The organism is Okeania sp. SIO2C2 (genome assembly GCF_010692625.1).
Lineage (GTDB): Bacteria > Cyanobacteriota > Cyanobacteriia > Cyanobacteriales > Microcoleaceae > Okeania > Okeania hirsuta.
On record NZ_JAAHGM010000001.1, the window covers coordinates 115,343 to 216,904 of the forward strand.

Genomic DNA, 101,562 nt, shown 5'->3' on the forward strand with positions numbered 1-101,562 from the left:
TATTACCGTTTACCACTATCCGTCCATTGAGATTCAACTCAAAACCTGGTGCAGCTTCCATGTCATTTTCATAGAAAACCGCATTGTTTGCGAGGGAATTCTGGCTATAATCTCGTTGATATTCTAATGCAGACAGGGCAGGTGTACCTTTATATCTTTCAAAATTTTCTTGGTCTTCTGGTTCGCTAGTAATAGGTACATTAACGGTATAAACAAAAATACTTTTCTTAAGTTGGGCTCCTGACTTATACCAACCTACACTAGTTACCAAATTAGAGCTGGTGTTTATCGCTTCACACAACGGTTCTGTACTGGTCAGACTTTCAACTACAGGTTGGGGCGCTGTTCTTGCCTCTAGAGGTTGGTATTCTCTATCAGCTGGGGGAGTACGGAGAAAAATCCCATAGATAGTGTAGCTATCAAATAGACCATTATTGTCCGTATCTACCGGATATCTCCAGGCGGTAGTTATTTGTTCGTTGTCTTGTATCTCACCATCAGCACTAATATTGTCCACACCTGAAGCGCCAAATTCTTCAATACTCCCATTACCATCCAAGTCATACCTGACCTTAAGTGGTTCCTCACGTCCAAAAGTATACTCATTCAGTCGTTCTTCCAGAGTTCTGTAAATGAAATCTTCTGCTGGAGTCCCAGGGGGCAGAGTTTGGTCTTCTCTTAACAAATAATCAATTTTTGCACTTGCCCTTTCCAAAGCAGGAGCAGCAGCACTCAACACTTGCTGATTTACCTTAACATTCCTTGCCATTTCAGCCCTGTCAAAAGACCTGAGCAAAATAGCAATACTCAGCAAAACTACTACCAACAAAACCATAGTCACAGTGGGCAAAACAAAACCTGCCCCTGAGTACCTGCTTCGATTATTTATTACATTCCAGAGCGATCGCCTCAACTTTCTCTCCATGACTCGATACCAACTCCGGATATTACGGAAAATATAAAATATATTTTTGAGAAACTTATTCTTTTTCTTTGACATAATAGCCTTCCTGCCCCTAATTGCAAATGGTTTGGTTGGCAAACCGTAAATTTATATAGATAATTTATAGTGACTTAAATTTAGTCCCTACCTCTACTTTTAGCACAGCACAACTCGAACAGCACCCCATAACCGAATTTTGGATAGCACAAATATTGGTCAAGCATACTAAAGTGCCTAACCTAACCTAAATATTATTCCCTAAATGAAAGGTTAATCTATCAACTTATCAACGAAACTATATTTTTTTTAACCTTCTGCCTCACACCCGGCGCTCCTAGGTTCGGCGGACTGTGTTCCCAAACCCAATTACTGTCTACTTGACATCCTCCCCGGCCTAAAGGCGCGGGGATTCCTACCAAGCCGTAGCTCCTCGGTGGGTTGACGTTTTGCTGGCGCAAAGCTCCGCTAACACAGGCTGCTGCTACTTTGGCAGTAGTCTTACGCTTGCCTCCACGTCCGTTTTTTGTCTCGGACTGCCCGCCCGCGACTAATATATTTATTGCTGCATTCTTGTCTCTATCGTGTTTTGCACCACAGTTAAGGCATTCCCACTCTCGCACTTGAAGGTCTAATTTGCCTCCACGAAAACCACAACAACTGCATTTTTGGCTGGTTGGCTCCCAACGATTAATTACTCTCAAATCCCGACCGTATTTTTCTGCTTTACCTTCTAGAAGTGTTCGGAATGTCCGCCAACCTAAATCTGATATTGCTCTGGATAATTTACGGTTTTTCACCATACCAGATACATTCAAATCCTCTAAAACAATTGTTTGGTTTTCACGAATTATTTCAGTGGATAATTTATGCAGAAAATCTGTCCTAGTGTCTTTGAGTTTGGCATGTTTGCGTAGCATTCCGTAGGAAAATTTAGCTACTCTCAATCTAGCTTTTCCATATCGTTTAGACTTTAAAGTTTTCTTGGATAATGATTTACTTAACTTTCGATACTTTTTAATCCGCTTTTTCAATGGTTTAGGAGCATCAACCTTTGTACCATCGCTAAATGTAGCAAAGGTTTTGATGCCTAAGTCTATCCCCACTGAATTATCAATCTGAGGCAATATTTTGGCACAAGTTTCTACTACAAAACTTAAGAAATATCTATTAGCTGAGTCTTTAATAATAGTTACTGATGATGGAGGAGCAGGTAACTCTCTAGACCAAACTATCTTGAGTTTTCCAATCTTAGCTAAATATACTTTATGCTGACCAACTTTAAAACCTCCTCTTGTAAATCTAGCAGTTTGCTTTGACTTTCTACTTTTAAATTTAGGAGGTTTTACAGGTTTACCTTTTCTCTGGCCTTTAGTCGATTTAAAAAAGTTTTGGTAAGCTTGGTTTAAATCATTCAAAGATTGCTGCAATGGTATATTAGAAACTTCTTTAAGCCACTCTCTATCTTCAGTGTTTTTTGCTTGAGTAATAAACTGTTTTTGCAGTTGTGAGTTAGTGGGTTTCTTACCTCCTGATTCGTATTTTTCTTGACAACAAGCTAGGCTATCATTCCAAACAACACGTTCACGGAGTGTTGCGCCAGCAAACGCAACCAAATAGCTTTGCTAATTGATGCTTTTGTCCCGGTGTTGGATATATGCGATACTTAAATCTAGCTTTCATAATTCGATATTTAAACTAACAGTATTGTAACATATTCATTGAAACACTTAACAACTAAAAAGTCGCCCTAGAAGGGCGAGGCTTGAGATCCAATTTTTCGGTCAAATCAGTATTCTTATTTTTCTGATTTATCCCCAAGTTTTGGCGGTTGATATGTACTGTATTTCTTGCACAGTGGCGAGTATGTTTCCACTTAGGTTTTGGTCCTCTTTTTCCTTTAGATATTCGTGGCATTCCTTGATATAGAGGTATTACCCAAGTTTTGCCGTTAATTTTTTTTGCTCCTTGAATTCTGCCTTGCTTAAGCAATACCCGAATTCTCTGAGTAGTAATGCTTAAAAGTGTTGCTGCTTCAGTGGTACCAATAAACATAGCTAAAACTATTGCGTGTAAACAAATGGTTATTTTTACTCATTATAACTGTGCGATCGCGAATTAATCTAACACAGGACTTTTTGATTTCTGTTTTCAAAAAAACTTTAGGCTAGTTGGCGTTGCTGATTTGAGGTATGATATCTTGTCCGGATAAGAGGGCGAGCAAAAAACTTTCTCCTTTTACTCGGGGTTTCTTATTCTTTCTTCCTTCCTGACTCCTGAGTTCCCCTCCTGGGAGGGGGAGGGGCGAGGGGTGGGTTGACTCCTGACTCCTAAAGAATTAAAATTAATACCATACACGTGCTTCAGCAACGCCGGCTAGTTCTGCTCCTGGCCTACTTCTGTAAATCTACTTAATATATATTCCTGCTGAGACTGATCAAATACCTGATAAAACTTTTGTAATCTAGTATTTACTGCACCCTGACTAACAACTCTCCCTGACTGTTTTCTCACCAAAGATTTAGCAGTCTCTTGATAATCTTCGAGCATTTTATTATCAAATTCTATACCTATAAATTTGCATAATTCCTTTAAAATAGTAGGTGTATCATCTACCAATTTTTCATACTTCACCAGAATATGATTATTTTTATGTAAATGCTGAGAAGTAATATTTACAGCCTCAATCCATCGATCGATACAATGGTCTATATCAAACCCACCATACCAAAATTTCGGATATTTATTCGACACTTCATAAAGTGAAGCAACTACATCTATTCCATTTCTTTGAATATGAATAAATTTAGCTATAGGAACATTCTTTTCTATGTAGTCAATATATCGTATATGTTCGGGAGTTTTTTCTAACCAAATACTTTTACCTTGTTCCTCAGCTAGCAGATTCATAATTTTCAGAAATCTGCGAGTATATTGCCTAATAAATAAAGTATTTTTAGGTAAATATTTCAGTAAATCTGGGCGGTTCATTTCATTTTTAAACAAAGTCTCTAACTTAGGTCGTAATCGTCGCGAAGCCATACCAAGTATTCGTCTTTTAGGTTCATTATTTGGTAGTAAATAATGAAAAAATTTTGTTTCTGGTAAAGAGATAATCTCTGGATGTGCTGTCAATAAACTTTGTAAATATGTCGTACCAGAACGGGGACAACCAAAAAGAAATAAAGGTAATTTTAATTTATTGTGCATTTCAATATTATAGCAATTCTCATATTAGTGAGGTACAAAATTCGTTTTTGTTAGAGAGTAGAAAGTAGGGGGAAAGAATTGATAATTTATGTGCAATAATTGACTTTATTTTTTATTATCATTTTCTTTGTGGGTTTAATACCCCACCGTCAACGGGGGTGTTCAAAATTACTTGGGGGAGCGTAGACGCGGAGCGGCCCTTCGTTGACTATCCCCATGTAATTTCCCTCCTGTCTCCTGTCTCCTGTCTCCTGTCTCCTTCTTCAATGGAGATGTCTATTCACGCAACTAGAAGCTGATAGCTGACCGCTGACCGCTGACTGCTATTTCAAAGTAAATCCATAAATAACTGTTTAGCAGTTTTTCCTACCACATCCCAATTTAATCGTTGTTGATATTCATTAAATGATGACATTGCTAATTTTTGATATCTAGGATAATCACTCATTCGGGAAATTATATAATCACAATATTCTTTAATTTCTGCATCAAAAGCAAAAGTTTTACCATTAATATCTTCTTTAATTACAGTTGGAATACCTGCAAGATTTGTAGTCAAACAAGGCACTCCAAAAGCATTAGCTTCTATCAAAACATTAGGAGCACAATCTTCTCTAGTTGGCAAAATCATCAAATGAGAATCAGCTACTAATTGCCTCATTTTTGACTCTCCTTCTGGTTTTGATTTATCAATATATCCCACTATCTTAATAAAATCTGGCAAAGGCTTAATCTGAGGTTGACAGCCAATAATTGTCAATTCAGCATTAAAACCCATTTCATTTAACTGTTTAACAACTCCAACAGCAATATCTCCACCTTTTCTATCCCAATCTATGCCAGAAAAGATTAATTTACAAGGTTTTTCTTTTCTTGATTTAACAATATTTTCTACCTCTTCAAAAGTTCTTCCTGGCTTAAGTTCAATATTAGCGCCCCTGGGAATTACATAAATTTTCGATTCATTAACTTGGTAATGTTTAATAGCATTTTCAGCAGCCCAATCTGAAGTAAATATCAAAAGTTTACATTGATCAATTGCTGCTTTTTCATAATTATAAATATTTCTTCTAGTTTCTTGAGGAATATTTTTTAAATAAGGATAAAAATCAATTAATTCTGCAACTACAGTATCTACCCAAAGAACTATTGGTTGCTTACATTCTAAATAAGCAATAGGATTTGCTCCTTCCACTGCTAAGACGATATCTGAATTTAACTTAGACAATTTTTGAGATATTTGACGGGCATATTCTTTACATACCATCAAGCTAGCCCAACTATAATAATCTTTCTTAAAAAAGTGACGATAGAACAGCCATTTACTTTTAGTTAACCAACCATACTTTTTTTCAAGTGGACCTACATAATCTAAAGTTATTCCTTGATTTTCTAAGGTTTTTGCTATGTAGCTATTGGAGCCATAATTCCCACGTTTATGTTTAGACCAACTAGCAGGATTTTTTGCATCATAAGTAGTAACATAAGCAATTTTCATATATTAATCTTGCCGTATTTTTTTTCAGTACAAATATTTTTCAACCATTTAAAATAAAAATTTCTAATAATTTGATTTAATGATTTTCTGAATGACTTAAAATCAATTAATAACTGCACTTTTCTATAATTTTAATATCTTTAGATAAAACTCTGTATTGAATTGCACTTTTTTTCACTCCAAACTAGGGCAAAAAGTAGGATAGCTTTAGTTATCTAGTAGGATAGCAGAAGGCAGAAGGGAAGAGAGGTTATTGTACAAGCTTTTGAACCTTTTTTAACTGGTTAGTTATTTCCGGCATCCTGCACTAGGGGGATAACTCTTGGAAAATTTAGACCGGGGACGATCAACCAGATTACTCTCGTTTCCGATCATCCTTTGATAATTTTTGATAAAACTCTATAGTCTGCTGACTTAAATTTTGCCATCCTAACTGTTCTAAATTAGCTTGTGGCGATCGCCCTTCTTTGACTGCCCACTCTAACCCAGATTCTAAAATCTCTTTTGTTAGGTCTCCTGGATACAGCTTTACCCAATCTTGCCCCACCTGTTCCTGCAACTCTGCCATTGCTCCCTTATTAGGTACTAATATAGGACAATCAAAAGAAAGAGCTAACAATGCACTCCCTGAATTTAAAATCTCTTGAAACGGTAATATTACTAAATCTGCAGTCTGGAAATATTCTTGTAACTTCTCATCCGGTACAAACTCAAACTTTAATTTGACCCTAGAATCATTTTCTGCAACTTGAGATATCTGAGTACCAATTTCTGGAACTTCTAGTTTACCTGCCACTAATAATATCCAATTAGCAGGAGCTAATTCTCGAAAAACTCGGACTAGATGAGGTACATTTTTGTAGTAGTCGATATAACCGAGAAATAAAAGTACATGGGAGTCAAAAGGAACATCTAAATTTGTTTTAGCTACCTCACAATTTATATTATTGGGGTAGACCTCTCGATAATGGCCATGAGGAATAACTGCGTGGGGGCGATCGCTCAATCTAGGAAAAGTTGCATCTGCTAACTCTTTACTTACTTGGCAATGACTAATACATCCATCTACTCGCTTGATCAGCTCTGACTGAAACCAGTGTGCCAACTTAGGATGTAAGAGGTTGTGGGGATATTGGTCGTGAATTGTCCAAATCACTTTTGTTCCTCTAACCCTAACCCAGTCTATAGCAAGAAGCATAGTTACAGCCCGCAAACCTGCTATAATTAGGTTTGGATGACGGACAATAGTTTCTGTCGGCCAGTGAAGGTGAAAAATATCATAGTATTGGCGTAGCAGTTTGCCAAAAGAAAATTCCGTAACTGTTAGCCCTTGTTGCACTACCTGAGAATATAATAGCCAGTTATAGGGGTTTTTATACCTAGTTTTAAATGCTGGCCAAGCAATAATTTTCATTAAAATTCCCGACAATCAATGCCACTCAAACCTGGTTGAGATTTTACTACTGAAGTATCGTTTGGTTCAACTGTATTCAAATAGCCATTCTTCCACAAGTAAAAAGGACTTTTCAAACTATTAATATATAGTTCAAACTCACAAGCTGCCACTACATCTGTTCGTAACTTCAAACCATATTTTAGTAAATGACGGATAATTTTCCGACTATCATTTGCCGTATAAGCGAAAAAAGCCAATGGTTTTAACCATGGTTTAACTCCTAACATTCGAGTAACATAACGACTCAAACCAATACCACGGAAAAATTTAATTAGATAATCTTTTTGTGTTCGATGTTGAGGAATTTTGTGAATTACTTCCATTGCTGGGTTATACCAAATTTCCCAGCCTGCTTTTTGAATATAACTAATAGTTTCTGTATCTTCACCTGTTAACATTGAACCCGGTACTCTACCACCTAATATACATTGCTCTGGAACACTTTCTAACCATGCTTCCCGACGAACTACTAATCCAGCGGAAGGAGGTATTACCTTAATTGCAGGCTGATATAATAATGGTTGCTCTCCTCTTTCTGTGATGGCAAAAAATGATTTAATTCGGTCAAAATCAGGTGGTAGTTCTCCAGAAAAATCTCCATGAATTTGACTAGCATAAGCTCCTGCTTTTGGATATTTTTGAGCAAATTCATAAGCTGCTGCTACCCAATTTTCTGCTGGGATATTATCATCATCTAAGAAACCAATTAACGGAGAACTTGCTATTTCTACTGCTTTTTTTCTAGCAAATCCTGCACCTTGTTGTGCTTCATAACAGTATTTTAATGGAATTTTATCCGACCAGTTTTCTTGATATCTACTAATGATTTTTTTTGTATTATCTGTGCTGTTATTATCTACAACTATAATTTCCCAAGATAGTCCTTCTACTCCGATTTGAGCAAGTAATTTGTCTAGAACTAATGGTAATCGTTCAGCTCCATTATAAGTAGGAATTGCGATAGTAAAGTTAGTCATAATAATTAACTTTTTTTTATAACTTTTGCTATATCAATATGTACCTAATATTTTCGCAATTGGGCCACATTTTTTTTTCGTAATGTACTAATGCAGTATAAAATGTGATACGAAAAATCAGGATTTATATAGTATCCGGATAATTAGTCAGTAGTCAGTAGTTAGTATGTAGTCAGTAGTTGGTATTTAGTAGTTCAATAGAGCATTGGTAAATCAACAGATGAAACCTTAGAGACTGTTTGTAAAAGGAATATTAAATCCAGGCGTAGTGGCGTGACACGCCTAAAATGGTGCAATAGATTTTTATTCAAATACATTAACCGTAAAGATTAGAGCATTTTTCTAATACACTATTTTAGCTGTGTCAGTCTAGTAGGGTGGGTTAGGCGACAATAACTATGAATCGTAACAAAATTTAACTTTCCGCCGTAACCCACCGAATATTAAGCACTCTGGCCATCTTAATCTTTAGTTGACAAACACTCTCTTAAGAGCCATCTGTTTCTGATACCTCTAAATATTCTACCATATTAAGTGATGGGTGTCACCCATCGGATCAAATCATCTTACCAATTACCAACACCGCTCAATAGTCAATATTCAGTATTTACAGCAGATTCGGTGGTATGTGAGGTACAAACAAATATTAACGATCAACTAAAGAAAAACTTCCGAAAACTCTCCATAAATGATTTTAGGGCTACATTGCTGAAGTCAATTTTGATGGACTAATATGCACTTAGTCCTCTTGAGAGGATTTTTGTCTCATATCATGTCCGTTTAAAAACGTGAGAAAAAACTTTCTTCTCCTCTTCCTTCTTTTTCCCTCCTAACTCAGTCCTCCTCCGTAGTTCTTTATAAGTATTCAACCAAACATTATATCATGGCAAAAATTGGAAGTCCTGGGTGACGATAGCTCTTTAATATTTAGTTAACAAACAAAAAATCTCTGATACTAAATCTTGCGCATTCTTGCTACATCTTCTTGAGAGTAGGGAGTAGGGAGTAAGGTTCAAAAATATAATATATCTTGGCTTAATGCCGATAATCGTTACAAAAATTACTAAACCATTATTATTACTGAATAACTGAAGTCTTAATGAAGTATGGCATTATTTTTGGGAATTGGTATTAATCCCTATCATTTTTAGAAAAAAATAGCCCTGTCCTCATCAACTATAGGACAGGGTTAAATTAGATGAGATGAGTATAAAGAAAAATATATCAGCACTTATTCAAGTTAATGCCAGCGGCCTTAGCCATAGCTTGTATACCTTTGTTTTCTAAAGTTTTAATTGCTTTAGTCGATAATCGTAGTTTGACCCAACGATTACCTTGAGGCCACCAAACTCTCTTCCATTGGAGATTTGCTTGCTGTAACTTGTGGGTGCGGATATGGGAGTGGGAAACTGCATAGCCATTATTAGCTTTCTTTCCAGTCAATTGACATTTACGACCCATGATTTGTCTACCTAAATTTTTTCCACAGCCTATCCATTATCTCAAAAATAAAAAAGTTAATCAACCTTCTTCCTTCAACTTTTGACATCCTCTCCCGTTAAATAAGAGCGATTATAACGGGAGATTCCCAAACCTCACGATTCAGCTTTACTGCTTGAGTAGCACTTATCTATAGCAATGAGTGCTGGTATATTTACAAATTGCAGGAGGGGCTAAATAGCTAAAAGTCTTATATTATCAGCAATTTATTCCCCCTTCCGGAGCTGTTGCCTGTTGCCTGTTGCCTGCGCACAGCGCTATAGGTTGAAAACAGCCCCCCACAGTACCCCAACGAGCGTCAATTTATTCTACGATCTGCAAAGGCCGCAGTGACACCTCATTGTGAGGATATCCACATTATTATCAGATAATTCTATCTGAGTATGATTTTAAGTTATACTATTGCTAGTCTTGGTCAGTATCTGTTTTTATTTTGGTCGCGATTCATCTCCCGGTAAATTGGAGATTATACCGGGAGTCCTCAAAGCTCCATTTTAGCTAGAGCGTCGATTCATCTCACACCATAATTGAAAATTTGGTGTGAGATGAATCGACGGTAAATTAATGGGACTCGATGTCCCATTAATTTACAAATTTTATGTTATGATAGACTCAAGTTGGTTTGAGTTAACAACCGCCAGTGATGAACCATGAAAATAAAATAAGATTAGGGGTTATATCCCAGAAATCCTAGTAATCCGTTGGGAATGTAAAATCTGATTGCGGGGCTAGGTGAGCAGCTTTTTTATTTGCAAAAAGGGCGGCGGGGCATCCCGTCCTTAAAGCACGCGCTTGTCCCATGCAATGGCAGGACTATGAAGCGAGAAGCCCACGCTATACCTTTGGGGTTAGCGTGGGAGTATGTCACATAGCGGTTTTCAAATAGATAGACTACAGTGGCCAAAGTATTCTCCTACTGCCTACTCCCGCGCACCAAAATAATTTTGTAGTCTACTTATATAATTGGATCAAATTACTTTTTCAGTTAACTGAGTCAAGACCTGATTAGACCTTTCCACAAATTCTTTCATACCCTCAGCATCAAAACCTTTTTGTGCCATTAAAGCTAAATCATAAACATGATGACAGATTTGTTTAGCCAATTCTGCCGAAGGAGATTCTCCACTACCCTGAATAATACTACCTTGACTGAGATTAGCCAGATTCTGAATTAGTGGGTGAGCTGTATTTACCACTAAAACGTGGTCTTCTGGAAATTCTGCTTTTTCCTGCTGCAACATAGCAGTCATATCTCTCAATCTTCGCATAGCTTCTGGCAACAATACCATTGCTGGTGGGGTAGTTTTGCTATCTTCTGATTTTAATGCTTGAGCTTTAACATTTATCTTGGGTTTATTCAGCGCTTTTTCAAATAATTCTTTAATTTGTTCGCTGCGAGTTTTATTGGTAGCTGGATCGACTATTTCTGATTGATTTTCTTTGTCAATTAATGTCTCATCTAAATCAGAATCTACCCTAGAGAATTTAACATCTTGATATTCTCTTTCTAGAAAACTAATAAAGTGGGTATCGATGAAAGAGTCGAGAAATAAAACTTCTAAACCTTGATTTTTGTGCAGCTCTACATAAGTTGCTTGAGATGCAGGTTCAGTACAGTAATATACACGGTTTTCATGGCGTTCTTTATTACGTTCTAAATACTCTTTGAGAGTGGTGTAATAAAAACCTTGTTCATCAGTGTTTTTAGCATCAGAATTTTCTGGAGTTACTTCTTGCCAAACATCTTCTCCTTCTGCTTGTACTTCTACTGCTGGTTTTGCTTCAGTTTCAGTTGTTTCTGTAGGGTTAAGTTTGGCTGTAGTGCGGAAAATTATGATGTCTTCTACTTGCTTTTTAAACTTATCGTCATTCAAGGCACCAAACTTAACAAATGTACCTACATCTTGCCAACAACTAATATATTTATCTTTTTCATCGCGATAAATTTCTTTCAGGCGATCGCCTACTTTTTTCGCTATATAATCGGCTATTCTTCTGACAGTTCGATTACTTAACAGAGAACTACGAGAGACGTTGAGAGGAATATCTGTACTATCAATTACTCCTCGTAAAGGCATTAAAAATTTAGGAATAATTTCTTCACAATGGTCAGTAACAAATACTTGATTACAGAATAGTTTAATATTACCTTGGGTAACATCTACATCTGGCTTTAATTTAGGAAAATAAAGAATTCCATTAACAATAAAAGGATAGTCAGTATTGAGATGAACCCATAATAGAGGCTCTTCCTGGAAAGGGTAAAGATGACGATATAGTTCGAGGTAGTCTTCTTGAGTAACATTTTGAGTAGATTCTCGCCAGATTGCTTTGTGTTTATTAACTACTTCCTCTTCAAATTTGATGGGCACTGGCATAAAATCACAGTAGGTTTTAATCAACTGTTTAATGCGAGTAGTTTCAAGATATTCTTGTTCTTCATCTTGGAGGGTTAAGGTAATAGTTGTACCTCTTTCTGTGCGGGGAGAATCTGACAATTCAAATTCTGGAGAACCGTCACAACTCCAATGAACAGCTTCTGCACCTTCTTGATAGGAAAGGGTATCAATTTCTACTTTTTTAGCAACCATGAAGGAGGAGTAAAACCCTAAACCAAAATGACCAATAATTGCGTCTTCATCGCCACCTTTATATTTTTCTATGAACTCTTCAGCACTAGAGAAAGCAACTTGATTAATATATTTTTTAATTTCATCGGCGGTCATCCCTATTCCATTATCAGTAATGGAGAGAGTTTGATTTTCCTTGTCTATTTTAATTTCTATTTCTGGATTAGTAACATCACCACTATACTCTCCAGTTCGAGCCACCATGTTAAGTTTGGCAATAGCATCTACACCATTAGAAACTAATTCTCTTAAGAAAATTTCATGGTCAGTATAGAGAGATTTTTTGATAATTGGGAAGATATTTTCAGTATGGATACTGATCTTACCTTTTTCTAGGGTTGTACTCATAATCTTTATCTATTTTATCTATGGGAATTAATTTTACTTGAGCATTTAGGTAGTTATCCAGGTTCGTTATCTCTTGATAGATATAAAATCAGAGAAATATTCTGGCCATTTACCCCTAAACTTATTGCTCAATACTATTTAATGATTGTGATTTATTGAGTCTTTTTTTTAAACAGGGATTGCACCAAACATCTGATTCGGATTTCACTACCTAAGCGGTTTTAATATAATACCAAGGGTGATCGAGTTAGACCGTAATAGTAACGGTAAAGAAGGAGGAAAAATCAATAAATCAATAAATAATCAAGATAAACAATATATATTAATTACATATATTATAAAAAGTAGGGCTATTCAATTGTATTCTGATGAATCCAAAAATTTTCTTCTTTGATATCTAAATATAGAATATATCCATAAACTAGAAATTGATTTTGCTAACCCATATTTACAATTTGATAGTTATGGTTTTCTGTATCAAAAACAAATTGTGATTATATTTGATTGAGTGGTTTATAGCTAACAGATTCTTTCAATGGTTTTTGAATTAACTTACTATATCTATATATATTATCCATTGTTGAACTACCTCCGATACAGATTTATAAGCAATAAATTTAAGTTGTTGTTCTTAGGTGATTTTCTTAATTAATTGTCGTCTAAAAAATACCTGATAAGTTTCAGATGGAACTTTCATCAATGGATAATGGATAATGAATAATGGATAATTACCTCTGGTTAAAACCATTACGGAATTGAATATCAGGAAATATTATTTCTTCTCTTGGTCCATTGGATATGGCGAGGAGATCTCACCATCCCATCCTACGGAATGCTGCCTCTTTCAGAGGAGCTTCGTTAACGCAAACGACCGCTTTTTTCTCCTTAAAAGGAGAGGCTTTAAACCTAGATTCGATTAATTATCAATTATCAATTATCCATTGTAAAGATAGCTGACGTTTAGGTTCAACGTAAAAATTTTAGAGGCGAGTCGTATATGGATTGAAGCAATAATTGAAAATCAATACACCCCATTCTTCCATCTTAAGCATTCAGCCGTCAGCTATCAGCTATGAGTTATTAACTAATTATCTTGGAAAAAGGAATTATTAATCAAGAAGTGAAATTATGTTTGCGCAGCATTCCACAGGAAATAAAATATTTCTGTCAGCTAACCTTAGTCTTTGGCTTGATTCTTTAAAAAGCTGATAGCTGAATGCTTACCTTCCATCTCCCCGTCTCTTTATCTGCTCCTCTATTTTTTTTATAGATACCAAATGGGTTCTATAGGAGTGTATTTTTTTGTAGTTTAAAGTATTATTCTGATATACGCAATAGTAAGAAAATATGTTTGTTGGCACTACTGAAGCAGCAAGTTTATTAAGTATTTCTGCTCAACGAGTCCGAGTTTTGCTCAAAGAAGGTCGAATTCAAGGGGCTAGAAAAATTAATGGTCGGACTTGGGTGATTCCTCTATATAAAGGTATGCCTAGAATCTCTGGCAGAAAACGTGGTCCAAAACCCCGTTGGCATTCTCGTAAACATTGCGGAAAGAATACTATTCATTTTAATCGCCCTAATATTGGCATCAATCAAAGAGAGGAAAATACCAATCTTGATGTGGTTTCTGCAAAACGGGGCAGCAAGAATTTAGCTACAGGTCACGAAATTGAGATTCATGGTCCTTGTCGAATTGTTTATCGGCCGGAAAAACCTCACACTTGTGGTGCTACGGTTTGGATTGAGACTTTGGCAACGGCGACAGTGTTTGATTTTGACGGTAGTGTTTATCGAGTTGATAGTAGGTGGATGTGGGAAGAAGAGGAGATGTGGGAGATTAATAAGATTAATATTGATGAGTTATGTAGCAATTCTATTTAAATTACATCTTAAAACTTTACTCAAGATTTGAGTATTGTAAGTAGTCGTGCAAAATAAATTTCCTAATTGAGGAAAGTACTGATGCAATAGAGGATTACCAGAATGTGTAATTAATTTTGCATAGTTACTTATACCAAGCATGACAAACAGTTGATACCTACCGGCGATGATGTCTCACATTTTTCATAACTTTGCTGTTTCTGTTTTTTATTATTTTTGATAATAGTCCTCAGAATACTCACTTTTTAAAGGTTCAACATCTAGCTTATGAATTTGAATCCATTCTTGAATCTTAGAATCACTAATTTCATCAAGTTGATAATCTTTAAACTCTTTAAAAAAAGACTTTACGTTATCTCTCAAAAGTTTGAGTTTTCCTTTTCTCATAATCTCAACATGATGAGTAAAGTTTCCTTGATGGGAAACATCTTTTGTTGGAATAATTAATATTCTTTTTACTTGTTCTGCATTGTATTCTTTATCAAACCAACCACAGTGATTATTCATCTGACCTGTTTCGGTTTTGGTTATTTCTTTGCGTGATTCTTCAACTTTACTTTTACACTCAAAGATAAAATAATCATTCTGAGAAATACACCAAAGATTATCCGGACCTGTGTTAAATTCCTTCTCTGGTCTTTGACTCAAAAAACCTATAGAACTACCTAAGTCTTGTAGCGCTTTCTCAAACTTTGATGCTTCTTCACCAAAACTCAAATTTCCTAGGATATCTTCTACAGTCAGCATTAGTTCTTCATAGTTTTTGTGTTTAGATACCCAAGTATTAATTCTTTTCAGCCTATTTTCATTTATATAGTTTAACTTTTTATAACTAATGCGTTCTTTTGGTTTTAGAAGCTCCCAATTCTTATTAAAAGCACCCTTTTGAGTTAAATTAGATTCTGTTTTACTCATCTTGTATTTGTAGCGAGCAAGAATTTGTAGATACCAAGCTTTTTCTGCTTCATCATTTGCACAGTAAGAGTCAATTATTTTCTGTACATAATTTGCTGCCTTTTCAGGTTCATTTTGATAAAAACTCTCCTCTGCTTTTCTTTCTAACTCTAAAATTTCTAATATATTTTTATTAACTTTTTCTTCCTCATCACTTTCCTCCTCCATTCTCTCTTTATAAAACTCTTTCCAACCTTCATCTCTGCTTAAACATTGATCGATTAAATTATCAAGAACTTTTGTGTAATCTGTTCCTTCATTTGTATCTTCCTCTTTCGCCAAATTAGAAACTTCAATTCCTATATTTATTTGCTTCCTTGTTTGCTCTGAGAAAAATTTATTTGAATCGCCGCTTTTAAGAAATTTTACTAAATCATTTCCGTTGATAATAATCACACTATAATCTCTCTCTCCTCTAACGCTTCTTCCGAGTCCCTGTTCAATTTTTTGAGCAGTTTTAATATTGAGAAAATCACTATTTGACCTACATTTTTCTTCATATCTTTCAGTTAAGGAAGAAGAATATGGCATTGAGTCAATAATTAGAACACGACAGGAATTATCTGGAAGGTCTATTCCGTCATATCTGTTTGCAAAAACAATTGTATTGCGATATTCACCCGATTTTAGTTTCTCAATTTCTTTAAAAATATTATCACTTTTGATAACTGTAGAACCTAAATTTTCATAGGTTTCTGCTTTCTTGAAACTAGATGTAATCACAACATAACCGACTCTACGATTGACATCTTTTGCTGCAAATTTATTGATAATATATGTTTCTTTTAACTCCTCATGGATTAGCCAAGGAATTAAAATCATTTTTTCACCAGACCACTTTTCATTTTTGTCAATAAGTGGATTTTTAACAGCTTCAATATTCAATCCAAAACCTTTAACAAAGAAAGAATCATTCTGTGTAGTTGCTGACATTAAAATTCTATGTTCAGCCTTGCTAAAAGTGCCAAATTTACTAATGGGACTGAGAATAGTTGAAATTTCTAATTCTTTACCACTAAAGAAACATTGACAATTTTCCAAGTTATCTTTAATTAGAGGCCAAGCAAACTTTACTTCATTTTCATTATCAGATTCTAATAGAGCTTTGATAACCTCTGATTTTTTATCTTGCCAACTCCAATAAGGTACTGGCAGTAAAGTATCTTGGTATTCTTTGCTTTTACTTTTTATCTCTTCTAAGCTACCTTCACCTTGCTCTCTCAAATCATCTTCAAATAGTTGAAGTAGTTTTTTATAGAGCTGATGTTCATTATTTACTTTAATTTTAAATGAATCATTTATAGAGTCTATACAAGCGTGTGAGTCATCCAAGATAACTGTATTGACTTTCTGAAATTTACCACCTACACCAAACTTTGATTTTCCATTAAAAACTTTTTGAACATGAGTTATTAGGATTTTTTCTGAGTTTAAAAATTCATCAGGTAAAGAATCATCAATAGTTACATATCCAATACCAAATTTCTCTGCTTCCTGAGCTGTTTGTTCTACTAAATATTTATTAGGGCAGACATATAAACACGGACCTTTCTTTTGATTTAATCTTGATTGAAGTATCAATAAACCGATTAATGTTTTTCCCTGTCCGGTGTGTAACTTAAAAATCAAATCTTGGTCTTCTTTTCGATTTAACCACCACTCTTTTAATATTTCTATTTGTACTGGACGAAGCGGACCTGTTTCACTTTTTCTATCCAACTGATCGTAAATTTCAATTGGATTTACCTTTTTTTGTATAGATTTAACTCCAAGTTTCTTTTTAAAATCAACCATTCTTTTAATCCTTATAAAACTAATACTTAGAAAATAATCGCTTAAATTAGCAACTTTGTTTACCTTGTAACGAGAAATTATTATTAATTATTAATTGCTGAATGGAGAACTAGAAGCTCGCACTCTTATAAAATTACCTTTTCACCAATTCCAACTCATCCTTTTTCCCAAACACCAAACCACCATCTACACAATCAATTACCACAAATCTCCACCAATAAATTTATTGTATCCACTCAATAAATGGGGGCGGACTACCAGTTTAGGAACGATTTTACGCCATTTTAGGCTTGCCATTTACGGATTTACCCCGGATTATTGAGCTGTTGCAATTTATTCTCTAAAATCAAACTTGCCAGAGGATTTTCTCCAGTTGGTAAGTTAGTTTACCTCATTTGACATCCTCCCGACGCTGCTCTTACGAGACAGCGCGGGATTCCCTAACATCACTGTTAGGGGTTTTCTGTTTCTTAGCACCTGCCTTCCGGGATTTAGTCTCTTCGGGTCTTACGGTCGCTCCACAGACTGACACTGCGAGTCCCGCAGCCAAAATATTTATCGAAGCGTTGATGTCGCGGTCATGGCGACTATTACACTCTGGGCATTCCCACTCTCTTACACTTAGAGGTAATTTTTCCACTATATGACCACAATTAGAGCAACGTTTAGAACTGGGAAAGTATCTATCAATCTTGATTAATTCCCGTCCATACCAATCAGCTTTGTACTCTAATTGCCTGACTAATTCTCCCCAGTTGGCATCACTAATTGCTCTTGCTAATTTGTGATTCTTGACCATATTTTTTACCGCTAAATCTTCAACTACAATAGTTTGATTTTCTCTAATCAGTTGAGTCGTTAGCTTATTGGTATAGTCTAGTCTTGAATCTTTGATTTTTGCGTGTATCCTCGCGACTTTTACCCTGGCTTTGTGATAGTTATTAGATCCTTTGGTTTTACGAGAAAGTGATTTTTGGGCTAACCTCAGTTTTTTGTGTAACTTGTAATGATTCTTTGGATTAGCAAATTTTTCTCCATCACTGGTTGTTAATAGACTGGTAATTCCTAAGTCAATACCTAATTGTTTGGTGACTGACTTGAGACTCAAATTTCTGGTATCATTGACTCTCAAAGATACAGACCACCTACCCGCTTGGTCCAGCTTGACTGTAATTGTGCTAGGTACACAACCTGGTGGTAGTTGTCTACTCCATCTAATAGCTAACGGTTCAGAACATTTAGCTAAATAGACTTGACCGTCTTTCCACTTAAATGCGGACTTTGTGAACTCAGCACTACCACCATTACGCTTTTTCTTAAAGTTAGGATATTTTGCACGTCCACTGAAAAAGTTAGTGAAAGCTGTTTGTAGATGTCTCAAGCCTTGTTGTAATGGGACGCTACTGACTTGTGTGAGGAAATCTAAGTCATCTTGTTTTTTCCACGAAGTAAGCATAGCAGAAGTTTGCTTATATCCTACTCGCTCTTTGTTTTTACACCAAGCTTGAGTTCTAGCTGCCAAAGCTTTGTTGTAGATCAGTCGAACACACCCCAATGTTCTCCGCAACAGGTTTTCTTGTTCTGGAGTAGGATAGAATCTAAACTTGTAAGCTTTCTCAACCATTTACTACCTGCTTATTCTAACTTGATATTTTAACATATTATGTGTGAAACCGCAACATTGATTGGCATCCCCATACGACGCTCCCTTGCAGGAGAGCGCGGGTATAAATGCCAACATTTAGATAAAAAATTATCATATTGTTCTTCATTAACACTTTTGCCTAATAATTTTGACTGGCGAGCTAGAAGTTCGCACTCTTATCAAATTACCTTTTCACCAATTCCAACTCATCCTTTTTCCCAAACACTAAACCACCATCTACACAATCAATTACTACAATATCCCCACCAACAAACTTATTTTCTAAAATCAGATTTGCTAGAGGATTTTCTAATTCTTTTTGAATTGCTCGTTTCAAAGGTCGCGCTCCATAAACTGGGTCATATCCCACTTCAGCAATGTGGTCTAAAGTCGCAGGAGTTAATTTCAAACTAATCTTTTGTTCCCCTAATAATCGTTCAATTCTCTTCACTTGAATCTCCACAATTTGCCGTAATTCACTCTTCCTTAAAGTATGGAACAATATAATCTCATCCACCCTGTTTAAAAACTCCGGTCGGAAATGTTTTCGCAATCCTCCCATCACCCGTTTATACATCTCCTCATACTTAGAGTCATCCCCCGCTACATCCAAAATATACTCACCACCAATATTACTCGTCATTACAATTACAGTATTACTAAAATCAACTACCCGCCCCTGAGAATCAGTAATCCTACCATCATCCAATACCTGCAACAATATATTAAATACATCTGGGTGAGCTTTCTCCACTTCATCAAACAGCAGCACAGAATAAGGATGTCGCCTCACTGCCTCCGATAACTGACCCCCTTGGTCATAACCAACATATCCAGGCGGTGCCCCTACTAACCGAGAAACCGCGTGTTTCTCCATATATTCCGACATATCAATCCGCACCAAAGCATCATCCCGGTCAAACAAAAACTGTGCCAAAGCTCGCGCCAATTCTGTTTTACCAACTCCGGTAGGACCCAAAAACATAAACGAACCGATAGGTCGCCCTGGGTCTTTCATCCCTGCTCTAGCACGTCTAATAGCTGCCGCCACAGCTTCCACCGCTTCCGACTGTCCAATTACCCGTTGATGTAAATGTTTTTCCAATTGTAGTAACTTCTGGCGTTCCGACTCCAACAAACGATTTACCGGAATACCAGTCCACTTAGCAACGATAGTGGCAATATCAGCATCCGTAACTTGTTCCCGGAGAAGAGACGAACCTTGAGCTTGAACCTTTAATAATTCTGCTTCCTTAGCTTCGCGATCGCGATGTACTGTTTCTAGTTGGCCATATTTTAATTGAGCTGCGGTATTCAGATCGTAAGCTCGTTCTGCTTGTTCTATTTGTACTTTTAATTTGTCTTCTTCTGCTTTAAGGGAATTAATTGTATTTAACAATTCTTTTTCCCCAGACCATTTAGAAGAAAATTTTTCCTGCTTTTGCTTCAAGACATTAATTTCATTTGTAATGCGTTGCAATGCTGGAGAAACCTTCGCAGGTGGGGTAGGTTCAGAATTTTGATCTTTTTTGCTGCTTTGCAACTCTCCCTCAATAGAAAGTTTCTCCATTTCCAACTGCATAATACGTCTGTCAATAGCTTCTAATTCTTCAGGTTTAGAAGTAATTTCCATTTTTAGTTGAGCAGCAGCTTCATCTACCAAGTCGATCGCCTTATCTGGCAAAAAGCGGTCCGAAATATAACGGTTAGAAAGAGTTGCAGCAGCTACCAAAGCAGCATCAGTAATTTTTACACCATGGTGAGTTTCGTAGCGGTCTTTCAACCCCCGTAAAATAGAAATAGTATCCTCTACACTTGGTTGACCAACCTCTACTTTTTGAAACCGACGTTCCAGAGCAGCATCTTTTTCTATATGTTTGCGATATTCATCAATAGTTGTCGCACCAATACAACGCAACTCTCCACGAGCAAGCATTGGTTTGAGGAGGTTACCTGCATCTACACCCGAACCCGTACCGCCACTGGAACCTGCTCCAACAACAGTATGTAGTTCGTCGATAAATAAAACAATTTGACCGTCAGAGTTGGTTACTTCTCGCAAAACCGATCTGAGTCTTTCTTCAAATTCCCCTCTAAACTTTGCCCCTGCAATGAGACTTCCCATATCAAGACCAATGAGTTGTCGTTCTTTGAGAGATTCTGGAACATCGCCGTTAACAATGCGTTGAGCTAAACCTTCAGCGATCGCCGTTTTTCCAACTCCTGGTTCTCCAATAAGTACAGGATTATTTTTTGTCCGACGGGATAAACAACTAACCACGCGGCGAATTTCTTCATCTCTACCAATAACAGGGTCAAGTTTGCCTGCTTTAGCTAACTCTGTGAGGTCGCGCCCATATTTTGCCAAAGCATCATAACTAGCTTCTGGGTTTTGGTCTTCGACTTTAGTACTACCACGAACTGCTTTAATTGCTGCTTCTAGTTGTTCAAATTCAACTTTGGGTGAAGTTTGGGGGCGCTCAAAACCAGGGCGAGTTGGTAGTTGGGGAGTACCTCCACTGAGGAGTTTATTGCCAAGGCGTTTGTCTTGGTAAAAAGCTAGTAGGAGATGTTCGACAGCAATAAATTTGTCTTCCCATTTTTCTCTTGCTTCATCAGCTAGGTCTAGAAAGATTTCTAAACTACGTCCTAGATAGAGATGTTCGATACTACCTACTTTAGGTTGGCGTTTGGCGAAAGAGTCTATTTGTTGGAGGAGATTTTCTGGTTCTATACCAACGCGGTTTAAAATCTTGTTAGCTGTCCCCTGTTGTTCTAAGAGGGCAATGATTAGATGTTCTACTTCTAATTGTTGGTTTTGGTAACGTCGGGCAACGTCCTGGGATTTGACTATAGCATCCCAGGCTTGTTCTGTAAATTTGCTTGGGTCGGTTGGCTGCATTTGGACTATTTTAAATTTTTTCCTATAAAACTATTTATAGGGTAGTTGACATCTCCAGGGGTTGAAACACCCTGGATTCTGTTCCCGTTAAAAAACTGCGAACACCAGGGTCTAAAGCTATCATAGATTGACTCTGAGAGTTTTCTGGTTTAAACTCTATTGGAAATACACCTTTAACTTTCAGGTATTTACTAATTAGCTGATTATCTTTTTCTATCCCCCTTCTTCCTGAAATTATTTATCTTTTCTGTAGCGGGTTTAATACCCCACCGTCATTTCAGTTATAAGTTATCAGTACCTCTAGTTAAAGTCAGAGGCTTGAAATATTGAACTTGATTTTTTTTTCATCCCCTTGTAGAGCGGTAGCTCGCGGCGCAGCCAAGGGGAGGCTATTGACCTTATTTTTTTGTCACTTGCAGTGCTGAAAATTGTTTAGGGTCATAAGACACCGAGTGGCCGATAGTTAACTATCCCCATACAATTTTCCCTTCTGCCTTCTGCCTTCTTCAATTAGCGCTAGCTGCAACTTCTTTTTCTGAATTGCTACTACGAGAGCTTAATTGAATTAGTTCTACTTTATAGCCATTTGGGTCTTCAATGAAGGCAATAACTGTGGAACCATGTTTCATTGGCCCTGGTTCTCTGGTCACTTTTCCTCCCTGTGCTTTTATTTGTTCGCAAGTGCCATAAATATCATCAACACCCAAAGCAATATGGCCATAAGCATCGCCCAAGTCGTATTGGTCTTTGCCCCAGTTATATGTTAATTCAAGTACTGTGTGGTCTGACTCATCGCCATAACCAACAAAGACTAGAGTAAATTCACCACCTGGATAGTCTTTTTGGCGTAATAGTTTCATACCGAGGACATCGCAGTAGAATTTGAGAGATTCTTCTAGGTTCTTGACTCGCAGCATTGTGTGTAGTAGTCGCATGGTCTACTCTTTATTCCTTGACTATATGTACTTTTTATTGTGAAGCAATTTGGTCAATCTTGGGAGTCAATGTTGCCTGAATGGCAACTATTAGACATCTCCAGAAAAGAGGCAACAGGCAACAGGGAGAAATAATTGATTTGATTTTTGATTTTTACCGAATAATTAAGGTTTAAAGCCTCTCCTTTGAAGGAGAAACAAGCGGTCGTTAGCGCAGCTTCCCGAAGGGTGGGATGGCGTACTTCGGAGCGGGTCTGTAAGAACGGGTCTCCTCGCCATATCCAATCGACCAAGAGAGAAAATATTTTCCTTTTATTAAATCCTCTTCCTTTTCCTTTTAGGGCTATGCTTTATAAACATCTTTCTTAACATAAAAATTGATAAAATAGACAAGTTATGTATAAGTCTTTCAAAGGTTTTTGTCAGAGAAAAAGTGTATTAAAAAGTACATTTTTTTTGATAACTTAAGTAGTTTTTCCTATCTACTATGATTCTTTCTCCTTTCTCCCCTGCTTCCCACAAGGTTTTCAGGAGTTCCTTATCAGGGATAGCTTTTAGGGAGAGGTAATTATCAATTATCAATTATTGAACAAATGTCTATTAGCACTCACAGAACTTACGCAGAACTACCATATCTAGTAGGATCTAACTGCCGTTAGGCTTTTAAAACGAAATGTTTTTGGAGGCTTGCTCAAATCCCCGTTACAAAAACAATTTTTGATAGAATGTAATATTTGTGCGATCGCCATCTTACTTTTAAGTCATACTACTAAAATAAATACAATTTATCTCTTACTAAATTCTAACAATAGTGAGATATTAATCAATATTTTTACATAGTTATTTTGAAAAACTATAATAAATTACTTTTTCTAATTTAGACTTTTCTTTAATCAAAGCACTGTCTATTTTTTTTACTCCTTCTAATGATATTAATGACTTACATTGTTTAACTAAATTTTCCCAACTATGTAATCTTTGAATTGAATTAGATTTCTGAATTTTATCAACATAAAATTGTGCCCAAAATTTAGGGACATACTTTTGTTTTCTAGCCTTGATTCGCTTTCTCCATTTAGTAAAATCTGATTTTTTTGGTGGTTCTACCCCCAAAATTGGTGGCATATCGGCATAACTTACAAACCTACTTTTACCTTTTCCTACAACATGAATTACATATTTCCAACAGTTTATTTTGTAGATATTATCTGATTTTATTCCCAAATGAAATGCTAATGCGTCTCTAGTTACAAATCTACCCAATGGATGAGCAGCAGTAGATTGATTTTTGATGATTCTTTTCATAAAATCTACCTTAAATTTATATATATTTTTTTTGGCCGTATTTGTTTATTTATGTGTCTGTAATTCTATCTTAAATAATGCTTGGTTATTTTGTCAACATATAATAGTAAGCTAATTTTTTACACAAACAAATCAATTCTAATTGCCCATTATTGGAATATATTGTGGACAGTAATTTTTTCAATATTAGAGGATAGATAAACTCAATAATAGAGTTTAATGAGGTAAGTCTGGCAACTGTCAAATTGGCAACGTACAGTAGTCATAATTCAAGAGGAATTTTGTCAGAAGAATTGTTTTATTAACATCACTTGTTGCTATTTGTCAGTTATCTCTGTCACTATTTTTGAGAATAGTATTATATAGCAGTACGCAAATAGGGCGCGGACATTCCTCTATTTCCTTACTCCGGTGCTTCCCTATTCCCTATTCCCTATTCCCTTTCCACTCAAATTTATTGTCAAAGGCCAAAGAAGGTACTGCTATAGCAGGGAACAGTGGTGCGACCCCGCGGAGTGCGACAGAGGCAAGGGGTCGGAACCCGGCGTTTTGCTAGCTTCCCCTAGGGAATGGTTTATATCAAATCCCATAGCATTGGTGTAATTAGTGTGGGGATGAGGGAAGTAGGGAAGTAGGGGATTAGGGGAGTAGGGGAGTAGGGGAAAGATTTGGCAATGGCGCTTGTGATGGAACATTCTTTTATACCGAATTAAACGGATTTGATATTAGCCATGGGAATGCCGACCAAGAGAGGGAACGCACACTTGGTCAAGACTTACGCAGAAACTCTACTTATGGCTAGGGCAAATGCAATTCGCCCCTACAGATGGTGGTTTAAAGGTCAATTTGCGTAAGTCCTGTTGGTGTATAGAGCGATCGCTACTAGATACGATAAACGTTCAGTTAACTTTCTGGGAGGAATTTATTTGGTAGCCTCAGTCATTTTATTAGCATAGCGATGGCAATTTTATTATTGCATACAATACCCATTTTGTCAATCTTTTAATTGATGACACGCCCTAGCAACATTTAGTAAACTTTTGTCAAAAATTAGAATATTTTTGAGTAAAATGTAAAAATAGATACAGAAATAAAAAAAATTTTGGGTACATGGTCTGATGATATGAAACTAAATAATGACTATCAGCGTAATCGACAAGAACTTCCTACTATTAATATGATGATGGGGGAAGCAGTGGAGGAATATAGGGGACAACATAGAGGCCAAGGGTGGACTTATCCTTACGTTAAACATATTCCCATACCTCAACATCCTTCTCAAAAGCTGTGTTGCCCCAGAGATGATGAGTTAGCTCAGGAAAAACAAACTATTAATGTTGCTCAAATAGTAAAAGAGAAACAGGTTGAGCCAAAAAAGATAGCTCGGGTAAATAGAACAAATATATGCGATATATTACAATGGCGACGTTTAATAGCTAAGGCAAAAGGAGATGAAAAGTTATTAACTTTATTAGAGGTTGAGTGGCGAGATAAATCTTGTGGATAAAGTTATGATTTTTTATTTTTAGGATGTGCTTTTTGAAGAGAAATTAGTCGATTTTGAAAGTAGTCAGAGTTATTTTAGAAGCGGAACCAAGATAAAAATATTAGGAGGTAAATCTGAATTATTAAGTAGCGATAATATTTAATATAGTTCAGTTTAATACTGCTTTTGAGGTTGATTATTAGGAGAAAATTACAAAATTAACTTTTTATCTCAAAATCGTACATATATCTTTAATCAAAGTAATTGGGTCGCGCAACCCCGCATTTTAAGGAGAAATATTTTTGGAGAGTTGCTCACGCATCCCCGTTACAAAAATAACTTCTAACTTCTAATATCATGTCCGGATAAGAGCGTGATAAAAAAACTTTCTCCTTCAACTCCAATTCTTCTTCTTCCAACTTCAGTGTTCCCTCCTAACTCCTGTAGGGGCGATTCGCGAATCGCCCCTACGACTCCTGAGGACTCCGTCATTATTTATTTATAACTGTTCAACCGGACATGATATAACTTCTGACTTCTGACTTCTGACTTCTGACTTCATTAAAGTGCCACTCTTAAAGAATAGAGTATCCTAAGAGTGGCACAGATTTGCTAAGGAAAGGTCTGAAGACTACTGGATAGCGCCGAAATAGTAGCCCGCAACAACAAAGTTGATAGCCAATAATAATAAAGCCCAACCTGCACGAAAAGAATATTTCATCTAAATTTATTCTCCATTTTTATAGTGACGTTCTCCTACATCAAATCAAAGATGATGATGTGGGCTTCCCAACCTCATGGATAGGGCTTTCTGTTTTGCTGGCGCAACGCTGCGCGAACACAGGGAGTGCAACCACTTAACCCTCTGCAGACAGAGACGATGAGACCCACCGCATTTTTTTGGGATCAAGAAAATCCTATCATACAATTGATTCAATATCATACAAACATTTAAAGATTAGGAATTTATTTGTTTTCTTTTCCCTTCTTGACTTAAACACTTTCTCCAGCATGATAAGAACTACGCACTAGAGGGCCAGAACGCACATGAGAAAAGCCCATTTGTTGAGCGATCGCTCCAAGCTCGTCAAATTCTTCTGGTGTCCAATATTTTTGTACGGGCAAATGGGCTAGAGAAGGACGCATATATTGGCCTAAAGTAATGCGATCGCATCCTACTCTTCTCAAATCTGCCATGGCCTCAACTATTTCAGTTTTCGTTTCTCCATGTCCCAACATTAGACCTGACTTAGTAGGAATATTAGAGTTTAATTCCTTAACAATCCGTAATACATCAAGCGATCGCTCATATTTTGCCCCACGACGCACAGGGCCTTGTAATCGTGGTACTGTTTCAATATTATGGTTATAGCAAGCAGGTTCGGCATCTACAACTATCCTAATCCGTTCCTTTTGCCTTTCAGTTAGAGAAACAGACAACTTCTCAACGCCAAGTCCATCTTGACCACCCCAAAAATCAGCAGTCAAAACCTCAATCTTTGCCTCTCGGTTCCGTTCTCTAATAGCTGTCATTGTTGCTACAAACCAACTAGCACCGCCATCTGGCAAATCATCCCTAGCAACAGAAGTCAATACCACATACTCTAAACCTAACAATTCCACAGCCTCAGCTACTTTTTGTGGTTCCTCCGGGTCTAAGGGCATCGGAGCATGACCCTTATCAACTTGACAAAAAGCACAAGACCGCGTACAGGTAGGACCCATCAATAAAAAAGTAGCTGTCTTCTGGGCATAACATTCGCCTCGGTTAGGACAGCGACCTTCTTCACAGATGGTATGGAGCTGACGCTGCTTTATAATTTTTTGTACAGTAGAAATATCACTAGCTTTTCCCAAAGAAGGACGCAGCCACTTTGGCATACTCTGAATTTGGCCTTTCATCCCAGCAGTGTTGACCTGAGTTGATATTGACCGACCATTTTTTGTAGCCATAAAAAATTAAAAATTTTTGTGCGCTTTTATATTAGAACACCTTTGAAAAACCTAGCCAATCCTAGACATTTCTAAGGTTATCTATCAAAGGTTGCAGATTAAGTCAGTACTGACTACGTTGGCAGGTCACGACCACAATATGTGAATTCCACCATATATGTTGGTCGCTCTACAATTAAGGACAGCGTTTAATAGCGCCAATCGGGAGTCGGTTTTGTACCGAAGCGTGTTTAAAGCATGAACAAGCCTGGCCAACATGATTGAGGAACACTTTACTGAAAAGGAATAGATACCAGAATGTCTAATACTAAAGGGTGAATTAGCAGGATATGAATTGAGAGAATATTTGTTAGAAAAATGGGGTCGTCAATGTGCTGATTGTGGCAAAACTAATACATCCCTAGAGGTTGAACATATCTACCCCAAGTATAAAGGAGGTTCAGACCGAGTATCTAACTTAACTGTTGCCTGTACTAAATACAATCAGGTTAAAAGTAATCAAGATGTCAAAGAATTCTTATCTGGAAAACCAGAATTATTAAAGCGAATACGAACCCCAAGCTAGATCACCTTTAAAAGATGCAGCAGCAGTTAATTCTACTAGGTGGGAGTTGTTCAATGCCTTAAAGACGACAGGTAGTGAAGTAACTACAGGTAGTGGAGGACAGACAAAATTTAACCGTAGAAAACAGAAGTTACCAAAAGTACACTGCATAGATGCAGCTTGTGTAGGTGAAGTGAATCAGTTAAAATTCCATACTACCCAAGATTTAGCTGCTATCTGCAAAGGCCAAGGAGGTAGACAGAAAGCAGCGGTAAATAAATATGGATACCCCATAAGGTATAACCCACTAAAACCAATCAAAGGTGGGAATAGTGGAGACTAGCGCATTGAATATTGAAACAGGGGAAGTAGGTAGAGTTAATCCTCGCTCAAAATTAAATAGTTTTAACTTCACAGTGCCAGAACAGAAAGCAAAAAGTGTTCATGTAAGTAAATTAAAAGTTATACATAAATAAAGATGGTTATACCTATACATTTTGTCCACAGTTGTCCATAAATGTCTAGGAAAATGCCGTCTAAAACTTAACAGATCAATGTAGAAGCCATGATTTAGCAATCTTGATGGCTGATTACAGGAATATAGATAAGATTAATTTGAAACACTAACTGATAACTGGAGGAGCTAGTCGTGGCAGGACACAAAATTTTAGTTATTGATGATAGTAAAGTTATTAGGGTAAGAGTCAAAGAAATGCTTCCCCAAGGAAACTTTAATGTTATAGAGGCAAAGGATGGCCAAGAGGGACTGAAATTTATTATTAAGGAACGTCCGAATTTAATTATGTTGGACTTTCTACTACCAAAAGTTACTGGTTGGGAAGTGTTCCAAAAAATTCAATCCCAATCTCAGCTAAAGAAGATTCCATTGGTATTAATGTCAGGCCGTAAAGAAGAGGTGACAGATAAAATTCCTGAACCTTTTGAGAAACATTTTTTTGCTTTTTTAGAAAAACCTTTTGAGAAAAAAGAGCTAACTGCAGCTATTAAGTCTGCCTTTGATTTGGCCAAAAAACGCCCGAGTGAGCAAATGGAAGTTGCTGCTTTGGGGGGAAGTTCTGGCGATATTCAAGCGTTGCAAGCTCAAGTTAAGAAAATGCAAGCTGAAATTGCAGCGTTGAAAAAACAAATGGCTCAACTTGTGACTATTATCAAACAAAAGTTGAAGTAGTAAAATCAGTCATTAAAAATTGGTTATTGATTATTCTGATATTTTTTTCCCCTGGAATATTGATATATTCTGGGGATAATATAAAATCCGGTTAAACAACCTCACTTCAATTTAGTAGTCAGTAGTCAGCAGAGGCAAACGGCCGTTTACTGGGGCAGAGCTTCCGCTAAGGCCAGTACAAGGATGCTAAACCCTGAAACGTTTAGTATTGCTAGAAATTTTACTATTCCCTATTCCCTATTCCATATTCCCTATTCTCTATGGGTATAAATTTGATCTATGTGCAATTAAACGGACTTGATATAATTTATTAACATTAGAGTTATAGCAATGTGCGCTGGCATATTTACAAATTACAAGAACTGTCCAATAGCTAAAAGTCTTGTATTATCGGTCTTTTATTCCCCCTGTTGCCTGTTGCCTGTTGCCTGTTGCCTGCGCACAGCGCTATATCGCTAAATAGAGGGAAAAAATCGCTCCAACCTAGACAGAGCAATAATTCTCAGCATTTTTAATTTATAATATCTAGAATCCTTACATAACAAGCTTTTTGGGGATTTTTTAAGTTATAAAGTAACAAGTCTATTAGACATATCCGATAATCAAAAATAAAGTCAATTATCATTTTCTTTGTGGGTTTAATACCCCACCGTCTACAGGGTGTTCACGCATTACTTGGGGGAGCGTAGACGCGGAGCGGCAGGTCGTTGACTATCCCCATGTAATTTTCCTCCTGTCTCCTGTCTCCTGTCTCCTGTCTCCTTCTTCAATGCACAGAAATTATCAATTATTTCCCCCTACTCCCTACTCTCTCTTTTCTAGAGATATTTATTGGTCTGTACTTCAATAATTTGACTAATTTTTTCTCCCCAAATACCAGTTTGAAAAAAGAATGTTATAAATACAACACGCGCTATGCTGCTAAATTATTTTAATATATACATTGACTAAAAGAAAAGATTTGATTCCTCCTGACTACTGGCTACTGTACGTCGCCAATCCGACGGTTCCCCTAACTGACTACTAAAAACACCTTAAGTATTTGTAGCAAACATTTATAAAAATGGTATAACTCTTTGACTCAAAGAAAAACAAATTATGGTATTAGATTCAGAATTTCTTACTCAACTAAAAGCTGCTACACCTAGACTACTTGATTTACTCGCAGGTTTTTCTCAAGTTGAGGTTTTAGTGGTGGGAGATTTAACCCTGGATGAATTTATGACTGGTCAGGTAGAGCGGGTTTCTCGTGAAGCACCAGTATTAATTCTGCGTCACGAAACTACGGAGCAAGTACCTGGTGGGGGAGCTAATGCAGTTTATAATTTTGCTAAGTTGGGCGCTAAAGTTAAGGTTGTAGGTTTGTTAGGAAAAGATGAGCAAGGTAAAGCACTGCGTCATATTTTTGAAACAGCTAGAGTTGATACTACTGGAATTTTAGTCGATCCAAATCGCCCGACGGTAACTAAAACTAGAATTTCTGGTCATGCTCGTCAGTCTGTAACTCAACAAATTGTTAGGGTAGATCGAAAATCTGACGATCTGCCAGAAGTTGATTTGCAATTGCAATTGGCAGAGTATATTCAACGACAAGTTGCTACGGTAGATGCAGTAATTTGCTCAGACTATGGAGATGGTGTTTTGACGACACCAGTTATAGAGGCTGCTATATCTCATCCACAAAGAACTATAGTAGATACTCAGAAAGATTTACAGCGTTACAAGGGTGCTACTATATTTACTCCTAATCTTCCTGAAGCGGAGAAAGCAGTAGGATATGCTATTACTAATTCTGATACTCTATATCAGGCAGGATCTGACTTATTAAGGTTAACAGATGCAGAGCAAGTTTTGATTACTCGTGGCGAGGAGGGGATGAGTTTGTTTGATCGCGTAAATACTTCTAATTATCCCTCACCTTCTTTTATTCTTTCTGGTACTGGTGATACTCCGATTTATTGTTGGCATATTCCAGCTTTTAACCGGACAGATGTTTTTGATGTTACTGGTGCTGGTGATACGGTTGTTGCTGCTTTGACTTTGGCTTTGAGTATGGGTGCTTCTAGTTGGGAGGCTTCTGTTTTAGGAAATTTGGCTGCTAGTCTGGTGGTGCGTATATTTGGCACTGCAACTACAACGGTTAATGAACTCAGGGAGGCTTTACAAGCACTGGTTAGTTAGGCTCAAGTTACTCTATTGTGCGGCTTGGATGAAGGTGGCGATATAGCTGCCACACTTGCTACGCCAACGCCAAATCACCTCTATGGAGGAATGAACTAGAATTGTACTTTGTAAGTTTCCAGCTTACAATCAGTAATCATATCATGTCTGGTGGTATAGTTAGTGGGACTTACAGCGGTTTTCATTCCGCTAACGCCCCTACAGGGTTTTGGTTATGAGAAAGATTTAATGGTTGTGCCTGTGCGAAAGTGTGGGAATGGTCATATAACTATTGTCCCTTAATACTTTTAATTCTTATGGAATATCCTCTATGTGGCCATCACAAAACTCGGGTATCATGGAAAGACGAGCAAAGGAAGTCAACGATATTATTGTCCTGAATGCTTGCAAACTTTTCCTTCGGAATGTTGCGCAAACAGTTACACCTTCGACACTCTATACTATCGTAGACAGGTTCAGCCTGAACAAATGCGGATGGTTTTGCAAGCTTATGTCGAGGGTAGTAGTTTAAGAGGAATTAGTCGAGAGCGTGAATCTGGCCTATAATAAAGTAGTCAGTGTGGTGAGAGCAGCCTCTCAAAAAGGACAGATGATTCATAATGCCAATGTAGAAAATATTCAAACCTCACAGATTAGTAGTGATGAGTTTTGGTCATTTGTTCAAAAAAAGCGAGTGCGTAATTCTGGGGAGACCCCAGAATGTAAGACGCACTCAAGACACAAAAAAACTGTCAGACAAATGAATTGATAGAAGGTGACTGTGGGATTGGTATGACCCAAGCCTGATCAAGTGGACTGATTCTCATGGCAAGAGTTGGTAAACATACAGACCAGTTCATAGAAGAAGTTATCGTTAACACGGAAGGTAAAACAGACTGTAAACAATGGCATAGGGATGACTGGGGAGGATATGAGCGAGTTCTCCCTCCAGAGGTAAATCATATTATAGGCAAAGAGCAAACGCAGCAGTTAGAGAGAACCAATGGAATTTTCCGCCAGCAAACAGGTCGATGGCATCGCACCCCAGAATAAATTTGGGAAAGTCTGGGAACAAACTGAGATAACGGTAAGGTTAGTGGTTAGTTATTTCAATTGGATTTGGGTTCATAGTCGCAAGGAAAAGACTGCTGCACAAGGAGCAGGGGTGGCGATCGCACCCTGGAGTGGGAATGATCTATTTATATCAAATCCGTTTAATTGGACATAAAAAAAATCTTCAATCGTCATAACTACCCTCATCTTTGTAATTCTTTCTCCTCCTGACTCCTGTCTCCTGACTCCTGAGGACTCCTAACTTAACCATTCTATGGCTGTTTAACCGGATTTGATATTACCTATCCCACACTTTGCACTCTGCACTACCAATTAATCATCATAACCCCCAGAGTTCTAATTTACTCTAGGGGTTATGGTGATGTTAAAATTTTCCCGAGTCAAAATATTACTATTGCTTGATTTATATCATGTCCGCTTAATTAGTAGAGTTGTTGGGAATTAAGCTAAAAAATGGCTAAAACCCTTATTGGTCAAGGTTTATAGCGTTTTCAGTCCGAGAATCATGAAAAGCTTATTCTATAAGGTTTTGAGCATTGTTCAATTGTTATTTCCCAACAACTCTAGTGATAATACAGTTTTTAAGTGGTAGGTGGTAGGTGTAAATTTAAGAGGGAAGACTTGATAGGAGTGGAAATTTGGGATATTTCTTCAACATTGAGAGGAAAACATTTTTATTATACTTAATCATCTGGACATGATATTACTGCTGATCGGTCTTTATGCCATCTCTAGCTTGCATTTCCGTCATCTCATCCATAGAATAAAGTTTAACTGATAACCATGATCCCAAAAGAATATTAATCCAACTCTTCCTCCCCAATATCCCTAATTGGAGCAGGTGCAGCTAAAGGCGATCGCAACTCTCCCACCATCTCTTGTATTTCCAATGGTGGAGGAACTGTCATCCGAGACACTACAAAAGTCACAACAAAATTCAATAACATTCCCACTGTACCGATACCCTGATCGGACAACCCCAAAAACCATGTCGGCATTGCGTAGAATCTTACACCAACAATATAGATAGTTGTAAACACTAAACCAATTATCATACCACTTATCGCTCCTTCCCGGTTGGTACGTTTGTCAAATACTCCCAAAATAATTGCTGGAAAAAAAGTAGCAGCAGCGACACCAACTCCCAAAGTTGCTATCTCAATCACAAAACCAGGGGGGTTGATACCGAAATAACCAGAAAAGGCGATCGCTAATACTACCATTATTCTACCCAAAATTAATCTTTGTGACTCTGATGCTTCTGGGTTAATCAGGCGGTAATAAACATCGTGAGCAATGGCACTAGAAATCACTAATAACAAACCTGATGCAGTAGATAAAGCAGCAGCTAATCCTCCTGCTGCCACTAATGCTATTATCCAAGGCGGGAGTTTTGCAACTTCTGGAGTAGAGAGAGTGATAATATCCGGATCGAGAATTATTTCATTAGTCTCTGTATCTGGAGTTAACTGCAAACGACTGTCGTTATTTTTATCGGTAAATTCTAACAAACCTGTATTTTCCCACTTTGTCACCCAGTCTAACTGTTGTACTTCTTCCATAGTTTTGTTGTGTAAACTCTCAATTAAGTTGTATCGCGCAGAAGCAGCTAAAGCAGGAACAGTTGTAGAAAAAATGGCAATAAATAATAATGCCCAACCTACAGAATATCTGGCTGCTGTCACGTTAGGTACAGTATAGAAACGAACAATAACGTGGGGTAAACTAGCAAGACCCACCATGCCAGAAATAGTTATAAATAGAACATCTAGCATAGTTTTTTGTGTGAAAGCAGCAGTATATTCTGGAAAACCTAAGTCAACTTGAACTCGATCCAGTTTTTCCACAATGTCACCAAAAGTAAAAGCTAATTCTGGAATCGGAATATTTGTCAGAGCATTACAAATAGCAATAGCTGGTATCAAATAAGCAACAATAAGTATAAAATATTGAGCAACTTGAGTCCAAGTAATGCCTTTCATTCCTCCTAAGATGGCGAAGAAGGCAACTATAACCATACCGATGACAACACCAACTTCAATAGGTACTTGCAAAAACCGACTGAAGACAATACCAACACCTCGCATTTGCCCGACAACAAAAGTTATAGATATAATAAGGGCAGCAATAACCGCAACGATGCGAGCAATATTAGAGTAGTAGCGATCGCCTATAAAATCTGGTAAAGTATATTTACCAAACTTTCGTAGATATGGAGCAAGCAGTAATCCCAAGAGTATATAACCTCCTGTTCCTGCTTCTACATAATAAGAACCATCATAACCTAAAATTGACACTGCTCCTGCTATAGAAATAAATGAAACTGCCGACATAAAGTCCGCTGCTGTGGCAGCACCATTAGCAATTGCAGGTACACCTCTATCGGCGACAAAAAATCCTTTACTATCTTGGACTCGCGATCGCCACCCGATGTACAGGTAGAGCATTAAGGAAATTGTTACGAAAATAAATGTCCAAGTTTCTGTATTCATTGAGTTTTTCATATATTATAGTAATCTTTTCTTCACTAATATATCTTATGGAAGTAGACACAGCTAAAAGCGATCGCTGGAAAAGAGGATAAAGGATAAACGGTCTTGCTGAAGCGCGTGTATGATATTAATCTTAATTCTTTAGGAGTCAACCCACCCCTAACCCATCCCAGGAGGGAAACTCAGGAGGACCGAGTCAGGAGGGAAGAAATAAGAAGAAAGAGCAGTAGAAGAGAAAGTTTTTTTGGAGGAATATGCTATAAATTTTAAGCCTCACAAGCAACACTACAAACTTTTCTTCTACAAAACTTACTTTAATAATTCTGAAAATTTTCGGATGTAATATCGCCTAGATTTTAAACAGAAGAAGTTGCTGCCTTAGCACTACTACATTTTTATTTGAGATTATCTATAACTCTCAGTATTCTAGTAATATAATCAGTTCGCCATTGCTCCCGTTCCTCATTTACTTGTGCATCTGGTTGATAATTTTCAATGTCTTCAGAGGAAATAATACTTTTAGCTACTAATAACTTTTCAATGGTGTCTAAGCGTTCCCGCAATACTGATACCTCTCCTGCTAATGCCATTATTATTGCCAGTAATTTATCGTTATCTGTATTATCCAAATAAACTGGTCGCTTACCTTTTGCTTGTTTAGGAATCATCTTTTTTTTATCTTTTTATCATTTACTACCAACAATAATGAATGACTGCATTCCATTACTTTGTTCCAGCAGTGTGTTAATCAGACTATCTCTCGAAAAACCTGCTTCCCTTGCTACAGCTAATAAATCTAAATCCCGCATGGCACTCCAGAAAGGTTCATTATTATTAGTTGTTTCTTCATCATAGATAAACGCAGTATATAAATCTAGATGACGAAACAAACGCGCATCTTGATGTATCATTATTCCACCTGGAGCTAATAAACGATAACTTTCACGGAAAACATTCCGAATTGCTGGCACAGGCATTTCATGTAGCAAAATATGACTTACCACCAAATCAAATGATTCATCTGGAAAGTTAGTCTTCTCAGCATTCTGTTGGCTAAAATGCACCCGTTTTCCTAAAGACTCTGCTCGTGCATGACTATAGCGTAATATGGCAGGAGCTAGATCGATACCATAAACTTCAGCATTTGGATAAGCATCTACATAAGGCAAAGTATTAGCACCCACTGTACAACCCATATCTAGAATTTTCCCTGGTTGAAAATTTGGGTATTGCTGCTTCAAGAATTTATGAATAACCGTCTGACCTCTGACATCACGAAGAGACTTAGGGTTTCTCATGGCAACATAAACTCCCAAGTCATAAATAGCACCTGCCGCTACGTCATCTTGAGTGTATTCGCTATTGTATCCTCCAGGCATACAATGAACATCTACAGCAGTTTGGTAGGTGGGAATTTTTAATTCCGGGTTTAGGATAAGTGTTCCCAGGGGTTTTTCCCTATCTTTGGCACATTCCACCAAATTTGGTAGTTGACGTTCGACAGTAGTAATTACTGATTCCCACATCATTTCTTGGGTAATACGTTTGCAGCTACTGTACCACTTATAAGATGGTTGTTGCTGCATTTCCCGCCGAATTTCATAACGATCTTTAGGGGAACGTTGATTTTCTTTTTCAAATTGTGGTTTGACAGTCTCTTGGTAAACCAACTTTAAGTCATTTCGCATTTTTCCAAACAGATAGTTTCTGAAACTTTTAACAAAGTTTTGTCGTGCTAACTCATCGTGATTTGCTTGTGGTATCATAGTATGATTCATGTCCATTTGAATAATTAGACTTTGGTGGAAGGAAGGCAGCTATCCTGGAGGCAGGAGGCAGAAGGTTTTCTCCTATTGTCACCTTAATTTTATACACGCTCCGATGCTACCGGAAATGATATGAGCTAATTTTTTGTTCATAATATTTGTCAGAATATTACTAATGACAATAGCTGGTATCAAATAAGCAACAATAAGTATAAAGTATTGAGCAACTTGAGTCCAAGTAATGCCTTTCATCCCTCCTAAGATGGCGAAGAAGGCAACTATAACCATACCGATGACAACACCAACTTCAATAGGTACTTGCAAAAACCGACTAAAGACAATACCAACACCTCGCATTTGCCCAACAACAAAAGTTATGGATATAATCAGAGCAGCAATAACCGCAACGATACGAGCAATATTAGAATAGTAGCGATCGCCTATAAAATCTGGTAAGGTATATTTCCCAAACTTTCGTATATATGGAGCAAGCAGCAAACCCAAAAGTACATAACCTCCTGTTGCTGCCATTACATAATAAGAACCATCATAACCTAAAATTGATACTGCTCCTGCTATAGAAATAAATGAAACTGCAGACATAAAGTCCGCTGCTGTGGCAGCACCATTAGCAATAGCAGGTACACCTCTATCGGCGACGAAAAAACCTTCACTATCTTGGACTCGCGATCGCCATCCAATGTATAGGTAAAGCATCAAGGAAATTGTTACGAAAATAAATGTCCAAGTTTCTGTATTCATTGAGTTTTTCATATATTAGAGTAGGGAACAGGCAACAGAGGGTTACAGTTAGCATTAGAGAAAAACATCCGTACATAGTCTAATATCATCAATACCATCACGAGTCCACGCAAAAAGTCTATTGGTATTATTCAGCGAATGCAGTCTTGAGTTTGATTATTTTATTTCTCAATCTCCTAACTTCTGACTCCTTTGCCAAAAAAACTCACCTTTGCGGAGATACCAAATGGGTTCTATAGACAATTTTTAGATAATTATAGCGAATGTATCTGATAGGAAATTAGGTCTGATCCTGTTCAAGCTTTGCTGATTTTATAGTCGTACTGCTGTAACTTCAATTTCTACTAACCAACCAGGATTAGCTAACCCGGCAACCTGCATAACAGAGCGAGCTGGTAACTTTGGCTGTTCCTGAGTTCCAAAAAACTGTGTGTATCCCTCCATAAACCCTTTAAAATCAAGGCGGTCATCCATGGCCGGATCGCCAACCAAAAAGACCTGCATTTTCACCACATCTCCTAGAGTCAAGTCTAAATCCTCTAAGATACTCTGGATGCGTTTGAGAACTCCAACAGTTTGAGTTTTAGTATCTCCGAAGGCGGTTATCGTCGTTTTATCGACTGTATCGTCCACAACGGGAGGAACTTGACCACTTAGGTAAACCTGTTGAACGCTAGGAGGAACTTCTACAGCTCGGGCAATAGGAAAACTAGAACCAGGAATGGGGTGGCGAATAATCACATCGTCCGCAGCTTGAGTGCTAGGCAAAGTTAGTAGAGATAAAATCACACCTAAAAAAGTAATAATCATCATAGTTTTATATCTAATCAGGCTAATGGCAAAGCGATTTAGTGCTGATAAGATTCTATTTTTTTTCATTTTCACTCTTTCTCCTATAAATTAAGAATTTTGTACTCTAGTAGTAATCTCATTAACAATTTTATGAGCTGACAAAATAGCCCCTTCCTGCCATCCGGTTAAATAACTCATATGGTCTCCGGCAAAATATACATTTCCGTCAGGTTGATTTAGAACTAAATAGGCTTTTTTCCTGCTATCTTGCTCCCACCTGATCAAAGCTCCCTCGCTGTAGGGTACTTTTCCCCAAGCTACCGTGCAGCCATTTGCTACGGATACTTCCTGATTATACCCTGGGTGAATCTTTTCCCCTTCTAAAATAGCTAAGGATAGTCGCTGTTTAGATGTCATAGCTTCCCAGCGTTTTGAAATCTCATTACTCCAGATGTAAGCACCAACAATAATACCTTGAGAATTATGAAAACCTGTTGAGGGGTACCAAATTTGAGTAATGTCTCCCTCTGTCCATGAAATACCACCGTAGATATTGTAGTCTTCTTCCCAAAATCGACGCCTACTCTGAAATCCTACTTTAATAGCGTGGCTATAGGAGGATGCTCCTACTGTAATCGCAGCTTGATGTTCTACGGAAAAATCGGCCTTAATATTTTTCAGTACAGATAAGGGTATGGTACAAATTGCGAATTTACCATCAACAGACTGATATTGATTCCTTTTGCGATCGCGATATATCACCTGTACCCCATCAGAATGCTGCCGAATTTTAGTTACTTCAGCATTATAGCGAATAAGTCTACCCACCTGCTGCTCAAAACCTTTAGCTATGGCATCCATTCCACCCACTGGTTGCAGCATCGTAGCTGCTTGCCAATAACCTTCACCGAAATGCATTTTGTATTCCCAGAACCGAGAATTTAATAATTCAGATAATGGCAAAGGCTCATGTTTTCTACCAGTGTTTATTCCAGCACCAGGGGGAATTTCATATCCAGCTCTACTAGAACCCACATATTCCCCCTTTGAATTTAAATCACCAAATCCTTTGACAAACTCTAACAGACGCTCTTGTTCTTCTGGGGATACATCCCGATCTAATCCATTAATACCAATAGCTTTAGTTAGTAACTCAGCAATGTAGCCTCTGCTGTCACTTATGACACGTCGGCTGTTCACAGGAGAACCACCGAAAGCTTGATCATCCTGAAAGTAGGCTGCCCGATTTTCATTAACGATCACCTCTAGTGGCACTCCAAACTCTTGACAATAACTCAAAATATTTTTGTGGTGGTAAGGTATACGAGCTGGTCCTGGGTTGAAATAGAGAGAATTGTCATTATCAAATGGGCATTTCTCAGAGCGTTGCCCTTGCTGATGAATCTCATTGATTACATCCTTATGGCGCAAAGTCCAACAGCGACCACCTGCACGATTTCGAGCTTCTAACAAAATACATTCATATCCAGCTTTTGTCAATTCGTAGGCAGCGGTCATACCTGCAATTCCCGCTCCCAAAATGATGACTTTAATTCCAGCACCTGTTTCTCCTCCAAGTCTAGGTCGATTAGTTGTTTGAGCATAGGTTGATCTCCAACCCATGGCATGGAGAGCGATCAGAACGGCAGTCGTTCCACCAGCTCGACTTAATAAATTAAATAGTGTCCGTCGTTTCATTAATTGATTCCGCTAATCAAATTTTATGTTGTAAATTATATCAAATCCGGATAATTACTATACCCAAGTCATTGCGACTGGAACGGAGTGGAAGGAAGCAATCTCATGGGGTTAGGAGATTGCTTTCTCTTCGTCACCGGGTTGATTAATTTGTGTTGATTTCATTTCAGAGATTATTTGCGTTCCAATGATTTAATTAAGGGATGACGGTTATTAAGTAGTTCCTTCAGTTTATCAAATGCTGTTACCTGTTGACGAACATGAGCATCAATAAATAAACCTATTGTTTCTGCCATGAGAGAACGAATTTCATCTTCTGGTTGAGTCGCAGGAAAGTCAAGAAAAGGTCTACCTGTTGTCGGGTCAAATGGATCGGCAAAAGAAAAATGATTAGCTCCCTCGACTAACATTAGATAGCTGTCATTTCTTCCTCCAGAAATTGCTTCGTGAAAAGTCCGCGATACTGGTGTTGTGGCTTCTTCCCAAACAGTACCATAACGGTGACTACTATTAGCAATGACTCCATCGCAAGTACCACCTATTAACAATAGTGGTAGTAAGTCAGGGAGAGGTAAAATTGTTGCTGCTTCATATCCGAGCATTGTACCTGCTGCTGAATGTACTCCATAACCAAAAGCAGCGACCACTTGCGGAAAAAAGTGAGGACTAGCACTTTCTATTGCCACTCTGCCACCCGCAGAATGTCCTCCCAAAATAATTTTTTGTTTGAACAAAAAACATCTACGACAAACCGGGTTTCTGGGTTCTGCTGCGTAAGTCCTGATTTGATTAAGTTAATCCTCTCTTCTTCTGTCTTGAAATTAATCCAACTCTTCCTCCCCAATATCTGCAATTGGAGCAGGTACAGCTACAGGCGATCGCAAATCTTCTACCATCTCTTGTATTTCCAATGGTGGAGGAGGTGTCATCCGAGAAACTACCAAAGTCACAATAAAATTTAACACCATTCCCACAGTACCAATACCTTCAGCAGAAACGCCGAAAAACCATGTTGGCATTCCGGCAAATTTGACACCAATAATATAGATAGTAGTAAACAATAAACCTACTACCATTCCAGCGATCGCTCCTTCTCGGTTAGTGCGTTTGTCAAACACTCCTAAAATAATCACCGGGAAAAAACTTGCAGCAGCTAAACCGAAAGCAAAAGCTACCACCTGAGCAACAAACCCTGGTGGGTTAACCCCAAAGTAACCAGCAATAGCAATGGAAAATCCTACCATGATCCGCCCTACCATTAACCGTCGCGACTCCGATGCTCCTGGATCGATCATCCGATAATAAACGTCATGTGCAATAGAGCTAGAAATTACCAACAACAAACCTGATGCTGTAGACAAAGCAGCAGCTAATCCTCCTGCTGCCACTAACGCAATTACCCAAGGAGCGAGTTTTGCTACTTCTGGAGTAGACAAAACAATGATATCCCTGTCGATCCTAATTTCATTAGTCTCTATATCTGGGGTTAGTTGGAAGCTACCATCATTATTTTTATCGGTAAATTCTAATAAACCCGTATTTTTCCACTTTGTCGCCCAGTCTAACTGTTGCACTTCCTCCAAAGTTTTGTTGTGTAAACTCTCAATTAAGTTGTATCGGGCAAAAGTTGCTAAAGCAGGAGCAGTTGTATACAAGATAGCAATAAACAATAACGCCCAACCAGCAGAATATCGAGCAGCTCTTACATTAGGTACTGTGTAGAAACGGACAATAACGTGGGGTAAACCAGCAGTCCCCACCATCAAAGCAATAGTGATAAACAAAACATCCAGCATACTTTTGTTAGTAAAAGCAGCGCTGTATTCTTGGAAACCCAAGTCTACCTGCACTTGATTTAGTTTTTCCACAATATCGCTGAAGGTAAAAGCAAATTGAGGAATGGGAATACCTGTAATAACTGTGGCAATAGCAATAGCTGGAATTAGATAAGCAGTAATGAGTACAGTATATTGGGCGACTTGAGTCCAAGTAATGCCTTTCATTCCACCTAAGATGGCAAAAAAGGCGACAATAATCATCCCAATGACAACACCAGTACCAATATCAACTTGCAAAAAGCGACTGAAAACAATACCGACACCGCGCATTTGCCCCGCAACATAAGTCATGGAAACAAAAATAGCAGCGATAACTGCAACGATACGGGCAACATTTGAGTAGTAGCGATCGCCTACAAAATCAGGTACTGTATATTTCCCGAACTTCCGCAGATATGGAGCTAGTAGTAGTGCCAACAACACATAACCGCCAGTCCATCCCATCAGATAGATCGAACCGTCATAACCCAAAAAAGAAATTAACCCTGCCATTGAAATAAATGAGGCAGCAGACATCCAGTCAGCGCCAGTAGCAGCACCATTAGCAATAGCAGGTACACCTTGATCGGCAACGAAAAAACCTTTACTATCTTTGACTCGCGATCGCCATCCAATGTACAGATAACCCATGAAGGAAATAATAACGAGTATAAATGTCCAGACTTCTACAGTCATTTAGTCTCTCCTGTCAGTATTAGATTTTTGATCGAGTTTGTCCATGTTGTATTTTTGATCGAGTTTATCCATTTGAATGGCATAGGTAAAAATTAAGATTACAAACACATAAATTGAACCTTGTTGTGCCATCCAAAAACCCAAGGGGACACCAAAGAATTGAATTGCATTTAAGGGTTGGACTAATAAAATGCTAAAAACAATTGACACTAAAGCCCAAACTATTAGCAAGTTTCTGATTAATGCTTTGTTGGCACGCCAGTATGCTTGACGTTTTTCTTCATTCATTTTTTAAGTTGTTGATTGATTATGGATATTTTGATCGAATTTTCGGGACAAAATCTGATTAATTAGCTCTAAGAGACTGTTTGTAAAAGGAATATTAAATCTAGGTATAGTGGCGTGACACAGCTAAAATGATGCCACCGTAACCCACCTAATATTCCGAATATTAAGCCAATATGCTTTCTTAATCTTTGCTTGTACATTCACTCTCTAAACATGGCCTTTTTTCTATAAACTAGGCAAGTTAGATTAATCCCAAGTATGTTATTAAAGCATTATTTAGTACTCGTTGGAAGTGTCATATAAAAATTAACAATTAGCCCTTAGTTGGGTGCATCTCAATTTTGAATAAAGCCAAAAAATTATCGCTTTTAGGCAACAGCTTATCTGGCAACAGGAAATAGAGAATATATAGGAAAAAAGTATTTTTGCAAATAGTGAGATGCACCCCCTCAGTTTTTGTATTTTTCTCCACTTTTATAGTTACTTTATTATTCTCTAATTATTTAGACATTTCATAAACAATTGTGCTGAGGACTTATATTATGTCCGGATAATTAGCGATAGAACTCCGTTCCGCTTACGCGATCAAAAAAACTTTCTCCTTTTCCTCCTCTTATTTCTTGCTTATTTCTTCCCTCCTGACTCCTCCCTAATTTTTTTTATAAGTAATCAACCGGACATAATATTACAGCAGAAGTAATATGAAATACGAAAAATCATATTTATTTGTTAATAAATAATTAAATAATCTACGGATGTATAGCTTTTAGGATTTTTTTATAATTAATTAAGCAGACATAATATGAAAAGGTAGTAGTAGAAATTTTTTTGTCTTTGAATTTGGCAACTACACTCCATTTAGCTCTCAGCTAATATCAAGTCTCATTAGACATCTCCAGAGAATAGGGAATAGGGAATAGGGAATAGGTATGGAGGGGGAAATAATTAATGATTTCTGTACGATAATTGATTTTATGTTTGATTTTTACCAGATGTCTATTTCTGAAATAATGGTTGATTTTATATCATGTTCCCCCTCCGGGGGAGCTACGCTAACGGACGGGTCAGTTATAAATAAAATTTCAGAACTGACAGTACCAAATAAATACTTAAATTATCTTGAAATACTTAAATTATCTTGATTTTTCTCCTTTCTTCCCTCCTGACTCCTGACTCCTGACTCCTGACTCCTCGCTAAGTTACTTATAAGTATTCAACTGAACATGATATTACAGATGTATAGCTTTTAGGATTTTTTATAATTAATTAAGCAGACATAATATGAAAAGGTAGTAGTAGAAATTTTTTTGTCTTTGAATTTGGCAACTACACTCCATTTAGCTCTCAGCTAATATCAAGTCTCATTAGACATCTTCAGAGAATAGGGAATAGGGAATAGGGAATAGGGAATAGGTATGGAGGGGGAAATAATTGATAATTTCTGTACGATAATTGATTTTATGTTTGATTTTTACCAGATGTCTATTTCTGAAATAATGGTTGATTTTATATCATGTTCCCCCTCCGGGGGAGCTACGCTAACGGACGGGTCAGTTATAAATAAAATTTCAGAACTGACAGTACCAAATAAATACTTAAATTATCTTGAAATACTTAAATTATCTTGATTTTTCTCCTTTCTTCCCTCCTGACTCCTGACTCCTGACTCCTGACTCCTCGCTAAGTTACTTATAAGTATTCAACTGAACATGATATTACACCTGATTTTACAAATAGTTTCGCTCCTCTAAATATCAAATAATTGCCTAAAGCTATTGTCTTGTCAAAGTTTTTAGCTGATCGAATCTAACTTCTGACTTCTGACTTCTGACTTCCGTGAAACGGTGTCAGCCTTGAGGCCAATTAGCTCTTGCAAAAATCTCTCAATAAGTATATATTTTCTAATATGTAGTAATGCATTTATTCAGAAGCAAATCTGGGCAATCATAAAAATGGTATTCTATCAGCATGATTCACTTAAGTCTGAACTAAATCAAAGAGGTTGGCGTTTGACTCCCCAAAGGGAGACTATTTTACAAATGTTTCAACACTTACCTCAAGGTAAACACTTAAATGCAGAAGAAATATATAATCTGTTGTTACATCAACAGGAAAAAATTAGCCTTTCTACTGTCTACCGAACCCTACATCTCTTGACAAAAGTAGGTATTTTGCGGGAACTAGAATTAGCTGAAGGACACAAACATTATGAGATTAACTCCCCCAACCATCATAAACATCATCATCTAGTCTGTCTTCAATGTCACAAAACTTTTGAATTTAACGATGATTCTATAACGAAAATTAGCCAGAAACAAGCTGAAAAAGAAGGGGTCGAAATGTTAGACTGCCAATTAACAGTTCATGCTGTCTGTATAGAAGCTTTACGCAAAGGTTGGCCTGCCTTAGTACCTACAAGTTGGTCTTGCCCCAGAACTCACTTAGAAATCATGCCTAACTCAGATTCAAATCATCAAAAGGCAAAATTGGAGGAGGAGGAGGAACTACCAAATGTTCAATAACTACTCTATGACTTTCGCGGTTAGTTTGTACTTCGGCTGCGATCGCTTCAATTTTTATTTCTAAACAACCATAAGCAATATACAGTTCTGTAATTACCTCTACTTCCCCCATGCCATTAGGAATAAAGTCAGTTAACCAACGTGGTCCTGCAACTATTGTTTGAGCTTGGCGGTCGTAAACCCAAATCTTAACATAAATACCAGGCAAACCCTCCGGTAATTGTACTCTAACTTTTACATCTTTTCCAGCAATTACATCTTTAGCCAGTACTTCTAAATGAGGCACTGGCACTGGTTGATCGTCTGGTAAAATATAAGGTTGTCTAGAAATTGATTCATCTTCCGACTGAGAAACATTTGCTAAACCATCATTCCATTGCTTTTCTTGCTGCTCTATTTGTTCATCTTCAACAACAAACTCTTGTGCTTCCCAATTAATTTCATCAGAATTGTCACTGGCAAGTTCTTCATCATCAACTATCGTATTTATAGAGTCACTATCTTGCAACTTATCTGTTCCAGTTTTATGTTGATCTTCTGATATATTCTCTAATTCTTCAGTTGGAGATAAAGAAGAAGCTTTCATCCATTGGGACAACTCAGAATCATTAACCAAAGAATTCAGCCGAGAAAAAAATCTATCCTCTAAATTCAAAGCCTTAAATGCCTCTTTTCTAGGAGCAAATTTTGTCGGAAAGGGAACAAGGTTTTGCTGATTTATAGAAGAAACTTCCTCTTCCTCAGTAGTTTTCGACTCCGACTCCGACTCTGAATTTTCTATTTCTTCAGCTTGTAAATTAGTCTGTTCTGAAAGTTTATTTGAATCTTCCCAGACATCATCTAATTCATCTGAATCTTGAGGAGCATTTGACTTGGCCAGCAACTCATTAATCAGAGTCTGATCTTTGGCCATTGTTTCCGGTGGTGGGTTTCCAAAGGTTGGTAACTCTAGTGTTCCAGAATCTTCCTCTCCTTCAACAGGTTGATATATCTGTGGTGGTAAGGGTTGTTCTATATCAGATTCCTTCTGGGGTTTAACTTGATTAATTTTTTCTACTAACTCCTGAAAAGAAGGAGATTTTTGCTCTGATTTTCTTGCTGCCTGAGTTATTTTTGCAGCCATTTCCTGATAGTCATCTTCAGTAAAATTATCATCAATTGCTGTTAACCAATTCTGTAGTGGGGCTGTAATTGTAAAAGATGTATTAGCTAAAGTAGCTGTATTATTTGTGAGGATAATTTGCCCTAATATTAAACGAGTTTTAATATTTTCTGGAACATTGACTGTACAAGCAAATATAATAGGTGTAACTTGGTCTGGTAGAGCTTGTTGTATATCAATTAAAATTTCTGAAGTTTGAGGATTACGCAGACAAATTTTTAAATTACCATTAACTATTGGAGTATTATTTTCTGGAATGGAGGAATCATTTTTTGTTAAAGTATTCTGGGATATAAGGTGATTTAAACCTTCTGTAGATTGAATATTTTGAGCTTGATTATCTAAGATTATTTGACCAGATATAATTAAAGCTTCTCCTGGTTGAGCAGTATAAGATGCTTGGTTTAAGGTTAGTTGTAAAGGATAATTTATAGTAGAGTTAGTCTGATTAGTGATGTTGGTATCTGCCTGTTGATTTGCCTCTAATTCTATTGCTTGTTCTATTGCTTGTTGTTGCTCAACTTGCCCAAGTATTGATGAATTATGTCTGAGAGTTTCAGTTAGTTCTTTTAATTTTTCCTCTGTATCTTTAATGTCTGATGGATGACTTTGTTCTTCGAGTTGGTTTTGAGCTTGAATACTTGAATCTTCTTCCTCATCATCTAGTAAATTAGTGGAATTTTTCTCTTCAATCTGAGCATCCAATAATTCTATGTCATCTGATTTAGTTGTTAATTCAAAGTCTTTTTTTTCTGTATTTTCTTCTGGATGATCTATGGAGCTTATTTGACTAGAAAAAACAGATATATTTTCATTAGCAATCAACTCATTTTCCTGAGTTTCTGAATCTACTAATGGATATAGTTCCTGACTCTGAACATCTAGTGTTTGTGAGAAATCTGAATCATCATAATCAGTGGGCAATACTTCTAAATGGACAATATGTTGTTTTGCTTTGACAGATGATGTAGTTGGTTTACTTTGACAACGAAATTCCCATTTACCAGGTTTGAGGCGGGTAAAAGGGATAATAGAGATTAGACCTTGAGAGTGGGTACGGCTAGAACGTTTCTGAACTCGCCTTAAGGGTGGAACTTCTTCGAGAGAATCGTGAATAATCTGAATTTGGACTTCTGTATTGGCTATATGGGTATGAGCCACAATCCGATAACGACCTTCTAGAATCTCCACATCGGATGATTCTAGAGGTAGCCAGGTTCTATCGCCTTCTTTCTGTAGCAAAAATTCCCAGTTTGACATATATTAAGTCTACAGAGTGACTTTGCATAATATATTACTTTAGTTTATATCAAATTTTTTTTTTCTGCGTAATTTTAGACACTAATGTTTAGAGTTTTTTGAACTTGAAGAAGTAGTCAGTAGTCAGTAGTCAGTAGTCAGTAGTCAATTTAAAGTAATTAAACCAATTCCCACTCATTAATACTATTTTTAAGTAAAACTTCAGTTATTATGTAATTAATACAGGTATGATAATTTTTTTGCTAATTAGCAGCCCAGTTAATGTTAATGATTCTCATGTTTAATTCTCCACTACTCCCCTACTACCCTACTCCCCCACTCAAGAAAATGTAGAACAGTTTTTGAGAAATGGTTTACTACTATGGAACCCAACCCAAAATTGTCTCTACTTCAGTTGCCAGAGACATAGGATCAAAAGGCTTATTAATTACTCCATTTATTCCCAACTGCAAAAATTGATGGCGATCTTCCGAACAAACTTTCGCTGTCAGGAAAATTACTGGAATTTGGTGAGTGGCCTGATTAGCTCGTAGTTGTTTAAGAGTAGAAAATCCATCTATTTCAGGCATCATTACATCTAAGAGAATAGCATCTGGCTGTTCTACTTCTGCTTTAGCAACAGCTTCACTACCTGAGCTACCTGTAATTACTTGCCAACCACCTACTATTTCTAGACTAAGTTGAGCTACTTCTCTAATATCTTCTTCGTCATCTATTAGTAAAATTCGTTTTTTTGCCATCGGATAAAATATATTTAATTTAACATTATTGAACTTGTAATAGTGCTTTGAAACTACATATAATTTTGAGTAGATAAAAACAGTTTGGGAAGTTGGTTATAAGTTTCAATATTTGCTCAAGGAGTAAATAATTGTTACTGCCATAATTTGTAATTTTTTCAATTTGGAATTGATACTTAAATTTCACCTTGTTTATATCCACTTTTTTTATCTTTTTATTTTGAGTTTAATACCCTGCGTTCACTCGCGGTGTTGACAATTAGTTGGGGTTTGTAGACACGAAATGGTGTGTCGAAGACTATCCCCATTCCCTTCTTCCTTCTTTATTCTTTCTTCTTCCTTCTTCCTTCTTCCTTCTGAATATCACCTGGTTGCACCTGGAACCAAATCATCATTCCAGGGAAGAGATGCAGGGCGTTGTTGACGGTCTAAATAAGCATTCAAAACATAAACCATATCTCCACGAGTCATCGGTTCTAAAGGATTTATGTTGTTTGTACCTGGTTCAGTATTCACAAAACCTTCATACAATGCTGTTGCTATTGATTTTGTTGCCCAACTCGGGATTTTATCTGAATCTGGGTAATTATTTAATAGCTTTTTAGTATTTTCTTCAGGAAACTGAAAAACACCATAAGCTTGAGCAAAAATTGCAAATGCTTCTGCCCGATTAATTTTATAATTGGGAAAAAACATTCCCTCACGATAGCCACTCATTACACCATTTTTGAGGACAATTTGAATATCATTATAAGCCCAATAATCTGAAGAAACATCTTTTAATTTAACATTTTGTTTCTGGGAAGATTCACGTTTTTCTAAATCAAATGTTTTGACTAAAATTGACGCTAATTCGGCTCTACTAATAATTTCATTGCGATTAAATTTTCCGGCTGCATCTTTGGTCATTAATCCTGCAGAAACTACTCTTTCTATGGGGTCTACTATTTCTTCTTGAGCTTGAACAATTATTGGTAATTGTAATAATGCTATGAGGGAAAATAGACTAACAAATTTTTGCATAATATAATTTTAATCACATAGTTTCTGTTGATATATTCATTGTAATACTAAATCCAGCGATCGACAGAATTTTCTTAAGCGGGGAACCCACCCTTAACCCCTCCCAGGAGGGGGAGTGGTTACGGACGTTCCATGCAACGTCCGTACAGGGAGAAGCAAACATAATAATAATAATAAGAGTTACGCAATGACAATAGATATAGGGTTTTACTCAGTTACGCTACTGCTTTTTCTGATAGTCATGCTCCGCAAACATGTCGCGGAGCGTTAACGGAGTTATGCGACAGCAAAACACACCCTACTGGACTATAAATAGGATGGGATTTGAATCTCATTTCTCTGCTGAGTTCTGACTCCTAATAAATGCTTAAAACTCAGACAACGTAATATTTTTCCTTCTTCCTTCTTACTTCAAATTTAAGCAATAAACTGTTAGTATTATGATAGTTGAATAGGAGAAAATTAAATGCAAGCAACTCAAATTCGCTACTCTGTTGAAGAGTATCTAGAGCGGGAAAAAAACGCTGAATTTAGAAGTGAATATCGTGATGGAGAAATAATACCCATGACTGGAGGAACTGTAAATCACAATCGAATTGTTGGTAACTTTTACGCAACATTAAAGTATGGCATTAAAGGGCAACCTTATGAAACTTTTATGAGCGATCTACGCTTGTCAATACCAGAAAAAAACATCTACACCTATCCAGATATAATGGTCATTGCCACTCCAGTTATTTATGCTGAAGGTAGACAAGATACTATTACTAATTCTCAGATAATTATCGAAGAATTATCGCGATCGACAGAAAGCTACGACCGGGGACAAAAATTTGAGTATTATCGGAGAGTAAATAGTTTGCGGGAATATATTCTCATCGACCAATACAGATATTATGTCGAACAGTTTAGCAAAACTGAGGATGGCAAATGGTGGTTGTCAGAATACGAAGGTGATGGTGCTATTTTATCTTTAAGTTCGGTTGAGTTTCAAATCTCTTTGTCAGATATTTATGAAAATGTAGAATTTGAGTGAAGAAGGAAGAAGGAAGAAGAAAGAAGAAAGAAGGAAGAAGGAAGAAGGAAGAAGGTATTTAGTTATCTACAACAGAAGGAAGGAGGACATCTTTAACGAAGTCAGAACTCAGAACTCAGAACTCAGAAGTTAACCCACCCCTAACCCCTCCCAGGAGGGGAAGTAGGGGATTAGAGCAACGCTCCAAAAATATTGCGCCTTAAAAGGCGGGGTTTTAGACCCATATTTTTTTGATAAATCCTCAAAGTTAGGCAGGAATTACTTCTGACTTGCGCGTAGCGCTATAGTATTACTACCAAGGCAATACTTCACCCTTTGCGTGCCAAAAAGTACCTGTATTTTCTAAGTTTAATTCGTCAATTCTAGCTAACAAATTTTCTGCTGCTTCTGCGGGAGATATTCCTGTAAAATTTGTCATTCTAGTGCTAATTAAACCAGGATGTAAAATTGCTACAGCAATTCCCTGTGGTTTTAGATCGACAGATAAAGATTTACCTGCCATACTAACAGCAACTTTTGACATTCGATAACCATAAGTACCACCGGAAGTATTATCATCAATTGAACCCATTCTACTGGTAATAATAGCAATTTTTGAGCCTGATTCCATCAAGGGTAATAAAGCATGAGTTAGGCGTAAAGTTCCTATAGCATTCACTTCAAATTGTTTGCGAATACTATCAAAATCTAAATCATCTAGAGAATTTATTTCGACTATTCCAGCATTATTAATTAGTAGGTCTAATTTTATCCCTTTTAGACGATTAACTAAGTTAGCAACATCTTTTTCAGAAGTAATATCTACCCCAGTTTCTAAACGCACTCCTAGATTTTCTAATTCTTGATTAGATTGACGACAAACAGCAATTACTTTATTACCTTTGCTATGAACTTGTTTACATAATTCTTTGCCAATACCACGATTAGTTCCTGTGATTAAATAAGTTGCCATAATCGACTTTTTTCCCTTAATTGCTGATAATTTTGCTGGTTGATTATATCATATAAGTAACACAATTTTTGAGGGAGCGAAACCCAACATCTTCATTCATTAGAAAGAGGAGGTAATAAAACTTCTAATTGCTCTAATAAAAGAGGAATATCTGATGCAAAACTCCCCACTAAATTTCTGATCTTACCTCATCGTAGTGATCAGCAATAATATTTCTTAAACCAATAAGACTGCGCCAATTTATCTAAGGGTTTCATTAATTGATAATTGATAATGGATAATTGATAATTACCTCTGGTTAAAACCGCTCTTGATTGAATATAAGGAAATATTATTTCTTTTTTCCCCTTAAAAGGGGAGGCTTTAAACCAGAATTATTTAATTATTAATTATTAATAATTAATAATTCGGTAATTGTTGAAATTCTAAAGATATTCGACGTGCAGATTCACCCAAAATTTCAAATTGACGCTCTACTGCACTTTGTATCAAAATGTTCTGTAAATACTCACTGTAATTTATATCAGTAGTAAACTCTTGAATTCGACGAATTGCCTGTACCATATCCCAAACTGAAGCGATATCTCTATTGTTTTGCATAAATTACTTGATAAGTCTTTAAAATATTAGCTAAACGATAGGGATTTTTAATCATAGCTTTTTCCACCAAATCAACTGCACGTCCAAATTTTACTTCTAATTCCTCTTGGATATCTAATAATTTTGACAATGTTAACTGACAAGAAGAATGATAAACTACTAAAATATCAACATCACTATCAGGGTGAAAATCTTCTCGTAATACTGAGCCAAATAAAGCTAATTCAGTAATATTCCAGCGTTGGCAAAATTCAGCAATTTCTGAGTAGGAAATTTTTCGACGTTCTGTGAGAATAACTTTCAAATCAACTTTTTGTTTTTCTCTAAGTATCATAATTATAATTCCTTAATTATTGACTTTTAAAATTATGCCAGATTCTACAGAAAACTCAAAGCAAAGTCCTGCGTTGGGCGACCAACCTACGACAAAAGATGAACTTGGTTTTACACCTTATGTCATAGCAATGGCTGAATTTTTGACTCATCAAGATACTAAACCGCCACTAACTATTTCTATCGAAGGTGAATGGGGTAGCGGTAAGTCTTCTTTTATGAAACAACTTGAATCTGAGGTTAAAAAGAAGTCTAAAGAATTAGATAAGGAAGAATTAAAGAAAGTTGGGCAGAGAATTAAAAAAGACAGGATTATTTTCAGCGATGTATCAGACATCTATGAACTTTTCAGATTAAAATTAAAACAAGAAACTCAAACAGTTTGGTTTAATGCTTGGCGACATGAAAAATCTGAATCTCTTTGGGCGACTTTTGCTCTATCTTTTTTAGAACAATTGTCGAAAAATCGTAATTTATCTGATATTTTCTATAATTTTTGTAGTTACTTAACTCTAATCGGTAATCGTCTTGACTGGAAAGAAAAACCAGTGAAATTTCTCCAGACCTTGGTAATAATATGGTTGATGGCTACTATTATTTTTTCTATTCCAATTGCTTACTTTTTTAAAGATGAAGTTGCGGGAATTTTTCCGTGGTTGGAAAACTTGGCAGATAATGTTAAAACAGATTCAGAGTCAGAAGAGGAAGATAGAAATGAAAGTGGTAAAAAAACTGAGACTGAGGAAGATAAAGAAGATGGAAATAATCAACTTTTAACTATCTGGTTAACATTGGGAGGTGCTGGTGCTTCACTTGCTGGAATAGGAAAACTTCTGGCAATATTAAAGGATTTAATTGGCGACCCGAAAATGGATTTGATTCAATATCTTGAGTCTCCATTTGCCTAACTTACCAATATGGATACATTTACCCCTAGCATTGACAGGAGGTTTTCTTCTCGGAGCAATTTGGGGAGCGATCGCTGGTTATCTCAAAGTCGCCCGTGGTTTAAATGAAGTGCTGACTGAGCGAGCATAAATACAAGTACTTATCTCTTCAAATCCTGATTCATCAATATATACTAAACTTTTACTTCCATATATTTTGATTAATTCTCTCAAGGCTCTATAATACTTTATTCTTTCTTCTCTACTTCTTTCTTGGTAACGAAGTTCTTTTTTTTCTATTTATTTTCATTTTTTTCAATGCAGTCCAGATTGCCGTTGTACTAACTTCAAATTTTTCTGCTATGAGTTTTTATTTTACTTCCGGATTTGCTTTTATCATTTTCTTTGTGGGTTTAATACCCCACCGTCAACGGGGGTGTTCAAAATTACTTGGGGGAGCGTAGACGCGGAGCGGCCCTTCGTTGACTATCCCCATGTAATTTTCCTCCTGTCTCCAGTATAGCTGTCTCCTGTCTCCTTCTTCAAATATTTTTCTAATTCTTTCGAGTCTAGTTTTCTGTAACGATTTCTTTTCAAGGAAAGGAGAGGTAATTGTTAATCATTAATTATTAATTATTAATTATTAATTGTTGAATACTCCCCTACTACCCTACTTCAGATGGTAATTGATATTGATATCTACATTTTTCTGCTGCAGAGCGATCGCCTAACTGTTCAAAAATATAGGCTATTTTTTCGTAAGCTTTATGGTAGTCTGGTTTAATTTGTATTGCTTTTTTCAAACATTCAACAGCATCAGACCAATTTTTTTGTTGAATATATGCTTGTCCTAAGGATGTGTATAACCAGCAAGAATTAGGATTAATTTCAATAGCTGTTTGATAATTAATAATTGCCTCATCTAGTTGTCCTAGTTGCTGTAAAGCATCTGCTAATTTACGATAAAATAAATAGTTATCCACTTTTAATTCTATAGCTAGACGATAAGATGGAACTGCTAAGTGAAATTTTTTTTGTTGACTCAGTGCTTCGCCTATTTTATAGTGAAGTCTCGCTAAATTAGGATTAAGTTTGAGACCACTTTGATAAATGATAAGTGCTTGATTTATTTTTCCTTGCTTCAGCAATATTTCCCCTACTTTACAGTAAGCATCCCAATTTTTAGGGTTAATTTTAATCACTTGATGATAAAAAGTAATAGCTTGATTTAACTTACCCTGTTCATACAAAATATCTGCTAAATGTTTGTGAGACCAAGGAAAATTTGGATTAAGTTCTATAGCTCGTTGAAATGCCTCAACTGCATCATTTAACTTGCCTATATCTTGGAAAATTGTGCCTAGTTTGTAAGAGAATATCCAGTTCTCAGGTAAAAGTTTAATCAAATGTTGATAACAATTGATAGCTGCATCTAATTCTCCTCCCTCTACTAAAACTTCTCCTAATTTAGAGTAAGCTTCCGATAAATTAGGATTTAATTCTATCGCCTCACGATAATCAGTTATTGCCTCTTCCGTTTGACCTTCATTTAATAAAATATCCCCATGATTCACTTTTGCCAAAGCAGTATTTTCTAATTCTACTTTTTGAGCTTGATACCAATATTTTTCTGCCAAACTTAAGTTACCTAATTTTTGGCAAACCCTAGATAAATTTCGATAAGCACCAGCCAAATTTGGTTGTAATTCAATAGCTATTTCATAACAAGCTATAGCTGACTGCCATTCATTTTGTTTAGCATATAAACTCCCAATATTTATGTATACCTCCGCCCAATTTGGCTGCTGCATCATAGCTTTTGTATACCAATTTATCGCCTCTTCTAACTTTCCCATTGCCTGCAAAACATTTCCTAATGTTTTACAAGCTAAAGGATAAACTGGTAATACTTCTAGAGATTTTTCACAGTATAAATAAGCCTCATCTAATTTTCCAGCTTCTAAATAAGATTCTGCTTCTTGATACAAACTAAAAGCTGACATTTCAGGAGTTAAATTTGAATACATATTGATGTTTTAAACTTTTGAAAATAATATGATAACTTGATTGTAGGCTACCCAGATTTCAATCTTTCTTTTTTTGACAAAAATATCGGGTCTCAAGCCTTCATTTTTCAAGATATAAAAAATAAAATTCAGTATTTTTTTGCCTGCCTATTCCAGGAAGTACTGATAGGGTAACTCTTTTGTAAAGAGGCTAACTGAAGTCTGCAGTTTATCCGGTAGGAGGCTAACTGAATTGACTCCTAATTCCAGTTAAACTTCATTCCTAAATACTCTTCTAGTCTTTGGTTATGAATTTGGAAATAATCATTTAAACTTCTACGAATTGATGAATAAATAAATGTTTGAAATAATCTCATAACCTGATTGTAGCTCACCCAAATTTCAATCTCTCTTTTTTTGACAAAAATATCGGGTCTCAATCCTTCCTTTTTCAGGGTATAATAAATCAAGTTATGAATCTTCTCGTATCCCTATTGCAGGAAGTACCGATCAAGGGTATTCCAGGTTGATGAGGTACAGTAGGATTAGTTTTTTAAATAGTTGTTGAAGTATGGAATTAAGTTTTCATTCTTTTTGAGACAATCTACTATAATTACTGTACCACACTTACATGGAATAGGTTGTAACTGATAACTGAATTGACTCCTAATTCCAGTTAAACTTCATTCTTAAATACTCTTCTAGTCTTTGGTTATGAATTTGAAAATAATCATTGAAACTCCTACAGATTTATGAATAAATAAATGTTTGAAATAATCTCATAACCTGATTGTAGCTCACCCAAATTTCAATCTCTCTTTTTTTGACAAAAATTTCGTGTCTTAAGGCTTCCTTTTTCAGGGTATAACAAAGAATTTTCAGTATTTTCTTGCCTCCCTATTCCAGGAAGTACTGATAACTGTTAACTGATCACTGAATTTACTCTTAATTCCAGTTAAATTTCATTCCTAAATACTCCTCTAATCTTTGGTTATGAATTTGGAAATAATCATTAAACTCCTAAGGATTAATTAATCCGTGGTGGTGCATTGTAATGGTCGTGCATTGCATTATTTTTGTTATGAAGTACGGCAGTGGAAGCATCTTGCTTCTGTGCCAAACATCTCTTGTTCCTTGTATACAATTACTATGCAGGACTACCAATTAATCAATAAATATTTGAAATAATCTCATAACCTGATTGTCACCCACTCAAATTTCAATCTCTCTTTTTTTGACAAAAATATCGGGTCTCAAGCCTTCCTTTTTCAGGGTATAACAAAGAATTTTCAGTATTTTCTTGCCTCCCTATTCCAGGAAGTACTAATAACTGTTAACTGATCACTGAATTTACTCCTAATCCCAGTGAAATTTAATTCCTAAATACTCTTCTAATCTTTGGTTATGAATTTGGAAATAATTATTTAAACTTCTACGAATTGATGAATCAATAGGAGAATAATTTCCCATATTATAATTTTTGTACTCTGAGAGTTGATATTCTGGCAAATCTAAAAATTTCAAAACCTTCCCCATAGTAACTTCTGGATAGGCATAAAAATCTTCACTTTTCAAAATTAGGAATTGTTCCCGTGGAAATAAACTCATCCACTCCTGAAAAAATTCAACATATACTCCTCGTGCTAAATAATTTAATTCCTTCATCCAGTAATTAACTTTTTCAGGAGCTTTTGTTAGCTGCTCTAAATCTAATTGAATTGCCTCCTCAAAAGATCGATTTTCCCAGTTTAATCGTAGCCATTGATAATATTGAGACATGGCTCTATCTACAGGATTCCTCAATAATATAATTAACTTAATTTTAGGGAAAACTTGAAAAATTCTTCTTGCAGCATTTGGATAATCAAAATAACTAGGACTAGCTTCCCCTGTGAGAAAATTTTTTCCTTCTAAAATTACTGGAAAATGAGCTAAATACCAATTTATAGACTCATTAAATTTCCAAGACCAAAAATCCATTTCTTTTTTAATCGGAGGAACAATTTGTGGATGTTGAGTCAGATAACTATAAAGGGAAGTAGTACCTCCTTTGTGAACTCCAATAATGATAAAATTTGGTCCTTGTACTTCTTCTAAATTCCATGGTTGAGATACTAATTCAGGGTATAATTTCTGAGTTTGCTGATAACAAGTAGTTTGATAATAAGGTATAGCTTCTTCCATTTTATTCAAACGAGTTAAAGCTTCTCCTATATTTAAGTAAGACCAATAAGAATCAGGATTAGACTTGTGAAAATTCTGGAAAAAAGTGAGTATTTCTGATAGTTTATCCTCTCTCGCAAAAGCTTCCCATATATTGTAATAAAACCACCAAGATAGGTCTGGATTAATTTCAATAGCTTGACGATAAGCTACAACTGCTTCCTCCCATTTTTGTTGTCGAGTTAGGGCAATACCCAAATTATAATAAGACTTACTATTTGGATTTAATTCTATTTTTTTGCGGAGTTCTAAAATTTCTTGGGATAACTGGTATTTTTTATCTAAAACTTGCTGTAGTTTGTGGCAAATTTCTAAGTCATCTTGATTAATCTCTAAAGCTATTTTATAAAAAATAATCGCCCCATTATTCTTATCTGCTTTAGCTAAATTATTTGCTATTTCTACAAATAAATTTGGATTATCTTGTAAAAATTCCAGTAATTTATCGTAAATAAGATGTTGCCCTTGATGCTGAATAGCTTGATGATAATCCTGAATTGCTGCATCTATATCTGAATTATATTTTTGTTCTAGAGCATCTCCTAATTTACTGTAAATTCCTGGCGCTCCTGGCTGTAACTTAACCACATAAATATAGTTATATATCGCTTCATCCCATTTTTTTAACTCTACTAAAGCATTGCCTAAATTATAGTAAGACCAAGGAAAAATTCGATCTATTTTAATTGCATTTTTGTAAGCATTAACAGCATCTTCCCATCTTTTTAATTTGCTTAAAGCATCTCCCAAATTATAATGAGACCAAGAAAAATCATGGTTTAATTCTATAGCACCATAGTAAAATTTTATAGCTTCATCCCAGTTTTCTTGTTGATGTAAAACCTGTGCTAAATGATAGTAATACCAAGAAAAATTCGGCTTTAGTGCAATAGCTTGACGGTAGTTTTCAATTGCTAACTCCCATTTTTTCTGTTTAGCATATATAGTCGCAAGTTTGGCATACTCTTCAGGTATATTCGGATTTAAATTAGTGCTTGATGACATAAAAGTTGGTAATAGGTAATTGGCACATTTATATAGCAGTACCTTCTTTCTGGAGTTTAGACTAATTACAGCGGGCCGAACACTTGCCGAGGGAGAATAGTGAGATAGTTGAACCTAGGCTGAAACTATTTCTGTATCAGCATTGCAACAACTTTTAAGTTAATTATCCAGAGCTTTTGCTATGGGTTAATTGTCCCATGGCCAGACTTTTTGAAGAGTTTGAATAACCTACTCCTCACCCAAACTCCCTAAAAAATACAAACCATAAAGAGCATCGAGAAAATTCACATCCCTGATATTACCCAAGGGTAGTGAGTTCCAAGTCTTCATTGCTTCTGGGTAGATTATTTGAAGATTCCAAAATTTAGTCTAAACTCCAGTTCTTTGGTTAGGACAATAAATTTGAGTGAAAAGGGAGTAGGGAGTAGGCATTAGAGAATAGGAAATAGAGGAATGTCCTAACCTATTTGCGTAGTGCTATAGCAGTCGAAGGAAGGTTAATACCAATTTGGAAAAATAATGTTACTAATAATAAGGGCAATTATAAAGACTTTATAGGAAATGTCCATTGGATGAAAAAGATAAATTATGACCTAATAAATGGTATTAAAGCTATTCATTCTGTACGTCGCCAATCCGATAGCTCCCCTACCTGTACGGGCAAACGGCGGTTTGCCTCTACCACTGACTGCCTAAGAAATAACCTAGTTACTTGTAGCAAATATTTATCAAAATAATATGGGTCTAAAACCCCGCCTTTTAAGGCGAAATATTTTTGGAGGGTTGCTCAAAATCCCCGTTACAAAAATAACTTCTGACTTCTGACTTCTGACTTCTGACTTCGTTAACACCCTTGGTATAAGACATATCAAAAGCTTAAAATTCAGACAACGCAATATTTTTCCTTCTCTCCTAGATAACTAAACGCCTTCTTCCTTCTGCTATATCAAACAAGGTTTGTAGATTATAGGTAATATTCTAGATGAGAAAAGTTTACCGCCTTACCTAATACCTACAGCAGATTTCATCTAATATCAAGTCCGGAAATTAGTTATGAAAAAACCTATCTTTTTACACAGGGCAAATATCCCTATTATCCCTACTGCCTACTCTCTTAATTTATAAGTATTCAAGCGGAGATGATATAAGTGATATCATGTCCCTTGGTATAGTCCCGTGTAACAGTTGGGGAAATATCTACCGCCATATAAGTAAAATTTTTCCTTTTCTTAAAGCTTCTTCCTTCTTCCAACTTCGGTCTTCCTGAGCTTCTCTATACAAGACCGATGCTACCGGACATGATATGAGGTATAGCGCTGTGCGCAGGCAACAGGCAACAGGCAACAGGCAACAGGGGGAATAAAAAACCGATAATACAAGGTTTTTAGCTATTGGACAGTTATTGTAATTTGTAAATATGCCAGGCCAGCGCACATTGCTATACATAAGTCGTGGACAAAATGCCCACACCACAAACATTAAAACTCCGTCCTGAAGGGCGAGGTCTTAAATATTTGTACTTCATATACTTGCAATTTACAGTAATTTAAAAAATGGTAATTTTCTACATATATTCCAACAAAACTCTGACTAAAGCAATCTAAATCATAACTGATTATACGAATATGATATTTTTTAAAGGAGAGAACAGGAAATAGGGAAAAATCATCAATCTTTTTGATAAACCAGACTTTGTATAATCTCTCTTTCTCATAACTATAAACAAGATTTTTTTTATTGATAACGCACTTATTCAAACTTGATACAAATTCTAGGGTAGCAAGGTTAAAATAATTGAAAATTTTAACCTTATATGAAATACAAAAAATAATAATACAATTATTTCACCAAACCTCAATAAATAAGTTGAGCAAGTTGAGCGAGAGAATAAAAGATAAATTTTATCTGAAATACAAGTAATTATGCTATTTTACCATTCCCCCATTTCCACATCTCTCTATCTCCCCATCAATTGCCTGTAGCAAACATTCACCTATTTCATATTATATAGTCAAAAATTTGCTCAATTCCGACATAATGACATAATAGTTAATAACACAAAATATTCTAGGAATTCAATGGGTATATCTATAGAAGTTGACAACACAACCTTTGCCACCGAAGTCTTAAAAAATTCCCACAAAAAACCTGTTCTAGTAGACTTTTACGCTACTTGGTGTGGTCCGTGTAAAATGCTTAAACCAATCTTAGAAAAGTTGGTTCAAGAATATGACTTTATCTTAGCTAAAGTGGATGTCGATCATAATCCCGAATTAGCTCAAACTTATGGTGTAGAGGGAGTACCAGATGTTAAAATCGTAACTCAAGGAGAAGTTAAACCAGGTTTTGTAGGAGTTCTATCAGAGCCAAAACTACGAAATTTTCTAGGTGAACTTAACCTAAAATCAGAACTAGAAACAGAATTAGAAACACTGCGAAATTTGACAAAATCTGGTGAATTAAAAGAAGCAAAAAATCTTTTAGACCAGCTTTTTCAAAAATATCCTCGTAATATTAGCTTAATCATAGAAGCTGCAAAATTTTTAGTCAGCTTAAATCGATTAGAAGAAGCTCAAAAACTAATAGAAACTATTGGAGAAAATAACCGAGAGTTTTATCCCCAAATACAAGCAGTAAAAGGACTAATTCACTTTAAACAAGAAGCAGAAAATCCTGGTGATAGTGAACTAGATAAAATGTATGCTCAAGCTTGTAGCTTAACACTATCAGCTAACTATGAAGAAGCACTAAAATTATTTTTAGATATAGTCACCAGAAATCGTAAATATAAAAATGACGGCGCACGCAAAGCAATGCTGGCAATATTTAATATCTTAGGAGATGATAACTCTACCAGTAAAGAATATCGAAAGCAACTATTATTAAACCTGTACTAAAAGTAGTTATTTTAACTAGCTATCAGCTATTAGCGCTTCAGCTATTAGCCTAAAAATTTGTGCATATAATTAGGGTTTGCTGATTAAATCTAAAAACACTGACATATAAAAGTAAGTGCCTTTTTGGAGCGAAAAAAAGTGCCAACTTTTCAGCTTGAGTGACCAAAAAGTCAGGATAAAAGGCAGATAAGCACAGAAAGATACAGGTACAATTATTCCTCCTACTTTCTCAGCTCTCCCCACCCTCCCCACATTCCCCTCCTGGGAGGGGGAGGGGCGAGGGGTGGGTCCCCACACTCTGCTTTTTTCAGCAAACCCTAATTATTGCTCTGCTGATTAATTCTCAAAGTATTGATAAATAAAGGTATTAGCCTTTTTGGGGTTCAAAAAAGTGCCAGCTTTTCGGTGCCAACAGCTGCAAAAAGCTAGTATTTTGGGCTGACTATGGTAGAAAAATCACTCTTACAATTCTTACTCCTACCTCCTCGCTCATTCCCTGTTCTTCCTGTCTCCTGTCTCCTGTCTCCTGTCTCCTGTCTCCTGTCTCCTACTAAAAGACTTTTTCAGCAAACCCTAATTAGGTATCTGTTTGCGGAGCTGACCGCTGAACTACTGAATTGCTGTTTGCGCAGCATTCCGCCAGAAAACGCTTTTTAAACTCCCATTGGCAGGACTAAACCTTCGCAGGCCATAACTGCCTGGGGAAAAGCTGCTTTGACTTTTTTTGCTATTTCATCGAGAAAATCATCACTGTGAGTAGGTTCATGGTGAAAAATTACCACCCGCTTTACTCCTGCTGCTTTAGCTACTTTGATTGCTTCCTGCCAAGTCGAATGTCCCCAACCCACCTTAGAAGACTTAGGATTATGATACTCATCATCAGTGTACATAGCATCATAGATTAATACATCAGCATTGCGGGCTAAATCTACCACACTTTCATCCAAGCGATCGGGAAAATGTTCCGTATCAGAACAATAAACTACCGTCCGTCCATTCCATGTCACTCTATATCCCATTGCTGTATTAGGATGATTCAGAGAACCAGTCTCAATCTCAATATCATCCAGCATCATTTTTTCCCCATGCTGAAGCTCATAAAAACGTAAGTCAGCCTGGATACCATTTAAAGGAATAGGAGAATTATAATGTAGAACCCTTTGTATAAAATGCTTTCTCATGGACTCCCCTTCTGGAGGTATAGCTCCGTAGATATGAAAACTATTTCCTGGGGTAAAAGCAGGAGTAAATAAAGGGAAACCTTGAATATGATCCCAGTGATAATGAGTAAAAAACATATAAGCTTCTACTGGGATATCCTGCATCATTTCCTTGCCTAATTCTCGTAGACCAGTACCGCCATCAAATATCAGGCGCTTACCAGCTATTTGCATTTCTATGCAGGAAGTATTTCCACCATATCTAACAGTATCTTTCCCTGGGGTAGGAACACTACCTCGTACACCCCAGAACTTAACTAAAAAATCTCCCATTTGTTCAGACATCTTGGAGAAATCAACATTATCTTGAGTTAGCACTTCAGAAGAAAGTTTAGTTTCCATATGAATTTTCTTTTAGCAGTTTCCACTTTATGAATTTAAAGATTTCTGGATTTTTAGGAAATTGAACTAGAGAGAGAAAATATAGCAGCTTGCTTTTCTATAAGTTGTTAATTATTGCCAATTCAAAAAATTGTCCAACTTTAATAATTAACCAATCTGCAAAGCACTATTTATAGGATTACAAGAATTGCTGGCGTTGCTGAATAAATGTATGATTTCACAGGAGTTAGGAGCTAGGAGTCAGGAGTCAGTAGGTAGAAAAGAGTTGTTCGGTGACTAAATAGGTATAATTTGCAATATTGTTTTTGCTTAAAATTTACCCAAAGTTGAATTTCATACCTCAAATCAGCAACACCGAATTGGTTAAGACATTTTTCAATCCTGTTTCCTGATGGATTCCACAGGGAAAAACCCTTTTACAGTTAGCTATTCCCTATTCCCTATTCCCTAGCGCGTAGCGCCTTATGTTTCAAACTCTCACATTGTCCATGATGGCGCAATAAATGATCGCATAGCACTATAGCTACCATTGCTTCTACCATAGGTACAGCTCTAGGTAAAACGCAAGGATCATGTCTTCCTTTAGCTGCCAACAATGTCTCTTCACCTCTACGACTAACAGTACGCTGCTCTTTACGAATTGTAGCAGTTGGTTTAAATGCTGCCCGCAACACAATATTTTCTCCATTAGAAATTCCTCCCTGTACCCCTCCAGAACGATTAGTAACAGTGCGAATTTCCCCTTGATCATCTGTATAAAATTCATCATTATGCTCGCTACCTGTCAGAGTAGTACCTGCGAAACCAGAACCAATTTCAAATCCTTTGCTCGCTGGCAAAGACATTACACCCTTAGCTAAATCTGCTTCTAATTTATCAAATACAGGAGAACCAAGACCTTTTGGCACATTCCTGGCCACACATTCAACCACACCTCCCAGAGAATCTCCCACATCCCGTATTTGCTCTACTAATTCAATCATCCTGTCTGCACATTCGGTATCTGGACAACGGACAATATTACTTTCCACTTGTTCTATAGTCACCGTTTCTAGGTCAACGATGGCCTCTAAATTTTTGATGCGCTTCACATAACCTACAATTTCCACACCAGAATATTGTTTAAGAATTTTTTTAGCGATCGCCCCTGCAGCAACTCGTCCAATAGTTTCTCTAGCTGAAGAGCGTCCCCCACCTTGCCAGTTCCTTATACCATACTTAGCATCATAAGTCGCATCGGCATGAGATGGACGATATTTACTAGCCATCTCCTGATAATCTTGTGAACGAGCATCCTTATTTCTCACCAACATCATAATTGGCGTACCCAAAGTTTGACCTTCAAATACTCCAGACAGTATTTCACAAATATCTGTTTCTTTGCGGGGTGTAGTAATTTTGCTTTGTCCCGGACGCCTACGGTCTAACTCATATTGAATTTCTGCAACATCTATTTCTAGTTGAGGAGGGCAACCATCAATTATAACTCCTACTCCTCCTCCGTGGGATTCACCAAATGTTGTTACCCGAAATAGATGTCCAAATGTGTTGCCCATGAAACTCAAACTACAATAAAGAATTAAGACCTCTATTTTAACCTGTTTTCTTTAAATAAAGCACTCAGCGATCGGCAAATACTTTGCTCTGTCAAGAGTTTTTGAGGTGTAGGACTATGGAGAAAAAGTTTAAAGAATCACATCAGGGGTCAGCAACGAGAGCGAAACGATTTTGTGGCGATTGAAAATCTCAATATTAAGGGTTTAGTTCGGACAGATTGGCTAAGTCAATTAATGACGTAAGTTGGTCTATGTTTCTAGAATGTCTAGAATATTTCTGTCAAAAAAATGACAGAAAATTAATAGCTGTTAACCGCTCAACTAAACCTACTCAAAGGTCTGAAAGCCTAGTCATTCTTAGTGGGTCAAGCACTACAGGACTAAACGGCAAACCCTTTATTCCCTGGTCAAAAACATCGGGAATTACTTTACCCTAGTATTAAGAGGCCAGTTAAAATTGGCAATAATCTCCCGTTAAATTTTGATAATGATAACGAGAGAGTGTTAATCACCTTCTAAAAATCGGCGTTGGTGAACTTGTAATCCTCTAGATAGGAATTGGCACAGTCTTAAATTTTAAGTAGTATAGTAGTCAGGAAATGGAATACTGAAGCATTTTTATTCTATAGCATTCTATATTCACCAACGCCTAAAAATCTAGACAATCCTAGACACGCTCTTCATCAGTGAGTAAGAGTAATTTTCCGCCTCACCTGTCCATAAGTCTACTGGCGCGCGAAGGTTGGTTAATATTCCGCTCAAACACATTGAGTTTAGGATTCCCTAGGCGGGTTTTCGTCCTTATGAAAAGTCGAGTTTCAAACAGTCCATAATTATTGCTAGAATACTCTGATTTTAGCATACATATGTAATAATAACACAGATTAATGGCGTAAAAACATAGACATTTTGTAGATATTTGTCTTGGATAGTCCATGTTTTTAAGCTTTAGCAAACAAAAGTATAACTATATCAATCTATAATAACATAAGTTTATATATATTAATAAATCAATAATAGTTAATTAACCTTAATCTTCGTGTTCATCAAAAGGGTCTCTCAACTCCTTAGCGGGAGGTCCAAAAGCTGTGTAAACTGAAAAGCCGGTGATGGCCACAACCATTACACCGATAGAGATACTAAGAACTGTTGCAGGTTCCATATAATTCATTAAAATTATGAGTGTTATACATATACAATATTACAAAAGATTAAAAAATTCTGCTGAATTATAGATTACATAGAAACTTATGGCACAAAGAACTGGATTAGGAGACCTGCTCAAACCTTTAAACTCTGAATATGGTAAAGTATCTCCCGGTTGGGGAACTACACCATTAATGGCCGTTTTTATGGGCTTATTTTTTGTATTCTTGTTGATTATTCTCCAAATCTACAACTCTTCGTTGTTGTTAGAGAATGTTGATGTGGACTGGGCTAATCTAACTAAATAAGATGAATTAAAGAGTAGGGCTAAGAAATTCAATTAATTAAAATTTCTCCAGCCCTAGCCATATCCTTAGTAATAATCTCAGATAAGTTTTAGGAGTAAAAAACAAGATGAATATTTTTGGTATTGGTCTGCCTGAAATGATTGTAATTTTAGTCGTAGCTCTTTTGATATTCGGTCCAAAGAAACTACCAGAAATTGGTCGTAGTTTAGGGCAAGCGATAAATAGTTTTAAAGCAGGAGCTAAAGAGTTTGAAAATGAGTTTAAACGAGAGGCAAAACAGTTAGAAGAAGGGTCTCAAGTTAGTCAGTATCCTCCTGAATCAGAGTCAGAAAAAGTAGTAACCGTTTCTTCTCCTACAGATACAACCCAGAAAAGCTAGTTGTTCATTAATTGATAATGGATAATTGATAATTACCTCTGGTTAAAACTGTTACGGAATTGAATATAAGGAAATATTATTTCTTTGTTTTTCTCTAAAAAGGGGAGGCTTTAAACCAGAATTATTTAATTATTAATTATTGGTAAAAGTAGAGAAAAAAATTACCTGAGCCAATCAAAAAAAATATAATATTTTTGACGATTTAATTTTGATTATTAACGTAATGAAAGAGGTTGCGCCAGGGCTAAATTTAGTGATTCCTCAATTAATTGTAGGTTTGGGAAATCCAGAGCCAAAATACGAAAGAACTAGACACAATATAGGATTTGCGGCAGTTGATAGTATAGCCAATATGTGGCATACTTCTCTATCGGAAAACCGAAAATTTAAAGCGGAATTTGGAGAAGGCAGAGGTATAAAATCCGATAAAATTTATTTGGTCAAACCCTTGACTTATATGAATAAGTCGGGACAAGCAATTCGTAGCGTGTTAGATTGGTATAAATTGCCACCACACTCAGTGCTAATAATATATGATGATATGGATTTGCCGATGGGACGACTGCGACTACGGTTATCTGGGTCTGCTGGTGGCCATAATGGCATGAAGTCAGCGATCGCTCATTTAGGGACTCAAGAATTTCCTCGTTTGCGCATAGGTATAGGTAAGCCAAAGAATGCTGGTGCTGAGAGTAGAGACCCAAATACTATTGGTCATGTTTTAGGAAAGTTTAGCCCAACGGAAAGTCAATTAATGACTCAAGTGCTGAAATTAGTTGTAGAAGCTGTAGAGCTTTCTTTGAGACAAGGAATAGAAAAAGCTATGAGTCTCTATAACAGTCGTAGTGTAAGCTGATCAGAAGATTAATTTACTATTAGACATCTGGTGAATTAAAGATATAGACTTTTTGTAAGAGTAGGGAACAGGGAACAGGGAACAGGGAACAGGGAACAGGGAACAGGGAACAGGGAACAGGAGACAGGTAACAGGGAAGATGTTTTTAGGAAAACAACACGGAAAATGATTTTTTGAGTAACTTTTACCGAATAATTAATAATTAATAATTAATAATTAATAATTAAAGAATTCTGGTTTAAAGCCTCCCCTTTTAAGCTATGCTTTACCCACATCTTTCTTAACATAAAGCTTGACAAAATAGAGGAGTTATGTGTAAGTCTTGGTTCTGCTTTTTCGGGAGAAAATAATGTATGGAAAGATACTTTTTTTTGACAACTTCAGTAGTTTTACTTAACTACTATGATTTTTTCTCCTTTCTCCCCTGCTCCCTACTCCCCTGCTCCCCACAAAGGTTTCAAGACTTATGGGTAAGGGATAGCCTTTTAAGGGGAAAAAAGCGGTCGTTTGCGGAGCATTCCGTAGGATGGGATGGATGGGTTTCCTAACCATATCCAATGGACCAAGAGAAGAAATAATATCTCCTTATATTCAATCAATAACGGTTTTAACCAGAGGTAATTATCAATTATCCATTATCAATTATCCATTAATGAAAACCCTAGTTTATAGTAAATAAAGGTCAAGTTTATTTTCTGGAGATGTCTCTTGAAGAAAGTATTTAAAACTGCCTTTATTAGTATAAGTGAGGGTATTATATAAGTTTAAAATTTTGGCTTTAATAAAAGTGTGACTTGTAACTATTAATGAGTTATAAAGGTTTACCAGAAACTACTGCTTATGTCAGAGTAACTCGTCAGTCTTGGCAAAAAGGCACTATCGAAGGAGAAGTAAGTGCTGGTTCTTTTAATTGGAATTTTAAATGGGGTTTTCGCCATAAAAAAACTCTTTCCATTCAACCTTCTCAAGGACGTGCTTTAATTCAAGAACCTTTAGGTAGGTTTTTAGAAAAATGGGATTATCAACTAGAAGCTGGTGGAGATTACTATTTTACAATTAAAGCAAAATTTTAGGATGCATCTCAATGCGTGAATAAAGCAAAAAATTTATCGCTTTTAGGGAACAGGGAACAGGGAACAGGGAACAGGGAATATATAGGAAAAAAGTGTTTTTGCAAATATGAGATGCACCCAAATTTTAGAAAAATTTAAGATATTAATTAGGTAGGTGGAAAATTTTAGTTGAACTTTAGCTCAAACAGGCTAAAAGTAATTGTTAAGTATACAAGTTAGTGATGATGTAGATTAACCGTCCAAAAGCAAATAATAAATTCAAATCTCAGTATTGACAAGTATTTATTACCTAAAATCCACACAAAAATGCCAAAAATTATAACTATTGAAATGAGATTTTTCCAGCCTTTGACCTACTACCTAAAACCTTCTTCAAACCTAAAACCTAAACCCCAAAACCTTCTTCAAAAAAAAATTTATGAGTAAATTTGTATTTATAACTGGTGGAGTAGTTTCCAGTATTGGTAAAGGAATTGTAGCAGCAAGCTTAGGCCGTTTGCTCAAATCACGGGATTATTCCGTATCTATTCTGAAATTAGACCCTTATATCAATGTAGACCCAGGTACCATGAGTCCCTTCCAACATGGGGAAGTATTTGTCACAGAAGATGGGGCAGAAACAGACCTTGACTTGGGCCACTACGAACGATTTACAGATACCTCCATGTCTCGCCTGAATAGTGTTACCCAGGGTTCAATCTACCAAGCAGTAATCAATAAAGAAAGACGAGGCGATTATAAAGGAGGCACAGTTCAAGTTATTCCTCATATTACCAATGAAATAAAAGAGCGGGTACATAGAGTTGCCAAAAATGCTAATCCAGATGTAGTAATTACAGAAATTGGGGGAACTGTAGGAGATATTGAATCTCAGCCCTTTTTAGAAGCTATTCGGCAATTTCGTAAAGATGTGGGACGAAATCATGTGTTATATATCCATGTTACCCTAGTCCCTTGGATTGCAGCGGCAGGGGAGATGAAAACTAAGCCCACTCAACATTCAGTCAAAGAGTTGCGCTCTATTGGTATTCAGCCAGATATTCTAGTCTGTCGATGCGATCGCCAACTTAGTCCCAGCTTAAAAGAAAAAATGTCTGAATTCTGTGATGTACCTGTAGCATCCGTAATTACATCAAAAGATGCCGAAAGTATTTATGAAGTACCTCTAATGTTAGAGGCAGAAGGACTAGCCGTGCAAGCTCTAGAATTATTAAATATGGAGCAACGTCAACCAAATCTTGATAGGTGGCAAACTTTGGTTAATCGTCTTTATCATCGGGACAATCCTGAAATAGAGACAAAAAATGTCCAATCATCTACTACTACAAGTATCGAAATTGCGATAGTAGGTAAATATATTCAACTGAGCGATGCTTATTTATCAGTGGTAGAGGCATTACGCCATGCTGCAATAGCTATTGGTGTGGACTTAAATTTGCGTTGGGTCAGTTCTGAAGATGTGGAGGTCAAAGGAGCAAAGACCTACCTGGAAAAGGTGAATGGAATTATTGTTCCGGGAGGGTTTGGCGTGAGAGGTATTGATGGAAAAATAGCTGCTATTGAATATTCTCGGTTGCAAAAAATTCCTTTTTTGGGGTTATGTCTGGGAATGCAATGTGCGGTAATTGAGTGGGCACGGAATATAGCAAAATTGGAATGTGCCCATAGTGCAGAGTTTGACCCTGAAACACCAAACCCAGTGATTAATTTGTTACCCGAACAACAAGATGTAGTGGACTTGGGCGGTACTATGCGACTGGGACTTTATCCTTGCCGTCTTCAAACTGATACATTAGCATTTCAGACTTATCAGCAAGAGGTGATTTATGAACGTCATCGTCATAGATATGAATTTAATAATGCTTACCGGAACTTGTTGTTAGAAACAGGATATGTTATTAGTGGAGCTTCTCCGGATGGTAGGTTAGTAGAAATTATTGAACTTCCCACTCATCCTTTCTTTATTGCTACACAATTTCATCCAGAGTTTCAATCTCGACCTAGCACTCCTCACCCTCTATTTCATAGCTTTTTTAAAGCTGCTAGTTCACAAGAAAAATGTTATGATTTGTCTGTAAATAATGTTGAACTCACCCAAGATAATGTAGTTAGTACAGGTTCTATCCTAAGTTATGACTAGGTTATTGGTTACTCAAAAAAAATTTTTTTATTCTTTGTTATCAAGTTTAATAGCCTAATTTAAGGCTATTACTAATAATCTAAATACAGCATTAACCATTGTTAGATATTCTAATATTAATAGCTGATAGTTACCTTTGAACCTTCGATATTTCAAACTTTTAGTAGTAGTGCAACTCCTTGATTAAAGAAGAAATCTTTTTCATAGAGTCGTAATTTACAAGATCGAGGGTAACTTAATAGTGTCAATCGAACTTTTAGAGTAACTTGCACTAATGTCGAGAAATGCAAGAAATCAAAGCTTTGAGGGGGTCTTGTGGCCTACTGGATTAAAATAGACTATGAAAGAAGTATATACTTGATTGACCTTGATAGTATTACTGCTTTTTCTTGTAAGTCAAATAAGCAGATAACTTTTTGGTTGCCAAATAGCAGTCAGCCAATTATATTAAATAAGCAAAGTTGCGAACATGACTATCAGCTAGTCATAAAATATATTACAGAAAAGATTGAGATAAACTGTCTCACTAATGATGAATGTTGGGTACATATTATTTACGATCGCCATGAATGGTTGATAAATTTGAATTGTATTACTACATTTGCTTCTGAACCTAATGGTCGTATAACTTTTTGGCTACCAGATAGTACAAAAGATATTATTATTAGTCCCAATATCGATCCGGAAGCTTATGAAAAGGTTGTGGAATTTATCACAAAAGTAACAGGGTATTCTTTACCTTGAAGAAGGAAGAGGGAAGAAGGAAGAAGGAAGAGGGTCTAATACCAATTGCCAAAAGTTATGCTATACTTAGGTAGCACTTCAATTATTAAGCAATTAACACTAGCCTTATACCTTTTTGATAGTTGTCACGGTATTTAGCATTAATTAGGGTTTGCTGAATAAAGTTTTTTGCTATGGGTAGGAGTCAGAAGTTAGGAGTCAGGAGAAACGGGGAATTTAGAGGAGGTAGAAGTAAGAATTTCCCTCAATTTTTCTGTCCTTGATTTGCCCAAAATGCTAACTTTTTTGTAATCTCAGAAGGCTAAAGTCTTGGGGTTGCACATTATGGAATGATATTGCCAAAAATTGGTTTAGATTTTGACTAAAAATAACCATTAATTAATCATTCTAGCAATTGATTAATCCACAATCCAACTCAATCAAAAATATCAAATCATTCGTCACTGTGCAACGCCGAAAAATTAAGAGACAAATATATCCGACTAATTTCTAATTAAATTCTATTCTCCTCTCCTCCTAACAACTCTCTACTCCACTCCTGGGAGGAGTTAGGGTTGGGTGTCCCACACTTCTTTGACATCAAAGGTAAAAAAACCCTTAGTAAGCACTTCCCCACTCCCTCTTTTGTAGGAGATGTCTAATTATTATGCAAACTTGCCCAAGCTAATTTAGCAGCTCCTACAATACCAGCATGATTACCTAATTTAGCCGTTAATAATTTTAAGCCCAAACGAGAACTCAACAAAACTCGTCTCTCAATTTCTGCTTTAGCTACAGGCAAAAAAAGTTCTGCACCAGCACTCACTCCCCCTCCAATAATTACAGCTTCTGGTGTCAAGATATAAATCAAACTTGCCAAACCTGCACCCAAAAGTCTGCCATAATATTCCCAGAATTCTAGGGCAAATTGGTCTCCAGCTTGAGCCAAATTTGCTAATTCCAAGGGTTCTTTACCAGTAGTGCGACGAATTGCCTGAACAGAAACATATTGTTCTAGAGACCCACTATTACCACTGTTACACTCTGGCCCGTCCGGGTTCAAAGTAATTAACCCTAACTCTCCCGCAGCACCTAAATGACCTACAAACAATTGACCATCTAAAATAATTGCTCCCCCAACACCAGTACCCAGAGTAAGCATAATCATATTTTTAAACGAACGACCTGCCCCTAGCCAAGATTCTCCTAAACCAGCACAATTAGCATCATTAGCCAAAACTACTGCTAAACCTGTCTTTTCCTCCAAACACTCAGCCAAGGGGACATTTTGCCAATCTGTCAAATTAATTGCTACTTTGGATATTCTACCTTGAGCATCAGTAGGGCCAGGTACTCCAATACCTATTGCTTGAATAACTACTGAGTTATCTGGTTGAGATTTAGCTACAGATAAATCAAGTGGATTAACACTATAATTGTTGAGTGAAGAATTAGATCTTAAACCAGAGTTCGCAGAGCGTTGCAATAACAAAATTGCTTCTACCATCACATCAACTACTGCTTTTGGGGTTGCAGGTTGAGGAGTTGGCACATTCAAAAATTGATGACAAACTCCATCTTTGTCAAAACGCCCCAGTTTAATTGCCGTCCCCCCTATATCAATACCTATTACCTGAATATTCATGTTAGTTAGTCTGTGTTTAGCTGTCACACAACGCACGTTAACGCTTTCCTAGGTTATGAAGGGCGCAAACGGGATATGTAAAGCGTAGCATTGCCTCAACAAAACAAGAAACTTCATCAGGAAATTGGGTACAGTTATCCTTGTTTTAAAGTTCCTGTTATCATCCCATATAATGTATCCCCTTCGGGGGAGCTACCCTTACGGTAGAACAGTTATAATAGAGCTGCGTAGTTTTACTTTAGCAATAATATTAAGTATTGCAAGGGCTAGAGCAAAACTACAAACAAAAACTTTATTATTGCTAATTAAGCGGACATGATATCAGATTCAACGGCAGAGAACTTCACTTAAAATCTTTCAACACTAGAATTAAATATAGGTTCAACCCGGATAGCAATTATAGCAGAGGGACGAACAACCATATATTCTCCTTGAATAGTCTTAATTGGCACATTTACAAACTCTGGAGAATCATGCTTTGGAACTATAACGCCACTGTACCAAGTTTGAAATTCTTTAAGAGTCAGAAAACGTACTTCTTCGCGAGCGCCACCTTGTAAAATCAGGTGTATGGCAAATTCATCAGGGTTTCTAGGCATATCTAAAAAGTTTCAGTCAAAATTTAAAATTCAAAAGTACTAATTAATAAAACTTTGAGTATTTTGTCAATGGCTAGTTTCGCTAAATAATCAACCATTACAAGATCAAATTTCCAAAGTATTAACTTAAGCTAAAGGCTGATAGTTTTTTACCTCTTAGTTTTCAGTATAGTATTTTTGCTGACGACTCAGGGCTAATTGCTTTAAATGCCCAAATATAAAATTGGTCTGTATATCATAACACTACAACTATACTAACCCTTAAAATACTGTGAATTAACCCTTAATTGTCAAACAAATAAATATAAATCTATGCCGCGTCGCCAAGATATACGCAAAATTCTACTTGTTGGTTCTGGTCCGATTGTAATTGGCCAAGCTTGTGAATTTGATTATAGTGGTACACAAGCTTGTAAAGCTCTTAGAGAAGAAGGATTTGAGGTTGTGCTGGTCAACTCCAATCCAGCTACAATTATGACAGACCCAGAAATTGCCGAATGTACTTACATCGAACCCCTGACTCCTGAACTTGTAGAAAAAGTCATTGTCAAAGAACGACCAGATGCTCTCCTACCCACAATGGGCGGTCAGACAGCTTTAAATATATCAGTATCCTTGGCCAAAAATGGTACTTTAGCTAAGTATGGTGTTGAGTTAATCGGAGCTAAACTACCAGCAATTGAAATGGCCGAAGACCGACTGCTATTCAAGGAAGCAATGGCTCGAATTGGTATTCCGGTTTGTCCATCGGGTATTGCTAGCAACTGGGAAGAGGCAAAAGCGATCGCTAATGAAATCGGCACTTATCCCTTAATTATTCGCCCTGCTTTCACATTAGGGGGAACAGGAGGAGGTATTGCTTACAATCAGGAAGAATACGAAGTAATGGCACAAGCAGGGATAGATGCTAGTCCAGTATCTCAAATCCTAGTGGAAAAATCGTTGATTGGTTGGAAAGAATATGAATTGGAGGTAATGCGAGACTTAGCAGATAATGTAGTAATTATCTGTTCGATCGAAAATATTGACCCGATGGGTGTACATACTGGAGACTCAATCACTGTTGCTCCAGCTCAAACATTAACGGATAAAGAATATCAACGACTGCGAGATGCTTCGATTAAAATTATCCGGGAAATAGGGGTAGAAACTGGGGGTTCTAATATTCAGTTTGCTGTCAACCCGGTGAATGGAGATGTGATTGTGATTGAAATGAACCCACGGGTGAGTCGCTCTTCAGCTTTGGCATCAAAAGCTACTGGTTTTCCTATCGCTAAAATGGCAGCAAAGTTAGCAGTTGGTTACACCTTAGATGAAATTCCTAATGATATTACTAAAAAGACACCAGCTAGTTTTGAACCTACTATTGATTATGTTGTTACGAAAATTCCTAGATTTGCTTTTGAGAAATTTCCCGGTTCCCAAGCAGTGCTGACTACTCAAATGAAGTCGGTGGGAGAAGCAATGGCAATAGGTAGGACATTCCAGGAGTCGTTTCAGAAAGCATTGCGGTCTTTAGAAACAGGTAGAGCTGGTTTTGGTGGTGATCGCTGGGAAAAGTTGCCCAGTTTAGAACAAGTACGAGCAGGGTTACGCACACCTAACCCAGAGAGAGTATTTACAGTACGTCATGCTTTGTTGTTAGGCATGACAGTAGAGGAAGTCTATGAACTGACCGGAATTGATATTTGGTTTCTGGATAAGATGCGGGAGTTGACCGATACAGAAAAATTGATTAAGCGAACTTCCCTCAACGAATTAACAAAAGAGCAGATGTGGGATATTAAACGGCAAGGTTTTAGCGATCGCCAAATTGCATATTGTAGTAAGACTACTGAGGATGAAGTCAGAAGTCATCGGTTGAGTTTGGGAGTTAAACCTGCTTATAAAACGGTGGATACTTGTGCAGCAGAATTTGAGGCGCTGACACCTTACTATTATTCTACTTATGAAGAAGAGTCAGAAGTTTTGCCTTCTGAAAAACGGAAAGTAATGATTCTGGGAGGGGGACCTAACCGCATTGGTCAGGGAATAGAATTTGATTATTGTTGTTGTCATGCTAGTTATGCTCTGGGAGAAGATGGGTTTGAAACAATTATGGTTAACTCTAATCCCGAAACTGTTTCGACTGACTATGATACGAGCGATCGTCTTTATTTTGAACCTTTAACTAAAGAAGACGTACTAAATATTATTGAGGCGGAAAACCCGGAAGGAATTATCGTTCAGTTTGGCGGACAAACACCTCTGAAATTAGCGGTTCCCCTGCAAAAATATTTAGAGCAAACAGAAACTAAAACAAAAATTTGGGGCACTTCCCCAGACTCTATCGATACCGCAGAAGACCGAGAAAGGTTTGAGCATATTTTGCGAGATTTAGATATTCGTCAAGCTGCTAATGGTCTCGCCCGCAGTTTTGAGGATGCGCTGGAGGTGGCAAAGAAAATAGGTTATCCAGTGGTGGTACGACCATCCTATGTTTTGGGAGGCAGGGCAATGGAAATTGTTTATTCTGACCAAGAGTTAGAGCGTTATATGAAGTTTGCGGTACAGGTGGAACCGGAACATCCAATTTTAATTGACAAGTTCCTAGAAAATGCGATTGAAGTGGATGTGGATGCCATTGCAGATAGTACTGGTCAGGTAGTTATCGGTGGGATAATGGAACATATTGAGGAGGCAGGTATTCACTCTGGAGACTCTGCTTGTTCCATTCCTTATCAAACTTTAGCTCCTGCTGCTGTGGAAACAATTCGCCAATGGACTGTTGCTCTGGCAAAAGCGTTGAATGTTATCGGGTTAATGAATATTCAGTTTGCGGTGCAAGGGGAAACAGTATATATTTTGGAGGCAAACCCCCGTGCGTCGCGAACAGTACCTTTTGTGTCTAAGGCAATAGGAACACCCTTGGCAAAAATGGCATCGCGAGTCATGTCTGGCAAGACGTTGCCAGAGTTGGGTTTTGTGGAGGAACAGATACCCGAACACGTTTCTGTGAAAGAGGCAGTTTTACCATTTGCGAAATTCCCCGGTACAGACACAATATTAGGACCGGAAATGCGTTCCACTGGAGAAGCGATGGGTATTGATATTGACTTTGGTAAAGCGTTTGCTAAAGCACAGTTATCCGCAGGGCAAAAATTGCCTTTGGAGGGAACAGTATTTGTGTCGATGAGCGATCGGCATAAAGAAGCAGTTGTGCCAGTGGTTAAGGACTTGATTGAGTTGGGTTTGAAAGTGATAGCTACTGAGGGAACTCGGAAGGTATTGTGTTTGCATGGTTTGGATGTGGGGTTGATGTTGAAGTTGCATGAAGGACGACCTAATGTTTTGGATGGGATTAAAAATGGAGAAATTCAGTTGATTATCACGACTCCTTCTGGGGAGGAAGCGCGTGCTGATGGGATTAAAATTCGGCGGAGTTCGTTAGATTATAAAGTGCCATTAATTACGACTATTGCGGGGGCGAAAGCAACGGCGGCGGCGATTCGAGCGTTGAAGTCTGAAGTGTTGGAAGTGAAGGCGATGCAGGATTATTATTAGGTTGGAAGAAGAGCTAGACACAGATTATGGCACGGATAAACGGATTTTCTCAATCAGAAGTTTTAGGGTGCGTTAGACGGCTTAAATTCAGACTATAAGAGGTATTTAGCAATCCGTCGTAACGCACCGTTTTAGTAGAACCTAACCCCCCAAACCCGTAGGGATGTTTCATGAAACGTCCCTACATTTTTCAAAAAGATTCTTATAAAAAAGTAGTGGTACTTAGACATTTTATGGTCTAAAAATGGCTTATAGTCAGTCTAGATCAGGGAATTTTGAGCCTATTTTCTACTTCTGTTTTGTGTAAGTCTCACTAATTATTTGTGCCTACCTATTTCATTGACTTTAGCTAACAGTTAACTAATAAAGAGGGAGCAAAGTTTAATTTATCACCCCCTCAATTTTTTACTTCCCTTTGCGATCGCTACTTTCATGCCACAAAGTTGCTATAAATTGAAAACTTCTGTAGTAACGCACCTAGCGATCGCTCTGTTAATCTACAACACCAAATAAAATTCCATTATCTTGAGAATATTTTTTATACAAAGTTTTATTATATCACTCCGATACTTCCTAAATATACTAACCAATCTAACTTCATCAAAACTTCATAATCCCTCTAGGTGCAGTTATACAAATCAAGGCTTTATCTAGTAACTAATTCGACTGAATTTTAACTACTAGAAACACCGTAGACAAAATTAAAGATTCTGTAAAGTTAGGCAAGAAGGGGTTGCGAAAATTTTTTTGGGGGGGGTAGGCTAAATTTTAATCTTAACTCAGGAAATTTAACTATGTTGAAAAAGCTTTCAATCGCTTCTGGATTAACTACCGCAGGATTAGCATCAGCTCTAGCATTAATGGTATCTCATCCAGGTCATGCTACAACTATAATATTCGATCAAATTGGAAATGGTACACCCACTGATAATGGAGGAAGCTTTGTTAATCAGGATTTTGAGCCTGTCTTTGACTCATCCGATGGAGCGATCGTAGATGACTTTGAAATTAACAATCCTGTCAAACTTCTTGGAGTTGATGCTGTATTTCTAGACAATAATAATATTCTATCTAATGCGACACAATGGAATGTAGGTATTTTTAGTTCGCCTACAGCCGCAAGTACAAGTCTTATTGGTGATGTGGCTCATGAGTTTGTCGATCCTAATGATGTTAGTATTTCTACAGGATTTAATAATAGTGGAGAAGTGCTTGTTGAAATTCCCATCAGTTTATCTTTAGCAGATGCAGATACTTATTGGCTTGGGATATATCCCACCCTTGATTTCGATCCTTTTGGTCAGGTATTTGTTTCTTTGAGTTCTTTAGCAAATGATACCTCTGACAATGCAGTTTTTGCTAATCCAGGAAATGGATTTGGGTCAGGTACTTTAGCTGATTGTGATGATTTCTTTCTTTCTCCATCTCCATGTAATGTTGCTTACCGTCTTGAGGGAGTACCCATAATCTTCGATCAAATTGGAAATGGTACACCCACTGATAATGGAGGAAGCTTTGTTAATCAGGATTTTGAGCCTGTCTTTGACTCATCCGATGGAGCGATCGTAGATGACTTTGAAATTAACAATCCTGTCAAACTTCTTGGAGTTGATGCTGTATTTCTAGACAATAATAATATTCTATCTAATGCGACACAATGGAATGTAGGTATTTTTAGTTCGCCTACAGCCGCAAGTACAAGTCTTATTGGTGATGTGGCTCATGAGTTTGTCGATCCTCCTGAACTTAAAGCAGCACCTGAACCTGCTTCCATCTTAGGTCTACTAGCTATAGGTACTATCGGCGCTACTTCCCTGAAACGCAAACAAAAAGAAGAAAAGTAGGTTCACAGATCTAATTTCTGGCAAACCTACGTCAAATTTACAGTGGTTTTCATTTCAGTAGACCACAGTAGGGACGTTCCATGGAACGTCCCTACAAGGTTTTGGTTGTGACGATATGGTCGATCAATCTGAAAAGCGCTGTAAAACCTAACTTAAGTATATCTCCAAATATTCGATTCTGAGGAGATGCACCCGAAAAATATTTAGGGTGTGTCTCTCAACTTTTTCATGTAATATTTTGTCCAGCAAAACAATTGTTATTGCCAGCGACAGCATTTGCAGAGCATTCCGTCAGGAAAGCAATCTCCAGAACTCAGGGATGACTATGCTAAAAACTGCTCCGCTAAATCTTCATAAATCACTATCTGATCGAAATTTATACCAAATCCAATTACTATAGACTACAATATTTTATTGAGAAAACCTTAATATATATGAATTTTAGCTTACTTATTTGTGGTCTAGGTAAACTGGATTTGGTATCAATCCGTTTTTTTGATTGGTTAACTGAAAACAGGGACGTATTTGCCAGTCATAAAGAGAGTTTAGGCTATATTAAAGCTCTAAAAATTGTGTAAGTCCCCTCTGAGGGTGACAAGCACTTCAAAACTATTGTTTGATCAGGGTTTCAAGGATATCCACATATCGCCATGAGGACCGCGATTGCCTTCATTTGTCGCAAATACATTACCCTGTGCTAACTACTAATAATCATAATATTCACTGGATTGAGTGGAGTAAAGCGAGTTAAATTAGCTATAGGTATAGATCGAGATAACTGTACTTGCAAAAGACGATAATTCCAACTCCGATCGCTCTTTTTTCTTTCCTCTACCCAACTTAAAGCAGTATGCAAATTTTCCAAACTGGTAAATGCTAATACTATCATTCCTCCAGGTACCATCCTCATCCCACAAACTCCCAGAATATTCCTAAGTTTACCACTACTGCCCCCAATAAAAATTCTATGGGGAGGACGCAGGTGATGCAAAATATCTGGAGCATTACCATGAATAGAAACTACATTGTTAACCTGAAAGCGATGGCAGTTTTCTTCAATTAAACTTGTTCCAGCAGCAGTTTTTTCAATTGCATATACTGTAGAATCACTAAAAAGGCGGGCAATTTCAACTGAAACAGAGCCACTACCAGCACCAATATCCCAAATAATTTGTCCTGGTTGCAAACCCAACTCGGCCAAAATTAACACTCGTACTTCCCGTTTAGTCATTAACCCCGGGCGATCGTCGTAAGTAAAAAAATAATTATCTGGTATCCCCAACCAAGGCAAATTAGTTAAATCCACAGATTGATTAGCTAATTTACCTTGACGTAATAATACTACTACATTTAAAGGAGCAAATATTTCTTGTTTTGCTTCATCTATAGACCATTGTTGAACTCGTTCATCCTCACTACCTATATTTTCACAGACCCAAAAATGATAGTCAATTGGTAAATCTAAACTTAATAACAAACTAGCGATCGCCTTTGGTGTATGAGTATGGTCTGTTAACACTGCTATTTTCTCAATTCCCTGCTGCAGTGCTTGAATCAACTCATCCATTGAGCGACCATGAACGCTAATTATTTTAGCATCTTGCCAAGGAATTTTAAGGCGACTAAAAGCTAATTGTACCGAACTCAGATGCGGATAAAACCTTAATTTTTCTGGCGGAAAATGAGTTACTAATAGTCGCCCTAAGCCAAAAAATAAAGGGTCTCCTGAAGTTAAAACTACGATACAACTGTTGGGGATATCTAAATGCTGTCGTATTTCTACAATTGTCTCAAGTATATCTTCCAGTACAATAATTTCGGCAGAATGATTAGGGAAATAACGGAGATGGCGATCGCTTCCTACTAACACAGTCGCCCTTTCAACAATTTTCCGCACTGACTCATTTAGTCCAACAACTCCATCTAAACCTATGCCAATAACATTTATACTCACGATAATTTACAGCTAAATCAGTAGTCAATAGTCCGTGGGAATTATATAAAAGGTGCTGCTGAACTAAGGGGTGAATCTTTGCAAAAAAGGTAACACATCTTTATATACTTCCTTCTTTTTCTAAAACTATAATTCCAATGCGCAAATATGTAACGCCCTCCACACTCCCCACACTAATTCATCCCGCAAATATGCAACGCCATATAAAATACTCCAAATACAATTTTTAAACTCTGCCCTTAAGGACAAGTTACGATCAAAATTCTAACTTATCAAGTCAAAAAATGGCGTTGGTGAATCAACATCAGAATTAAGATATTTGGACTAACCGTAATCAACATCAGAATTATGAATACCCCTTTCATTACTTGCTCCCGAATAACTCATAAACGAAATAATCTGTAGGGACTTTGAATACAAAGTCCCTACCTATTCCCTATTCCCTATATTATTTCTGGCCTAATTTAATTAGGGCTTGCTGATTAAATCTAAAAGTCTTTATAGATAAAGGTTTTAGCCTTGTTAAGTATCAAAAAGTGCGAGATTTTAAGTGGTAATAGTTCAATTTAGGAGCGGATTTTGGTCAAGATTTGGGCAGAAAAATTAAGGGACAAAACTTAGCTCCTACCTCCTCGCTCCCAAGCCATTTCTCCTATCTTCCCCTCCACCGGAGGGGTTAGGGGTGGCTTGTCTCCTGTCTCCTGTCTCCTGTCTCCTGTCTCCTACCCCTACTAAAATACTTTTTCAGCAAACCCTAATTACAAATCTACAACAGGCCAATCTGATTGTCGATAATACCGTACCATATTATCAAACTTTCGGAGTTCTCCCCGATGCAATAACATTTCTGAATTGCTTTCCAACCATTGATTATTTAATTCTAAAATCCCATCTCCCACAGCAGCAGTATCTAAATCTGATGGAATTTCCCCAAAATATCCCAAGGTAATATGAGCAGTAAAGTGATATTGCTGTTCAATACCTAAAGCAATGAAATTAGGATTTTGATAAATTGACCGACGTAGTTGTAGAATCCGATCATAAGAACTTTCATCTTTTGGGACTAGACAAACACCAATAGCTCTAGTCATTACTACAATTCCTAAAACTTGCCAGCGGACTTGATGGCCACTTTTGGCAATAGATAACTCTTGAAAACTTTCAGCAATACAAGAGCGTAGTTTTTCTTCAAATTGAGGATTACTTTGACTAGCATCTAGAAAGGCACTTTCCCAAATTAAATCAGCTAAGGTTAAATGAAAACTATTGCCAGGCACGGGAATCATTAAATTAGTTCCCAATAGTTCTACTAATAGTTGTTGAGATTGTTGCAAATACTGATAAAAGTTGCCGTTTTGCGAGTCTTCTTCCCCCGGTGGAGTAATCACCGAATAGCCAGGAAAATTTTTCGCCTCAATTTGGCCATCCAGTTTAGTGAATTTCGGAGACTGTTGGATATATTCCAACTGAGATTTGTAACTTGATAGCAAGGTTGTCTGTGCTACTCGGTTAATGTAGTTCTGATATGTATCGTCCAATCTTAATCGCCCCTTATCAAAAAATAGCTTCTTATGCCAATTTACCTATACTTTGGCGAGGATGAATATTCAATGATGCTAGCAGCTAATGCTTTGCGTGAATCTGTCCTCGATCCTAACTGGGCTAGCTTTAACTATGACAAAATTTTACCAGCAATAGATGCTGTTCAAACTGGATTGAATCAGGCCATGACTCCTCCTTTTGGTTCTGGTAGTCGTTTTATCTGGCTAGTCGATACTAATATAACTCAGCATTGTTCACAAAATCTATTGGAAAATTTGGAAAGTACTCTACCTCAGATTCCTGAAACTACTGTGCTATTGTTGACTACGCCCAATAAACCTGATAAAAGACTTAAGTCCACAAAATTGATCCAAAAATGGGCTGAGGTTAGAGATTTCTCTCCTATTCCTCCTTGGAAAACAGAGTTATTGGAGCAGCAAGTCAAAGAAATGGCTCAGGAGGTAGGAGTCAAACTTAATTCTAGTGGGGTTACTTTTTTAGCAGAAGCTTTAGGTAACGATCGCCGACAACTTCATAGTGAGTTGACTAAATTACAGTTATATGTATCTGGAGATTCTGTAGTGGACTTAGAAGTAATTACTACTCTAGTCGGTTCTCAGACTCAAAGTAGTTTAAAGTTAGCTACAGCAATTCGTTTAGGTGATACGGTTAAAGCTTTGGAGTTAGTGGCAGATTTAATTGCCCACAATGAACATCCATTACGAATAGTGGCTACTCTGGTAGGCCAATTTAGAATATGGTTTTGGGTAAAATTAATGATAGAGACAGGGGAGCGAGATGAAAAAGCGATCGCTCAAGCTGCGGAAATAGGCAACCCTAAAAGGATATATTTTTTACGACAAGAGGTTAATTCTTTGTCCTTAAATCAATTACAGAAAACCTTACCTTTATTACTAGAGTTAGAAGTAAGTCTCAAGCAAGGAAAAGAGCAAATATCTACACTACAAACTAAAGTAATAGAACTTTGTCAGTTGCTTTCTCAGAAAAATATCTTCAGTAAAAAATCGTAGAACTATTATCGGCTGGGAGTCAAAATTTAGGACATCGGAATTATTATGGCCTTGAAGAAGGAAGAGGTGGATGGGGACTCAAATCCCAACCAATTGTAAACACCGCTCATGAGGTGCGGGGTATTAAACCCAAAAGAAAAAGATAATTCAAACACCCCCATTGGTCTGAGTAAATTCATATAGTTTATTTTCAGGTTTTCCCTCGCCATCATCATTGTTGGAGATATTTATTCAGGACATATTAAAGCTATTAAATTACCAACAGGAAAAAACCTAGAAAATATTTAACCATTAACGCTAGCATAATTTTTAATCTTTAATGCCCCCTCAAATCACTATTCTTAAAAATTTATAAAATTAATAGGATTCGCATCCCATAATCAGCTAAACTATTCATAAGTTTACTAATTTATTGACACTAAGTAAAAAAATTAGAGCTTTTATTAAGCATCATAATATGATTTAGACAAATATAACTACAGGTATAGACAGATAAGAAGCAATTTTTAATTATTAGATATTGTTAACAATTGATAATTTCTGCTAATATACAATCCAAGTAGTAGGTTTTCTGATTCTGAAATCATCGGCGATTGGTCAGCCTATAGAAATTAATTTAATTTGTTGTGGAGGAAAATCTGGACGAGCTAAAAATTAGTGGTAATAAGATTGCAGTTAATAGAGTAAAGTCGATGAATTTATAAACTAAGGTATAAATCTTTAGAGAGAACGTCAGACCCAAAATTAAGTTAACTTAGTGGAGGCAGTACTCTTTGATATACTCTCCGATCTAAGAGACTGTTTGTAAAGTTTTGTAATATACAATGATTGACCTTTAAACTTTAACAACTCGGTTATTTATCCCAGATTTATAGGCTGAAATACCCAATTTGCCAGGGGTAAAAACACTTCATAATTCTTTACAAACAACCTCTAAAGGTGCGGAGATTCTCCTGAAACCAGAATTCTTGGTTTGCGTTCCGCAAGGCTACGCCAACAACGAGTCTACTTAAATCAAATACCTTGGGGAATCTAATCCAGAGATGGTTCTCTTCCCAAGCGCTTACTCTATTCCAAGAGTCTGTTCCCGTATGCCCTACGGTACAGTTCAAACCTCAAAAAAAACTTTGGCTCTCTTGTACTTGTTGCTTAGAGCTTTTCCATGCATAAGCGTTCCTATGGAAAACCCCATAACTCTTCTCTTGGTCAGCATTCCCTTGCACCTGAGGGCGACGCGGGGTCTGACAGCAATTTTCAAGGTGCTAGTGCGCTACAATTAGTAGTTAAGTTTTTAGAGCGGTTGAATACCTTCCGCTTTCTTAAGCATAGCACAAAGTCCCCCTTTTAGGGGGAGGCTTTATACCCAGGTTTTCGGTAAATCAAGAAGTTCAGAGCCAAAAAGTTTTGGTTTTAGTAATTCACTATAATAATTAAATAATTTTAAGTAAATCAACTATTCGCCCTCCAGCCCAAAGGAGCGCTATTTATGGCATCAAATAATCTGCGGGAACTTGCTAAACAAGGAGATCCAAAAATTATCTCCTCAATTATTAACCACTCACTACAAAAAAAAGGTATTAACGTCCAAGTAACTAGGGACAATGATTGTCTTGAAGTTACACTCGAGTCCGATCAAGTTGCTAATCAACAAGCTCCTCTTGTTGAATTTATTAGAACTGGAATCGTTAAATTGGGAGTTGAATCAATCCACACAGTCAAAGTGTATGGTATTCAGACTGGCGATCAACAACCAGTCTGGGAAGATAAAATTATTTTAGGTACCCCACCAACATCGGATCTACCTGACCTTGAAGAAGAAAGATCGGACTTAGAAGATATTCAGCAACCTATAGATCACTTAGAACCAAAAGAAGTTGAAGCTGACTACGAAACTGAAACAGACGAAGATTATTACCAGGAGGGAGAATACGACGAAGAAACTGAGTATGAAGAAACTGAGTATGAAGAAAATCAAGAGGAAATATCACAGCAACCTCAAGCTCAAAAAAAGAAAACTCCTCTCATTCTGAGAATATTGCTACTATTTTTGTTAGTCTCACTAGCTACTCTTGCTGCATTGCACTTTGGTGGAATATTTCCCTTACCCTTCCTAAGTGAGTCAAAATCAGAAAACACTGAAACTAATGACCCTGACTCATCTCAACCACAAACATCTTCTGAAGATACTGAAACTTCACCATCTCCAAAAACAAATGATTCCGGAACCACTGTTTCAGACCCTTGGTATTTTGCTGTCACAAGTGCCCAAAGTGCTGCTCAAAAATCTCAGACTGCTAAAACAAAATCTGAATGGAATGCAGTAGCTAATGACTGGCAAAAAGCTGTCGATCTGATGAAAGAAGTGCCAGAGTCTAATCCAAACTACGAAACAGCACAAACAAAAGTTCTCGAGTATCAAAATAATCTAGATGTAGCAAAGCAGAGAGCAGCTCGAGCTGCTAATTAGACCTTTTTCATAGAATAGCTAGTGCCGCTACGCGGAAGTCATGCATTCAAAAGTCAAAAGTCAAAAATATTGATTGATAAGGCTTTTAGGATTTTGTAACTGGTTAGTTATTTCTGCCATCCTGCACTAGAGATTAGGGAAAGAATGCGATCGCATTCTTTTTGTTATGTCTGATGATTTTTATCATGTCAGAAACTGCTTCATAAAACTGATACAAAGCGTCACATAACGTAACAAATTGATGTTTACTTCCTGCTTCTACTGAGGCCGTCGGCGGTTACTCATCCACAGGCATTAACGGTCAAGCCAACCCCATCTCTACACTCTATACTTACATTTAAGTCTTTGTCAATTAACATAACTAAAAAAGTCCTCAAACCCTTACTACGCCTTTCCTAGTAGGGAGCGGGATTTCAGGATAGGTCTACGTCTATATAGATAGACTGCCAGAAATGCGAATAGCAGGGATTAGTGCAGAAGATACAAAGCGTCACCCTCGTTACTACTTGCCTGTGAGAACTAGCGTATTATGTCAATAAATTGCGCAAATTGTTAACTAAGTCGAAACTCTCCTACTGTTCCCTATTTATTTTCATTTGTTTACTTAAAAATTTAATTTTTTGCCATTTTCTGAAATGTTAATGCTAAAACCACTGTCTGATTTGCTCTTGTGAGCTATCTATAGCAGGCCAAAGAGTTAGTTAGGATATAGACCGATCATGAACCTTAGACAGAGAAATGTTTTTCCCACTGTTGCCTTTTCCTTACTATAACACCTATTTTAGTGATTATATTAGCCATTGGAATTTTCTTGTTCCGGCTTAATATCAATTGTGATCTATATCATTAGTTAGTCAACAGAAGTATCACTAACTAAGCTTCATGTTATCACTAAGTTATACTTATGGGAATCACTTACTACCTACATCACAATATTAGATAATTACCTTGTATTTAAAATTAGCAAGGTAGGAAAAGTCATGGCACTCTTAATTCGTCTTTTAGGTGACTTTAATAAAAAAAAGAGTTCTCTGCTACAACAGAAGTTGAAACAAATTCTATCTAATAGCCCAGAACATTGCTGTTTAGTAGACCTTGCCACTATCCATTCCATTAATAATTATGGATTAGTGACTTTGGTCACATTACATCGTATTGCTAAGAAAAATAATTGTAACTTATATCTAATAAATTTGAACGATACAGTTAAATATTATCTAGAACTTACTGGACTAGACAGAAAATTTAATATTAAGCAGAATGTGAAAAATGTTAACTATACTCAGTTAGTAAACTAACTTTTTGTTCTCATATTATCAATCTGGACAAGTACGTTATTTGATGATTTAGAACTCACAACTCAAAAGAAAGGAAGGATCATATACTGTTATGTTGTCACTGTGGACATTAGCAAAAAATGGTGAGTCTCCTCTCAACAAGGTTTCACTCAATTCCAACAACAGTTTACCTGTATCCGGTTGATATTTCATTAAACCCGCAATGCCGGGAAAGCCTGATGGTATATCTATATGTGCCATCTGTCGCTCCTCTTCTTGTTTTTACTAACTAAATATTTAGTTAGTAAAACGAAAGCTTTTAAATGTTGTTTGTCAAGAGTTAACGAAGCAAATGCTAATATTAATTAGCTAAGGATTAAGGCCAAAATATGGCCATAGTAATTAGTGTAAAGCTTGGCCTTTTCATATCAAGGCAGTAAATTTTTTGGGAGTCTATTTATAACAGTTGTGAACCATCAAGGCAAAAAAAAACCATCGCCTCAGAAGAAAGAAAGGTTGCGCGATCGAGAAGCAACAAAAGCAGAAATTTTAGATGCAGCAGAGGAGGAATTTGCGAAATATGGTTTAGCTGGGGCAAAGATAGATGCGATCGCAGCTCGTACAGGAGTAACAAAAGCCATGATTTACTATTATTTCAAAAGTAAGGATGCTTTGTATCAGGAGGTTTTTCAACGCTTGGTCAGAGAACTTAATCAAATGATTCAGCAGTCGCACCTGGAGCAGTTGCCAGCAGAAGTAGCTTTGAAAATGGTAATACATTCAGCGATCGCCTACGAAGCATCTCATCCCTATAGAGGGAGACTGTGGTTCCATGAAGCAATTCAAAATCAGGGTAAATACGGAAAATTAACTGGTTGGCAAGATAGCTTTGTATTTTTAATGGATATTTTGGAGCGGGGAATAGGAGAAGGAAGTTTCCGGCAGGTCGATCCATTTTTGACAACTATTAATATTCTAGGGATTTGTGTTTTTTATTTTGATGCTCAGGAAAATCTCAGTTATCTCAAGCCAGATCGACAACTTTTGAGTCAGGAAATGATTGAAAAACAAACTCAAGAAGCCATCAATTTAGTTCTAGGTGGCGTGCTTTTATATTCAGAAAACTCTGGTAAAGTTTAAAATACAAAAAAAGTTAAATTTTTCTATAGTAATTTAATTGGTTTATTTTTACGTCTAGAATTTATTTTTAAGAATTTGGAATCTATTATGAATAGAATATCGTCAATATAGACATATATATTGACGATACTCAATGAATAAATCACCAGTTTTTATGTTAAAAAATAGAATTGTTAGATTGGTATTAAGTACTATTTTATCTATAAAAATTTGCTTAATTATTGGTTATTTTACTCCGAGAAATTGGTATGATAATTCTTGCGATATGACTTTATTAAACAAAGGCATATCTATCTATATTTATAATAGTGGTATCCATACAGATATTCTAGTTCCAGTCAGAACTAAAAATTGGAATTTGCAGCAACATTTCAACTTAAAATTAATAGCTAATCCATCAATTCCCATAAATTATCTAGCTTTTGGCCTTGGCGATCAAGCTTATTTTCTCGAAACTTATACTGGGACATCATTGCCAATTGTAACAATTTTTAAGGCCATGTTCCTACCAACACCCTCTGCTATAAGGGTATTAGCATATAGAAATATTCCTCAACAATACGAAATTAAGTGTGTTATAATTACCAAATCTAATTACCGTAGGCTGATAAAATTTATCAATAATTCCTTCAAGTTAGATGCCCAAGGTAATAAAATCAACCTGCTCGTAGATAGTAGTTATGGAGGCGGTTTTTATGCAGCAAAAGGTAGTTATTCAATTTTAAGAGCTTGTAATGATTGGACTGCAGAAGGTATGAAATTAGCAGGAGTCAAAACTCCTCTATGGTCAGGATTGTCTAGTTCAATTATGTATCATATTAACAGTGGGTGCAACTGTTGAAAAAATAGTAGTTTTGAATACAAAAAATATTGTCTATGAATATTATACCCGCAATCGATATATTAGATGGACGTTGTGTACGATTATATCAAGGAGATTATCAGCGAACGCAAATTTTTAATGATAACCCAGTTTATGTAGCAAAAAGGTGGGTAGATGAAGGAGCAACAAAGCTACATTTGGTAGATTTAGACGGTGCAAAAGTAGGTCAACCCGTAAATCAAAAGACAATAGAAGCGATTATCAAAGCAGTAGATGTACCAATACAATTAGGGGGAGGTTTACGTAACTATTCTGCAGTTGCAAGTGTGCTTGCTCTTGGTGTAAAACAAGCTATTGTCGGTACTGTAGCGGTCGAACGACCTCAGTTAATATCTAACCTCTGTCAAGAATTTCCTGGTCAAATTATTGTAGGTATTGATGCCAGAGATGGTAAAGTCGCTACTAAAGGATGGTTAGAAACATCTGAGGTATTAGCAACTGACCTCGCTCGGCAAATGGCTAAACTAAAAGTTGCAGCGATCGTCTACACTGATATTCACCGAGATGGCACTCTCAAAGGGCCTAACATAGAGTCCTTAAGGGAATTAGCTACTGCAATCGATATTCCTACCATCGCTTCTGGCGGTATTAGTTCAATTACTGATTTGTTAAGTCTGTTAGCATTAGAACCCATGGGGGTAGAAGGTGCAATTGTTGGTCGTGCTTTGTACACTGGTGATATTAGTCTTACGGAAGCAAATCAAGCCGTAGGTCAAGGACGTTGGCAAGATATTCCTCCAAATTTAGGATATTCTGCTTTTGCTTAATATCAAATCTGTTTAATTACATATAGATCCAATTTAGACCGATATAGAATAGGGAATATAGCAGGGAACAGCTCATCTTTGGGAAAAATATTTCCCCTGATTAGGTTCATCATCAGCATAAGTCAAACACCAACTTGTTCCTTGCTATAGAACCCATTTGACATCTAAGAAAAGGCTGCAAGGCTCTTAAATCATCAACCTAATAAAGCAAAGATTAATCTTGGCAGTCGCATTAGTTAGATTTCTCTCAAAGTTTTTGACGAGGATTTTACATCTTTTGACATACTCTTCAGCCTAAAGACACCGAGATTCTCCTGAAACCAGGATTATTGGTTTGCGTTCCGCAAGGCTAAACCAACACCGAGTCCAGTTAAATTAGATACCTTGCGATACCTAAGCCAGAGATGGTTTTCTCCCCAAGCGTTTGCTCTATTGCCTCTTTTCCTACGGAATGCTTCCCTACGGGATGCTACGCAAACGCAAACAGAGAAGCTTTCCTATCGGAATGCTGGCCAAACGCTATCAAGAGCCTGTGGACCTATGCCCTACGGTACAGTTAAAACCTTAAAAATTTTGGTTCTCTTGTACTTGGTGCTTAAAGCTTTTCCATGCACAAACATTCCTGTGCAAAACCCCATAAATCTTCTGTTGGTCAGCATTCCCTTGCGCCTAACGGCGACGCGGGGTTTGACCGCAGTTTTCAAGGTGAATCGTGTGCTACGATTAGTAACTAGGTTTTTAGAGCAGTTGAATACCTTTGCCAGTTATTACCAGTATAAGATAAAGTGGCCTTAAAAGGGCAAGGCTTTAAGACCAAATTTTTCGGTAATTCAAGAATTTGACCTTTCAATCACCCATGTTAGGCTGCCGGAGTACAGCATGATTCGTGGATCGAGCTTTGGTAGCAAATGTACTTCAAGACACTAAAAGATGTCAAATGGGTTCTATGGGTTCTCAAATGTAACGGCATTTTCTGTTGATGCCCACATTCAGAACATATTTAAGCACTTGGATAAAACCATGACTAATTCATTGTCCCTATAGATCATTAGTAGGATTTAGTGGCTTTGGTATATTTCCATGTCCTTCTCCTTCTAATTGTTGACGACCATTGCGAATGACCTTGAGCATATCAGTTAACTGCTGTTCAATACTATCCAGAACATGATCGGCATAGTCATCTGCACCATTTTGAATTTCATCACACTCTGCGATTGCTCTAGCTTTCATTTCCTCCAACTCTTGTTGAGCTTGATAGCGAATTTGTTCAATTTCAGCAATAGTAGCTTGTTGAATCGCTTCACAATCAACCTGAACCTGATTTCTGAGCTGATCTGCCTCTACCTTAGCCTGCTGCACAAGACCCATTTCATTTAAAATTTGGGAAGCTCGTTGTTCAGCATTTTCAATAATTTCTTCCGCATAAAGTTCAGCTTCTTGAAGAATGTCATCTTTATGGCGAACAATCATTTCTGCTTCCTGAAAAGCAACTGGTAAATTCAGACGTACTATATCTAACTGATCTAGTAACTGTTCTTCATCGATCAGAGTACGGCCTACAAAAGGAATTCTGGGACTATCGAGAATAATCTCCTCCAGCCGATTTAGCTCTCGCTGGATATCAACTCCAGGGGAGCTACTAGCGGGTTCACCCTCGATATTTTGTCCACTTACTTCTGGTTCAATATTGGCTTTAGCTGAGTTTTGTCCTAACATTATCAACTGTTCTTTATTTATTAAAGTTCGTCCCATAAAGGGAATTCTAGGACGATCAAGAATAATCTCTTCCAATAGATTTAGTTCCTGCTGGATATCGAATCCAAGGGAGGCAATGGTAGGTTTATTCTCGATATTTTGTTCATTTACTTTTAGTTCAATCAGGATTTAATCTTTATGGGAGACAATCCAGTGTCCTTCTAAATTCAGATGCACTATATTTAGCTGATCGAGTAGTTGTTCTTCATCCACCAGGGCAAACCCTACAAAGGAAATTCTAGGACTATGGAGAATAATTTCCTCCAGCCGATTTAATTCTTGCTGGATATAGGTTCCAGGGGAGTTACTGGTGAGTTGCCTCGATATTTTGTCCACTTACTGCTGATTTAATATTGGCTGAATTTTGTCGTAACATTTATAAATATCAATAGCAATGTGCTGAGGAACGAGGTGATCTACCGATCCACCAAAAATGGCAATTTCTTTAACTACACTACTACTTAAAAAGCTATATTCATTAGAGGTGGCCAAAAAAACTGTCTCTATTTCAGATAATAAGGTTTTATTTGTATGGGCCATTTGAAGTTCTTTTTCAAAATCAGAAAGAACTCGTAGACCTCGAATCAGGACTTTAGCCTGTCGTATTTTTGCATAGTTTACCGCTAAACCATCGAAACTGGCTACCTCCACATTAGATAGGTGTTGTGTGGAATAGTGAATTTGATTTAAACGTTTCTCAATGGCAAACAAAGGAGTCTTACTAGGATTTTGCAGTACGGCCACAATAACTTTTTCAAACAGCTTACACCCCCGCTCAATAATATCTATGTGACCTAGGGTAATAGGGTCAAAACTGCCTGGATAGATTGCAATCACAATATGGCTATATTAATAAGATGAAAATATTTTAGCAAGGTTTTTAATAGTTTGGTAAATCTGCTAAAAATTCAGGGGATTAAGATAGAAATTAATGGATATGAATCAACAAAGGGCACTATCATTACTACGAACAGCACTGAATAATTCCACTGCTGAATTTCGAGATGGTCAATGGGAAGCGATTAAAGCTATTACTGAAAATCAAAGTCGTCTTTTAGTTGTGCAACGTACTGGGTGGGGGAAAAGTTTTGTTTATTTTTTGGCTACTCGTTTACTTCGAGATGAAGGTAAGGGTATTACTTTGTTAATTTCTCCACTTTTAGCATTAATGAGAAATCAAATTTCTGCTGCGGAAATAATTGGAATTAGCGCTCAAACAATTAATTCTAGCAACTCTAAAGAATGGGCGGAAGTAGAGAATGATTTAATGTCAGGAAAAGTAGATATATTATTGATTTCTCCTGAAAGATTAGCTAATGAAGATTTTCTCGAAAATATCTTAATTCCTATTGCTAAAAATATTGGTTTATTTGTGGTTGATGAAGCTCACTGTATTTCTGGTTGGGGGCATGATTTTCGTCCTGATTATCGACGAATTGTTAGAATTTTACAAGCTTTACCAAAAAATATTCCAGTGCTTGCTACTACTGCTACTGCTAATAACCGAGTGGTGGATGATATTGTTGTTCAATTAGGTACAAATCTGGAAATATTTAGAGGTTCATTAACTAGAGATAGTCTCAGATTACAAAATATTTATTTACCCAGTTATCCTTCTCGTTTAGCATGGTTAGCAGAATACTTACCTAATATTCCTGGCAGTGGAATTATTTATACTTTAACTATTAGAGATGCTGAAAGAGTTACTAAGTGGTTAAAGTCTCAATAAATAAATGTAGCAGCTTATCATAGTAAGAAAGATACAGCAGAGCGAGAAGAATTAGAAGAGCAATTATTGAATAATAAAATTAAAGCATTAGTGGCAACTGTGGCACTTGGAATGGGTTTTGATAAACCAGATTTAGGCTTTGTAATTCATTATCAACGTCCTGGTTCAGTGGTACATTATTATCAACAAGTAGGCCGTGCAGGTAGAGCAGTAGAAAATGCCTATGGTATTCTTCTAAGTGGTGAAGAAGATGAAGAAATTACTGATTATTTTATTCAGACTGCCTTTCCTCCAGAAGCTGATAATCAAGCAGTTTTGGCTGCACTAAATCAAGCAGAAGACGGTCTTTCTGTTCCTATGTTAGAGGAATATTTGAATCTTACTAATGGGCAAATAAATAAAGTTTTGAAGTTATTATCTATCGAAACTCCATCCCCAGTAAAAAAAATAGGGTCAAAGTATTATGCTACTCCAATTAATTATCAATCAGACACAGAAAAAATAGAAAAATTGACTCAAATACGTTATCAAGAACAAGCTCGAATGCGGGATTATATGAAGAGTCAAGAATGCTTAATGCAGTTTCTTAGAAAAGAGTTAGACGATCCAAATCCAAATCCTTGTGGTAAATGTGCTATTTGCTTAGGAAAACCTATTTTTTCAGAGAATGTTTCCTCAAAATTTGTGACAGAAGCTGTACAATTTTTGCGAAGTAGTGAACAAATTATATAACCTCGGAAAAAATGGCCGAAAAATGCTTGATCAATTTATAATTTCAACGGCAATATCTCTCAAGACTTAAAAGCAGAAATTGGGCGATCGCTCTCTCTTTGGAATGATGCTGGTTGGGGCGAACTTGTGAAAAAAGGAAAGTATCAAGATAATAATTTTAATGATAGATTAGTTGGAGCTACATACAATATGATTCAACGTTGGCAACCTCAACCTTTCCCCACTTGGGTGACTTGTATTCCCTCTTTAAATCGTCCGGAACTTGTTCCTAACTTTGCTCAAAGTCTCGCTGAAAAACTAGGTTTACCCTTTGTTCCATGTATTATAAAAAATCGTCAGACTTCTCTACAAAAAGATATGAGTAATAGTTACAAACAAGCTCATAATTTAGACGGTGCTTTTAAAATTAATAATTGGGAAGGAATTAGTGGCAATGTGTTTTTAGTAGATGATGTTGTAGACTCACGATGGACCTTTACTGTTGTTACAGCACTGTTACGAAATGCTGGTAGTGGTCAGGTTTTTCCTTTAGCTTTAGCCATGAATCAATTGTAGATATATAAATAGGGTTTGCTGAAAAAGTCTTATGGGTGAGGGTAGGAGACAGGAGACAGGAGACAGGAGACAGGAGACAGGAGAAAAGGGAATGAGCGAGGAGGTAGGAATAAGAATTGTAAGAGTGATTTTTCTGCCCAACTATGCACCTAAAATACTAACTTTTTGAGCGTGAAGAGCTGAAAACCAGGCACTTTTTAAAGGCCCCAAAAAGGCTAAAACCTTTATCTGTAAATACTTTTAGATTTAATCAGCAAGCCCTAAATAGAATTGGAATGAAAACTACGATATTTTTTAAATTATTTTGGTGATTATTTTTGAACTTTGATTATCACTGTTTTGAGAACTATTTTTACTTATGAGTATCAAGTTATCTTATAGATCGTTAAAGTAAAATTATCTTTTTCCTTTGGGTTTAATCAGGGCTATTTCATTCTAAACTACGCCATTTTATGTATTGACGAAATTACCTAATAATTAATAATTAATAATTAAACAATTCTGGTTTAAAGCCTCCCCTTTTAAGGGGAAAAAAAGAAATAATATCTCCTTGTATTCAATCCTCTCGGTTTTAACCAGAGGTAATTATCAATTATCAATTATCCATTATCCATTAATGAAGTTATTTTAAGCTTGAGGAAGTTTATCTTTCGCTGCCTGAAAATCAATAAATTCATTGCTAAAATCTAGAATGAAATGACCCTGGGGTTTAATACCCCGCCACCTACACGGTGTCTACAATTGTTTAGAGTTTGAGTTCCCATTCATTTTTTCTTCCTTGTTTAATGCTAATAAAGTAGACATGATATTACTACCTAATACCGTTTCACGGAATTCAAAAGTTAAAAGTCAAAAGTCATGCATTATGATTTTATAGCTCAAAACTTTGATGCTTCAGTAATTTAAGCAAATTATTCGACATCTAAAGTTTGGAACTATTTGTAACATTCTTTTTTCAAATTGGTATAAAACCTAAAAGTCTAAATATAAAAATGCTTAATCATGTTTTATCTCCAGATGCACAAGTGATTTTATTACTATGTGCTAGTTTTGGTCAAAAGAGAAATATCCATCTACAACCTTTAACTCTGAGTGAGTATAATCGACTTGCCGAATTTTTAATCGAAAATAAACTTCGTCCAGAAGATTTGTTGACTGAACAGGGATTAGAGATACTGCCAAAAATTAACGATAAAAAATTAAATTATGAGCGGTTAATTGCTTTGTTAGAAAGAGGTGGAATGTTAGCTATTACTGTAGAAAAATGGGTAAATCAAGGTTTATGGATTATCACAAGGAGCGACCAAAATTATCCTAAAAAATTGAAACAAAATCTCCAACATTTAGCACCAGCAATTATTTATGGCGTAGGAAATATAGAATTATTAGAAAAAGGTGGATTAGCGATTATTGGTTCTCGTGATATTAATGAAGAAGAAGTTGAATATACAAATAAAATGGGAAAACTTTGCGCATCTCAAGCAATTAATGTAATTTCTGGGGGTGCAAAAGGGATAGACCAAGAAGCAATTTTAGGAACTTTAGAAGTTGGTGGTACTGCGGTTGGAGTTTTGGCAGATAGTTTAAATAAAGCATCTGTTTCTAGAAAATATCGTGACAGTATTAGGGATGGTAAACTAACTTTAATTTCTACTTATGACCCTGATGCCAGATTTAATGTTGGTAATGCAATGGGTCGGAATAAATATATTTATGCTTTATCTGATTATGCTTTAGTTGTAAGTAGTAGTTTAGGTAAGGGTGGAACTTGGGCAGGTGCTACAGAAGTTTTGAATAAATATCAGCAAATACCTGTTTTTGTGAAAATGCAAGGAACAGTGAAAAAGGGAAATCAAGCACTTTTGGATAAAGGAGCAAAGTCTTTTCCTTTAGAGCCGTGGAATAATAATTTAAAGCAACTTTTATTATTTTCTAAATCCCCATTAAATCAACCAGAAAATAATTTATTGACCGACACAAAAAAACGAGAAAAATTAGAAAATGCCCGACAAATATCTACAACAGAGGCAAAACTAGAATCTGATTTAAATTCAGAATCTGCATCGGGGTTAAATAACTCAGAAAATGATTCATTGACCGACACAAAAAAACGAGAAAAATTAGAAAATGCCCGACAAATATCTACAACAAAATCAAAGCCAGAATTTCATTTAACTTCAGAATCTGCATCTGTGTTAAATAACTCAGAAAATGATTCATTGACCAAAATAACTAATCAAAAGATTTATGAAAAAGTCCTGCCGATAATACTCGAAAAATTAATACAGCCACGGAATGAAAAATATTTAATAGAAATATTGAAAATACGAATTGGTCAATTACGTCATTGGTTAAATCAAGCTTGTGCTGAAGGAAAAATAATCAAAACCAAAAAACCAGTAAATTATAGAATTGCTGCCAAAACTCAACAAGCCCAAAAGCATCAAACTTCAACACAGCAATTAAGTATTTATGAAGCAGTGCTGCCCATCATAATTGATAACTTAGAAAAACCACAAACAGACAAAGATTTAGCCACAAAATTAAATGTAAATATTAGTCAATTACAAGACTGGTTAAAAATAGCTCAAACAGAAGGAAAAATAACATTAAAAAACCAATCTAATACTTATGTCATCAACCAAGATATTAAACAGCTATCTCTATTTGATACAGTGGAAAATAATGAAGAAGGATTTGATTGGTAACAAGGCAGAAGGTATCCCCCCTACCCCTCTTTGAAAGCTATCGCTTATAAGGAACTCCTGAAAACCTTGTGGGAAGTAGGGGAGCAGGGGAGCAGGGAGCAGGGGAGAAGAGAGGAAAGAATCATAGTAGATAGGAAAAACTACTTAAGTTATCAAAAAAAATGTACTTTTGAATACACTTTTTCTCTGACAAAAACCTTTTAAAGACTCGTACATAACTTGTCTATTTTGTCAAATTTTATGTTAAGAAAGATGTTTATAAAGCATAGCTTTGAAAGGGGGGAGGAAGGAGGAAAAATCTGGCGTTGTCTGAGTTTTAAGCTTTTGATATATCCTAACCTTTCCTTCGACTGCTACATACCCAAATAATTATCAAATAGTCAAACCGATAAAGATGAAAATTTACTACAAAATTTCCGACTGGTTAGAAGCTAACTGGGTAACACCAAGCTATGCAGGTGGGTTACTCGGAATGTTATCAATATTCTTCTTTGGTGCCGCCACTAATACAATGGCAGGATGGCTATATGTAATTAGTGGGATGAGTTTTGCATTATTAGGAATGGGTGCTGTTTTGCCAGGGCGATCGCTACGTCAAATACAAGTACGTCGCCATCTAATTCAACCTGTAACGGTGAACGACTATTTAACTATCGCCCTGACAATTGAAAATTCTACTAATCAACCAATAGCATTAGTACAACTCAAGGATGAAATTCCTTTGGTGCTAGGAAAATCACCTCAACAAGCAATAGAAGTCATTCCTGGCAAAGAAGTTTACCATTGGACTTACCATTTACCTACCAAAAGAAGAGGAATATATCGTTGGCATCATTTTCAACTGAGAAGTGCAGCACCTCTAGGTCTATTTTGGTGTCGCCGTAGTCGGAATGCTAAAGCTACTGCTATTGTGTATCCTACAGTTTTACCCCTGAGTAATTGTCCGATCATAGATGAACTTGGTCAAGAAAATAGCCGTCAACTCAACGAGGATAGTCGTTATCTGATGGCTTCGGAAGGCTTAACTCGGACATTACGACCATATCGGTTTGGCGACCCTAGTCGTTTGATCCATTGGCGGAGTAGCGCTCGTTATGGAGAGTTGCGGGTTCGAGAATTAGAGGTATCTAAGGGAGGAGAAGAAGTTATTATTTGTCTTGATAGTGCTGCTCATTGGCAAACGGATAATTTTGAAGCGGCGGTAATAGCAGCAGCTTCTTTGTATTTCTATGCTAACCGCTCTCTGAAAAATGTCCAGCTTTGGACTGCTGCTACTGGGTTGGTGCATGGAAATAGGGTGGTGTTGCAAACTTTGGCTGGAGTTAACTTCGGGGAAGAGGTTGTGTCAGGAAACCCATCAAAAAAGTCTTTGCTCTGGTTGACTCAAGACCCAGTGAGTTTATCTTCTCTACCTTCTGGAAGTAGGTGGTTGTTATGGTTAGATGAGTCTATTTCTTCACGAACAGAAATACCAAAACTTCAGCATTCTTCTGGTTTAGAAATTAGTTCGACTCAACCTTTAGAGTTTCAACTTCAGTCTCAAGTTTGAAGGAAGAAGGAAGAAGGAAGAAGGGAAAATTGCATGAGGATGTCTTCTAGACGCCACTTCATGTCTTATAAACCCAAGCAATTTTAAGCACCCCCGTTGACGGTGGGGTATTAAACCCATGAGAGAAAAGATAAAATTGGTATAACACCCAATACCTAACACCTACCACCTAAAACCTAAGACCTAACACCTATGTTTGTATTGACAAATTTAACTTTTTATTATATGCGCAGATAAAAAAATTGAAAGATTTAGAATTTTTTACCATATTTTCTCCCTAAAATGGCTTTTTGCTGTAAAATTTAAAGAATTATCTAATATCAACAGCATAACAAACGTATATGATGAACTCAACTACAGAAAGCAAACTATCCACTGAAAAATCGTTGAAGGCGATGAAAAGTTTTTCTGAAAAGTATGCCAAGAATACAAATACTTATTTTTGTGTAGATCCTTCCGTTACGGCAGTAGTAATTGAAGGGTTGGCTAAACATAAGGATGAATTGGGTGCTCCTTTATGTCCATGTCGTCATTATGAAGATAAAGAAGCAGAAGTAAAAGCTACATATTGGAATTGTCCTTGTGTACCGATGCGAGAACGTAAAGAATGTCATTGTATGTTGTTTTTAACTCCGGATAATGATTTTGCTGGAGAAGAGCAAACAATTACTCAAGAAGTTTTAGAAGCTACTAGAGCAACTATGTAGGTTGAAAAGTAGAAGGATGAACGAAGTCAGAAGTTAGAAGTTAGAAGTAAAAGTTGATAGACTTAAAGTATTGACCCTTACAATAATTTCAGCCTATTATTCCATATTATAAGTTGCTGACTATTTGTGACATCATTAGAGACTAGGCACGGGAGCAAGATGCTCCCACTGTTCTCGTAACAAACATTGCCAGACAATTTTTTCCACTTCAGTCCTTCTGCCTTCCTTCTCCTTTAGAACCTTTCTTCCCTTCTGCCTTCTGCCCTCTGCCTTCTGCCCTCTGCCTTCTGCCTTCCTAAAAGTATTCAAACGGACATGATATGACTTCTGAACAAGAACAAATTCCCCAAGAGTTTTGGCAGGGAATAGCTGAGTTTAATCAACAAGAGTTCTATAAATGCCATGATACTCTGGAGGCTTTATGGATGGAAGCTGGAGAACCAGAACGTACTTTTTATCAAGGGGTTTTGCAAATAGCAGTTGGACTTTATCACGCGGGTAATGAAAATTGGCGTGGTGCTGTTATGTTGTTGGGGGAAGGTATTAGGAAATTGAATTATTATTTACCTAGTTATTTTGAGATTGATGTCGATAAGTTACTGACAGAAAGTACGGAATTATTGAAAAATTTACAAGAGTCTGGTCCAGAAAATATTACTGATTTTGTGCGCTCTTGTGATCATACAAAATACCCGAAAATTGTCAAATTATAGCAGGCAACAGGGAAAAAAGAAAAGTTCAGTCCAGTAGGGTGTGTTTCGGCTGTCGCCGACATGAAAAGCGGTAGCATAACGCACCCTAACAATAGCGTTTATGGGTAAGTCCTATTTAACTGAAGTACGCGATCGCTCTTATTTATTACTGAATAATTTTTGTCAATTTTATCAAGAATTCCTCCTACTTTATTTCTATGAATACTATTATTGTCAGAATCTAAGGTACAACGCCAACAAATATTAATAGTAATTGTGGGTTTACAAATAGTTAAAGCAAAAGTAGTGGTTAAACCAAGAATGATTGTTCGAGTTGTCGTTAATGCTCTTTCTACTCCTTTTTTTGGGTTTATTGACATAGTGATTTTGGTGCGATAGTTATTAGAATTTGTCATTTTTTTTGATTTACTAGGATATTTTAATTAAAATTTAGTTGTGCTGAAGCCGATATTTTTACCTAATAAACTGTGATATTTGACTAAAAAATAATAGAAAAATTTATTTGTTTTCATAAATAAAAATTGCTTTGCTTGATATTCATAATGTAGCTTTTTCCTATTCTTCAATGGTTAGAAAATGTTATGATATAAAGTAATTTTAATAGTTTTGTGTTTTGTGGAATGGGCATCTTGCCCGTTCCCGTTCCCCCGTTCCCTACACTTCTTCAGAGGTTGGTTATGTTGGGGGGAATGCGGCGACTTTGTTGGTGAGGACTGATAAGTTTGGTTTGGAGGGTTGTAACCTCAGTCGGTCTATTATTTTGGGTGCTGACTTTACTGGTGCTAGTTTCCAAGATGTTAATTTTGCTGAGGCAAATTTGGCTGATTGTGTTTTTATGGAATCTATGAATATAGTCAGGTCTTTTGCTTTTAGTCCTGATGGCAAGATTTTAGCTAGTAGTGCTGGTGATAAAAAAGTAAATTTCTGGAATATTCAGAATATTGATAATGTAAAACTCCAAAATACTTTAGGAGGTTGGGGAAATTGGAACTGAATCATAATAACTTGAATACTCAACGGCATCCTTAATTATAAAGTTGCCACTCAAAAATACTCTGCGGGACTCTATCTATACTATGTCTTGTCAGAGTTTTTTTAGGGAATGGGGGTTCATTAATTGATAATTGATAATGGATAATTGATAATTAGACTTGTCGCTTAATAAGGTAAACTAGAGATTAGTGTTTTAAAGATCAGAAGAAAAAATGCTGGACATCAATCGAGTGCTAAAAGAAGACCGACTCTTAAGGGCATTAACGGGACTAAACCGTAAGGCATTTGATGAATTGTTGCAAGCTTTTTCTGTCCAGCTAAACTTGGAAGCGATCGCTAGCACCCAAA

90 protein-coding genes and 2 pseudogenes (1 of these 92 running past the window's edge) are annotated in these 101,562 nt (G+C 36.7%); 41 read left to right on the top strand and 51 right to left on the bottom strand.

Going from position 1 to position 101,562, the window contains the following annotated elements; all coding sequences use genetic code 11:
- From hpsA to htpG, 11 genes are all read right to left on the bottom strand, one after another.
- Positions 1 to 1,000, bottom strand: the 5' portion of a protein-coding gene (gene hpsA, locus F6K18_RS00480; RefSeq protein WP_287517628.1) for a hormogonium polysaccharide biosynthesis protein HpsA. 4,046 nt of this gene lie to the left of the window's left edge; the window shows 1,000 of its 5,046 coding nt (coding positions 1–1,000); the start codon lies at positions 998 to 1,000; its stop codon lies off the left edge, out of view.
- 221 nt (positions 1,001 to 1,221) lie between these two features.
- Positions 1,222 to 2,556, bottom strand: a complete 1,335-nt coding sequence (locus F6K18_RS00485) for an RNA-guided endonuclease TnpB family protein (RefSeq protein ID WP_353734972.1) — start codon at positions 2,554 to 2,556, stop codon at positions 1,222 to 1,224.
- Positions 2,525 to 2,623: a helix-turn-helix domain-containing protein gene (locus tag F6K18_RS36305; RefSeq protein ID WP_353734973.1), complete on the bottom strand. Its 99-nt coding sequence runs from the start codon at positions 2,621 to 2,623 to the stop codon at positions 2,525 to 2,527. The genes F6K18_RS00485 and F6K18_RS36305 overlap by 32 nt, the downstream gene beginning before the upstream one ends.
- Positions 2,624 to 2,677: 54 nt before the next feature.
- On the bottom strand, positions 2,678 to 2,995 hold the full coding sequence (locus F6K18_RS00490) for a hypothetical protein (RefSeq protein WP_287517630.1): 318 nt from the start codon (positions 2,993 to 2,995) through the stop codon (positions 2,678 to 2,680).
- Between the two features lie 183 nt (positions 2,996 to 3,178).
- Entirely contained in the window at positions 3,179 to 3,310 is a 132-nt protein-coding gene (locus F6K18_RS00495) for a hypothetical protein (protein ID WP_287517632.1), read from the bottom strand.
- A gap of 6 nt (positions 3,311 to 3,316) precedes the next feature.
- Positions 3,317 to 4,150 (bottom strand): sulfotransferase, encoded by an 834-nt coding sequence (locus tag F6K18_RS00500; RefSeq protein ID WP_287517635.1) that lies wholly within the window; start codon positions 4,148 to 4,150, stop codon positions 3,317 to 3,319.
- Positions 4,151 to 4,478: 328 nt separating this feature from the next.
- A complete protein-coding gene (locus F6K18_RS00505; protein WP_287517638.1) occupies positions 4,479 to 5,648 on the bottom strand; it encodes a glycosyltransferase family 4 protein in 1,170 nt (389 codons plus the stop codon).
- Between the two features lie 355 nt (positions 5,649 to 6,003).
- On the bottom strand, positions 6,004 to 7,062 hold the full coding sequence (locus tag F6K18_RS00510) for a glycosyltransferase family 4 protein (protein WP_287517640.1): 1,059 nt from the start codon (positions 7,060 to 7,062) through the stop codon (positions 6,004 to 6,006).
- A complete protein-coding gene (gene hpsE / locus F6K18_RS00515) occupies positions 7,062 to 8,081 on the bottom strand; it encodes a hormogonium polysaccharide biosynthesis glycosyltransferase HpsE (protein WP_287517642.1) in 1,020 nt (339 codons plus the stop codon). The genes F6K18_RS00510 and hpsE overlap by 1 nt, the downstream gene beginning before the upstream one ends.
- A 1,224-nt stretch (positions 8,082 to 9,305) precedes the next feature.
- Complete coding sequence (gene rpmB / locus F6K18_RS00520; protein ID WP_124144621.1) at positions 9,306 to 9,542, bottom strand: 50S ribosomal protein L28; 237 nt, start codon at positions 9,540 to 9,542, stop codon at positions 9,306 to 9,308.
- 1,007 nt (positions 9,543 to 10,549) lie between these two features.
- Positions 10,550 to 12,559: a molecular chaperone HtpG gene (htpG, locus tag F6K18_RS00525; RefSeq protein WP_287517644.1), complete on the bottom strand. Its 2,010-nt coding sequence runs from the start codon at positions 12,557 to 12,559 to the stop codon at positions 10,550 to 10,552.
- Positions 12,560 to 13,906: 1,347 nt separating this feature from the next.
- On the opposite strand from htpG, the gene F6K18_RS00530 reads away from it, so the two are divergent.
- Entirely contained in the window at positions 13,907 to 14,440 is a 534-nt protein-coding gene (locus F6K18_RS00530) for a helix-turn-helix domain-containing protein (RefSeq protein WP_353734974.1), read from the top strand.
- 210 nt (positions 14,441 to 14,650) lie between these two features.
- Here the strand turns inward: F6K18_RS00530 and F6K18_RS00535 are convergent, their stop codons facing one another.
- From F6K18_RS00535 to F6K18_RS00555, 5 genes are all read right to left on the bottom strand, one after another.
- Positions 14,651 to 17,188 carry a DEAD/DEAH box helicase family protein gene (locus F6K18_RS00535; RefSeq protein ID WP_287517648.1) on the bottom strand — a complete coding sequence of 846 codons (2,538 nt, stop codon included), beginning with the start codon at positions 17,186 to 17,188 and terminating at the stop codon, positions 14,651 to 14,653.
- A 418-nt stretch (positions 17,189 to 17,606) separates the two neighbouring features.
- Positions 17,607 to 18,812, bottom strand: coding sequence for an RNA-guided endonuclease TnpB family protein (locus tag F6K18_RS00540; RefSeq protein WP_287517651.1), 1,206 nt, complete (start codon positions 18,810 to 18,812; stop codon positions 17,607 to 17,609).
- A gap of 205 nt (positions 18,813 to 19,017) precedes the next feature.
- Positions 19,018 to 21,735 carry an ATP-dependent chaperone ClpB gene (clpB, locus tag F6K18_RS00545; protein WP_287517653.1) on the bottom strand — a complete coding sequence of 906 codons (2,718 nt, stop codon included), beginning with the start codon at positions 21,733 to 21,735 and terminating at the stop codon, positions 19,018 to 19,020.
- 506 nt (positions 21,736 to 22,241) lie between these two features.
- Complete coding sequence (gene gloA, locus F6K18_RS00550; RefSeq protein ID WP_287517655.1) at positions 22,242 to 22,670, bottom strand: lactoylglutathione lyase; 429 nt, start codon at positions 22,668 to 22,670, stop codon at positions 22,242 to 22,244.
- An 840-nt stretch (positions 22,671 to 23,510) separates the two neighbouring features.
- Positions 23,511 to 23,975: a hypothetical protein gene (locus F6K18_RS00555; RefSeq protein WP_287517658.1), complete on the bottom strand. Its 465-nt coding sequence runs from the start codon at positions 23,973 to 23,975 to the stop codon at positions 23,511 to 23,513.
- An 807-nt stretch (positions 23,976 to 24,782) separates the two neighbouring features.
- On the opposite strand from F6K18_RS00555, the gene F6K18_RS37200 reads away from it, so the two are divergent.
- Entirely contained in the window at positions 24,783 to 24,908 is a 126-nt protein-coding gene (locus F6K18_RS37200) for a hypothetical protein (RefSeq protein ID WP_375341282.1), read from the top strand.
- A 169-nt stretch (positions 24,909 to 25,077) separates the two neighbouring features.
- The gene (locus F6K18_RS00565) at positions 25,078 to 25,482 is read left to right on the top strand and encodes a hypothetical protein (RefSeq protein WP_287517660.1); all 405 of its coding nucleotides are present in this window, start codon (positions 25,078 to 25,080) and stop codon (positions 25,480 to 25,482) included.
- Positions 25,483 to 25,803: 321 nt separating this feature from the next.
- Here the strand turns inward: F6K18_RS00565 and F6K18_RS00570 are convergent, their stop codons facing one another.
- The 3 genes from F6K18_RS00570 to lipA form a co-directional block, all read right to left on the bottom strand.
- Positions 25,804 to 25,953, bottom strand: a complete 150-nt coding sequence (locus tag F6K18_RS00570) for a hypothetical protein (RefSeq protein ID WP_287517663.1) — start codon at positions 25,951 to 25,953, stop codon at positions 25,804 to 25,806.
- A 139-nt stretch (positions 25,954 to 26,092) separates the two neighbouring features.
- Complete coding sequence (gene psaX / locus F6K18_RS00575; RefSeq protein ID WP_124144633.1) at positions 26,093 to 26,182, bottom strand: photosystem I protein PsaX; 90 nt, start codon at positions 26,180 to 26,182, stop codon at positions 26,093 to 26,095.
- A 272-nt stretch (positions 26,183 to 26,454) separates the two neighbouring features.
- Positions 26,455 to 27,414 carry a lipoyl synthase gene (lipA, locus tag F6K18_RS00580; protein ID WP_287517665.1) on the bottom strand — a complete coding sequence of 320 codons (960 nt, stop codon included), beginning with the start codon at positions 27,412 to 27,414 and terminating at the stop codon, positions 26,455 to 26,457.
- Between the two features lie 346 nt (positions 27,415 to 27,760).
- On the opposite strand from lipA, the gene F6K18_RS00585 reads away from it, so the two are divergent.
- From F6K18_RS00585 to F6K18_RS00610, 6 genes and pseudogenes are all read left to right on the top strand, one after another.
- Complete coding sequence (locus tag F6K18_RS00585; RefSeq protein ID WP_287517667.1) at positions 27,761 to 27,979, top strand: HNH endonuclease; 219 nt, start codon at positions 27,761 to 27,763, stop codon at positions 27,977 to 27,979.
- Between the two features lie 46 nt (positions 27,980 to 28,025).
- A complete protein-coding gene (locus F6K18_RS00590) occupies positions 28,026 to 28,301 on the top strand; it encodes a hypothetical protein (RefSeq protein ID WP_287517668.1) in 276 nt (91 codons plus the stop codon).
- Entirely contained in the window at positions 28,291 to 28,434 is a 144-nt protein-coding gene (locus tag F6K18_RS00595; RefSeq protein ID WP_287517670.1) for a hypothetical protein, read from the top strand. The genes F6K18_RS00590 and F6K18_RS00595 overlap by 11 nt, the downstream gene beginning before the upstream one ends.
- A gap of 173 nt (positions 28,435 to 28,607) precedes the next feature.
- Positions 28,608 to 29,147: a PleD family two-component system response regulator gene (locus F6K18_RS00600; RefSeq protein ID WP_124144635.1), complete on the top strand. Its 540-nt coding sequence runs from the start codon at positions 28,608 to 28,610 to the stop codon at positions 29,145 to 29,147.
- A gap of 1,098 nt (positions 29,148 to 30,245) precedes the next feature.
- Positions 30,246 to 31,328 carry a bifunctional heptose 7-phosphate kinase/heptose 1-phosphate adenyltransferase gene (locus tag F6K18_RS00605; protein ID WP_124144636.1) on the top strand — a complete coding sequence of 361 codons (1,083 nt, stop codon included), beginning with the start codon at positions 30,246 to 30,248 and terminating at the stop codon, positions 31,326 to 31,328.
- Positions 31,329 to 31,609: 281 nt separating this feature from the next.
- A pseudogene (locus F6K18_RS00610) lies at positions 31,610 to 32,535 on the top strand (IS1 family transposase).
- A 646-nt stretch (positions 32,536 to 33,181) separates the two neighbouring features.
- Here F6K18_RS00610 and F6K18_RS00615 read toward each other — a convergent pair.
- On the bottom strand, positions 33,182 to 34,885 hold the full coding sequence (locus tag F6K18_RS00615) for a sodium:solute symporter family protein (protein ID WP_353734975.1): 1,704 nt from the start codon (positions 34,883 to 34,885) through the stop codon (positions 33,182 to 33,184).
- Between the two features lie 93 nt (positions 34,886 to 34,978).
- Here F6K18_RS00615 and F6K18_RS00620 point away from each other — a divergent pair, with 93 nt between their 5' ends.
- Positions 34,979 to 35,143, top strand: coding sequence for a hypothetical protein (locus tag F6K18_RS00620; protein WP_287517675.1), 165 nt, complete (start codon positions 34,979 to 34,981; stop codon positions 35,141 to 35,143).
- Positions 35,144 to 35,268: 125 nt separating this feature from the next.
- Here F6K18_RS00620 and F6K18_RS00625 read toward each other — a convergent pair whose 3' ends face one another.
- The 8 genes from F6K18_RS00625 to F6K18_RS00660 all read right to left on the bottom strand — a co-directional run bounded on the left by F6K18_RS00625 (position 35,269) and on the right by F6K18_RS00660 (position 42,692).
- Positions 35,269 to 35,541: a hypothetical protein gene (locus F6K18_RS00625; protein ID WP_287517678.1), complete on the bottom strand. Its 273-nt coding sequence runs from the start codon at positions 35,539 to 35,541 to the stop codon at positions 35,269 to 35,271.
- Positions 35,542 to 35,559: 18 nt separating this feature from the next.
- Positions 35,560 to 36,657, bottom strand: a complete 1,098-nt coding sequence (locus F6K18_RS00630) for a class I SAM-dependent methyltransferase (protein WP_287517679.1) — start codon at positions 36,655 to 36,657, stop codon at positions 35,560 to 35,562.
- Positions 36,658 to 36,729: 72 nt separating this feature from the next.
- Entirely contained in the window at positions 36,730 to 37,401 is a 672-nt protein-coding gene (locus F6K18_RS00635) for a hypothetical protein (protein ID WP_353734976.1), read from the bottom strand.
- A 312-nt stretch (positions 37,402 to 37,713) separates the two neighbouring features.
- On the bottom strand, positions 37,714 to 38,280 hold the full coding sequence (locus F6K18_RS00640; RefSeq protein ID WP_287517680.1) for a RidA family protein: 567 nt from the start codon (positions 38,278 to 38,280) through the stop codon (positions 37,714 to 37,716).
- Positions 38,281 to 38,301: 21 nt separating this feature from the next.
- The gene (locus F6K18_RS00645) at positions 38,302 to 39,891 is read right to left on the bottom strand and encodes a flavin monoamine oxidase family protein (protein ID WP_287517682.1); all 1,590 of its coding nucleotides are present in this window, start codon (positions 39,889 to 39,891) and stop codon (positions 38,302 to 38,304) included.
- Between the two features lie 173 nt (positions 39,892 to 40,064).
- Positions 40,065 to 40,625, bottom strand: a complete 561-nt coding sequence (locus tag F6K18_RS00650) for a hypothetical protein (protein WP_287517685.1) — start codon at positions 40,623 to 40,625, stop codon at positions 40,065 to 40,067.
- An 87-nt stretch (positions 40,626 to 40,712) separates the two neighbouring features.
- A complete protein-coding gene (locus tag F6K18_RS00655; RefSeq protein ID WP_287517687.1) occupies positions 40,713 to 42,404 on the bottom strand; it encodes a sodium:solute symporter family protein in 1,692 nt (563 codons plus the stop codon).
- Positions 42,405 to 42,692, bottom strand: a complete 288-nt coding sequence (locus F6K18_RS00660; RefSeq protein ID WP_287517690.1) for a DUF4212 domain-containing protein — start codon at positions 42,690 to 42,692, stop codon at positions 42,405 to 42,407.
- Positions 42,693 to 44,644: 1,952 nt separating this feature from the next.
- On the opposite strand from F6K18_RS00660, the gene F6K18_RS00665 reads away from it, so the two are divergent.
- Positions 44,645 to 45,214, top strand: a complete 570-nt coding sequence (locus F6K18_RS00665) for a transcriptional repressor (protein ID WP_287517693.1) — start codon at positions 44,645 to 44,647, stop codon at positions 45,212 to 45,214.
- On the opposite strand, the gene F6K18_RS00670 is transcribed toward F6K18_RS00665, so the two are convergent.
- The 3 genes from F6K18_RS00670 to F6K18_RS00680 form a co-directional block, all read right to left on the bottom strand.
- Complete coding sequence (locus F6K18_RS00670) at positions 45,147 to 47,636, bottom strand: hypothetical protein (RefSeq protein WP_287517695.1); 2,490 nt, start codon at positions 47,634 to 47,636, stop codon at positions 45,147 to 45,149. The genes F6K18_RS00665 and F6K18_RS00670 overlap by 68 nt on opposite strands.
- A gap of 359 nt (positions 47,637 to 47,995) precedes the next feature.
- Complete coding sequence (locus tag F6K18_RS00675; RefSeq protein ID WP_287517696.1) at positions 47,996 to 48,376, bottom strand: response regulator; 381 nt, start codon at positions 48,374 to 48,376, stop codon at positions 47,996 to 47,998.
- A gap of 363 nt (positions 48,377 to 48,739) precedes the next feature.
- Positions 48,740 to 49,399, bottom strand: a complete 660-nt coding sequence (locus tag F6K18_RS00680) for an S-layer homology domain-containing protein (RefSeq protein ID WP_287517697.1) — start codon at positions 49,397 to 49,399, stop codon at positions 48,740 to 48,742.
- A 466-nt stretch (positions 49,400 to 49,865) separates the two neighbouring features.
- Here F6K18_RS00680 and F6K18_RS00685 point away from each other — a divergent pair, with 466 nt between their 5' ends.
- Positions 49,866 to 50,435 carry a Uma2 family endonuclease gene (locus F6K18_RS00685; protein WP_287517699.1) on the top strand — a complete coding sequence of 190 codons (570 nt, stop codon included), beginning with the start codon at positions 49,866 to 49,868 and terminating at the stop codon, positions 50,433 to 50,435.
- Entirely contained in the window at positions 50,428 to 50,568 is a 141-nt protein-coding gene (locus F6K18_RS00690; RefSeq protein ID WP_287517700.1) for a hypothetical protein, read from the top strand. The genes F6K18_RS00685 and F6K18_RS00690 overlap by 8 nt, the downstream gene beginning before the upstream one ends.
- A 159-nt stretch (positions 50,569 to 50,727) precedes the next feature.
- Here the strand turns inward: F6K18_RS00690 and F6K18_RS00695 are convergent, their stop codons facing one another.
- The 3 genes from F6K18_RS00695 to F6K18_RS00705 form a co-directional block, all read right to left on the bottom strand.
- Complete coding sequence (locus F6K18_RS00695) at positions 50,728 to 51,387, bottom strand: SDR family oxidoreductase (RefSeq protein ID WP_287517702.1); 660 nt, start codon at positions 51,385 to 51,387, stop codon at positions 50,728 to 50,730.
- A gap of 399 nt (positions 51,388 to 51,786) precedes the next feature.
- The gene (locus F6K18_RS00700) at positions 51,787 to 51,987 is read right to left on the bottom strand and encodes a DUF86 domain-containing protein (RefSeq protein ID WP_287517704.1); all 201 of its coding nucleotides are present in this window, start codon (positions 51,985 to 51,987) and stop codon (positions 51,787 to 51,789) included.
- Positions 51,974 to 52,321 (bottom strand): nucleotidyltransferase family protein, encoded by a 348-nt coding sequence (locus tag F6K18_RS00705; RefSeq protein ID WP_287517705.1) that lies wholly within the window; start codon positions 52,319 to 52,321, stop codon positions 51,974 to 51,976. The genes F6K18_RS00700 and F6K18_RS00705 overlap by 14 nt, the downstream gene beginning before the upstream one ends.
- Before the next feature lie 34 nt (positions 52,322 to 52,355).
- Between F6K18_RS00705 and F6K18_RS00710 the strand changes: the two genes are divergently transcribed.
- Together F6K18_RS00710 and F6K18_RS00715 are read left to right on the top strand one after the other, a co-directional pair.
- A complete protein-coding gene (locus tag F6K18_RS00710; protein ID WP_287517706.1) occupies positions 52,356 to 53,228 on the top strand; it encodes a P-loop NTPase fold protein in 873 nt (290 codons plus the stop codon).
- Positions 53,221 to 53,358, top strand: a complete 138-nt coding sequence (locus tag F6K18_RS00715) for a hypothetical protein (protein WP_287517791.1) — start codon at positions 53,221 to 53,223, stop codon at positions 53,356 to 53,358. Before F6K18_RS00710 ends, F6K18_RS00715 begins: the two co-directional genes overlap by 8 nt.
- Here F6K18_RS00715 and F6K18_RS00720 read toward each other — a convergent pair.
- The 3 genes and pseudogenes from F6K18_RS00720 to F6K18_RS00730 form a co-directional block, all read right to left on the bottom strand.
- Positions 53,346 to 53,568, bottom strand: a pseudogene (locus F6K18_RS00720) (IS630 family transposase); the annotation flags it as partial. The gene F6K18_RS00715 and the pseudogene F6K18_RS00720 overlap by 13 nt on opposite strands.
- Positions 53,569 to 53,872: 304 nt before the next feature.
- Positions 53,873 to 55,234, bottom strand: a complete 1,362-nt coding sequence (locus tag F6K18_RS00725; RefSeq protein WP_287517709.1) for a tetratricopeptide repeat protein — start codon at positions 55,232 to 55,234, stop codon at positions 53,873 to 53,875.
- Between the two features lie 1,335 nt (positions 55,235 to 56,569).
- Complete coding sequence (locus F6K18_RS00730) at positions 56,570 to 58,441, bottom strand: tetratricopeptide repeat protein (protein ID WP_287517712.1); 1,872 nt, start codon at positions 58,439 to 58,441, stop codon at positions 56,570 to 56,572.
- A 572-nt stretch (positions 58,442 to 59,013) separates the two neighbouring features.
- Here F6K18_RS00730 and F6K18_RS00735 point away from each other — a divergent pair.
- Positions 59,014 to 59,178, top strand: coding sequence for a hypothetical protein (locus F6K18_RS00735; protein WP_287517714.1), 165 nt, complete (start codon positions 59,014 to 59,016; stop codon positions 59,176 to 59,178).
- Positions 59,179 to 60,486: 1,308 nt separating this feature from the next.
- Positions 60,487 to 61,338: a tetratricopeptide repeat protein gene (locus F6K18_RS00740; protein ID WP_287517778.1), complete on the top strand. Its 852-nt coding sequence runs from the start codon at positions 60,487 to 60,489 to the stop codon at positions 61,336 to 61,338.
- A 69-nt stretch (positions 61,339 to 61,407) separates the two neighbouring features.
- Here the strand turns inward: F6K18_RS00740 and F6K18_RS00745 are convergent, their stop codons facing one another.
- The 3 genes from F6K18_RS00745 to aroC all read right to left on the bottom strand — a co-directional run bounded on the left by F6K18_RS00745 (position 61,408) and on the right by aroC (position 64,456).
- Positions 61,408 to 61,635, bottom strand: coding sequence for a hypothetical protein (locus F6K18_RS00745; RefSeq protein ID WP_287517716.1), 228 nt, complete (start codon positions 61,633 to 61,635; stop codon positions 61,408 to 61,410).
- 356 nt (positions 61,636 to 61,991) lie between these two features.
- On the bottom strand, positions 61,992 to 62,900 hold the full coding sequence (locus tag F6K18_RS00750) for an MBL fold metallo-hydrolase (RefSeq protein ID WP_375341280.1): 909 nt from the start codon (positions 62,898 to 62,900) through the stop codon (positions 61,992 to 61,994).
- A 440-nt stretch (positions 62,901 to 63,340) separates the two neighbouring features.
- Entirely contained in the window at positions 63,341 to 64,456 is a 1,116-nt protein-coding gene (gene aroC, locus F6K18_RS00755; RefSeq protein ID WP_287517719.1) for a chorismate synthase, read from the bottom strand.
- Between the two features lie 218 nt (positions 64,457 to 64,674).
- On the opposite strand from aroC, the gene F6K18_RS00760 reads away from it, so the two are divergent.
- Positions 64,675 to 64,893, top strand: coding sequence for a hypothetical protein (locus F6K18_RS00760; RefSeq protein ID WP_287517720.1), 219 nt, complete (start codon positions 64,675 to 64,677; stop codon positions 64,891 to 64,893).
- 593 nt (positions 64,894 to 65,486) lie between these two features.
- On the opposite strand, the gene psbN is transcribed toward F6K18_RS00760, so the two are convergent.
- On the bottom strand, positions 65,487 to 65,618 hold the full coding sequence (gene psbN / locus F6K18_RS00765) for a photosystem II reaction center protein PsbN (protein WP_287517721.1): 132 nt from the start codon (positions 65,616 to 65,618) through the stop codon (positions 65,487 to 65,489).
- Positions 65,619 to 65,706: 88 nt separating this feature from the next.
- Here psbN and psbH point away from each other — a divergent pair, with 88 nt between their 5' ends.
- From psbH to F6K18_RS00795, 6 genes are all read left to right on the top strand, one after another.
- Positions 65,707 to 65,910 carry a photosystem II reaction center phosphoprotein PsbH gene (gene psbH / locus F6K18_RS00770; protein ID WP_287517723.1) on the top strand — a complete coding sequence of 68 codons (204 nt, stop codon included), beginning with the start codon at positions 65,707 to 65,709 and terminating at the stop codon, positions 65,908 to 65,910.
- A gap of 106 nt (positions 65,911 to 66,016) precedes the next feature.
- Complete coding sequence (locus F6K18_RS00775) at positions 66,017 to 66,289, top strand: TatA/E family twin arginine-targeting protein translocase (protein ID WP_287517725.1); 273 nt, start codon at positions 66,017 to 66,019, stop codon at positions 66,287 to 66,289.
- A gap of 223 nt (positions 66,290 to 66,512) precedes the next feature.
- Complete coding sequence (gene pth / locus F6K18_RS00780; protein WP_287517782.1) at positions 66,513 to 67,145, top strand: aminoacyl-tRNA hydrolase; 633 nt, start codon at positions 66,513 to 66,515, stop codon at positions 67,143 to 67,145.
- 806 nt (positions 67,146 to 67,951) lie between these two features.
- On the top strand, positions 67,952 to 68,218 hold the full coding sequence (locus tag F6K18_RS00785; RefSeq protein WP_287517726.1) for a DUF3146 family protein: 267 nt from the start codon (positions 67,952 to 67,954) through the stop codon (positions 68,216 to 68,218).
- A 418-nt stretch (positions 68,219 to 68,636) separates the two neighbouring features.
- Positions 68,637 to 70,358, top strand: a complete 1,722-nt coding sequence (locus F6K18_RS00790) for a CTP synthase (protein ID WP_287517728.1) — start codon at positions 68,637 to 68,639, stop codon at positions 70,356 to 70,358.
- A 315-nt stretch (positions 70,359 to 70,673) separates the two neighbouring features.
- On the top strand, positions 70,674 to 71,102 hold the full coding sequence (locus F6K18_RS00795) for a hypothetical protein (protein WP_287517730.1): 429 nt from the start codon (positions 70,674 to 70,676) through the stop codon (positions 71,100 to 71,102).
- Between the two features lie 637 nt (positions 71,103 to 71,739).
- Here the strand turns inward: F6K18_RS00795 and F6K18_RS00800 are convergent.
- Entirely contained in the window at positions 71,740 to 72,726 is a 987-nt protein-coding gene (locus tag F6K18_RS00800) for an ROK family protein (protein ID WP_287517784.1), read from the bottom strand.
- 347 nt (positions 72,727 to 73,073) lie between these two features.
- Complete coding sequence (locus F6K18_RS00805; protein WP_124146291.1) at positions 73,074 to 73,325, bottom strand: hypothetical protein; 252 nt, start codon at positions 73,323 to 73,325, stop codon at positions 73,074 to 73,076.
- A gap of 312 nt (positions 73,326 to 73,637) precedes the next feature.
- On the opposite strand from F6K18_RS00805, the gene carB reads away from it, so the two are divergent.
- On the top strand, positions 73,638 to 76,868 hold the full coding sequence (carB, locus tag F6K18_RS00810; RefSeq protein ID WP_287517732.1) for a carbamoyl-phosphate synthase large subunit: 3,231 nt from the start codon (positions 73,638 to 73,640) through the stop codon (positions 76,866 to 76,868).
- Between the two features lie 794 nt (positions 76,869 to 77,662).
- A complete protein-coding gene (locus tag F6K18_RS00815) occupies positions 77,663 to 78,712 on the top strand; it encodes a PEP-CTERM sorting domain-containing protein (protein ID WP_287517733.1) in 1,050 nt (349 codons plus the stop codon).
- Between the two features lie 697 nt (positions 78,713 to 79,409).
- Here F6K18_RS00815 and cbiE read toward each other — a convergent pair.
- Positions 79,410 to 80,666 (bottom strand): precorrin-6y C5,15-methyltransferase (decarboxylating) subunit CbiE, encoded by a 1,257-nt coding sequence (gene cbiE, locus F6K18_RS00820; protein WP_287517735.1) that lies wholly within the window; start codon positions 80,664 to 80,666, stop codon positions 79,410 to 79,412.
- 758 nt (positions 80,667 to 81,424) lie between these two features.
- Positions 81,425 to 82,204, bottom strand: a complete 780-nt coding sequence (locus tag F6K18_RS00825) for a DUF1868 domain-containing protein (protein ID WP_287517736.1) — start codon at positions 82,202 to 82,204, stop codon at positions 81,425 to 81,427.
- A 33-nt stretch (positions 82,205 to 82,237) separates the two neighbouring features.
- Between F6K18_RS00825 and holA the strand changes: the two genes are divergently transcribed.
- From holA to F6K18_RS00840, 3 genes are all read left to right on the top strand, one after another.
- Entirely contained in the window at positions 82,238 to 83,239 is a 1,002-nt protein-coding gene (gene holA, locus F6K18_RS00830) for a DNA polymerase III subunit delta (protein ID WP_287517737.1), read from the top strand.
- A 1,486-nt stretch (positions 83,240 to 84,725) separates the two neighbouring features.
- Complete coding sequence (locus tag F6K18_RS00835) at positions 84,726 to 85,706, top strand: hypothetical protein (RefSeq protein ID WP_287517739.1); 981 nt, start codon at positions 84,726 to 84,728, stop codon at positions 85,704 to 85,706.
- Between the two features lie 980 nt (positions 85,707 to 86,686).
- Positions 86,687 to 87,004: an STAS domain-containing protein gene (locus F6K18_RS00840; protein WP_287517741.1), complete on the top strand. Its 318-nt coding sequence runs from the start codon at positions 86,687 to 86,689 to the stop codon at positions 87,002 to 87,004.
- A gap of 48 nt (positions 87,005 to 87,052) precedes the next feature.
- On the opposite strand, the gene F6K18_RS00845 is transcribed toward F6K18_RS00840, so the two are convergent.
- Positions 87,053 to 87,244: a hypothetical protein gene (locus tag F6K18_RS00845; RefSeq protein WP_287517743.1), complete on the bottom strand. Its 192-nt coding sequence runs from the start codon at positions 87,242 to 87,244 to the stop codon at positions 87,053 to 87,055.
- A gap of 207 nt (positions 87,245 to 87,451) precedes the next feature.
- Between F6K18_RS00845 and F6K18_RS00850 the strand changes: the two genes are divergently transcribed.
- The 3 genes from F6K18_RS00850 (at position 87,452) to hisA (ending at position 89,773) form a co-directional block, all read left to right on the top strand.
- Positions 87,452 to 88,123, top strand: coding sequence for a TetR/AcrR family transcriptional regulator (locus F6K18_RS00850; RefSeq protein ID WP_287517746.1), 672 nt, complete (start codon positions 87,452 to 87,454; stop codon positions 88,121 to 88,123).
- A gap of 154 nt (positions 88,124 to 88,277) precedes the next feature.
- Positions 88,278 to 88,964: a DUF2459 domain-containing protein gene (locus F6K18_RS00855; protein WP_287517748.1), complete on the top strand. Its 687-nt coding sequence runs from the start codon at positions 88,278 to 88,280 to the stop codon at positions 88,962 to 88,964.
- 35 nt (positions 88,965 to 88,999) lie between these two features.
- Positions 89,000 to 89,773 (top strand): 1-(5-phosphoribosyl)-5-[(5-phosphoribosylamino)methylideneamino]imidazole-4-carboxamide isomerase, encoded by a 774-nt coding sequence (gene hisA, locus F6K18_RS00860; RefSeq protein WP_287517751.1) that lies wholly within the window; start codon positions 89,000 to 89,002, stop codon positions 89,771 to 89,773.
- A gap of 1,038 nt (positions 89,774 to 90,811) precedes the next feature.
- Here hisA and F6K18_RS00865 read toward each other — a convergent pair.
- The 3 genes from F6K18_RS00865 to coaD form a co-directional block, all read right to left on the bottom strand.
- A complete protein-coding gene (locus F6K18_RS00865; RefSeq protein ID WP_287517786.1) occupies positions 90,812 to 91,489 on the bottom strand; it encodes a DivIVA domain-containing protein in 678 nt (225 codons plus the stop codon).
- A gap of 168 nt (positions 91,490 to 91,657) precedes the next feature.
- The gene (locus F6K18_RS00870) at positions 91,658 to 91,864 is read right to left on the bottom strand and encodes a hypothetical protein (protein ID WP_287517754.1); all 207 of its coding nucleotides are present in this window, start codon (positions 91,862 to 91,864) and stop codon (positions 91,658 to 91,660) included.
- Positions 91,865 to 92,365 (bottom strand): pantetheine-phosphate adenylyltransferase, encoded by a 501-nt coding sequence (gene coaD, locus F6K18_RS00875; RefSeq protein ID WP_287517756.1) that lies wholly within the window; start codon positions 92,363 to 92,365, stop codon positions 91,865 to 91,867.
- Between the two features lie 100 nt (positions 92,366 to 92,465).
- Here coaD and F6K18_RS00880 point away from each other — a divergent pair, with 100 nt between their 5' ends.
- The 7 genes from F6K18_RS00880 (at position 92,466) to F6K18_RS00910 (ending at position 99,508) form a co-directional block, all read left to right on the top strand.
- Positions 92,466 to 93,257 (top strand): DEAD/DEAH box helicase, encoded by a 792-nt coding sequence (locus tag F6K18_RS00880; RefSeq protein WP_287517757.1) that lies wholly within the window; start codon positions 92,466 to 92,468, stop codon positions 93,255 to 93,257.
- Positions 93,258 to 93,989: a helicase-related protein gene (locus F6K18_RS00885; protein WP_287517788.1), complete on the top strand. Its 732-nt coding sequence runs from the start codon at positions 93,258 to 93,260 to the stop codon at positions 93,987 to 93,989.
- A 126-nt stretch (positions 93,990 to 94,115) separates the two neighbouring features.
- A complete protein-coding gene (locus tag F6K18_RS00890) occupies positions 94,116 to 94,544 on the top strand; it encodes a hypothetical protein (RefSeq protein WP_287517758.1) in 429 nt (142 codons plus the stop codon).
- Positions 94,545 to 94,575: 31 nt separating this feature from the next.
- A complete protein-coding gene (locus tag F6K18_RS00895) occupies positions 94,576 to 94,713 on the top strand; it encodes a hypothetical protein (protein WP_287517760.1) in 138 nt (45 codons plus the stop codon).
- A gap of 823 nt (positions 94,714 to 95,536) precedes the next feature.
- Positions 95,537 to 97,252, top strand: a complete 1,716-nt coding sequence (locus tag F6K18_RS00900) for a DNA-processing protein DprA (RefSeq protein WP_287517762.1) — start codon at positions 95,537 to 95,539, stop codon at positions 97,250 to 97,252.
- Between the two features lie 394 nt (positions 97,253 to 97,646).
- Positions 97,647 to 98,801: a DUF58 domain-containing protein gene (locus F6K18_RS00905; RefSeq protein ID WP_287517764.1), complete on the top strand. Its 1,155-nt coding sequence runs from the start codon at positions 97,647 to 97,649 to the stop codon at positions 98,799 to 98,801.
- 344 nt (positions 98,802 to 99,145) lie between these two features.
- Positions 99,146 to 99,508, top strand: coding sequence for a ferredoxin thioredoxin reductase catalytic beta subunit (locus F6K18_RS00910; protein WP_287517789.1), 363 nt, complete (start codon positions 99,146 to 99,148; stop codon positions 99,506 to 99,508).
- 135 nt (positions 99,509 to 99,643) lie between these two features.
- Here the strand turns inward: F6K18_RS00910 and F6K18_RS00915 are convergent, their stop codons facing one another.
- A complete protein-coding gene (locus F6K18_RS00915) occupies positions 99,644 to 99,817 on the bottom strand; it encodes a hypothetical protein (protein WP_287517766.1) in 174 nt (57 codons plus the stop codon).
- Positions 99,818 to 99,828: 11 nt separating this feature from the next.
- Here F6K18_RS00915 and F6K18_RS00920 point away from each other — a divergent pair, with 11 nt between their 5' ends.
- Complete coding sequence (locus F6K18_RS00920) at positions 99,829 to 100,221, top strand: DUF309 domain-containing protein (RefSeq protein WP_287517768.1); 393 nt, start codon at positions 99,829 to 99,831, stop codon at positions 100,219 to 100,221.
- A 98-nt stretch (positions 100,222 to 100,319) separates the two neighbouring features.
- Here the strand turns inward: F6K18_RS00920 and F6K18_RS00925 are convergent, their stop codons facing one another.
- Positions 100,320 to 100,616: a hypothetical protein gene (locus F6K18_RS00925; RefSeq protein ID WP_287517770.1), complete on the bottom strand. Its 297-nt coding sequence runs from the start codon at positions 100,614 to 100,616 to the stop codon at positions 100,320 to 100,322.
- Positions 100,617 to 100,834: 218 nt separating this feature from the next.
- On the opposite strand from F6K18_RS00925, the gene F6K18_RS00930 reads away from it, so the two are divergent.
- A complete protein-coding gene (locus tag F6K18_RS00930; RefSeq protein WP_287517772.1) occupies positions 100,835 to 101,215 on the top strand; it encodes a pentapeptide repeat-containing protein in 381 nt (126 codons plus the stop codon).
- Positions 101,216 to 101,562 lie beyond the last annotated feature (347 nt).

Bases quoted from the DNA above. Each gene is read 5' to 3' on its own strand.
- F6K18_RS00500 (WP_287517635.1), bottom strand. From the start codon at position 4,150: ATGCACAATAAATTAAAATTACCTTTATTTCTTTTTGGTTGTCCCCGT.
- F6K18_RS00880 (WP_287517757.1), top strand. From the start codon at position 92,466: ATGAATCAACAAAGGGCACTATCATTACTACGAACAGCACTGAATAAT.
- F6K18_RS00670 (WP_287517695.1), bottom strand. From the start codon at position 47,636: ATGTCAAACTGGGAATTTTTGCTACAGAAAGAAGGCGATAGAACCTGG.
- aroC (WP_287517719.1), bottom strand. From the start codon at position 64,456: ATGGGCAACACATTTGGACATCTATTTCGGGTAACAACATTTGGTGAA.
- gloA (WP_287517655.1), bottom strand. From the start codon at position 22,670: ATGCGACTACTACACACAATGCTGCGAGTCAAGAACCTAGAAGAATCT.
- F6K18_RS00855 (WP_287517748.1), top strand. From the start codon at position 88,278: ATGTTAAAAAATAGAATTGTTAGATTGGTATTAAGTACTATTTTATCT.
- F6K18_RS37200 (WP_375341282.1), top strand. From the start codon at position 24,783: ATGCAATTCGCCCCTACAGATGGTGGTTTAAAGGTCAATTTGCGTAAG.
- F6K18_RS00800 (WP_287517784.1), bottom strand. From the start codon at position 72,726: ATGAATATTCAGGTAATAGGTATTGATATAGGGGGGACGGCAATTAAA.
- F6K18_RS00845 (WP_287517743.1), bottom strand. From the start codon at position 87,244: ATGGCACATATAGATATACCATCAGGCTTTCCCGGCATTGCGGGTTTA.
- hisA (WP_287517751.1), top strand. From the start codon at position 89,000: ATGAATATTATACCCGCAATCGATATATTAGATGGACGTTGTGTACGA.
- F6K18_RS00735 (WP_287517714.1), top strand. From the start codon at position 59,014: ATGAAAAAGATAAATTATGACCTAATAAATGGTATTAAAGCTATTCAT.
- F6K18_RS00785 (WP_287517726.1), top strand. From the start codon at position 67,952: ATGAGTTATAAAGGTTTACCAGAAACTACTGCTTATGTCAGAGTAACT.
- F6K18_RS00645 (WP_287517682.1), bottom strand. From the start codon at position 39,891: ATGAAACGACGGACACTATTTAATTTATTAAGTCGAGCTGGTGGAACG.
- F6K18_RS00680 (WP_287517697.1), bottom strand. From the start codon at position 49,399: ATGCAAAAATTTGTTAGTCTATTTTCCCTCATAGCATTATTACAATTA.
- F6K18_RS00635 (WP_353734976.1), bottom strand. From the start codon at position 37,401: ATGAATACAGAAACTTGGACATTTATTTTCGTAACAATTTCCTTGATG.
- F6K18_RS00685 (WP_287517699.1), top strand. From the start codon at position 49,866: ATGCAAGCAACTCAAATTCGCTACTCTGTTGAAGAGTATCTAGAGCGG.
- F6K18_RS00540 (WP_287517651.1), bottom strand. From the start codon at position 18,812: ATGGTTGAGAAAGCTTACAAGTTTAGATTCTATCCTACTCCAGAACAA.
- F6K18_RS00705 (WP_287517705.1), bottom strand. From the start codon at position 52,321: ATGATACTTAGAGAAAAACAAAAAGTTGATTTGAAAGTTATTCTCACA.
- pth (WP_287517782.1), top strand. From the start codon at position 66,513: ATGAAAGAGGTTGCGCCAGGGCTAAATTTAGTGATTCCTCAATTAATT.
- F6K18_RS00895 (WP_287517760.1), top strand. From the start codon at position 94,576: ATGGGTGAGGGTAGGAGACAGGAGACAGGAGACAGGAGACAGGAGACA.
- F6K18_RS00630 (WP_287517679.1), bottom strand. From the start codon at position 36,657: ATGGACATGAATCATACTATGATACCACAAGCAAATCACGATGAGTTA.
- carB (WP_287517732.1), top strand. From the start codon at position 73,638: ATGCCGCGTCGCCAAGATATACGCAAAATTCTACTTGTTGGTTCTGGT.
- clpB (WP_287517653.1), bottom strand. From the start codon at position 21,735: ATGCAGCCAACCGACCCAAGCAAATTTACAGAACAAGCCTGGGATGCT.
- F6K18_RS00900 (WP_287517762.1), top strand. From the start codon at position 95,537: ATGCTTAATCATGTTTTATCTCCAGATGCACAAGTGATTTTATTACTA.
- F6K18_RS00815 (WP_287517733.1), top strand. From the start codon at position 77,663: ATGTTGAAAAAGCTTTCAATCGCTTCTGGATTAACTACCGCAGGATTA.
- F6K18_RS00660 (WP_287517690.1), bottom strand. From the start codon at position 42,692: ATGAATGAAGAAAAACGTCAAGCATACTGGCGTGCCAACAAAGCATTA.
- F6K18_RS00505 (WP_287517638.1), bottom strand. From the start codon at position 5,648: ATGAAAATTGCTTATGTTACTACTTATGATGCAAAAAATCCTGCTAGT.
- F6K18_RS00625 (WP_287517678.1), bottom strand. From the start codon at position 35,541: ATGATTCCTAAACAAGCAAAAGGTAAGCGACCAGTTTATTTGGATAAT.
- psbH (WP_287517723.1), top strand. From the start codon at position 65,707: ATGGCACAAAGAACTGGATTAGGAGACCTGCTCAAACCTTTAAACTCT.
- htpG (WP_287517644.1), bottom strand. From the start codon at position 12,559: ATGAGTACAACCCTAGAAAAAGGTAAGATCAGTATCCATACTGAAAAT.
- rpmB (WP_124144621.1), bottom strand. From the start codon at position 9,542: ATGGGTCGTAAATGTCAATTGACTGGAAAGAAAGCTAATAATGGCTAT.
- F6K18_RS00730 (WP_287517712.1), bottom strand. From the start codon at position 58,441: ATGTCATCAAGCACTAATTTAAATCCGAATATACCTGAAGAGTATGCC.
- hpsE (WP_287517642.1), bottom strand. From the start codon at position 8,081: ATGACTAACTTTACTATCGCAATTCCTACTTATAATGGAGCTGAACGA.
- F6K18_RS00790 (WP_287517728.1), top strand. From the start codon at position 68,637: ATGAGTAAATTTGTATTTATAACTGGTGGAGTAGTTTCCAGTATTGGT.
- F6K18_RS00700 (WP_287517704.1), bottom strand. From the start codon at position 51,987: ATGCAAAACAATAGAGATATCGCTTCAGTTTGGGATATGGTACAGGCA.
- F6K18_RS00675 (WP_287517696.1), bottom strand. From the start codon at position 48,376: ATGGCAAAAAAACGAATTTTACTAATAGATGACGAAGAAGATATTAGA.
- F6K18_RS00605 (WP_124144636.1), top strand. From the start codon at position 30,246: ATGGTATTAGATTCAGAATTTCTTACTCAACTAAAAGCTGCTACACCT.
- F6K18_RS00865 (WP_287517786.1), bottom strand. From the start codon at position 91,489: ATGTTAGGACAAAACTCAGCTAAAGCCAATATTGAACCAGAAGTAAGT.
- F6K18_RS36305 (WP_353734973.1), bottom strand. From the start codon at position 2,623: ATGAAAGCTAGATTTAAGTATCGCATATATCCAACACCGGGACAAAAG.
- lipA (WP_287517665.1), bottom strand. From the start codon at position 27,414: ATGGCTACAAAAAATGGTCGGTCAATATCAACTCAGGTCAACACTGCT.
- psaX (WP_124144633.1), bottom strand. From the start codon at position 26,182: ATGAAATATTCTTTTCGTGCAGGTTGGGCTTTATTATTATTGGCTATC.
- F6K18_RS00490 (WP_287517630.1), bottom strand. From the start codon at position 2,995: ATGTTTATTGGTACCACTGAAGCAGCAACACTTTTAAGCATTACTACT.
- F6K18_RS00530 (WP_353734974.1), top strand. From the start codon at position 13,907: ATGTTTGTTGGCACTACTGAAGCAGCAAGTTTATTAAGTATTTCTGCT.
- F6K18_RS00805 (WP_124146291.1), bottom strand. From the start codon at position 73,325: ATGCCTAGAAACCCTGATGAATTTGCCATACACCTGATTTTACAAGGT.
- F6K18_RS00910 (WP_287517789.1), top strand. From the start codon at position 99,146: ATGAACTCAACTACAGAAAGCAAACTATCCACTGAAAAATCGTTGAAG.
- F6K18_RS00925 (WP_287517770.1), bottom strand. From the start codon at position 100,616: ATGACAAATTCTAATAACTATCGCACCAAAATCACTATGTCAATAAAC.
- F6K18_RS00695 (WP_287517702.1), bottom strand. From the start codon at position 51,387: ATGGCAACTTATTTAATCACAGGAACTAATCGTGGTATTGGCAAAGAA.
- F6K18_RS00640 (WP_287517680.1), bottom strand. From the start codon at position 38,280: ATGAAAAAAAATAGAATCTTATCAGCACTAAATCGCTTTGCCATTAGC.
- F6K18_RS00710 (WP_287517706.1), top strand. From the start codon at position 52,356: ATGCCAGATTCTACAGAAAACTCAAAGCAAAGTCCTGCGTTGGGCGAC.
- holA (WP_287517737.1), top strand. From the start codon at position 82,238: ATGCCAATTTACCTATACTTTGGCGAGGATGAATATTCAATGATGCTA.
- F6K18_RS00570 (WP_287517663.1), bottom strand. From the start codon at position 25,953: ATGACGGAGTCCTCAGGAGTCGTAGGGGCGATTCGCGAATCGCCCCTA.
- F6K18_RS00665 (WP_287517693.1), top strand. From the start codon at position 44,645: ATGGTATTCTATCAGCATGATTCACTTAAGTCTGAACTAAATCAAAGA.
- F6K18_RS00535 (WP_287517648.1), bottom strand. From the start codon at position 17,188: ATGGTTGATTTTAAAAAGAAACTTGGAGTTAAATCTATACAAAAAAAG.
- F6K18_RS00835 (WP_287517739.1), top strand. From the start codon at position 84,726: ATGGCATCAAATAATCTGCGGGAACTTGCTAAACAAGGAGATCCAAAA.
- F6K18_RS00510 (WP_287517640.1), bottom strand. From the start codon at position 7,062: ATGAAAATTATTGCTTGGCCAGCATTTAAAACTAGGTATAAAAACCCC.
- F6K18_RS00615 (WP_353734975.1), bottom strand. From the start codon at position 34,885: ATGAAAAACTCAATGAATACAGAAACTTGGACATTTATTTTCGTAACA.
- F6K18_RS00555 (WP_287517658.1), bottom strand. From the start codon at position 23,975: ATGAAAAGAATCATCAAAAATCAATCTACTGCTGCTCATCCATTGGGT.
- F6K18_RS00655 (WP_287517687.1), bottom strand. From the start codon at position 42,404: ATGACTGTAGAAGTCTGGACATTTATACTCGTTATTATTTCCTTCATG.
- F6K18_RS00775 (WP_287517725.1), top strand. From the start codon at position 66,017: ATGAATATTTTTGGTATTGGTCTGCCTGAAATGATTGTAATTTTAGTC.
- F6K18_RS00905 (WP_287517764.1), top strand. From the start codon at position 97,647: ATGAAAATTTACTACAAAATTTCCGACTGGTTAGAAGCTAACTGGGTA.
- F6K18_RS00750 (WP_375341280.1), bottom strand. From the start codon at position 62,900: ATGGAAACTAAACTTTCTTCTGAAGTGCTAACTCAAGATAATGTTGAT.
- F6K18_RS00920 (WP_287517768.1), top strand. From the start codon at position 99,829: ATGACTTCTGAACAAGAACAAATTCCCCAAGAGTTTTGGCAGGGAATA.
- F6K18_RS00840 (WP_287517741.1), top strand. From the start codon at position 86,687: ATGGCACTCTTAATTCGTCTTTTAGGTGACTTTAATAAAAAAAAGAGT.
- F6K18_RS00725 (WP_287517709.1), bottom strand. From the start codon at position 55,234: ATGTATTCAAATTTAACTCCTGAAATGTCAGCTTTTAGTTTGTATCAA.
- psbN (WP_287517721.1), bottom strand. From the start codon at position 65,618: ATGGAACCTGCAACAGTTCTTAGTATCTCTATCGGTGTAATGGTTGTG.